Origin of the sequence: Calothrix sp. PCC 6303, from assembly GCF_000317435.1 — a bacterium.
Classification (GTDB): Bacteria; Cyanobacteriota; Cyanobacteriia; order Cyanobacteriales; family Nostocaceae; genus PCC-6303.
The window spans coordinates 5,363,448-5,478,790 of the sequence record NC_019751.1 but is presented as its reverse complement, the minus strand read 5'-3'; the positions used below and the strand labels follow the sequence as shown (position 1 = coordinate 5,478,790).

General features: G+C 38.5%; 95 protein-coding genes and 1 other RNA gene (2 of these 96 cut by a window edge). 54 read left to right on the top strand and 42 right to left on the bottom strand.

Translation table 11 applies throughout. The annotated features are described in order from the left end of the window. The 3 genes in view from CAL6303_RS22160 to CAL6303_RS22150 are tightly spaced (at most 41 nt apart) and all read right to left on the bottom strand, a layout consistent with a single transcriptional unit that may run on beyond the window. Positions 1-1,093, bottom strand: the 5' portion of a protein-coding gene (locus CAL6303_RS22160; RefSeq protein WP_015200067.1) for an MFS transporter. Its footprint begins 137 nt before the window's first position; the window shows 1,093 of its 1,230 coding nt (coding positions 1-1,093); it begins with the start codon at positions 1,091-1,093; the stop codon falls past the left edge of the window. A 41-nt stretch (positions 1,094-1,134) separates the two neighbouring features. Next, the gene (locus CAL6303_RS22155) at positions 1,135-2,148 is read right to left on the bottom strand and encodes a glycosyltransferase family 2 protein (RefSeq protein ID WP_015200066.1); all 1,014 of its coding nucleotides are present in this window, start codon (positions 2,146-2,148) and stop codon (positions 1,135-1,137) included. A gap of 3 nt (positions 2,149-2,151) precedes the next feature. Continuing rightward, positions 2,152-2,856 (bottom strand): C40 family peptidase, encoded by a 705-nt coding sequence (locus tag CAL6303_RS22150; protein ID WP_041739856.1) that lies wholly within the window; start codon positions 2,854-2,856, stop codon positions 2,152-2,154. A 22-nt stretch (positions 2,857-2,878) separates the two neighbouring features. On the opposite strand from CAL6303_RS22150, the gene CAL6303_RS22145 reads away from it, so the two are divergent. Next, positions 2,879-3,838, top strand: coding sequence for a serine hydrolase (locus CAL6303_RS22145; protein WP_015200064.1), 960 nt, complete (start codon positions 2,879-2,881; stop codon positions 3,836-3,838). Between the two features lie 180 nt (positions 3,839-4,018). Here the strand turns inward: CAL6303_RS22145 and CAL6303_RS22140 are convergent, their stop codons facing one another. Together CAL6303_RS22140 and CAL6303_RS22135 are read right to left on the bottom strand one after the other, a co-directional pair. Beyond that, positions 4,019-5,293, bottom strand: a complete 1,275-nt coding sequence (locus tag CAL6303_RS22140) for a lipopolysaccharide biosynthesis protein (RefSeq protein ID WP_238993727.1) — start codon at positions 5,291-5,293, stop codon at positions 4,019-4,021. A 322-nt stretch (positions 5,294-5,615) separates the two neighbouring features. After that, on the bottom strand, positions 5,616-7,952 hold the full coding sequence (locus CAL6303_RS22135) for a GumC family protein (RefSeq protein ID WP_238993726.1): 2,337 nt from the start codon (positions 7,950-7,952) through the stop codon (positions 5,616-5,618). A 1,071-nt stretch (positions 7,953-9,023) separates the two neighbouring features. On the opposite strand from CAL6303_RS22135, the gene CAL6303_RS22130 reads away from it, so the two are divergent. The 4 genes from CAL6303_RS22130 to CAL6303_RS22115 all read left to right on the top strand — a co-directional run bounded on the left by CAL6303_RS22130 (position 9,024) and on the right by CAL6303_RS22115 (position 14,115). Further along, a complete protein-coding gene (locus CAL6303_RS22130; protein ID WP_015200061.1) occupies positions 9,024-10,346 on the top strand; it encodes an O-antigen ligase family protein in 1,323 nt (440 codons plus the stop codon). Positions 10,347-10,359: 13 nt separating this feature from the next. Continuing rightward, positions 10,360-11,298 (top strand): glycosyltransferase family 2 protein, encoded by a 939-nt coding sequence (locus CAL6303_RS22125; RefSeq protein ID WP_015200060.1) that lies wholly within the window; start codon positions 10,360-10,362, stop codon positions 11,296-11,298. Between the two features lie 47 nt (positions 11,299-11,345). Further along, the gene (locus tag CAL6303_RS22120; RefSeq protein WP_015200059.1) at positions 11,346-12,524 is read left to right on the top strand and encodes a glycosyltransferase; all 1,179 of its coding nucleotides are present in this window, start codon (positions 11,346-11,348) and stop codon (positions 12,522-12,524) included. A gap of 436 nt (positions 12,525-12,960) precedes the next feature. Continuing rightward, positions 12,961-14,115, top strand: coding sequence for a glycosyltransferase (locus CAL6303_RS22115; protein ID WP_015200058.1), 1,155 nt, complete (start codon positions 12,961-12,963; stop codon positions 14,113-14,115). A gap of 288 nt (positions 14,116-14,403) precedes the next feature. Here CAL6303_RS22115 and CAL6303_RS22110 read toward each other — a convergent pair whose 3' ends face one another. Next, complete coding sequence (locus tag CAL6303_RS22110) at positions 14,404-15,192, bottom strand: WecB/TagA/CpsF family glycosyltransferase (protein ID WP_015200057.1); 789 nt, start codon at positions 15,190-15,192, stop codon at positions 14,404-14,406. A gap of 1,436 nt (positions 15,193-16,628) precedes the next feature. Here CAL6303_RS22110 and CAL6303_RS22105 point away from each other — a divergent pair. The 4 genes from CAL6303_RS22105 (at position 16,629) to CAL6303_RS22090 (ending at position 21,088) form a co-directional block, all read left to right on the top strand. After that, positions 16,629-17,333 (top strand): hypothetical protein, encoded by a 705-nt coding sequence (locus CAL6303_RS22105; RefSeq protein ID WP_144051074.1) that lies wholly within the window; start codon positions 16,629-16,631, stop codon positions 17,331-17,333. A 637-nt stretch (positions 17,334-17,970) separates the two neighbouring features. Then, positions 17,971-18,456, top strand: coding sequence for an LptA/OstA family protein (locus tag CAL6303_RS22100; RefSeq protein WP_015200055.1), 486 nt, complete (start codon positions 17,971-17,973; stop codon positions 18,454-18,456). 414 nt (positions 18,457-18,870) lie between these two features. Beyond that, positions 18,871-19,599, top strand: a complete 729-nt coding sequence (lptB, locus tag CAL6303_RS22095; protein ID WP_015200054.1) for an LPS export ABC transporter ATP-binding protein — start codon at positions 18,871-18,873, stop codon at positions 19,597-19,599. Positions 19,600-19,906: 307 nt separating this feature from the next. Continuing rightward, positions 19,907-21,088: an LptF/LptG family permease gene (locus tag CAL6303_RS22090; RefSeq protein ID WP_415748897.1), complete on the top strand. Its 1,182-nt coding sequence runs from the start codon at positions 19,907-19,909 to the stop codon at positions 21,086-21,088. Positions 21,089-21,121: 33 nt separating this feature from the next. Here the strand turns inward: CAL6303_RS22090 and CAL6303_RS22085 are convergent, their stop codons facing one another. Continuing rightward, positions 21,122-22,888, bottom strand: coding sequence for a hypothetical protein (locus CAL6303_RS22085; RefSeq protein ID WP_015200052.1), 1,767 nt, complete (start codon positions 22,886-22,888; stop codon positions 21,122-21,124). A gap of 1,421 nt (positions 22,889-24,309) precedes the next feature. Here CAL6303_RS22085 and CAL6303_RS22080 point away from each other — a divergent pair. After that, on the top strand, positions 24,310-25,551 hold the full coding sequence (locus tag CAL6303_RS22080; protein ID WP_015200051.1) for an ATP-grasp domain-containing protein: 1,242 nt from the start codon (positions 24,310-24,312) through the stop codon (positions 25,549-25,551). 682 nt (positions 25,552-26,233) lie between these two features. Beyond that, the gene (locus tag CAL6303_RS22075; protein WP_015200050.1) at positions 26,234-27,115 is read left to right on the top strand and encodes a succinate--CoA ligase subunit alpha; all 882 of its coding nucleotides are present in this window, start codon (positions 26,234-26,236) and stop codon (positions 27,113-27,115) included. 63 nt (positions 27,116-27,178) lie between these two features. Here CAL6303_RS22075 and CAL6303_RS22070 read toward each other — a convergent pair whose 3' ends face one another. Both CAL6303_RS22070 and CAL6303_RS22065 read right to left on the bottom strand, forming a co-directional pair. Further along, the gene (locus CAL6303_RS22070; RefSeq protein WP_015200049.1) at positions 27,179-29,164 is read right to left on the bottom strand and encodes an ABC transporter permease subunit; all 1,986 of its coding nucleotides are present in this window, start codon (positions 29,162-29,164) and stop codon (positions 27,179-27,181) included. A 62-nt stretch (positions 29,165-29,226) separates the two neighbouring features. Further along, entirely contained in the window at positions 29,227-30,177 is a 951-nt protein-coding gene (locus tag CAL6303_RS22065) for an ABC transporter ATP-binding protein (protein WP_015200048.1), read from the bottom strand. A gap of 435 nt (positions 30,178-30,612) precedes the next feature. On the opposite strand from CAL6303_RS22065, the gene CAL6303_RS22060 reads away from it, so the two are divergent. Next, positions 30,613-31,200 (top strand): methylmalonic aciduria and homocystinuria type D protein, encoded by a 588-nt coding sequence (locus tag CAL6303_RS22060; RefSeq protein ID WP_015200047.1) that lies wholly within the window; start codon positions 30,613-30,615, stop codon positions 31,198-31,200. Between the two features lie 353 nt (positions 31,201-31,553). Here CAL6303_RS22060 and CAL6303_RS22055 read toward each other — a convergent pair whose 3' ends face one another. Continuing rightward, the gene (locus CAL6303_RS22055) at positions 31,554-31,802 is read right to left on the bottom strand and encodes a hypothetical protein (protein ID WP_015200046.1); all 249 of its coding nucleotides are present in this window, start codon (positions 31,800-31,802) and stop codon (positions 31,554-31,556) included. Positions 31,803-31,987: 185 nt separating this feature from the next. Between CAL6303_RS22055 and CAL6303_RS22050 the strand changes: the two genes are divergently transcribed. The 7 genes from CAL6303_RS22050 (at position 31,988) to CAL6303_RS22025 (ending at position 36,176) form a co-directional block, all read left to right on the top strand. Further along, positions 31,988-32,254, top strand: a complete 267-nt coding sequence (locus CAL6303_RS22050; protein ID WP_015200045.1) for a YciI family protein — start codon at positions 31,988-31,990, stop codon at positions 32,252-32,254. Positions 32,255-32,305: 51 nt separating this feature from the next. Continuing rightward, an RNA gene (ffs, locus tag CAL6303_RS28725) (signal recognition particle sRNA small type) lies at positions 32,306-32,402 on the top strand. A 46-nt stretch (positions 32,403-32,448) separates the two neighbouring features. Then, positions 32,449-32,835, top strand: a complete 387-nt coding sequence (locus tag CAL6303_RS22045; protein ID WP_015200044.1) for a phasin family protein — start codon at positions 32,449-32,451, stop codon at positions 32,833-32,835. A 159-nt stretch (positions 32,836-32,994) separates the two neighbouring features. Further along, positions 32,995-33,405, top strand: coding sequence for a hypothetical protein (locus tag CAL6303_RS22040; RefSeq protein ID WP_015200043.1), 411 nt, complete (start codon positions 32,995-32,997; stop codon positions 33,403-33,405). Positions 33,406-33,444: 39 nt separating this feature from the next. Next, positions 33,445-33,855, top strand: coding sequence for a preQ(1) synthase (gene queF / locus CAL6303_RS22035; protein WP_015200042.1), 411 nt, complete (start codon positions 33,445-33,447; stop codon positions 33,853-33,855). 216 nt (positions 33,856-34,071) lie between these two features. Continuing rightward, positions 34,072-35,181 (top strand): HindVP family restriction endonuclease, encoded by a 1,110-nt coding sequence (locus CAL6303_RS22030; protein ID WP_015200041.1) that lies wholly within the window; start codon positions 34,072-34,074, stop codon positions 35,179-35,181. A gap of 14 nt (positions 35,182-35,195) precedes the next feature. Then, complete coding sequence (locus CAL6303_RS22025) at positions 35,196-36,176, top strand: DNA cytosine methyltransferase (RefSeq protein WP_015200040.1); 981 nt, start codon at positions 35,196-35,198, stop codon at positions 36,174-36,176. Positions 36,177-36,290: 114 nt separating this feature from the next. Here CAL6303_RS22025 and CAL6303_RS22020 read toward each other — a convergent pair whose 3' ends face one another. Together CAL6303_RS22020 and CAL6303_RS22015 are read right to left on the bottom strand one after the other, a co-directional pair. Next, positions 36,291-37,709, bottom strand: coding sequence for a cytochrome c biogenesis protein (locus tag CAL6303_RS22020; RefSeq protein ID WP_015200039.1), 1,419 nt, complete (start codon positions 37,707-37,709; stop codon positions 36,291-36,293). 51 nt (positions 37,710-37,760) lie between these two features. Next, positions 37,761-38,507: a cytochrome c biogenesis protein CcdA gene (locus CAL6303_RS22015; protein WP_015200038.1), complete on the bottom strand. Its 747-nt coding sequence runs from the start codon at positions 38,505-38,507 to the stop codon at positions 37,761-37,763. A gap of 289 nt (positions 38,508-38,796) precedes the next feature. Between CAL6303_RS22015 and CAL6303_RS22010 the strand changes: the two genes are divergently transcribed. The 7 genes from CAL6303_RS22010 to CAL6303_RS30880 all read left to right on the top strand — a co-directional run bounded on the left by CAL6303_RS22010 (position 38,797) and on the right by CAL6303_RS30880 (position 45,804). After that, entirely contained in the window at positions 38,797-41,049 is a 2,253-nt protein-coding gene (locus CAL6303_RS22010) for a hypothetical protein (RefSeq protein WP_015200037.1), read from the top strand. 22 nt (positions 41,050-41,071) lie between these two features. Continuing rightward, positions 41,072-42,346: a TRAFAC clade GTPase domain-containing protein gene (locus CAL6303_RS22005; RefSeq protein ID WP_015200036.1), complete on the top strand. Its 1,275-nt coding sequence runs from the start codon at positions 41,072-41,074 to the stop codon at positions 42,344-42,346. A 28-nt stretch (positions 42,347-42,374) separates the two neighbouring features. After that, complete coding sequence (locus CAL6303_RS22000) at positions 42,375-42,728, top strand: hypothetical protein (RefSeq protein ID WP_015200035.1); 354 nt, start codon at positions 42,375-42,377, stop codon at positions 42,726-42,728. A gap of 129 nt (positions 42,729-42,857) precedes the next feature. Next, positions 42,858-44,095 (top strand): ISAzo13 family transposase gene (locus tag CAL6303_RS29485; RefSeq protein ID WP_085953333.1). Its coding sequence is split into 2 segments (ribosomal slippage): positions 42,858-43,338 and positions 43,338-44,095, totalling 1,239 coding nucleotides; the frame shifts between segments, so codons are not numbered across the junction. A 266-nt stretch (positions 44,096-44,361) separates the two neighbouring features. Beyond that, complete coding sequence (locus CAL6303_RS21985) at positions 44,362-45,039, top strand: hypothetical protein (protein WP_144051073.1); 678 nt, start codon at positions 44,362-44,364, stop codon at positions 45,037-45,039. Next, a complete protein-coding gene (locus CAL6303_RS21980; protein ID WP_015200033.1) occupies positions 45,039-45,677 on the top strand; it encodes a hypothetical protein in 639 nt (212 codons plus the stop codon). The genes CAL6303_RS21985 and CAL6303_RS21980 overlap by 1 nt, the downstream gene beginning before the upstream one ends. Further along, positions 45,664-45,804: a hypothetical protein gene (locus tag CAL6303_RS30880; RefSeq protein ID WP_203225936.1), complete on the top strand. Its 141-nt coding sequence runs from the start codon at positions 45,664-45,666 to the stop codon at positions 45,802-45,804. The genes CAL6303_RS21980 and CAL6303_RS30880 overlap by 14 nt, the downstream gene beginning before the upstream one ends. A 236-nt stretch (positions 45,805-46,040) precedes the next feature. Here the strand turns inward: CAL6303_RS30880 and CAL6303_RS30875 are convergent, their stop codons facing one another. The 4 genes from CAL6303_RS30875 to CAL6303_RS21960 all read right to left on the bottom strand — a co-directional run bounded on the left by CAL6303_RS30875 (position 46,041) and on the right by CAL6303_RS21960 (position 49,828). Next, positions 46,041-46,997, bottom strand: coding sequence for an IS110 family transposase (locus CAL6303_RS30875; RefSeq protein WP_015200032.1), 957 nt, complete (start codon positions 46,995-46,997; stop codon positions 46,041-46,043). Positions 46,998-47,706: 709 nt separating this feature from the next. Beyond that, positions 47,707-48,927, bottom strand: a complete 1,221-nt coding sequence (locus tag CAL6303_RS21970; RefSeq protein WP_015200031.1) for a DUF4336 domain-containing protein — start codon at positions 48,925-48,927, stop codon at positions 47,707-47,709. 155 nt (positions 48,928-49,082) lie between these two features. Beyond that, positions 49,083-49,274, bottom strand: coding sequence for a 30S ribosomal protein S21 (rpsU, locus tag CAL6303_RS21965; RefSeq protein ID WP_015200030.1), 192 nt, complete (start codon positions 49,272-49,274; stop codon positions 49,083-49,085). Positions 49,275-49,510: 236 nt separating this feature from the next. Further along, positions 49,511-49,828, bottom strand: coding sequence for an RNA recognition motif domain-containing protein (locus CAL6303_RS21960; RefSeq protein WP_015200029.1), 318 nt, complete (start codon positions 49,826-49,828; stop codon positions 49,511-49,513). An 839-nt stretch (positions 49,829-50,667) separates the two neighbouring features. On the opposite strand from CAL6303_RS21960, the gene CAL6303_RS21955 reads away from it, so the two are divergent. Further along, positions 50,668-51,294, top strand: coding sequence for a TMEM165/GDT1 family protein (locus CAL6303_RS21955; protein WP_015200028.1), 627 nt, complete (start codon positions 50,668-50,670; stop codon positions 51,292-51,294). A gap of 26 nt (positions 51,295-51,320) precedes the next feature. On the opposite strand, the gene CAL6303_RS21950 is transcribed toward CAL6303_RS21955, so the two are convergent. Next, a complete protein-coding gene (locus CAL6303_RS21950) occupies positions 51,321-52,190 on the bottom strand; it encodes a tetratricopeptide repeat protein (RefSeq protein ID WP_041739851.1) in 870 nt (289 codons plus the stop codon). Between the two features lie 484 nt (positions 52,191-52,674). On the opposite strand from CAL6303_RS21950, the gene CAL6303_RS21945 reads away from it, so the two are divergent. Then, on the top strand, positions 52,675-53,673 hold the full coding sequence (locus tag CAL6303_RS21945) for a hypothetical protein (RefSeq protein ID WP_015200026.1): 999 nt from the start codon (positions 52,675-52,677) through the stop codon (positions 53,671-53,673). An 18-nt stretch (positions 53,674-53,691) separates the two neighbouring features. On the opposite strand, the gene CAL6303_RS21940 is transcribed toward CAL6303_RS21945, so the two are convergent. From CAL6303_RS21940 to CAL6303_RS21930, 3 genes are all read right to left on the bottom strand, one after another. Then, complete coding sequence (locus tag CAL6303_RS21940; protein ID WP_015200025.1) at positions 53,692-54,861, bottom strand: homocysteine biosynthesis protein; 1,170 nt, start codon at positions 54,859-54,861, stop codon at positions 53,692-53,694. 111 nt (positions 54,862-54,972) lie between these two features. Next, positions 54,973-55,884: an alpha/beta fold hydrolase gene (locus CAL6303_RS21935; RefSeq protein ID WP_015200024.1), complete on the bottom strand. Its 912-nt coding sequence runs from the start codon at positions 55,882-55,884 to the stop codon at positions 54,973-54,975. Positions 55,885-55,970: 86 nt separating this feature from the next. Then, positions 55,971-57,023 (bottom strand): mechanosensitive ion channel family protein, encoded by a 1,053-nt coding sequence (locus CAL6303_RS21930; RefSeq protein ID WP_015200023.1) that lies wholly within the window; start codon positions 57,021-57,023, stop codon positions 55,971-55,973. A 1,207-nt stretch (positions 57,024-58,230) separates the two neighbouring features. Here CAL6303_RS21930 and CAL6303_RS29480 point away from each other — a divergent pair. Next, the gene (locus CAL6303_RS29480) at positions 58,231-58,410 is read left to right on the top strand and encodes a DUF2256 domain-containing protein (RefSeq protein ID WP_015200022.1); all 180 of its coding nucleotides are present in this window, start codon (positions 58,231-58,233) and stop codon (positions 58,408-58,410) included. 17 nt (positions 58,411-58,427) lie between these two features. Next, entirely contained in the window at positions 58,428-59,369 is a 942-nt protein-coding gene (locus CAL6303_RS21925) for an isoaspartyl peptidase/L-asparaginase (protein ID WP_015200021.1), read from the top strand. Between the two features lie 70 nt (positions 59,370-59,439). Here the strand turns inward: CAL6303_RS21925 and dnaG are convergent, their stop codons facing one another. After that, positions 59,440-61,347, bottom strand: a complete 1,908-nt coding sequence (dnaG, locus tag CAL6303_RS21920) for a DNA primase (RefSeq protein WP_015200020.1) — start codon at positions 61,345-61,347, stop codon at positions 59,440-59,442. A gap of 256 nt (positions 61,348-61,603) precedes the next feature. Here dnaG and CAL6303_RS21915 point away from each other — a divergent pair, with 256 nt between their 5' ends. The 3 genes from CAL6303_RS21915 to CAL6303_RS21905 all read left to right on the top strand — a co-directional run bounded on the left by CAL6303_RS21915 (position 61,604) and on the right by CAL6303_RS21905 (position 65,787). After that, positions 61,604-62,950, top strand: a complete 1,347-nt coding sequence (locus tag CAL6303_RS21915; protein WP_015200019.1) for an N-acetylmuramoyl-L-alanine amidase — start codon at positions 61,604-61,606, stop codon at positions 62,948-62,950. Positions 62,951-63,657: 707 nt separating this feature from the next. Beyond that, positions 63,658-64,641: a hypothetical protein gene (locus CAL6303_RS21910; RefSeq protein ID WP_015200018.1), complete on the top strand. Its 984-nt coding sequence runs from the start codon at positions 63,658-63,660 to the stop codon at positions 64,639-64,641. Between the two features lie 63 nt (positions 64,642-64,704). Then, the gene (locus CAL6303_RS21905) at positions 64,705-65,787 is read left to right on the top strand and encodes a hypothetical protein (protein WP_015200017.1); all 1,083 of its coding nucleotides are present in this window, start codon (positions 64,705-64,707) and stop codon (positions 65,785-65,787) included. Between the two features lie 598 nt (positions 65,788-66,385). Here CAL6303_RS21905 and CAL6303_RS30475 read toward each other — a convergent pair. From CAL6303_RS30475 to CAL6303_RS21890, 4 genes are all read right to left on the bottom strand, one after another. Then, positions 66,386-66,541 carry a hypothetical protein gene (locus tag CAL6303_RS30475; protein WP_015200015.1) on the bottom strand — a complete coding sequence of 52 codons (156 nt, stop codon included), beginning with the start codon at positions 66,539-66,541 and terminating at the stop codon, positions 66,386-66,388. A gap of 143 nt (positions 66,542-66,684) precedes the next feature. Continuing rightward, on the bottom strand, positions 66,685-67,458 hold the full coding sequence (gene hisA / locus CAL6303_RS21900) for a 1-(5-phosphoribosyl)-5-[(5-phosphoribosylamino)methylideneamino]imidazole-4-carboxamide isomerase (RefSeq protein WP_015200014.1): 774 nt from the start codon (positions 67,456-67,458) through the stop codon (positions 66,685-66,687). Between the two features lie 59 nt (positions 67,459-67,517). Further along, positions 67,518-67,817, bottom strand: a complete 300-nt coding sequence (locus tag CAL6303_RS21895) for a DUF3593 domain-containing protein (RefSeq protein ID WP_015200013.1) — start codon at positions 67,815-67,817, stop codon at positions 67,518-67,520. 218 nt (positions 67,818-68,035) lie between these two features. Beyond that, positions 68,036-68,359 (bottom strand): DUF2499 domain-containing protein, encoded by a 324-nt coding sequence (locus CAL6303_RS21890; RefSeq protein WP_015200012.1) that lies wholly within the window; start codon positions 68,357-68,359, stop codon positions 68,036-68,038. A 177-nt stretch (positions 68,360-68,536) separates the two neighbouring features. Between CAL6303_RS21890 and csaB the strand changes: the two genes are divergently transcribed. From csaB to CAL6303_RS21855, 8 genes are all read left to right on the top strand, one after another. Then, positions 68,537-69,580 carry a polysaccharide pyruvyl transferase CsaB gene (gene csaB / locus CAL6303_RS21885; protein WP_015200011.1) on the top strand — a complete coding sequence of 348 codons (1,044 nt, stop codon included), beginning with the start codon at positions 68,537-68,539 and terminating at the stop codon, positions 69,578-69,580. Positions 69,581-69,785: 205 nt separating this feature from the next. Beyond that, a complete protein-coding gene (locus CAL6303_RS21880) occupies positions 69,786-70,763 on the top strand; it encodes a transposase (RefSeq protein ID WP_083866358.1) in 978 nt (325 codons plus the stop codon). Positions 70,764-70,917: 154 nt separating this feature from the next. Continuing rightward, positions 70,918-72,645 (top strand): succinate dehydrogenase/fumarate reductase flavoprotein subunit, encoded by a 1,728-nt coding sequence (locus tag CAL6303_RS21875; protein ID WP_015200010.1) that lies wholly within the window; start codon positions 70,918-70,920, stop codon positions 72,643-72,645. Positions 72,646-72,731: 86 nt separating this feature from the next. Then, complete coding sequence (locus tag CAL6303_RS30470) at positions 72,732-73,016, top strand: hypothetical protein (RefSeq protein ID WP_041739849.1); 285 nt, start codon at positions 72,732-72,734, stop codon at positions 73,014-73,016. 3 nt (positions 73,017-73,019) lie between these two features. Then, positions 73,020-73,196, top strand: a complete 177-nt coding sequence (locus tag CAL6303_RS30465; RefSeq protein ID WP_158333173.1) for a hypothetical protein — start codon at positions 73,020-73,022, stop codon at positions 73,194-73,196. Positions 73,197-73,210: 14 nt separating this feature from the next. After that, the gene (locus CAL6303_RS21865; protein ID WP_015200009.1) at positions 73,211-73,657 is read left to right on the top strand and encodes a response regulator; all 447 of its coding nucleotides are present in this window, start codon (positions 73,211-73,213) and stop codon (positions 73,655-73,657) included. A 20-nt stretch (positions 73,658-73,677) separates the two neighbouring features. Continuing rightward, positions 73,678-75,570 carry a response regulator gene (locus tag CAL6303_RS21860; RefSeq protein ID WP_015200008.1) on the top strand — a complete coding sequence of 631 codons (1,893 nt, stop codon included), beginning with the start codon at positions 73,678-73,680 and terminating at the stop codon, positions 75,568-75,570. A gap of 285 nt (positions 75,571-75,855) precedes the next feature. Beyond that, a complete protein-coding gene (locus tag CAL6303_RS21855) occupies positions 75,856-77,853 on the top strand; it encodes an ABC1 kinase family protein (RefSeq protein ID WP_015200007.1) in 1,998 nt (665 codons plus the stop codon). A 300-nt stretch (positions 77,854-78,153) separates the two neighbouring features. Here CAL6303_RS21855 and CAL6303_RS21850 read toward each other — a convergent pair whose 3' ends face one another. The 3 genes from CAL6303_RS21850 to CAL6303_RS21840 form a co-directional block, all read right to left on the bottom strand. Continuing rightward, entirely contained in the window at positions 78,154-79,476 is a 1,323-nt protein-coding gene (locus tag CAL6303_RS21850; RefSeq protein WP_041740850.1) for an ATP-binding protein, read from the bottom strand. A gap of 60 nt (positions 79,477-79,536) precedes the next feature. After that, complete coding sequence (locus CAL6303_RS21845; RefSeq protein ID WP_015200005.1) at positions 79,537-80,811, bottom strand: tellurite resistance TerB C-terminal domain-containing protein; 1,275 nt, start codon at positions 80,809-80,811, stop codon at positions 79,537-79,539. A 692-nt stretch (positions 80,812-81,503) separates the two neighbouring features. After that, positions 81,504-82,994 carry an isochorismate synthase MenF gene (locus CAL6303_RS21840; protein WP_015200004.1) on the bottom strand — a complete coding sequence of 497 codons (1,491 nt, stop codon included), beginning with the start codon at positions 82,992-82,994 and terminating at the stop codon, positions 81,504-81,506. A gap of 295 nt (positions 82,995-83,289) precedes the next feature. Between CAL6303_RS21840 and menA the strand changes: the two genes are divergently transcribed. Genes menA through CAL6303_RS21825 form a run of 3 tightly spaced genes read left to right on the top strand, consistent with a single transcriptional unit; the run spans position 83,290 to position 86,457 of the window. Further along, the gene (gene menA, locus CAL6303_RS21835; protein ID WP_015200003.1) at positions 83,290-84,195 is read left to right on the top strand and encodes a 2-carboxy-1,4-naphthoquinone phytyltransferase; all 906 of its coding nucleotides are present in this window, start codon (positions 83,290-83,292) and stop codon (positions 84,193-84,195) included. Between the two features lie 13 nt (positions 84,196-84,208). Continuing rightward, positions 84,209-85,153 carry an o-succinylbenzoate synthase gene (locus tag CAL6303_RS21830; protein WP_015200002.1) on the top strand — a complete coding sequence of 315 codons (945 nt, stop codon included), beginning with the start codon at positions 84,209-84,211 and terminating at the stop codon, positions 85,151-85,153. Next, positions 85,150-86,457 carry a 2-succinylbenzoate--CoA ligase gene (locus CAL6303_RS21825; protein ID WP_015200001.1) on the top strand — a complete coding sequence of 436 codons (1,308 nt, stop codon included), beginning with the start codon at positions 85,150-85,152 and terminating at the stop codon, positions 86,455-86,457. Before CAL6303_RS21830 ends, CAL6303_RS21825 begins: the two co-directional genes overlap by 4 nt. An 87-nt stretch (positions 86,458-86,544) precedes the next feature. Here the strand turns inward: CAL6303_RS21825 and CAL6303_RS21820 are convergent, their stop codons facing one another. From CAL6303_RS21820 to CAL6303_RS21810, 3 genes are all read right to left on the bottom strand, one after another. Continuing rightward, the gene (locus CAL6303_RS21820) at positions 86,545-86,946 is read right to left on the bottom strand and encodes an acyl-CoA thioesterase (protein WP_015200000.1); all 402 of its coding nucleotides are present in this window, start codon (positions 86,944-86,946) and stop codon (positions 86,545-86,547) included. Positions 86,947-86,967: 21 nt separating this feature from the next. After that, complete coding sequence (locus CAL6303_RS21815) at positions 86,968-88,035, bottom strand: T3SS effector HopA1 family protein (protein WP_015199999.1); 1,068 nt, start codon at positions 88,033-88,035, stop codon at positions 86,968-86,970. A 130-nt stretch (positions 88,036-88,165) separates the two neighbouring features. Beyond that, positions 88,166-89,401, bottom strand: coding sequence for a phosphotransferase family protein (locus CAL6303_RS21810; RefSeq protein WP_015199998.1), 1,236 nt, complete (start codon positions 89,399-89,401; stop codon positions 88,166-88,168). Between the two features lie 959 nt (positions 89,402-90,360). Here CAL6303_RS21810 and CAL6303_RS21805 point away from each other — a divergent pair. The 4 genes from CAL6303_RS21805 to CAL6303_RS21790 all read left to right on the top strand — a co-directional run bounded on the left by CAL6303_RS21805 (position 90,361) and on the right by CAL6303_RS21790 (position 93,063). After that, positions 90,361-91,695, top strand: coding sequence for an ATP-binding protein (locus CAL6303_RS21805; RefSeq protein WP_015199997.1), 1,335 nt, complete (start codon positions 90,361-90,363; stop codon positions 91,693-91,695). Positions 91,696-91,938: 243 nt separating this feature from the next. After that, complete coding sequence (locus CAL6303_RS21800; RefSeq protein ID WP_015199996.1) at positions 91,939-92,253, top strand: hypothetical protein; 315 nt, start codon at positions 91,939-91,941, stop codon at positions 92,251-92,253. 277 nt (positions 92,254-92,530) lie between these two features. Next, complete coding sequence (locus CAL6303_RS21795; RefSeq protein WP_015199995.1) at positions 92,531-92,761, top strand: addiction module protein; 231 nt, start codon at positions 92,531-92,533, stop codon at positions 92,759-92,761. Continuing rightward, entirely contained in the window at positions 92,758-93,063 is a 306-nt protein-coding gene (locus CAL6303_RS21790) for a type II toxin-antitoxin system RelE/ParE family toxin (protein WP_015199994.1), read from the top strand. Before CAL6303_RS21795 ends, CAL6303_RS21790 begins: the two co-directional genes overlap by 4 nt. Before the next feature lie 106 nt (positions 93,064-93,169). Here the strand turns inward: CAL6303_RS21790 and CAL6303_RS21785 are convergent, their stop codons facing one another. After that, on the bottom strand, positions 93,170-94,477 hold the full coding sequence (locus tag CAL6303_RS21785; RefSeq protein ID WP_015199993.1) for a glutamate-5-semialdehyde dehydrogenase: 1,308 nt from the start codon (positions 94,475-94,477) through the stop codon (positions 93,170-93,172). A 744-nt stretch (positions 94,478-95,221) separates the two neighbouring features. Here CAL6303_RS21785 and CAL6303_RS21780 point away from each other — a divergent pair. The 3 genes from CAL6303_RS21780 to CAL6303_RS21770 all read left to right on the top strand — a co-directional run bounded on the left by CAL6303_RS21780 (position 95,222) and on the right by CAL6303_RS21770 (position 96,977). Further along, positions 95,222-95,734 carry a peptidoglycan-binding domain-containing protein gene (locus CAL6303_RS21780; RefSeq protein ID WP_015199992.1) on the top strand — a complete coding sequence of 171 codons (513 nt, stop codon included), beginning with the start codon at positions 95,222-95,224 and terminating at the stop codon, positions 95,732-95,734. A gap of 170 nt (positions 95,735-95,904) precedes the next feature. Beyond that, complete coding sequence (locus tag CAL6303_RS21775; protein ID WP_015199991.1) at positions 95,905-96,417, top strand: peptidoglycan-binding domain-containing protein; 513 nt, start codon at positions 95,905-95,907, stop codon at positions 96,415-96,417. 56 nt (positions 96,418-96,473) lie between these two features. After that, positions 96,474-96,977, top strand: a complete 504-nt coding sequence (locus tag CAL6303_RS21770; protein ID WP_015199990.1) for a peptidoglycan-binding domain-containing protein — start codon at positions 96,474-96,476, stop codon at positions 96,975-96,977. A 204-nt stretch (positions 96,978-97,181) separates the two neighbouring features. Here CAL6303_RS21770 and CAL6303_RS29475 read toward each other — a convergent pair whose 3' ends face one another. The 3 genes from CAL6303_RS29475 to CAL6303_RS21760 all read right to left on the bottom strand — a co-directional run bounded on the left by CAL6303_RS29475 (position 97,182) and on the right by CAL6303_RS21760 (position 99,400). After that, entirely contained in the window at positions 97,182-97,364 is a 183-nt protein-coding gene (locus CAL6303_RS29475) for a hypothetical protein (RefSeq protein WP_015199989.1), read from the bottom strand. Positions 97,365-97,520: 156 nt separating this feature from the next. Then, a complete protein-coding gene (gene mazG / locus CAL6303_RS21765; RefSeq protein WP_015199988.1) occupies positions 97,521-98,357 on the bottom strand; it encodes a nucleoside triphosphate pyrophosphohydrolase in 837 nt (278 codons plus the stop codon). Positions 98,358-98,440: 83 nt separating this feature from the next. Then, entirely contained in the window at positions 98,441-99,400 is a 960-nt protein-coding gene (locus CAL6303_RS21760; RefSeq protein ID WP_015199987.1) for an alpha/beta fold hydrolase, read from the bottom strand. Positions 99,401-99,687: 287 nt separating this feature from the next. Here CAL6303_RS21760 and CAL6303_RS21755 point away from each other — a divergent pair, with 287 nt between their 5' ends. Continuing rightward, positions 99,688-100,569, top strand: a complete 882-nt coding sequence (locus CAL6303_RS21755; protein ID WP_041740847.1) for a shikimate dehydrogenase — start codon at positions 99,688-99,690, stop codon at positions 100,567-100,569. 367 nt (positions 100,570-100,936) lie between these two features. Beyond that, positions 100,937-101,851, top strand: a complete 915-nt coding sequence (locus CAL6303_RS21750; RefSeq protein WP_015199985.1) for a DMT family transporter — start codon at positions 100,937-100,939, stop codon at positions 101,849-101,851. Between the two features lie 148 nt (positions 101,852-101,999). On the opposite strand, the gene CAL6303_RS30870 is transcribed toward CAL6303_RS21750, so the two are convergent. The 5 genes from CAL6303_RS30870 to galE all read right to left on the bottom strand — a co-directional run bounded on the left by CAL6303_RS30870 (position 102,000) and on the right by galE (position 111,265). Then, a complete protein-coding gene (locus tag CAL6303_RS30870; protein WP_203225935.1) occupies positions 102,000-102,359 on the bottom strand; it encodes a hypothetical protein in 360 nt (119 codons plus the stop codon). Positions 102,360-102,427: 68 nt separating this feature from the next. Continuing rightward, positions 102,428-103,546, bottom strand: coding sequence for a hypothetical protein (locus CAL6303_RS21740; RefSeq protein ID WP_041739845.1), 1,119 nt, complete (start codon positions 103,544-103,546; stop codon positions 102,428-102,430). A gap of 129 nt (positions 103,547-103,675) precedes the next feature. Continuing rightward, on the bottom strand, positions 103,676-104,764 hold the full coding sequence (locus CAL6303_RS21735; protein ID WP_015199984.1) for a gluconeogenesis factor YvcK family protein: 1,089 nt from the start codon (positions 104,762-104,764) through the stop codon (positions 103,676-103,678). 142 nt (positions 104,765-104,906) lie between these two features. After that, positions 104,907-109,976 (bottom strand): polysaccharide deacetylase, encoded by a 5,070-nt coding sequence (locus tag CAL6303_RS28660; protein ID WP_015199983.1) that lies wholly within the window; start codon positions 109,974-109,976, stop codon positions 104,907-104,909. A gap of 62 nt (positions 109,977-110,038) precedes the next feature. After that, entirely contained in the window at positions 110,039-111,265 is a 1,227-nt protein-coding gene (gene galE / locus CAL6303_RS21720) for a UDP-glucose 4-epimerase GalE (protein WP_015199982.1), read from the bottom strand. Between the two features lie 663 nt (positions 111,266-111,928). Between galE and CAL6303_RS21715 the strand changes: the two genes are divergently transcribed. Next, a complete protein-coding gene (locus tag CAL6303_RS21715; RefSeq protein WP_144051072.1) occupies positions 111,929-113,770 on the top strand; it encodes a hypothetical protein in 1,842 nt (613 codons plus the stop codon). Between the two features lie 156 nt (positions 113,771-113,926). Here CAL6303_RS21715 and CAL6303_RS21710 read toward each other — a convergent pair whose 3' ends face one another. Together CAL6303_RS21710 and pelF are read right to left on the bottom strand one after the other, a co-directional pair. After that, on the bottom strand, positions 113,927-114,778 hold the full coding sequence (locus CAL6303_RS21710; RefSeq protein WP_203225934.1) for a spherulation-specific family 4 protein: 852 nt from the start codon (positions 114,776-114,778) through the stop codon (positions 113,927-113,929). 68 nt (positions 114,779-114,846) lie between these two features. After that, a protein-coding gene (pelF, locus tag CAL6303_RS21705) for a GT4 family glycosyltransferase PelF (RefSeq protein ID WP_051036720.1) crosses the window boundary here: on the bottom strand, positions 114,847-115,343 show its end. It continues 1,015 nt past the right edge of the window; only the last 497 of its 1,512 coding nucleotides appear in the window; its start codon lies off the right edge, out of view; the stop codon is at positions 114,847-114,849.

The window sequence follows — 115,343 nt, the reverse complement described above, 5'->3', positions numbered from 1 at the left end:
TGTAACCAAGTTTTTCCGCAACTGAACCCAAAATTGGTCCAGCAATGGCAATTCCCACGTCAAATCCACCCACACACAATGCAAAAACTCGCCCTCTTTCCTGGGGTTGAGAACGATCTGCCATCATTGTCACAATTGATGGTATCATTAACCCGCCACCGACACCTTCAATTAAAGCAGCTAAGAGAAACGAAGCTTTGCTGTCAGCTTGCCACAGTAAGAACATGGAGATGCTGTAGCAGACAATTCCAATTGTGACAAACAATCCCCGCCCAATGCGATCGCTAATTCTCCCCATCACTAATCTGGAGCTAAAACTAGTAATTGCTGCGGTACTATAAAATAGTCCTGCATTCAAGTCAATTTTGATGGACTTGATAAACAAAGGTACAAATGTACTTAATGTCCCAAATGCCAAACCCACTAGAAACATCACTAAAGTGGGAATGCGAATCCTGGGACTGAGTAAAATTTTCCAGAGGCTAATATCTTCACCTGTTGCATAGGTTTTTTTTGCCACAACCGGACAAAAAACCTGATAAACACAAGTTAAACATAGTAATGCTGATATTGTGGAAAACAGAAACAGAGGTAGATAACCATATTCTGATTGCAAATAGCCACCTAAAGCTGGACCAATTGCCATCCCAATAGGGTTTACTAGACTCATGTAGCCAACGATCTCACCACGTTTTTCACTTGGTGCTAAATCTGTGACTAGGGTGCTGTAGCCTGTGGTAAAAGCGGCGAGACTGATACCGTGAAATGCCCTTAATGCCATCAACAATGGAATCGATTTTACCACTGCATAGCCCAGTGGGGCAATTGCCGCCACCAATGCCCCAATAATTAATACTAGTTTGCGACTACGTTTATCTGCCAACTGCCCTAGTTGAGGACGACATAGCAACAACCCAATGGCAAAACTACCCATCACTACGCCAATTTGCTGTTTACTGGCTCCAATATCTTCAACATATAGTGGTAATGTTGGTAGTAGTGATGCCATACTTGACCAGAAAAATAAACCTGCTGTAAATAATGTCAGCAGGTTTTGTCGTAATCTTGGGTCGATATCATTGAAAGCACTCACGGTAGATGCGCCTAATTTTTACTGTATCCTTTATTGTTACATTAATTAATATTTTTCGTAATGACTTCTCTCACACGGTAGATAGGTTTTCCTTGGGATTCGTGGTATGTCCGCATCAATACTTCTGCCAAAAGTCCAAAACAAAATAATTGGACTCCAGTAACTAACAATAAAACAGCTAAAATTAGCAAAGGGCGATCGCCGATATCTTCATGAAATACTAATTTGACGAATGTTAAATATAAACCAATTGCCCCACCAGAAAAAATCGAACTTAAACCTAACAAGCCAAAAACATGCATCGGACGGGTGAGAAAGGTTTTCATAAAGGCAATAGTGAGTAGATCCATCATGACTCTAAAAGTCCGCGATAACCCGTATTTACTTTGACCAAATTTTCGCGCATGATGACGGACAGGCATTTCGGCGATTCTGGCACCTTCGATGTATGCCAAAGCTGGTAAAAAACGATGCAACTCACCATACAAGTTCATATCTGCCACTAATTCCGCTCGATAAGCTTTGAGGGAACAGCCATAATCGTGGATCCGGACTCCGGTGATGCGACGAATTAGCCAATTGGCGATTTTGGAAGGTAAAAGCCTAGTTAGTGCCTTATCTTGGCGTTTTTGCCGCCAACCACTCACCATATCGTAACCTTCATCTAGCTTTGACAGTAGCATCGGTATATCTGCGGGGTCGTTTTGCAAGTCTGCATCTAAAGTAACAATTACTTTGCCTGTAGCGTGGTTGAATCCAGCCGCCATTGCCGCCGTTTGCCCGTAATTGCGACGTAAAATAACAGACTTTAAATCGCTTCTATTTTCTGCCTTTTCTTTGAGTAGTTGTGGTGAACCATCAACAGAACCATCATCCACACAAATAATTTCATAACTCAAATTACAGCCTTGAAGAGTAGATGCGATCGCATCTAGCAAATGTGGTAGACTTTCCACTTCATCCTTAATTGGCACCACCACCGAAACATCGGGAATCGGCAGCGATATGATATTATCCATGCCTTCAATTCGTTCGGAAATTAACCCACTCCCCATACCTTAAACCTCCAACCCCTTAATAATTCTGCCAGCACCACGCAATATCTGATAGTATGACCGACTAACGGCATCCCCATGTTCCGAAAGTACATCAATTCCAATGCCGTTACGTCCCATTTCCTTGCCAGAACTATGAATATAACGATCATCCCCTAAATAGAGTCCCACATGAGTCGCCTTTTGGGGAGTCCCAAAAAACACCAAATCACCAGGATTCAACTGGGAAATAGAAATTGACTCAGTAAAATCTTCCTGCTGATAAGCATCCCTTGGCAACCAGATACCTACCGAAACAAAAGCAGCTTGAATTAATCCCGAACAATCATAATTAGGTGCAACAGTTCCACCCCAAAGGTAATAATTGGCTTGTTTCATGGCATCATGGGTGAATGCGATCGCGCGTTCCCGTTGAGCCTGACTCACCGTATCTGTTAACTTCGGCGATAAAGTCCCTCGGTAGGGATGTAAAGTTAATTTCAGTAAACTAAAATCCTGATGTGATACCCAACCAGAATAATTATCCTCACATAAACATACCTCAACAGCTGTATCAGCATCATTAGATGTTACTGTGAGGTGTCTCCCCATAGCAGCCTGAGTTGCGAGTCGGTTACATTCAGGGGAATCGTAAATATTCAAATTAGCCAAACATTCATACTCACCTGATGTGAGATTTTGAATTTGAGATGGGATATTAGAAGACATCATTCGAGACAGATAGCCGAGTATGAATTTTTTTAGTCAAAACGAACAATTAGAACAGGTGGGAAATCGAGTCCTCGAAGCAACTTGGGCAGAATTCCCGACTTTGAAAAGTAACCAAATTGCCCTCACATGGATTGTCTATGATCCTCCAGTATTAGTAAACACTGGTGGGGCATTAACTCCGGATGCTTTTTGGAATCACCCAGTTCGTGGTTTTAATTATCGCGGAGATGAGCGCGTTTATCCAGCTAGCGTAGTTAAATTATTTTACTTAGTGGCAATCCACGAATGGGTAGAAAAGGGAATGACTCAACCTTTTCCAGAATTAGACCGAGCCATTCGTGATATGATTTTTGACTCTAGTAATGATGCTACAAGTTTGGTAGTGGATATTCTCAGCGGCACAACATCGGGACCAGAACTATCCCCAGCACCATTTGAAACTTGGAAATACCAAAGAAATATTGTCAACCGTTACTATCAATCTTTGGGTTGGAAAGAATTAGCGCAGATCAACGTTTGTCAAAAAACTTGGGGGGATGGACCTTACGGTCGGGAAATGTCATTTTATGGGAAAATGTTCGAGAATCGCAACATGTTAACCACCAACGCCGCCGCCAGATTGTTACATAGTATCATCGGTGGGGTAGCTGTATCCAGTATGCGATCGCAAACCATGATGAAGACGTTAAAACGGACTCTCAACCCGCAAGCACTACCCCAAGATGTGGAAGAAGATCAAATTACGGGTTTTCTCGGTGCTGGTATCCCCCAAACTTCTCAAATTTGGTCAAAAGCTGGTTGGACAAACCAAGTTCGTCACGATGTCGCTTACATCGAAATCCCAGATTTACGTCCCTACCTCCTAGCAGTATTTACCGAAGGCAAAGAAAACGCCAAAAATCGTCAAATTCTGCCATTTATTTCCCAACAAATTACTACAGCAGTTAGGCATTTTGACGTGTCAAAAGAAGCAGGGTAGCAGGGAGCAGGGAGCAGGGGGAAAGACTGAGACGGATCTCAGACTCTGCACTCTTTTAGAGCACCCTAGAAGGGATGCACTGAGCTTATCAAAGTGGGCGTAGCTCTCTATACGAGAGGCTACGCGAACGTACCCACGCTTTGCTCCGCGCAAATGGGAAGGACTTACTCCCCTTGCTCCCTAGCCCTTTTCCCTTGCCCCCTGCTTCCTGCTCCCTACCCCTTTTCCTCCTCCCCCCACCTGCCGAAACACATAACCCGTTGCCACCACCACAAAAATGGGAATAAAAACCGCATGTGCACCAAAAACTGCAGTTGCAACTCCAATATCTCTCCAGCGGACACCAATCACTAAACAAATTGCAAATATGACTGTAAAAATTCCATTCCAGCGTAAATCTAAATTTGGTTTACCAATTGCCACAAGTAACTGTGAAGCTGCATCACCAAAAGGTCGAGGAATCGCTGATAAACAGATTAAAACATAAAGTGGGACTGCATCTGCCCATTGCTGACCAAAAATAAGTGGAATATAGAATGGGGCTAAAGTAGCTTGAAAAAGAACTAAGGGAATAATTAAAAGGCTAATAGTTTTTAAACTTTTAAAATAACGCTGCTTTAATGCTTCTAATTCAGAACTTACAGCACATAAATGGGGCAATATTGCCGAATTTATAGCTTTGATAATACTCAAACTAATACCTAACCCGGAATTAAAAGCCCAAGAATAATTTCCTAAAGATTCAACACCTAAGAAAGTGGCAATAATTATATTATCTAAATTATTAATTGAAGTACGCAATAAACCGACACCAAAAATATTTCGACCGAAAATAAATATTTTATCCCAATTTTCAGTTGTAAATTTTCTCTGAGGTCGCCAAGGATGCTGATTTAAATAGACAATTAACTCCAAAGGTGCTACCAATACGCCAGGTAATGCAAACACCCAAACTCCCATCCCACTAACAGCAAATATTGCCGAAATCACACTTGCCACACAAAATTGTAAGCTATCAGTTAAGGCAATAACTTTAAATTTATTTTCCCGTTGTAATAATGTCTTTTGTACCCCAACAATGGGCCAAATTAAATAGGGAATACCAGCAACTACTATTGGCAAAACAATCTCTGGGCTATTTGTCAACCAAGCCACAGGGAAAGATAAAGCAGTTTGAATTACGAATAAAGCAGTAAATACTACCCAATTTAACCAATATGCAGAATCACATAAAGCATCAAGTTCTGCTTCATCTGCTTGGATAATTTTGGCACCAATGCCGACATTTGTAAAAGTTAGTGCATAGTCTCGAACTGTAAACAAAATTGCACCCAAACCGTAATCTCGACGCGTTAAAAACCGCGAAAAAATTACCACTACACCCACACGGAAAATACGATAAATAATTTCCGCCAAGCCAAGCCAGCCCAGGTTCCGCACAAACTGACTTGACAATTCTTTCTGGATTTTACTGATCAGTTGCTTTATAACATCCACTATTTGATTTTTGATGAATTTGATTTGGTGAAAAAATAATTGATTCTTAGCTTAGTGCTTCAATAATTTTTAGGCTAGTACATGAAGGCAGAAGGTGTTAGCTTGAACCGATTGAAGGGTAGAAGGCGCAAAAGCGGATTATCAGAGCTTTTTACTGGCATTGTTTTACTGGCATTGTAATAATAGGCTTATTCCTGCCGTGCTGTACTAGTAGAAAGTTAGATAATTCAGTTTTACGTCTGTAACCTTCAATTACGCCATATTCTACTAGACTAAATCATCATGACACTAGAGTGTTTGTAACCATTCCTAAAACAGTGGTGCGAGTAGCTTTCAACTCCTCTACCAGTTTCTTCAAATTGGGGCGCAGTGTTTTACCTAATCCCACTACTAAAACAATACCATCGGTGTGAGTGGTTAAGATGTTGGTGTCTACACGTCCTAAAATATTGGGTGCATCGTAAATAACTAGATTAAATTCATTATGCGATCGCTCAATGAATTCCCGCATCTTTTCTGATGCCAGTAGCTTTGAGGAATTTTGTGTTAATTGTCCTGCGGTGACAATAAACAAATTTTCCTCCCTTGGAACTTGTCCAATCACGTCATTTAAATCTAATCCATCTCCCAGAATTTCACTCAAACCTTTAGTATTCACCAAACCAACACTTTCATGTAATTGGGGATGACGGAAATTAGCATCAACTAGTAGAACCCGTTGTCCAGCTTGCGCGGCAATTAACGCTAGTTGTAACGCTACAGTAGACTTTCCTTCCTTCCCTGCCGTTGATGTCACAGTAATGGAACGAACCTGTGATTCCACACTATAAGCTTGAATTCTGTTGTATATTGAACAGAAAGATTGGGCAAAAAGTGCTTCCTTCTCAGCTTGGGCACTAAATTTAACCTGCGATTTTGAGCCTTGTTCTAATTGTTCTTGTAACCTCGCCACATTTGTAGCGATCGCTGGTTTGTGAATATCCCGATAATAGGGAATTGAACCTAGTAATGGCAACTTGCCAGCCCGTTTGGCATCTTCTGGATCATAAAAAACATTTTGCCTGTTTTCAATGGCAAATGCCGCCAGCGCACCTAATAGCAATCCACCAATTCCCCCCATCATCGCAGTACTGGTAGGACTAGGTGTAATGGGGACTACATCACCTTTCTTATCACGAGGTAGAGTTGGAGGCATAATCAATTCCCAGGGAACATCCTGCTGTGCATTATCTACCCGCAGAGCTTCCTGTTTTGCCAGCAATTGATTCAATGTATCTGTTGATACTTGGAGATCCCGTTGTAGGTTAGTATGCTGACGAGCCACCACTGGATATTGCCTGATTTGCTCACTCATTTGTGCCTCCGACTGCACAAGCGTTTGCAAGTTAGCAGTTAGGGATTGAACCTGATTGGTGGTATTTGCCAGTTGTTGAGTCAGTTCTCGCCGAATTGAGTTTTGGTAAGTGCCAACTTGAGAAGGCAAAGGTTCACCATTATTGTTATTACCCAATGCCAGTCTTTGTTCTTGGTTCAACAGTGGTAGAAGCTTTTCTCGCTGTTCCCGCAAATCTTGCATAATCGGACTAGCTTCGTTGTATTTTACCGATTCAGTGGCAATTTTTGCTTCAACTTCCCGAATTCGAGTCAAAATTTGTTGATATTGGGGTGATTCACTCAAAGCCGAAGCGGCAATGGCTGCATTTTGCTGCATCCCTAACTGATTCTGTAAAGAACCATATAAAGATCTAGCTTCTGCCAATTTGCGCTCAACTTCTAATCTTTGTGTCTTCGCATCGTCCAATCGCTTCAACAGTTGCTCACTTTGCAATTGTGGATTATATAACCCATAGTGTTGTTGAAATAACTGCATTTGTCCTTGCAAAGTATTGACACGCAGTTGTATTTTCGGAATCTGCTGCTCTATAAATCTCATCCCCTGACGGAGATTTGTTTGCTGCTGTTCAATACTGTATTTTCGATATGCTTGGGATACCCGATCTAAAACAATCTCGACTTTTTCAGGATCAAGATCTCTATACCGCACTTCGATCACCCTTGACTCGTCTTTACCCTTAGTCAGACGAGTTATGTACAAAGTACCTAAACGTCCAGGTGCTACTTTTCCCGATGGTACATCACCACCCACCATATGATCATAGGTAGTATTTGGGTACTTAGGTAATAGCTCTTGAACAACCGGATCAATCAACTTCGGACTTTTTAGCACCTCCATCAAAGCGTTGTAATCCAAAGCTGTGGTATTTTGCTTAGTGATTTCATTCACATTTTGCTGAAGAGTCTGAGAAAGTAACTTTAAGAGTTCACTATCAGATGTTTTTAAAGGTTCTACCAAAATCTGAAATCGCCCTTCATACTTTGCCGTCTGACTAGCTGCCCAAATTGCCGCAGTGGTCGCTGTTACCATTGCTATACCTGCAATTACGCCGATTCTGCGCCGCAAAATTCCAAAAATTGGACTTAACGAAGCACTGCTCTCTTCATCTACATCAGATTTCCTCTTCCACCAGGTTGCATCCCTCATCAGCGGATTGGGGAGAGGATTTTGATTGTGGGAGTGCTGTAAGCTTTCTTCTTTAATTGGCATCGGCGTTTTCATGCAAAACCGTTTTTATAATCTACTTTGCTATTCTCTTCTTACAAATTAAATTCTTTCCAACCGGGGTAGAAAATAACTTCAAGCTACTACTGGCAGGATAGATTGATTTGAGGATACAGGATTTATTTACAGAAAGACTATCATAAGACATCACAGGATGCGGGAATCTCAGTGTCTTTAGACATGAGTTGTTGACACCAACGTCAATTACCCATATCACCAACATTTAAATTGTACAGTGATGAAATCGCTTTAAGTTTCTTTGATTTGGCTGCCGTTAATGTCCAGCTTGAAAGCGTAACTATTAACGGGTGATTTAAGCGGTTAATAACCAATATATATCCAGATGTTAGGAAAAACAGGCAACAACTCAATCCATTGATTCACTTTTTCTTGTATCACGATTTTACATGCTGCTCAGACAATATTGGAAAATTTATATTTGAGCAACGATAAGTTTATTTATTCTTGATTTTCGATGAAGATCCTGCAAGGTTGATACTTTACTAAAAATTTGCAGGAGCAGAAAATGAATGAAGATTGAGTAAAGTGAATGCTAAATTCTTCAACTAAAGTTATTCTTTTGAGAATGTTAGCAATAACGAAAGCGACTCATGTGAACTGATTTAGATAAGCGTTTGCCACTCACCTATGCCTGAAGAGTCTAATACTGGCGCATGATGTGACAAAATAAAACATAAACCTTGTCTATCTTGAGATCTATAGTTTTCCTTCAACACCTTGAGATTCCTAATCTTTTACAAGGCGAGGAAGCGCGTCTACCTTACGACCCTCCGGGAAGTCGCTACACCTCTGCCGAATAAACCAGATGAAACGCTAAAAACTCCGGCTTTGATTATGTATAAGGTTGATCACAATGTCAGTGAAGATAACTAACCCTTAATATTATGTTAAAAATGTCACTACTAAACTGTCGCAAACTGGCATAATTTTTCAAAAACTTAGGTTCAAATCACGTTAAATTGATAATACTAATGTACGCCAAATTAAAGACATTAATATCAATATTTACCCTTATCAGTAAATGAACTATTGGGAATGAGATATTTCATGCCAGGGTTTTTAATATTACTAGAAAAAGTATTTGTAGTCATATCACTGTTTCTGTCAACATCAGCATTGATACCGATCTTGGTGGAAACTGAGGAATCAGCCATTGCGGCGGCAGATCCTTATACCCCAATCCTGTTTATGGGGGTTTATGCGGTGACTGGGGTGTTGATTTTCCAGCACTGGAAAAATTTTCTGTGGATAGCCCGCAAAGATATCTGGTTGTGGCTATTGATGGGAATTGCGATCGCATCAATCGCTTGGACTATTGCTCCCGATATTACACCCCGTCGTAGTCTCTTGTTATTAGGAACAAGCTTATTTGGGGCTTATATGGCAGTGCGCTACAGTATCCGCCAACAACTACAGCTACTTGGTTGGGCATTTGCCTTATTAATTGGGCTAAGTTTCGTGTTTGCGATCGCATTACCAAACTACGGCTTAATGACTTTCCAAGAAGGTGGGATTCATGCAGGTGCTTGGAGAGGTGTATTTTCCCACAAAAACCTCCTAGGACGTTCCATGGTACTAAGCAGCATGATCTTCATGTTCATAATTGCCAGCAAATCCGTTACTCCTAAGTACCGATGGTTGCCTTGGCTAGGTTACACTTTGTCCTTTGCCCTCATCGTCCTTTCCAGCTCGAAAACAGCAATAGTCAGTTTCTTCATGCTGGGAATCATTTTCCAACTTTATCGCTCGTGGCGACTCAATTACTCTCGATTAATTCCCTTCGCTATTGCCTTTATACTGATATTTGGAACCACAATTACCCTAATTATTGATAATTTACCTTTAATTACTAGTGCAGTTGGGCGTGACTTAACCTTAACAGGGCGAACAGATATCTGGATGGCAATGCTAGATAAAATCTCAGAGCGTCCTTTCCTTGGCTACGGCTTGAATGGTTTTTGGCGTGATTGGGATAATGAAGCCACCGCCTTTATGTGGAGAATTTTAGGGTGGGAATGTCCCTACGGTCATAACGGGTTTATGGACTTATTTGCAGAGTTGGGAATATTCGGCTTGGTTAGCTTCATGATTAGTTATGGGACTACTTTTTTCCGTAGTATCAGTTGGCTACGAAAAACCAAGAGTGCTGAAGGTATTTGGTCAGCAATGTATCTGACTTTTTTATTAATTTACAACATCAGTGAAAGCACCCTCTTAACAAATAACAGCATTTTTTGGATTCTCTACACATCAGCTACTTTTTCCATATTCGCCGAATATGAGCGTCTCCAAGATGAGCAGTACATGAATGCTGTTTATGAAGCGCAATTAATGGAACTAGAAATATTTAACGAACAAAACTTAAATTGAGGCAAAAAATTACATGTTAGTGGCTATTTGTGTTGCTAGTTATTGTCGTCCAGAAGGACTAAAGCGCTTACTTGATGGTTTGAATCAATTAAATTTTAGAAAGTGCGAAACTCCCGAAATTCAAGTGATTGTAGTTGATAATGATGCTAATGGTTCAGCAAAAGCAGTCTGCAATAATCAACTTTCACAATTTAAGTGGTCGCTGCAATATTCCATCCAAACCACACGGGGAATATCCTTTGCACGCAATCACGCGATCGCACTTGCGCTATCAATCAGCAATCACGTTGATTTTATTGCCTTCATTGATGATGACGAAGTTCCCGAACAAAGCTGGTTAGACGAACTCCTCTCCACTCAAAAAACCTATCAAGCAGATGTGGTTACAGGTCCAGTAATACCCCAATTCATCAAATCAGATGTCCCTAACTGGGTAGTGAAAGGGAAATTTTTTGAGCCAAAACGTTACCCCACAGGACATATTCTCAAAACAGCCTTTACCAATAATGTCCTGATTCGGACTCAAGTAATTCGTCAACTAGATACTATCTTTGATGAAAGTTTTGCCCTCACAGGTGGCGAAGATTCACACTTTTTCATGCGGCTTTATCGCTCCGGACATAAATTTGTTTGGACTGATGAAGCCATTGTTACTGAATACGTACCCCAAAGCCGCACCAATGTCAAATGGGTATTAGAACGTGGTTATCTCGGTTGGAGTTTACACAGTTATTGCGAACGTCAACTTTACCCGTCAATTAACGTGGTTGCAGTTCGGATAATCAAAGGAATTGCCCTAATTACTCAAGGTTTATGTCTAATTTTTCCTTCCCTATTTTTAGGTGAACATGCGTTAGTTAAAGCCCTACTTCATATCTATCGTGGGGTTGGCACCCTTGCAGGTATCCTGGGAATTCGCTACGAAGCTTACAAAGTTACTCACGGAGTCTAGCTAATTTCTCAAATTGAGAATTCGTCAGATATTATTGCCCTTAAATTATGAATATTTTGTACTTGACAACAGTTCTCCCAAGCCAACGTAAAACAGGTGGTGAGATTGCTTCACAATGTTTCATTGATGCACTGGAGAAAGATGGACACGAGGTAAAAGTAGTTGGCTATCAGAGACATGGGGATGTAAGTACAAAAAAACAAAATGAGATTTCTGTTGGTTATCGACATATTGAAACGAAAAAATCTCAGTTTTACCCATTGATTTGGATGGGTTGTGGATTAATCAAAAACCTACCCTACTCATCAGCTAAATACTATAGTGCTAGATATGAAAATCAAGTTAAAAAGCTCTTAGAAAATAACTCTTTTGAAACTGTAATTATTGACCATGCTCAACTTGGCTGGCTACTCCCTTCACTAAAACACAAATTTAAACAAGTTGTTTTTATTGCTCACAATATTGAATCTGAAATTTATCATGCTCAATTCAATAACTCAAAGAGCTATTTAGCAAGACCTATTTATCATCGAGAAACTCGTCGAATCAAAAGCCTTGAAGATAATTTAGCCAAAAATGTTCAACAAGTTTGGACACTTACACATCACGACTGGAAATATTTTCAACACATCAATACAGCTACCCAAGTATTTGATATCCCTTCCCCATTGGAAACCTTGGCACAACCCAGTAAATTGAAAACCTGCGATGTGGGGATAATCGGAAGCTGGACTTGGAAAGCTAATATGGAGGGATTGCAATGGTTTTTTGCCAACGTCTATCCTAATCTCCCCAAAAGCCTATCCATTCGAGTTGCAGGTAAAGGTGCAGAATGGCTAGATAGTTTATATCCCAACGTTGAGTATTCTGGCTTTGTTCCGGATGTCCAAACCTTTTTGACAGAGGCTAGAACTATTGCTATTCCCTCCATCAGTGGTGGTGGAATTCAGATTAAAACGCTGGATGCGATCGCATCCGGTTCTCCTATCGTTGCCACACCTACAGCTTTACGCGGCATATTTGACTACCCTTCAGGTATCACAGTTAGCGAAGAGTCTAATGATTTTGCCCATGCTCTGGTAGAAATGGTTGCATCTAATCAAATTGTCAATGAGACTTTATACAAACTCCATCAAGAGCGATTCTTGTGGTCGAAAAATCGTCATAAAAAATTTATATCTGATGTAAGTCAAGCTTTGATGATGTTAGAGAAAGCGAAAAAATAAATGATTTTTAATTCATAACCTTTAAAAGCCACAGACTTCGCAGTTTAACAGTAGGGACAGAAGAGGATATCCTACTGTCTTAAAGATTGCGTCATTACGTAACCCTTAACGGCATACAAAAATATCAAAGATTCACACATATTAGCGAATATTAATCAAACTTTTATTTCTTTATGTATGAAATGAGTTGTAATTATTATATGCCTAACAATTGTAACTTACTTCTAAAAAGTCTCATTGATTAAGTTTTAGGACTTATGCAATTAGCACAATTAGTGCTTGGTTCATAAGCTATAAGTCTTAATATTTAATTAAAATATAATCGCAACGTCATACATCCGCGAAAAATATGTCAGTTGTGAAGTGATAAATTTGTTTTCAATACCAATTAAGAGATAAGTAACGGCATAATCCAATACTGACAAACGAAAATTATATGTATCAAGCTAAAAGCGTTAATTTTGAGCATCAACCACGTATTTTGATTGTCTCAATGCGTAACTTTCGTTCAGAAGCATTTCGTTCAGCAGAGTATGAATTTGAAGACGCTATATGCGATTTCGACTATGCTGATATGCTCACACCTTCCTATAATTCTAGCTTTACCAAAAAAATTAAAAAGAAAATATCAAATCGTTTAGCAACATACTTAGAAATAAGCGACCTATTAGATTCGGGATGTTATCCAGAGGCAATAGAAAAAGAGTATGACTTACTTATTTTTATCTGTCAATATTATTGGGATATTACTTCTCTTAATTCTATTCATGGTTGGAGAGAAAAATGTCATAAAGCCGTATTATGGATTGACGAAATATGGATCAAAGAACTTGAAGATAAAAAAACTAGAAATTGCCTAAAACTGTTAAAAAACTTTGATTATGTTTTTACAACCCAAAGCGAAACCGCAAAAGTAATGGAACATGTCATTGAACGTCCTTGTCTTTCGTTACCATATGGAATTGATGCTATAAAATCTTGTCCAAATTTTAATCAAAGTAAAAGGAATATTGATATCTACAGTATCGGTCGTCGCTCACCAATTACTCATCAATCACTACTAGAATTAGCAGAAAATCAGAATTTATTATATATTCATGATACTCTCAAAGGCTTGCAGATGATCAATTATAAAGAGCATCGTCTGCTTTATCGAAACCTAATTAAAAGAAGTCGTTATTTTATTGCAAATAAGGCTAAGTTTGATACTCAAAATCAAACAGGTGGTCAAGAAGAATTGGGTTCTCGCTTTTTTGAAGGAGCCGCAGGTGGTTCTGTAATGATTGGTATCCGTCCACAGTGTGAAGCTTTTACAACTAATTTCGATTGGGATGATTCGCTAATTGATATTTCTTATGACACGGCAAATATCGGCGATATCATCACGGATTTAGATTCTCAACCGCTACGTTTAGAAAGAATACGGAATAATAACATAGCTAACTCACTATTACGCCATGATTGGGTTTATCGTTGGGAGTCTATCTTAACAACAGTCGGGTTAGATATAACTCCAATTATGGAACATAGAAAAGCACTTCTAAAAGAAATGGCTGCGAATATTAATCATCTGCACCTAATGTCAGCCTAAAAGGTAGGCTATTGAGTTTGATATAATTTCGACACTTTTCTTTCATCCAATTTTTGTCTCAAAGTCAGGGTTCCTAGGCAATGCCTGGGAACCCTGACTTTGAGGCTCTGCCTAGGCTGTTGACTCTATGTCTTTTTATGGGTTAGATTTTCATGCAATATCTGTGACATAACTTGTTCCTTGTCTCTGGCAAGGAATACAGAGTTAGAGGCTCTGCCTCTAGTCTGGACAAGAGGCAGAGCCATCGCAAAATGTATTAATGTATTTAGGTTTTTAACACCCACTTACTTAAAATCTATCAATAATTTGCCATGTATGATTCTTATCTTTCTCATCTTTACTCATGTATAAATTGAGTTTTTGTTTTAAAATCAGCACGAAAAAAGGAAGATCTTCAACAAGATAGCGTTTCCATAATCTTTTTGGCTCACACAGGAGACGAAATAACCATTCAATACCAATTTTGCTAATCCATTTAGGCGCTCTTCTCACATTATCAGCTTCAAAATCAATCGTAGCTCCCAATGCCATGAAAATATGGATATTAGGTAGCATATCTTTGTACTTACAAAGCCACTTTTCTTGTTTGGGAGCACCAACACCAATTACTAAAACCGAAGCACCTGAATTATTTACCATGTCAACAATACGATGACATTCTGCTTCGTCTTTTTCAAATCCAAATGGGGGAGAATATGTATCAATCACAATATCTCTACCGATTTTTTTATTAATTTTTTTTTGGGCAGTGCGAGCAACTCCTTCAGCAGCACCTAAAAGAAAAATCTTAATATTGTCGTTGTGTCGATGATGATAGTAAAAGGCAGGAAGTAAATCGGAACCAGAAATTTTTTCTTTAATTGGTGTTCCTAAGAATTTAGAAGCATACAATAGGATTTGACTATCGCAAAGTTTATAATTGCTGGCACTATAAGCCTGAACAAAATCAGGATCTTTCTGAAGTTTGATGAGATGATCTACATTTGGTGTGAAGACTATGCCAGAATTCAAATTATTTAAAAATTCTGCCTTGGACAGATTATCAATCTCTAAGTTCAGAATTTTGACTTTGTTCATATTATTGGCGTACCTAAGAAATGAATAAACGAATATAACTTTAAAGGTGTAGTGTTAAGGAGTAAGCTTTAACTAGACTTAATTAATCTGAGACTTGTCAATTGTGTGGTGATTGATTGAAAAGAAATCAGTTAAGGGGTTTCTAAAGAATAAAATACTAAATTCTATTTCTTCAGATGATGGTGTGTATAGCCCTACGGTATCCAAGAAAAGGTGTAAGCCGTAACGCATCCTGCAAAAACTAGATGCTTAATTACTTAGAAGTCCCTAATAAGAATTTAGTTGAGTAGTCTAAATTCAATAATATTCACTACAAAAGTAAGTTTTACAACAGGTTACCTTAATTATTTTTTACTGACTTCCTTGCAGCTAAAGGTTACAGTTGAATAGCACTAATATAAGCCCAAACTCTTATCTGGCATTCTTTCCAGAGGCTCCCTTTCGTGAATCGTCTGGAGGTAAAACTTCCAGTAATCGTTTCCGAATCTCCACTCTAGGAACGATTCAGGGTAAGTGCCACATCTTAACTTAGTTCTATTGGGTTATAGCCTTTACATGAGACTAAGTTCATAACATCAGACCCAGTTAATAACTGTCCCTGAATCAGCTAGTCAGTAAGGTAAAAGGAAACTGTTGGTTTAGTTTACATCAACTAATTGAAAAAATGCTGACTTCTTTAATTCACAAGATTTTGCTATATTTTCTTTCCCCAAAATACATCTATATTCTATGGCTATGCTTTAGTAATGTTAAATTAGCATAATTCGTAAGGGTATAGTGCTAAATCTATATATCTTTCATGAAAAATATATGGAATCAAGCAGAAACACTGATGTTAATCAGTAATATGGGCTAATTCTGATGTTTATTGCTTTGAATGTGTAATTATTTAGACAGATCAAGTCAAATATATAAATTTTGTGTAAAAGATTGACTCAATCCTAGTATTTGGTCTTTTTAGAAACAATCAAATAGTGGATTAACATATACAGCAAGGTTCGCTAGGGCTTAAATTCTAAATCAATCTGAATGGGATTGTCACAGATAATAATTAATGCTGCTAGAAATCAATCTTAAAGCAATTTGATTACGCATATATGCACATGTAAATTAGTCACCACTACTTTGTTGACACTGAATCAATTGCACCAGGTTTTACAAGAGTATTTTTCCGTCGTTACAGATAATTCAGTGGTTAGGCACTAGTTTTAGTCATCAGCCTAATTGAGTATTTATTTTGAAACATCTGTATCATTTTTTTACAAATTTCTCCTAGTGAGGATGTGAAAATCGATTTTTTAGTGTTAAATGTTGATTATTGCCATCGATTTTAGATTGATCAAAAAACTAAATAATTAAATTTGGCAACTTTAATTTCAGGAGTGAATGTGAATACGATCTTTTCTCGTCATCATCTTATTGGTCTGCTGAGTCTTATGTCTATAGGGGTACTCAGTGGTACTGGTTTTCCTGCTGTCGCTCAGACTAGTAATTCTCAAACTTACCAGTCTACGACTGCTGTAGACGAAGTTGGACAGCCTTTGCAAAATGCAAAAGCTTCGGATTTATCAAATTTAGGGGCTGTTAATTCAGAAATATCCTCGGTAAGCAACACTACCCCGGTACCAGGAACGGCGGTGACTTCCTCATCAGGGTTAAAATCGACATCTTCATCTCAACAGCTTGCACAGTCTGATATTTCTGTGGGTAGAGCTAATCGTGGTGGTTCTAGCTATGTGGGCATTGCGGGGAATATTGGTGTTGGTGGGGGTGACTCATCATTGGGGGATGGAAATTTTGCAGTTATTAGCAAAATTGGTTTGAGTAGAACTTTGTCGGTAAGACCTGCGGCTGTCGTTGGAGATAATACAACGTTTTTGCTTCCTGTAACTTATGACTTTAATCTTCAGTCGGCAACTGATCCTTTCGTAGAACCGTTACCAATTGCCCCTTATGTTGGTGTTGGAGCTGCGATTAAAACAGGTGGAGATGATTCTACGGTTGCTTTTTTGGTATCCGGTGGGGTTGATGTGCCTTTAAATCGACAATTTACAGCAACTGCGTCTGTAAATGCTGGATTTTTTGACCAGACTGACGTTGGTTTTTTGATTGGGGTCGGTTATAACTTTAGTGGTTTTTAGTCTTTACTTTTTTAAAGCTAAAGTTCACACAATATCTATGAGACAGATGCTTTCTTCCGGTAAGGAATAGAAATTGGCAGACTCTGCTTCCTATCCAGATGGGAGGCAGAGCCTCAAACAGAAGTTTCCCAGGCAGAGCCTGAGGAACGAGAGATGACACAAAAATTGTATGAAATGAAAGTATCAAAATTACATCAAAGTCAAGAGCCTATCCTAGTACCCGGAGTTTAGATAAGTAAACACTAAAAAGAGGATTGCGCTTACCCCTAACAAGCATCTGTCCTATTTTTCTTCAGACTGGTATCAGTGGCTGGCTAATTTTATTCTGGTTTCAAGATTTGAAGTTACTATTTAACGGGTTTTGAAACATAAAGACTTCACAAGCGTCATAGGAGTATTGAGCTATTGCAAAATAGTATCATCCCTATATGATGCGATCGCATTAGCGATTCCGCCCATATAGATAGCAACTTTCTCAATATCAGGAGAGACATTACACTCCAAAATGACCCCTAGGGTAATATGTCTCTACAGATTTTTAGTCATTATGAGCGTGGTTCATAATTTATCGGAAATCTGCTTTACCAGCAAAAATCACTAAAATAAAAGTCTAAATCATTAAGTTCTAATTCCCACTATGCCAACCTCTAAATTGCCTCAATTCAAAAAAATACATGGTTTGGCTCTAGTCCTACCACTGGCATTTCTGAGTGTACTGACTCCAATAAAACTGCAAACAGCTGTAGCCCAAACGGCTGCACAGGGAAGACCTTTACAAATTAGGTCAGATGTCCAAGAATATGACGCAAAGACCAGGGTTGTGACTGCTAGGGGCAATGTGCAAATGGTGTATTCTGCTCGTGGTATTCAAGCAACCGCAGCCCAAGCACAGTATTTTAGCAATGAGCAGCAAATTGTCCTCAGTGGCAATGTGTATATTTTGCAGCAAGGAGTTAATAGTATTCGCGGTGAACGAGTCACCTACTTAATCGATCAAGGTAGATTTATTGCTCAACCCCAAAGTGGTCGTCAAGTAGAATCGATTTATTTAGTGAATGACGCTCCTAACAATCCAGCCAGTACACAAGCACCTAAAACACCAGCTTTGAAACGTGGTAATTGATTATATTGTTAATGTATGGATGTTTTCTAAAGTTTTTTACCATCTTACTTAGCAGGCATACCGTCTGCTTGGAAGTGGGTGGTAATAAATATCAACAAAATTCTTTCTTAGCTTGCGGAGGCAGGCTTGGTTTTCCTAGTCCTAGGCTTCTAATCTGCGGGTAAGATTGCAAAATTGGAATCCTCCCGCAGTTTTATCCTGTAATTTGTCTTTTTATATTTGTAAACATCGTCTATTTTGAGAACCATAGTTTGTATGTAAGATTTTTATTGTGCATAGCTTGCTTCTTTGCAGGAGTGAAGCCGCTACGCGTCTATGGAATGACGAAACTCTACTTTTGACGACAGAGGTGATTTAACTCTAAGTTCGGCAAAATATTTTCCCTGCTTTTTCCTTACCCCAGCAATCCCAATCGTGAAAATTGCCCTCGAAAATGTCCACAAATCCTATGGGAAGCGACTAATTGTTAATCGTGTTAGTATTTCTGTTTCTCAAGGTGAAATTGTTGGTTTACTTGGTCCAAATGGTGCTGGTAAAACCACAACTTTTTATATGGCGACTGGTTTAGAAAAACCGAATCAGGGAAAAGTGTGGCTGGATAATGTTGATATTACACCATTGTCAATGCATAAACGGGCACGTTTGGGTATTGGGTATTTAGCACAGGAACCCAGTATATTTAGGCAATTAAGCGTCCGTGATAACTTGTTACTGGTGTTAGAACAAACTAATGTACCGCGCTGGGAATGGTCGATGCGGATGGATACATTAATCCGGGAATTTCGTTTAGAAAAGGTAGCTAATAGTAAAGGAATTCAGCTTTCTGGAGGTGAACGTCGGCGCACAGAGTTAGCGAGGGCTTTAGCTGCAGGACGGGAAGGTCCTAAGTTTTTACTCTTGGATGAACCCTTCGCGGGAGTTGATCCGATTGCAGTTTCCGAGATTCAGCAAATCGTGGCAAAATTACGCGATCGCAATATGGGTATTCTGATTACAGACCATAATGTCCGCGAAACCCTAGCCATCACTGATCGTGCTTACATCATGCGAGAAGGACAAATTTTAGCGTCTGGCACTGCCGAAGAACTCTATGGTAATCCCCTTGTCAGACAATATTATTTGGGTGACAACTTCCACGCGTGAAAATGGCAGTAAGTAGGTCGGCACAAACTAACATTAAAAAAGGCAACAGTCAACAGTGAACAGGGTAAAAATGTTTGAGATGGGGTTATCCCCATCTTAAGCAAACCAACTTAAAGAAGATGGGGAATTAAACCCACTGATTTTGTGTGGAACTTGATAACACTCAACAGTTCGTTGCCTGTTTCCTTCTTAGTTAAACTCAAATCCTGAACACTACTCACTCCCCACAACAATAATTTTTCCCACCCACTTAGTTATTACAGCGTGACATGTCAACTGTTAACTCCCAACCGTCAACAACTCGCTTATGGCATCTAAAACGTTTAAATCCTTCTACAACATCAATTCTCTATTGCCTTTTTCGACAATGGATCGTTATATCACTAGCGAACTATTGCCGCCATTTCTATTTGGGGTTGGGGCATTTTCCTCCATTGGTGTGACAATTCATGCCGCATTTGAATTAGTTAGAAAAATTGTGGAATCTGGCTTACCTGTGGGGGTAGCGATTCAAGTTTTTTTACTGAATATGCCGCAATTCATCGTGCTGTCATTTCCGATGTCTACACTACTGGCTACTTTGATGACTTATAGTCGTCTTTCGGGTGAAAGCGAATTAATTGCTTTGCGCGGTTGTGGTGTAAGTGTTTATCGGATGGTTTTAACAGCGGTAATGCTGAGTTTGGTAGTTACGGGTTTAACTTTTATATTTAATGAGCAAATTGCCCCCGCAGCAACTTACCAAGCAACTGTGACGCTGGAAAAAGCAGTTAGATCTGATAAACCAAGTGTGAAAAGGGAAAATATTGTTTACCCAGAATATAGAACTAATAAAAAGGAAGATGGAAGCAAAGAAAAGGTTTTGATGCGGTTATTTTATGCAGATAAATTCGATGGTAAACTAATGAATGGTTTAACCATTATTGATCGTTCCCAAGCAGGAATTAATCAGATAGTTGTTGCTAATTCTGGGGAATGGAATGTTAAGGAAAATATTTGGGACTTTTATGATGGAACTATTTATTTCGTTGCTCCTGATAGTTCATACCGAAATATTTTGAAGTTTAAACATCAACAGTTGAAACTACCGCGTACTCCCTTGACTTTGGCAGAAAGAAGTCGGGATTACACAGAAATGAATATTGTTGAAGCTCTAGATCAATTAGAATTAGAACGTCTGGCTGGTGATGAGCCAAAAATTCGCAAACTCCAAGTGAGAATTCAGCAAAAAATAGCTTTACCTTTTGTTTGTGTGGTATTTGGTTTGGTGGGTGCAGCTATGGGAACTAGACCCCAACGTAGTGGGGCTGGTAGGGGTACGAGTTTTGGTGTGAGCGTAATTGTGATTTTTAGTTATTATCTATTTCAATTTATTACTGGTGCATTGGCTCAGGCAAATATCCTTTCACCATTTTTGGGGGCTTGGATGCCAAATATTTTAGGTTTGGTAATCGGGATATTTCTGTTGGTTCAAGTTGCAAAAAGATGATCATTTAAGGCTGGACTACGGCAATATCAGACCCTAATTAGAAATAGAAGTACTGTTTGCCTGGGGTAAGTGGGTGTGAATTTGCTGTCCTTGAGCATCAAAAATTAAAATCGGCATATTGGCATTATCTCCAATGACTTCCATTGCCTGTTGTAAGGTTTCTAAATGATTTTTAACACTGCTAAGATTACTATTATTGGCATCTGTAAAATTGCTTTGTAGAAGCTGCTCATAGTCACGAGTAATCCGCACATTCACAATTTTGTCGTCAACTGTAAATGTGCAAATCCGAACCTTCCCTTGGCAGGTTTTTTGTAAGTCGCTACGAGTTTGATTAAGGTTATTAACGGTGCTTTGTTGTTGAAGTTGGGCTTGTTGAAGTGCGGTGGTATAGGGTGAAATTAGTGCTTGGGCTTGATTGTAATAGGTACTAGCAGTCGGTATCACCTGTAGGGCATTAACTGCTTGTTGCCATTGAGTTGTAGCTACTTGCCATTGATTTTGTTGTTGGGAGTTTTCGGCAAGTTTGGCAGTTTCCACTGCTTTAATATATGCTCTGGCTGCAAGCTCTTCTTTAGCTGCGCGATCGCGTGCCATAATTAACTTAGGTTGATAAATTCGCAATAACTGCTGCGCTTCTACATACGCTGGGCTAGTTTGGGGTATCGGCACTAAGGCATTAACGACTATTTGCCAAGTTTCTTGGACTTTTTGTAATTCAACTAAGGTTTTAGCGGCATTTTCCCGTTCCATTGCGGCTTTGGCAACATTTTTAGCTGCGGTTAACTTTGAACTCCATTTTTCTTGAGATAGTAGTTGCACATTAATTGCTTGGAGTCCACTACGATACATTGACATTTTTGCCTGTACCAGGTTGCCAAATTCCCCATTGGGGTTAACATTTTCTAAAGGCGCGATCGCTTTTCGCCAAAGTTGCTGACGATTCTGTAATTCTTGAATGTTACTAGCCAAAAATCTAGATTCTTCAGTAGCGATCTCACCTGCTTTTAAACCTTCGGTAATTCGATTAGTTTCTTGCAACTTAGCTGTCAAATGCACTCCAATATCTGCGGCTTCTCGGTGGTAAGGAGACCATTGGGGAATAGTAGTGAGGGAATTATTGATATTTTTAAGTCTATGTGCTAATAAAGCTAGATCCTGTGGAGTTCGAGCCATTTTTGCCATTTGCGGAAATGAAGCGGCTAACACTTTAGCTGTTTCTAGTTGCCTACAAGTTGTCCCCACTACACAAGCGCTAGTCAACCAGTAAGCACCACCACCAAAAGCAGTCATAATCAATAAAGCAAAACCAATCAAAATCGGTGTTTGCTTGTTTTTAGGTTCTGGTGATTTTCCCAAGGGTTTATCCCTGAGAAAGTAAAATCTATTTTTTTTAACGGTTGTAGCGGTAATTGTCACTAATCCAGGACTATCGACTTCCATCACCGATGTTTTCATTCCAGAGGAACGAGTTACGGGAGAATAATCCACCTCTTGCTGTTGTTTAGCACACCACGAATGTTGAGTATAAGGTAACTTTTCACCTTCAACTCGGATGAAAATTTGCACCTGTTGATGACGATTGAAAGCTAAGGACTCTAATTTCCTTTCCACAACTCTAAAGATTTTTTGGGTATCAGGCATTACATCGAGCGGATGCTGAACTAAAATCATCAAATCTTTTTTGGTGACAGCACACCTGACTTGCAGTGATTGCTTCGATGAAACTTCTGTATCCAAATTTCCTTGGATAACCTCCGCTAAAAATTGTAAATCTTCTTGCTGGGTTGCTATATTCATCACACCATACTCGTAATTTTGATTGTTTTGTTTATAGATTAAATCGGGGAGTAAAATATACAGTTTAGTTGGTCTATTAAAAGGTTTGACAAAGCAGATTATTCCTGCTGTAAGCCTGTTTTTAGTTGTTTATAGCACAGCTTAATATGCTTTCCCAAAAGGAAATACAAACGTGCTTTGATCTCATCGGCATTAGGTAGAGGCAGCAGTTTCAGCTTTTGCTGTGTCGTGAAAAGCTAAAAATTCAAAGTTCATGATTTTTAGTTTTTAAACATCAGAATATTATTAAAAAAGATTTTCTAAATCTAGAAATTATTAATTCATTTATAAAAAATAAACAGCCTCAGTTATCAAAATACAAACCATATTTTTTTAGCAGATTATAACTAATATAAACAAATACAATACTGAAATATTTTTATATTTTTTTGTATTCGTACACAAGTAAAACTAAATTGCTGAAGTTGGATAAAACTAAATATACGAAAATTTACGCAAAAAAAATTATCCCTCTTCGTATATAATTGTTATTCTAATTAGTTTAAAGTTAGTCAAATTATGAAATGGGCGAAAAATTACTTGATTGAGAGATATTTTACAATTGAAAAAAGAATTACTCAATCAAATAACAATAATAATCTCGAAATAATTAAGTAATAACCCTACTGGTAGACGAAATATGTATTCATATAGGCTAGCATTTTTACTGAGTGAGTAAAAGCTTCATCATGGGGATATAGATGGGAAATGATTGCAGGAGTAGAACAAAACTAGACAACTAGGTAGGCATAAATAAAACATAGACGCGGTAGGCACGGAGTGACTTCTGTAAGTGCGGCTTCTTGCAGAGTACTACGTAAGGAACCGTAAATTTGACTAAAAGCCTTCTCACAAACCCTAACAGGAGGAACAGCCACCCCAAATATTTGCGCTTACCCCAACTGCCAATTACCTACTTTCTCAACACCCATCTGACTTGAAAATAAAAGTTCAATGGCTCTCAAAATAGATACATTCACCTTCTATTTTCATCCGTTCTGGTGTACGTCAGTTCATGATGGCTACTTATGAAGTAGTAGTAATTTTTTATTGGGCTTGCAGGTGAAAAATACTTAGTTTATTTAGATATCTAGTTAAAAGATTGAGATTGAGAACTATCAGATTGAAGCTAAATTTAATGTTAGTATAATTACCTTTTAACAGCTAAATTGATTTTTATGCTACAAATTTAGGACATAATTTTGAGAATTCATACATTGAATTTACCCAATTACCGGAATTAGATAGAATTAATATTAGTCAAAGTAATTATTTATAAACGAACCAAGTAGAGCTTCTGTGATTTTGGAATATAGCAAAAGCTGTGAACCTAACATTAGAAGAATGAAAGTATCAAAGAACAATCACTAGGTGTGTATCAAATGGACTTATTAGAGTATCAAGTTAAAGAATGGTTTGGTGATATTGGTATCCCAGTATTACCGTCTCAACGAATTGATCATCCAACAGATTTAAAGCGCTTAAAAATTCCTTTCCCCATAGTTCTAAAATCTCAAGTTTATGGGGGCGGTAGGTTAAAATCGGGCGGAGTCAGATTTGCAGACACCACCATTGACGCGATCGCATCTGCACAGAACATCTTTAATTTATCGATTGTTGGGGAATTGCCAGAAGTTGTTTTGGCAGAAACTAAGTACAATGCGGAGATGGAAATATACTTAGCAGTCGTCCTAGATACTGCAATGTGTCGTCCAATTCTGCTTGGTTGTCCTGAAGGAGATATTGATGATTGGGAATTAGTGGGGGAAAAGATGCAGCATATTGTTGTAGATCAGGAGTTTTCACCCTTTTATGCCCGTAGATTAGCATTAAAAATGGGATTGCAAGGTGTACTGATGCAATCTGTCAGTAGTGTCATCGAAAAAATGTATCATTTGTTCTTGCAAAAAGACTTAGATTTGGTAGAAATTAATCCTCTAGGAATTAATGCTAGTGGGCAAGTGATGGCACTTAACGGTAGCGTTGCCATCAACGAAAGATCCATCGCTCGTCATCCCGACATTGCCCTTGTAGCCAAAAAAATAGCTAATCGTCAGATTAAAAATGATAATAATGGGAATTTAAGAAACCATGAAAATACTGATGGGTATGGAAAAGTAGGTATACTAGGCAACGGGGCTGGCTCTGTGATGAGTACCATGGATCTGATTGCCAACGCAGGCGGAAAACCGGGTACATGTCTAAATCTACGTCATGCTTCCCCAATAAATGCATCTCCCACCAAATTTAGCGATCGCTTAGAAAAAGCTTTGAAGATTCTGGGTAACGATAAGAGTATTCAGGTGATACTAATTAATCTCCTAGGAAGCGTTCCCCAAGTCAACGAAGTCGCAAATGTGATCACCAGCTTTATTGAGTATCAAAAAAATAATTCCCAAATCTACAATACATCCACTAATGGCAGTAAAGCCAGACGACAAGCAAGTCACCAACGTTTGGTAATTAGACTTGCAGGTTCTGACTTCGATGACGCTAAACAAGAATTAGCAACTTTTGTTTCCCAGCAAAATCCGACTACAGATGTATTCATATCAATTGTAGATAATTTGGATGACGCGATCGCAGAAGCCATCCGACTAGCTAAATCGAACCAACGCAAGTGAACACTTCCTTGGGCAATTCATCTCAACACGGAATCACAGACAAGAAAGAAGACCAAAGTTACCCGCAAGTCTTCTTCTATCGCTAAATACATTAACAGAAGTTAGCATTTCCGAAAATTTTAATTTCAAAACTCTTGATTAGCAAAGGTTTTAGGTTAAGAGAAGGTTATTTGCCCACTATTCTCATAAGTTGGACTGATACGTGGTAATTTTAGCAGGAAGAGACAAGGGAGTTAATCTATTTGCACAGGTTCTGAAGCTAGTACAGGTCGGCAGAAGGAATAAAGCTTATAAAATAGGCTTTTTGTCTATTTTGAATGGTTGCCTTATTTACGTCGAACTGTACTAGATATTCAAGACTTATTCAACTTGAATTCTGCATTTTTTACTACTTATGCTCACAGCAGTTAGTTCAAAATATCGATTACCATTATTTAAATACATCTGTCAAAGTTATTACACAGATTGCGGGGGGTGATTTTTGAGATAGTTATATTCATGCTAACTAATTGCCTGCCGTGAATTAGGTATAAGGTTTAATTGAACCAGCTTATTTCCAGTTCTGAGTCTAAATAAAGTTTTCCTATATTCAATCAAAATTAAATGGCTTCGATACCCAAGATTGTGTCACTGTTATTCACTAATCTTAGGTAGTAAGTAGCCGAGTTTACCATGCTTTTTTATGAATTTAACGCCAAACAGCAAAGTTATCATTCAAGGCTTTAGCGAATTTATCTCAGCAACCGACATTTCCCAAATGCAAGTATATGGGACGAATTTGGTCGCTGTAATCAACCCAGGATGTGGAGGAGAAGAACTATATAATCTACCAGTATTTGACCTAATTGAAGAGGTGGTAGGAAAATTTGGATTAATTGATACTACAATTATCTGCGTACATCCCTATAAAGTATTGGACGCAGCCCTAGAAGCGATCGCATCTGATATTCGCCAAATAATTATCATTTCTCCAGGAGTACCACCCCTGGATATGGTGCAGTTACTTCGCAAAGCCGAAGCCAGTGAAACCCTAATTATTGGTCCCAATAGTCCCGGTATTATTGTCCCCGGTAAAATTCTTCTGGGTACTCAACCAAGTGAATTTTATACACCTGGAAATATAGGTATAATTAGCCGTAGCACGACCCTAATCTACGAAATTGCTAGGGAGTTAACCCAATCAGGCTTAGGGCAATCAATGAGCGTCAGTATTGGTAGTGACGCTATTGTTGGCTCTTCGTTTCTTCAGTGGTTGCAAATTTTGGACGAAGACGAAACCACAGAATTAATTGTTTTGGTAGGGCAACCTGGAGGAGGTAGCGAAGAAGCAGCAGCGCGCTATATTGCCGAGGTAATCGAGAAACCCGTAGTTGCTTATATTGCCGGGACACAAGCACCACCTGAAAAGCATTGGCGACAAACTGGAACTCTCGCTGCTGTTATCGGACGCGATCCCGACTTTGGTAGTGCTAAAAGTAAACTTAAGGCTTTTGCAGAAGCCAAAATTCCCGTCGCTCAACGTCCTTCCCAAATTCCAGAATTGGTGAGGAAACTGTTGAAGTGAAGATGTGTAAATTCAGAATTCTGGATGCAGAATTCTGAATTTACAGCCCCTCAAGATTTTTTTCTAAACCTTTGTCTTATTTTTCAACAAAGCTTGGGTACTAGATTCTCCAGCTAAACGAACTTGATTTGTCAGACGTGTGAACAAAAAGATTAAAACTCCAATTTGAGCTAATAAAACCACCATAATTTCTGGCGTTGACGAATGATACACACCTGCCCAAGGAAATGTGGAAATCAACCAGTGGAGTGGGTATTTGGTGGGATCTATAGCTGATGTACACAGCATGATTGGGGGAATAAACGCCAAAGCAGTAATAGTACCAACTGCCCAAAAGTAGCGTTTAGCAGTTTTTAGCATGAGCATTCGCTGGAAAATGGTGACATAAATCATCGCTATTGCTACAAACATACCGATGGCTAAAATTGACTTGAATCTACCAATTTCATTGATGATGACATCTAGCGAATCGGTTTGGTGGATGTTTAAGCTTGGGGATATGAGTAGCCACACTACAGCTGGTGCTAATGTGATTCCTAGGTTCAGTGCGATCGCACCCACGGAAATACTCTTATCAGTCAACAATAAATCCCGCAATTTTGAATTTTTCCACCAACCTTGACGACTACTAGAACTGACAGTGTGATATCTTGCCCAATCTTGAACCGTTTGACGCTGTGGGGACAAAATGATAGTTAATCCTGTCAGTAGCACAATGTTGAAGAAAAGAATCACAAACAAATTCGGTATAATCTGCTGATTTAAATCAAAAAATCCAGAAAAGCCAGTTACTTTTTTATAACTGTACTCAGTATGAGGGTAGTAGGAATTAATTGAATGCTGAAGTGTAAATCCCCACAATATTACTTGGAATGAAGCCACTAACCAGTAACTTTGAACTTTACTAATTACAGTTGCATTAGGATTTCGGAAACGACGTAGTAAACCTTGCCAAATCCAATAACTCCAAAAGCCAAAATTCGCCAAACTAATCGCAATGAAACCAAATAAAGTGGAACCTACTGGGATGAAGAAAAACTGTAGTTTCTGCAATTCAGTTAACATTGAATTGGACGAATCCATCAACCCACTATAACTATAATTTACAGAATTGAATGAAGATAGATTCGGGAAAAGATAAATAATCGAATCCCATGGTACAAGTATTTTGATCCAAACCGCAGCATGATTTAGAGGAAAACCTGTCCCAAAAGTCGCAGATATTATATATAAGAAAAACATCACTGCACCGCTACCCAACCACGGCTGCAACCCTCTATAAAATTGGCTAACTAAAGCAAATAAAAGCGCTCCACTGTAGAAAAAGAAGCAACAAGCTCCTAACATTAAATAAAATAGGGAAATCTGGATAAGATTAAAACCGAGAGATAATCCCACAAATGCATGAAATGGAATTGCCGTCCCAACTAAAATGTAGATTAAAATTGGAATACCCAACATTTTTCCCAGTAATATACTAGACTCAGATTGAGGACTGAGACGGATAAAATTTAGAGTTCCTTTTCTTTCTTCCTGCGTGAGATTATTAATTAAAAGGTATGTCCCAGCAATTAATAGAACAAAAACAAAGGTACCAGTTAAAGCCAAAAACATATATTTGTTATGCTCAGTCCACCAACCTGTGTAGTCTATTTGGCTTTGAGGACAGAAGACATTATTACTAGATAAAATATTATTAATTTTATCTTGACCTAGTTTATTAATTTTTAGTTGTTCTTTAGCTAAATTGAGTTTTTCTGCATCATAGTTAATTTTGCTGCTATATTTGTAAATTTCATTTTGAATTGTTGTTGCAGCGTTCTCTAAAAGTCTTCTTTCATTTCTATACCCTTCTCCTAGTTTGCAATATTTATCACCAACAGAATACTTCTCACCAGGAAGAGATGTAATTTGAAGTAGAAAAAGTATTCCTTGTAGTAAAAAAGATATTCCAGTAGTAATTAATACTGGAAATAATTTGACTCTTCCCTTGAGTTCTCGCATTAACTGCGGATTCCAATCTCCGATTTTATCCAGGATATTGAGCATTTCTTGATTTTACTCCGAATAAAGGTTAATAATTTCCATAATTTACTACTAAGTTTAATTTTTTAGGAAGCTTGTTTATGTCCTAAATTCAGGAAAATTGTTTCTAAATCTTCTTGAGTGCAGTGAAAATTAGTCACAGAAACACCTGCATCAATCAAACTCCGTAACAAATCAGCGCAATCTGATTGTTGACCAGAAAAATTCACCCTGACACGATCTTTTGTTGGCATTAACTCCCAATCTTTGACTAAGAGGTTATTTTTGAGTTCCCCCACCAAGGTATCGATTTTACCAAGGGTAGTAATCTCAATTTGTTGCCTCGAAAGTCGTTGATAAAGGTTTTGCAAAGATGCACTTTCTACTAAGAACCCTAATTCCATGATTCCCACAGAAGTACAAAGTTCTGCTAAATCGCTCAAAACATGGGAAGAAATTAAAATAGTCATCCCCGCTTCTTGCAGTGCTTTGATGATTTCCCGAAACTGCATTCTGGCAATAGGATCGAGTCCAGAAACTGGTTCATCCAACAGCAATACAATTGGTTCATGGATGATGGTTCTGGCTAAACACAGCCGTTGTTTCATCCCCCGTGATAATGTGGAAATTAGGCTATGACGCTTATTTTCCAGTTGAATCAGTTCCAAAACTTCCTGTAAACGTTGAGTACGTCGAGGTTCTCGTAATTTATATAATCGAGCAAAATAATCAAGGTAATCCCAAACTGTCAATTCTGGATATAGGGGATAGTCATCTGGTAGATACCCAAGACGACGCTTCAGAGTCGGATTACTTTTGTCACGTAATAACCGATCACCATTGATGTAGATTTCACCACAGCTTGGTTCTTCAGCAGTTGCTAACATCCTAATTAAGGTTGTTTTCCCTGCACCATTGGGACCAATCAAACCATAAACTTCTCCACCTTGGATTTCTAAGTCAATTTCATGAACAGCGATATGTTTATCAAATTGCTTAGTTAATCCTGAGGTGCGAATCGCTAATTCTTGTACCATAGCTAAGATAAAGACGGTTTTATAATTAACAACTAACCTAACTTTCAACTACAAGCTTTGTCTGGTTCGTTACCGAAAATGAAACCATCTTCATCAAAAATTTATCAATCTACAGAAATCCCAGATGAACTGTCCTGTCCAACAAATGTAACACTGCTACGTCTCGACAATGGTGGGTTTAATACAAAGCACAGCAGAAACCATGACACCAGAGATAGGCAAAATCATAATGGACTATTTTGATTTATTTACAGTCTTTTACTGTTGGAGTTGAATGAAAAAATATTAAGAAAATATTAAAAATTTATTATCACAGGATATTTTTGTTTGTTGAGTAGTTATTTTGGTTCAAATGGATGATTTTTAGAAAACTAAAAGGGTTATTATTTATGTGTCAGGATAATTTAAAAACAATCTCAAAACATTATCAAGTAAGTGAACTATTTCAACCTTTCAGCTTTTAAACAAAGTCACCTTTTCACACTGGTTGGTGATGAGAGTCAAGCAGTTGAGATTGGGATTTCTTCTCCAAGTGAATATCTTTGCGCTCATCGTGAGCGTATACTACCTGATTGGAGAAATCAACCTAACATGTTAGTGGTTGTGGTGTTACAGCGATCGCGTTTTGAATTGGTGCATGATACTACCGTTATTTCTGATGAAAAACAGAGGTTACGGGAAAAATTCATGCGCTTTGGATTAGATGTGGCTTTTAATTTGCGCGATTGTGGTTATTTAACCGATTTAATCGATCCACGAACAGGTTATCCACTACTTTCCCACCCAGGTCAAATTCCCCATGATGACACAGCAGCAGTCAAAGCTTTACTTGGTTATCCAATAATCAAAAACCAATGCCGCGTTTTAGTTCATCCCCAATGGGGTACAGCAGTTTATCCTAGTATTTTAGTTTCCACAGCACCACCAATTATGATCGAGTGGGCAATCAGAACTATTGGTAATTTACATGGATGGTATGACCAGCAAACTCAAGAGTTAGGTATACTAACTGCGGAATCTTAATGTAGTCTCAAGTGACATCCATAAATTCCAAATTAGGATCAAAGACGAGAAAATTCTAGTTATACAGGTTGTATTCGCAAAGAATTTGGATGGAGATGCGGATATGAATTTAGTTTATTAGTTTAGTCAGTTTTTAAAGATTAACACCAGAAATAAAGCACAATTATCGAAATATAACTGATAGGTGCTAAAAATCAATCTGGTGATAACCTGTTTGAACATACCTGGATTGTGGCAATTGAGGCATTGTAATTGCCGTCATAAATAATAACTCTTGATTTCACAAGCACCCTGAAACAGTATCAATATTTACTGAATATATAGCGATAAATAAGAATTGGCTCAACATTCAGTTATTCATCAGTACCACCACCAGTCACATTAAAGTCCTTCGCAGTTATACCCAGGACAGCCAGTCCACCGGATGTAACATATTTACACACCTGGACAAAAGCAGTTTTATCTCCCCCAAATGTATCGGGTGTAAACGCAACAAAACCAGTAAAAGAAAGAGTAATTCCAATTGCCGTTGTTTTCCAGTTTTTCATCGCACTGGTTACAATTGTTTGAGAATTTTTGGAGGAATGTGTAGATTCTTGCATGATGTTATCCTTGGGATTTTGATATTGTTGTTATATACCTCAAGACAGATTTGGACTATTCCGCAAGAACTAAATAACTTAGCTTGAAAATATACTTTCTTTAATTTTAAGTAGCAAAATATTTGAGAAATGAGAAAGTTATTAGAAACTCATATCATCTGACTTCTGAAAAAAAAGGGAAAATAATGCCTATCTTTGTCAAAATTGAGCAGGGGAAAGTTGAAAAGCCGATATTTGATCAGTATGTACCCGCTCATACAGCTTATGTTCGGGATTTAATCGCTAAAGGACATCATGCAAAAACTGGGTATTGGGCTGAAAGAGGTGGGGGAATGATGATTTTTGAAGCTGCATCAATAATAGAAGCAGAAGCGATTGTTGCATCTGACCCTTTGGTACAAGCTGGCTGTGTGGAGTATCAGCTCCATGAGTGGCGAATAGTTGAGGAATGAGATTCGGGATATCATTGCCCAGTTTTGTGATTTTAGTGCTATAGTGGTAGACGACTGGATCTATGCGACTTCAACGCCCAAACTTTGTCAGAACCGGAAGGTAGCAGCAATACGGGATGCTTGTGGTAGGCGTAGACTCCGGTCACCTTGACAATTCACTTTTTTCTTGACGCGATCGCGTAAACGCAAAAACAATGCCTGGTTTTGGAGACATCGTTCAAAAAGCTTTTTATCTTGGTGTTGGTTTAGCTTCCTATGCTGGCGAGAAGGCAACAGGAAGAATTTCCGAGTTGCGATCGCAAGTGCAAAAACTAGCTGATGAAATGGTTGCGCGGGGCGAAATGTCCACCGAAGAAGCCCGCCGCTTAGTGGAAGAAATGATGAAGCAGGCGCAGCAACAACAGCCACCCATCAATGAAACTAAGAACTCATCACCATCAGAACCCCGACGGATAGAAATTCTTGAAGAGGATGAACCAGCAAGCAGCACTAAAAGCACACCTACAGATGATGTAGATGGTTTGCGCGACCAAGTGAAACGGATGCAAGAAGAACTACGGCGTTTACAAAAAGACCAGTAGTTAGATCTATTAATTTTTATTACCCAAATAGTATAATTTCACAAATATATGCAGTCGCCTAGTTTAAACTAAAAATTGGTGTTTGACAGCGTAATATTAGAAGTATCGGCTTGCACTATAAGCTATCATCACCGTCACAAGCCAGCTAGGGACGACTTTATGGATAAGTGGCAAAAGGATTTTTGGGAAGTATTTCAAACACTGGCTGATGAAGTCGAAAGCTTCTTTACAGGAATGACAGAAGCAGTAGATAATTTCTTAGAATTAACAGAAGAATTAGGCGAACAAGTTCAGAATACAATTGCTACCGAAGTAGATCAATACCTACAAGATATTGCCGAACCATTTTTAGATGGGTATTGGGATGCTAATGATGTTCCTAACACTGATTTTGGTTTAGATCCGGCTTTCCCCTACGGAGTAGAAGCAACCCCAGAGAAAAACCCCGCTTGTATCGGTTGCCTTCACTACCATGGTCAAGTATATGGTGGTAACTTGTTAGTATGTGGAATGCATCCTTCCGGTTGGGAAGAAACCAGTTGTCCTGACTGGCAAGAGGAAGAGTTTTAGGATAGATTCAAAGTTCAGAATTTAAGTAGCATCAAATTTATGAGTAGTTCCTCACCAGAAATTGCATCTCAATCATTTCCAGAAATGAAATATGGTGAACGTGAGATTAGTGAAGGCAAACTGATCACTTTCCCAAATCCTCGAATTGGTAGGAGGTACAACGTAGATATTACTTTGCCGGAATTTACCTGTAAATGTCCATTTTCTGGATATCCAGATTTTGCCACCATTTACTTATCTTACATTCCCAACGAGAAAGTAGTAGAACTAAAGGCACTAAAACTATACATTAACAGTTACCGCGATCGCTATATTTCTCACGAGGAGACAGCGAACCAAATTCTAGATGATTTTGTCGCAGCTTGTGATCCTTTGGAAGCAACTGTTAAGACTGATTTTACTCCACGCGGGAATGTGCATACCGTGGTTGAAGTCAAGCATGTGAAATAATTTTTCATACTAGCTTTAGAGTTCGTAATTAATCTAGGTTGGGAAACCGCTATGAAGTAGAGATTTTCCCAACCTACAAGATGATCATACGAAAACTTCATAAGTGATAAAAGCCACTAAGTATCCTGGCAATGGTTGATATTTAAGTAAACCTAGCGACTTACCTCCAGATACATGATAATAATGTGGTGATAATTCACACTCTTTTCGTCAGTTATGATCGTCGAAGAAAATCAAAGAAAACCTTCCCTATTTGGACTCTCCAACTCAAATAGAGACTTTTTACAAAAAGATAGTTGGGGAAAAAATCAATTTAATTCCTCTTTTCCAGCTTCCCTTGCTTGTTACATGCATAGTATCCAAGTGCAGCCAGTGTATCTTAAGTTAAATTCATCTCTTAATATTATTCAGGAGCAAATCACTGTAACTGAGCTTTTTGGAGAAGTTCCCCTATCAGAGAAATTATTCTTCGCATTTGAAAGCGATTATTTACCCTACAGAAAAATAGTCATAGGAAAACTCCCAAGAGTAGATTTAGTTACTCAAGATATCAAAACAAACAAAGACTCATGTCTGAAAAGTCTTGAGATTAAACTAACTGCTTTACCAGATAACTCTACATATCGATTGAGTGATGATAGATATGGCTGTGAAATTGTTGTCAGACCCGATACTATAGTTTACCTAGCCCTAAGTATTGCAGATAAGCTCCAACATAATAAAGAAACTATTTTGGAATACTTAGATCCGGTATTTCAAACAATAGATAATTTAACTAGTATTAGAAGTGTTCTCCCTAAAATATCTGAAATTGTGGTAAGTATGGATAATTTACTTTTAAATTATCTAGATATTCAGTCGCCATTAGTAATGCAACCAGTATGGAAAACTGTAGGAAAAACCTCTAAATTATTTACAAATTGTTTAGATATGTTTATTTGGAGTGATTTCGCATTTACAAGATTATTTTTTGACGTAGCAAAAAAGGCAGCTAAAAATGCGGAAACTATCACAAGATCTACAAGAAGTGTAGTCTGGCTTGCGAAAATGCTATACGATTTTGCAAGTAATGGTAAAATTAATCATCAATTTATTATTGACAATTACACTTACAACACAAAAAATGACAAAGCTTTTGCAATAAATGGAATAGGTACTTATGGATATATGAAATCTCCACAATTAATAAATCCAAGAATAAAAAAAGAGGAAATAAAAAATATTATTCTTGGTGGAGGACAAAACTATCTAAGTCCTGAAAGACGTTTTGATGGAATTATTCTGAGTAATCCAGAAATATTTGATGAGTCATTGAAATATATTTAATATTAAGTCAAATTATGCAATCTTCTATTAATCATAAATTACCAAACTTAAAAGTTATTGATCTTTTTGCGGGGTGCGGAGGTTTATCACTTGGGTTTCAAAATGCAGGATTTAAAATTGTTGGAGCTTTTGAAAATTGGAACCCAGCTATTGAAGTTTACAAAAAAAACTTTTCTCACCCCATATATAATTATGATTTAAGTAATTTAAAAGGTGATGATAAACTTTTCCAAAATATCGATTTTGATATGATAATTGGTGGACCTCCTTGTCAAGACTTTTCCAGTGCAGGCAAAAGGAATGAAGATTTAGGTAGAGGAGATTTGAGTATATCTTTTGCAGAAATAGTCATATCAAATCGTCCAAAGTGGTTTCTGATGGAAAATGTTGAAGGATATAAAAAAACTCAGAAATATTCTCAAATAGTTAATATGTTTAGAGCTAATAGCTATGGTTTAACAGAAACTATAATTAAAGCTAGCCTTTGTGGTGTTCCTCAAAATAGAAAAAGGTATATTTGTATTGGAAAGTTAGATGGCGATGATGATGAATTGCTTCCATATATCACTAAAAATCTTTCTCAAACACCAATGACTATCAGAGACTATTTCGGAGATAGTTTAGGAGTCCAATATTATTATAGGCATCCCAGAAGTTATAAAAGAAGAGGAATTTTTAGTATAGATGAACCAAGTCCAACGATTAGGGGAGTAAATAGACCAATACCAAAAACATATAAGCTACATTCAGGTGATCTTTGTCCAGTGACTGAAAAGCTACGTCCCCTGACAACTATTGAAAGAAGTAGAATTCAAACATTTACTGAAGATTTTATTTTTGATGATAAGAATCAATCTAAGACCAATTTAGAACAAATGATTGGCAATGCAGTACCAGTAAAATTAGCTGAGTACATTGCTAATTCTATAGCTGAATATATTCAAAGTGATTCTATGTACCAACTAAAAGAAAAACAGCTAGCGTTGCAATCCTAACTTGTAATATTATGTATGGAACATGTAAGAAGTTGTTAGCTAAAGTAATCTCAATCCCACAAAGATTCCAGTTAATGTACAAGGCATCTGTACAAAGATGCCATAAACCCCAAGCTAAATATTAGAAGGTAATGATTCGGCAACACCTGGATTATCATGATTAGCAACATTTAGCGAATCTAACACCTCTAAAATTTCCCTTTCAAAGGCAACTTGGGCACGATTGGTTTTACCACCTACATATAACCGATTATTTGCCTGCAATGCCCAAACTTGGGAATGAGAAAAATAACTCATGACTAAGCCAGCCATGAGACAGGCAAAGCCAGTATAAACTAAGGGTATACCGGGGTCTGATTTAATTTGTAAACCTGTACTTCCAACTACATCAAGAATTTTCAAAGTAACACCGTTAACTTTGGTTGACATACCTGTACGGACGGTATCAACTAATTGTCCCTTTGAATCATAAATAAAAACTGTTCCCTGTAAATCCTTTGCCAGCAGAGATACACCTTCACTTAAATCTGGTTTGGTAGGAATCCAAGTTCCCCAAAGTTTTCCTTTACCGTTGGTTTCCAAAGGTGCCATGGGTAACTGGAAAATGGGACTATTATTGACACGAACATTTGCTGATGAAATTCCCCAATCAGTTTGATAGAAGGTAATACCATGATAACGTAATGGTTGATTGACGAAAATGGTTTGACGATCAACTTCTTGACCTTGGGAATTTATCACTGACATATCAGAGTAGAACTGATCGATTCCCCCAGTAGCAGTGTAATCGATCCAGAAGCGGTTAACTTTCACCGACCAATCTTGGGGAACTTGTTTGGCTGCAAAAGGTCCAGCGTCGATGATATTTTTAACTTGGAAGCTTTCCCCACTAGGAACCATTTCTTGAGCCATAAATCCAGTCATTGCCCCCCAAATAGAACCTAACAAGGTGACAACAATGCCGATGTGGACAATGATGGGACCAATTTTACCAATGATACCTTTACGGGCATAGAGGGTGTTGTTTTCGTCTTGGAAAACTTTATAACTCCGCTTTTGGAGGATTTGATTCAGAGTTTGTAAAGAATTTGGACTCAGGTTATCTTCATTAAATTCTGCGCTGAGTGCCAGTTTTTGGAACTGTCGAGATTTATTGTAGAATTTCCACTTTTGTGCAGCTTTGAGTGCAGGTAACTGACGAGTGAAAGTACAAGCTGTGAGACTAGTACCAAATAATATTAGTAGCGCTAAAAACCACCAAGTTCGGTAAACTTCGTTTAAACCGATGATTTGAATTACCTTCCAGGTGAGAAAACCAAACAAAGCTGGACTTTCCGGGTAATTAGCCTGGTAAAAAGCTGCTGATTGTCCTTGTTCAATTACAGTTCCACTAATACTGAACACTGCAATCACTAATAGCAGAATGATTGCCAAGCGTAGATCTGTTAAAACTGGGAGGAAATCTTGTTTAAGCGATCGCGTTATCAGTGAAAGCCAGTTTAATTCTTTTTCGGTGGAGTTATCAATAGTCATTTAATCTAGTTTTAATTTTTAATTTAAATCAGGGTTTTCCAAAAAATCGGCTTAAAATTTCAAATTTTCCAAAGGAATCCGGGAAAGTAGCGAAAATAGCCCAAATCCCACCAACATCACCCCACTCACAGGGTTAATCCAACTTGACCAGCGACGCAATTCTAGTAACTTCTTTATTGAAGCAGTAAATGTCCCCGCTAAGATCAGCGGTGCCACATAACCCAAGGTGTAGCTGAGTAACAAAACTCCACCCAAAACCAAATCTTTTTGAGTTGCTACCCATCCCAACAAACTCGCTAAAACAGGTGTGCTACAGGGTGAAGCCACTAAACCAAAGCTTAAACCAATACAGTAAGCACGGAAACCTGAAGGTAAGTTTGGGGAAATCCAATCAGTACCACCAAATGATGGTAACTGTAGGGGTAAAGCTTCCAGCAAATTCAACCCCATCAAAATCGCCAAAACACTCACAATAATTGGTAAACCGATTCCCACCTGTCCATATACTTTCCCAAAACCAGCGGCAAAAATACCTAAAACCGCCAAAGTAGTAGCTAAACCCAGGGAAAACCAAGTTGATTGTGCTGCTGCTTGCCAACGACTTTTAGCTTCATACCCACCAATATAACCAATGGTGATGGGCAGCATCGACAGCATACAAGGTGTGAGACTAGTTAACAAACCAGCCAGGAATATCACACCGATACTCACAAAACTTAGATGGGTAAGCTGACTAGCGACAATTCTATCGGCAAAATGTTCAAGTTGATAAAGTTGGGTTTGCAGAGTTTCCAGCATGGATGTTAGTTGAATGGGGAGGCTTGCTCTGCTTGAATTTTAGCGTATTTTCGCGGCTGATTACTTTTAGCTGTTATATATGCATTAATTAGCTTATTTGTCAAATATTAGTTTAAACCAAGGTTATTAATACTATAAAACCAGCCTTGAACTGAATATGCGATCGCATACCTGATCCGTTTGACTATATATTACAAACAGATGATGAAAACTAAAGGTTTTTATACAGGAAATTTTAATAAATTCAGTGTTATATATTGGTTAAATGCTACCTTAACTATGCTATCCAATGGATATAACGACGCGCATCGCCAACATTATTGAAAAGCGGAAACCCCTAGTACATAAACTTGAAGGGGTAGAAGGGAACTTAAAAACACTTTCTGCTGCTCTACACCAACTTGAGGAGCGTCGTAACTATCTTTCAACTCAACTTGGTAATTCAGATATTACTGGAAAGCTTAGGGGGATTAATTTTGATCCCATTCAATTAGCGATCGCATCTGAGCTAACAGCCTTAATTAAGCTGAAAAACCGTTTTTCCCGCGATACCCTCAATATTGGAGTTATCGGACGTGCAAGACAGGGAAAAAGCCGTCTTTTACAAAGCTTAACAGGATTAAGTACAGCAGAAATTCCTGATGGCGATCGCCAGCATTGTACGGGAGTTCGTAGTACTATTTATCATGAACCTAATGTGGATGCTTATGGTGAGGTGTGGTTTCATTCCGAGCGTTCATTTTTAGATGAAGTAATAACCCCTTACTATGAAACACTTCGTTTGGGTGCAAAACCTCTGACTGTAGAAGAATTTGCAAATAAACCCTTGCCAACATTGCCTCAAGATATTCCTGGTTACGCAGAACCGGGAGCTATGTATGAACATTTAAAGCGATACCATTCTCAGTTCAGCCAATATCGTCATCTTTTAAGAGAAATTTCTCCTAGAAGAATTCAAAAACATCAAATTCGGGAATATGTAGCGCAAGATACAACCGATGGCAAAAGAATTTTCTTCAATTATTTAGCAGTTAAAGAAGTCAAAATTATATGTACATTTCCAAATTCTAATGTTGGCAAAATTGCCTTAGTTGACATGCCAGGATTAGGTGATACAGGTCTTGGGGATGAAGATAAACTAATCAAAGCATTAGGAAAAGATATTGATTTTGTTTTATTTGTCAGAATGCCTAAATCATCTGGAGATTATTGGGCAGATGTGGATGTTAAGTTATACGATGCTGCTCGTTCAGCTTTAGTTGAGTTACCCATTAATTTATGGTCATTTTTAGTACTTAATCAAACTAACTCTGAATCTAATAATGGGGATAATTTTAAAAATTGCCAGGATTTATTTGAGACAATCGCCGAAAAATATATTCAAGTCGAAAAATCTTTAATTACTAACTGCGCTAATAGCCAAGACACTAGCCAACTATTAGATACAATTTTAAACTACTTAACTAATAATATTGATGCACTTGATCAAAAATATTCCAGTACCTGTCAACAGCGATTACAGAACATTTATGAATCTGTTCATGCTGCTTTGAGCAAAGCCAAAACACTTTTACCAAAAGATTCAGAAGATGATTATCTAGAAACCGAAGAACTTTTCAGCGAACTCTTTGGAAATAATGAGAGCGGTTGGTGGAAGGATATTGCTTTAGGACTTCAGGAATTGAGAGTACAACTTTGGTATCAAAGACAAGTACCTGATGAAGAATTATATGAAGGAGTAATTGCCGCAATTGAAAGTTGTGAACAAGACAAAGGTATTATCTCATCAGATAATGCCCTACAAGAAATTAATAATCGCGTCATGATTAGTAGCGCATTTAGGGCTTATCCAGACTATCAAGATGAACTCAGAGTCTTAATTGCCCATAGATTTTTAACCTTAGATGACAACCTCAAACGGGTAGTTGAATTCGCCAAAAATCAAGTGGTAGATGTTTTGCAAAATCAAGGTAAATTAGCTACTTTAAGCCAAGCTAAAGGCTCAGATTTTTTTACTGAAATAGGCAATATTATTCCCGAACGTTTAGCAAAACTAAAAGCTGGATTCCACATTTTAGCAAACTTTCAGTTATCCTATCGTGGCTTAATTCTTCCTCGTATTCGCCAACACTTAGATGGGTTAACTAATATTAGTCCAATGACAGGACAATTTGGACAAGTTTTAGAACAGCCAGATAAAACCCTTGCCGTTTCTAAAGACACAACTGCTGAAGATATTTTAATGGCTTTGGAAATTGACTATGACAAAGCAATTAATACTATCAAACCTGCTTTAGAAGAACTGCTATGCGAACCCAATGAAGCTGTGTATGCGATGGTAGAAGAATTTATTGATAATGTCATCCGTCAAAAAGATATTCAGAAAGAATGGAGAAACTTTTTAAGGGGAGTTCGTGGAAAAATCTGGTCTGATATTTTTAGTAAAAATGAACAGGATAGACAGATGCGAGAAGAATGGATGAAAGCAGTTAATCAAGTGATGTTAGCAAACCAACTTGAATATTTTTATTTTGTTCAATAGTAAATAATCAGTAGTAAATATCATGAATGGAAGCGAAGAACTGAAAATTATGATGGTTGCTTTAAGAGGAATTGGGAAAACCAGTCTTTTAGCCGCAATGCATGAGGAATTTAATAAAACATTTGAGCGTGCTAATCTGCAAACATGGGTGGATGATACGAATAGCTTACGTGCAATCGAAGAATGTAAATCTATCCTCAAAAACATAGATCCACGTTTGAAAAAGCAAGTTACCCCAACGCAACCTAAAGAAAATCCCTGGAACGATCAAGGTTTTTACTTTGAAATTGGAAGTAGCGGCAAAAAATTCATGAAGTTGAGGTTTACTGATCCTTCTGGTGAGTACTTTAATCCCGACGCAGCACCCGAACAAAAGGACTACATCAAACAGCAATTAAATCAATGTGATGCCTTAGTTATTCCTATCGACACTACTGCATTAATGCAAAAAAAGACAGGTCGAGTTAGTTATGGAGAACTGGGAACTTGGCATGAGGAAAAAAATAATTCTCAGCGGATTACTCAGTTATTAAAAGATACTTTTTCTCATGTAGATTCACCTCGTCTAGTAATTTTAGCTCCCATTAAATGCGAAGCATATACAAGAACCAGTGCAGATGCTGAAAGCTTACTATACCATTTGAAAACAGGCTATAGCGAATTACTAGATTTTTTTAAATCAGATTCATTAATTAACAAGGTTGCTGTAGTTGTAACACCAGTACAAACCATTGGGAATATAACTTTTTCTCATTACAAAACTGATGAAAATAACTTTACTAAGTTCTACTACCACAAAACTCCAATAAATGCTCCCTATCAACCAAAAGATGGAGAACAACCACTTCGGTATATCTTACTATTTCTCATTAATGTTTTTTTAGAAAATAAGAAATTGATTTTGCAACAAGAAAAAGAAAATTTAGAAAAACTTGAAACTACCCTATATGCAGAGAAAGATAAATTAGAACAAGCAAAAAAAGAATTTGAAGAAAAACAAAAACTATTAAATCAGCGTAATAATCTGTGGTGGATATTCAGAGAAATTGCTAACTTTATTGATGATAGAGAAACTCCTGTGAATGTAGCCAAAGAGCAAGTTGATCAAAAACAAGTTGGTGTACAAGAAATACAAACAAATTTTCAATCAACCTTGCTAAAAGTTCAAGCAACTCAAGAACAGATAAATGCTTTTAATAATGCTTTATTTAGATTTGCCATTGGTTCTAAAAATAGTGACGGCTTTGCGATTCTTCAAGGACACAGATGGTTAGAAATTCCTCAATCTATTTTTTAGTTAATTAATAAATAAGGATGAGCAAATTATGAATAATTTTGAAATTTACGTAAAAACTTCTGCACTGGGAAAGACAGGCATTCATTGGCGTAAGATTGAGAGCAAAGAATATCAACCTATAGAAAAACCTAGTTTAATTCAACGCCAAGTTATCAAAGGTAACAATAATCAAGTTGCAATTGTTAATGACTTAATTGATGAAGTCAAACCATCTTTGCTCCTCTTCAGAGATCAAAAGACAAATAAACTATTACTGGAAGTCACAGGTATTGAATCACATCAACGTTCTGAAAAATTAGGACGGAAAGTTTTAAATACTATAGTTTGGATAACTGATAATTTACCAGAGAATGAAAAAGTTTTTGGGACTTCCAGAAAATAAACTATTCCATTGGAAATAATGATAATCATTTTAAAGGGGGATGAAGGGGCTGCCGACGGCAGCCCCTTCATCCCCCTTTTGTAGTAATTTGAATAATGACTGAGTTTTTGAGTGTAGCAACTGGTGACTATAGTATTAACTGATTCTCTGAAAAAGTTGTTCATTGAAACTGCATCTCAATTAAAAGGTGCAGAAAAGCGTAGATTTATGGCTTCGACAGTTCAAAGCTTAGGTTTAGGAGGGCAAAGACTTGCACAATCAGAATTAGGATGGAATCGAGACACAATTCGCAAAGGAACAAGAGAATTAAAAAGCGGTATTACTTGTGTTGATAACATGAGTGGCAAAGGACGTTACAAAGCAGAAGAACATCTGCCAAATCTTTTAGAAGATATCAAAAAAATAGTTGACTTCTATAGTCAAACCGATCCGAGTTTTAAAAGTCAAAGACTATATACTAGACTCAGTGCAGCCGAAGTTAGAAAGCAATTAATCGAAAAGTCTGGTTATAGTGATGAAAAGTTACATACATCAGAAACAATTCGAGTCAAATTAAATAATTTAGGTTATAAGCTCAGAAGGGTAAAGAAAGTTCAGCCTCAAAAAAAATCCCACAAACTGATGCAATCTTTGAGCAATTAGATGTAGTAAATAAAGATGCAGATGAAGATAAGAGTGTTTTACGTCTAAGCATGGACGGAAAAGCCTGTGTTAAGATCGGCTCATTTGACCGAGGGGGTAAAAGCCGGGATGGGGTGAAAGCATCAGACCATGATTATAATCCGAAAACAACTGTAACTCCTTATGGAATATTTCTTCCAGAGCTTGACGAGTTATTTTTGTACTTTACAGAATCGAAAGTTACAAGTGATTTTATCGTTGATATTCTAGAAGATTTTTGGTCTTGTGAAAAGCATCGTTTTTCTGAAGTTAAAACACTACTTCTGAATCAAGATAATGGTCCGCAGAATAGTTCGCGGCGTACCCAATTTATGAAACGTATAGTAGAGTTTGCTCACAAACATCAAGTAAATATACGTTTAGCTTATTATCCTCCCTATCATAGTAAATACAATCCAATAGAAAGGACATGGGCAGTACTAGAAAATCATTGGAATGGGAGTATTTTAGATGAACTAGAAACGGCTTTAAATTTTGCTAGCACTATGAAATGGAACGGGAAACATCCAGTCGTTAAGCTAGTACACGAAACTTATGAGAATGGGGTAAAGCTTACAAAAAAAGCTATGGCTCAAATCGAAAAACAGATTGAGCGGCTAACCGATTCTAATCATGAAGTTTTCCCAAATTTAGGTAATTGGTTTATTGATATTTGTTGTAGTAAAACAAACGTGATTTCATTTTAATAGCAACATTTATTTAGCGGCAAAATATCCCTTATTTACACTGTTTAACTTCAAATAACAAGTGTATAGACTCTTATGCATAAATGAGGGGGAGAAAAGGGCTTGCCGACGGCAAACCCTTTTCTCCCCCTCAAAATGATTATCATTCTTTAAATCAACCTGTCTTTTCCTTTTTTTGGAATAATTTATTCTTTGGAAGTCCCTTTAGGAAAATTGCTTATAGTGCAATTCAGCACATTTTAGAAAAAGATTTAAGTTTCTCTAAAATGATAGGAGAATCAATTGACTTTTTTGAATTGGAAGAGTTTCGAGTTGATTTAGATAAAATTAATCAATTTATTCACGAAATAAAATCACTTAATTATCTTGAATACAACCATGTAGAATCTCATCAAGAATATCAAGTAGGAATTAAATCAACTGAAAAGTTAGAAAAACTAGCTGAGGAAATACGAAATAACCCTTTACCAAAAGATTGGACTAGTTGGGATGAAAGTACAAAAACCGATGGTGTCCTGGTTGTAGTTACAGACAATTTAGAGAAACGAACTATTCTCCATGAATCAGGCGTTTGGAGAGGTTTTGCATCTAATGTAAAGGAACCAGAAAAAAAAACGCAAACCTCGGATACTACGGAAAATTCAACAACAGAGAAAGAGAAACCTCCAATTACTTCAACAGCAAAGAAACCTCCAATAAATTATCCCCAGAAATGGAGAATTCAAGTAGTTATATTATTAATAATAGCAGCAACAATAACAACTCTGATATTTCTCAGTATTCAATATCTGGTCGAACCTCAACAAATGTTACAACCCCAAATTCAAAAACAACAGATTCTACAACCTCAACCCCAACCAACGAAAACTCCACAAAATCAATCTCCACAGAAGAAGACTTTGGAGACTCCAGCACAGAAAGTTATAAAACCTCAACCGATATAGTGACTTCAGCCTCTTCTGAAATAAATAGCATATCTCAAGTTACAAGAGGTTCTATAGACTCTAATTCAATAAGTTCAAATAAACGAGAAGCTAATTTTTTACAGATATTAACTACTCATGAAAAGGCTAGGCAATTGACATATTTGATGTCTCAACTAAATATAAAAAATAATACAAATTTATCTAATATTGTCAAATTTGTAAAATATAATGAATCTAATGTTAATTCTTTGCAAGAAGATTATTATGGTGAGTTAATAACTGAAAGCTATCAAAACTATAGGAAGCTGCTTTCAAGAGTGAAAGAGCGTGATTATAGTGTAGAGCTGAATCCATTAGATATTTTATCAATTATTAACCCTGATAACATCTCATCAATAGATACAAAAAAAAATTCAATTGAAGAATTGACGCAAATACTAGATATTTTTACTCATTTATCATTACCCGAACAAAAAAATATCATTAGTATTGTAAAGTTTATATACTGCTATAAAGTAATATATCAGTTAGATCAAGGAGGAGTTTTTTGGAGACCCATAACTGATGTTTTGAGACATTACTCTCATAAGAACTGGGAAATTTATAATGAGTTAGTTAATCAAGTTAAAATTTTAGTTAATAGTGGATGCATCTAGCATTTTATTTAATATAGTTTCAGACCGAGAAAATATTCGTAGCGACTGTCTTAGTTGTCAAGTGCGATCGCAAAAAAAAGTTGACGCAACTGGAGAACGCTTCGCTAGATTCGGTGGTGTCAGGTAGGGGCAGCAAGACCTTGAGTTGGTGGTATAAATAGTCTTACCCCCACCTGACACTCCGCTGTGCCACCGAATCTTCTCCAGTTGCTGAACCACTCGTAGGGCAATAAATGAAATGAGCATAAACATGAATGATTTGGCAAAAATAATCATGGTCAAATAAGGGCATGAAAAATGAATGATCAAGCCAGAAAAAAACTAGGATTAATTAGCTATTACAATTAGTTGGGAAAAGAGCTTTTAAGTTGTTTGTAAATTATCTTGTGCAGCAGACCAAGGTTTACTTTCCCGAACCATAGCATTCAAAATAACTAACATTTTATGAACACAGGCTGTAATCGCTAATTTCTTTGGCTTACCACGTTCAACAAGACGGTCATAAAAAGCCTTGATAATTGGGTTATGACGTATTGCAACCAAAGCACCCATATAAAGAGTTGCACGAACATGAGCACGACCACCATTAATCATACGTTTACCTTTATGTTGTCCACTATCATGATTAATTGGAGCAACACCTACTAAACGCGATATTTGTTTGGAAGTTAATTGACCAAGTTCTGGTAAATCAGAAACTAGAGTTGTAGAAATAACTTTACCAATGCCAGGAGTAGTTTTGAGCAAATTAGCTTTATCAATCCATTGTTGGTTGTTTTGGGTTAGTTGCTCAATTTCTTGATTTAGTTTCTCCAGACGTTCATCAAGGTGTTTTATATGCTCCTCCACATCGAGCAATGCTTTACCACGAGCGCGAGCACTTCGGTTTTTTTCAGCAGTTTGCATCTCGACTAATTGTCTTCTTCGACTAATTAATTCTGAGAGTTGACGTGCAGATTCAGATTCAATTGCCAATATTTGGGGCTTCATTGCTTCCCCAAAGTGCGCTAATATTTGTGCATCAATAGCGTCAGTTTTGGCTAATTTTCCTGTGGCTTTGGCAAAATCTCGTCCTTGGCGTGGATTAATTAATGCAACTGGTAAAAGTGCTGCTTGTAGTTGAATTATAAGTTCAGTTTCTAACCCACCTGTGGCTTCAATTACGATTATATTTAAATCGTATGATAATAGTTGTTCAACTAAATCTACTATTCCTGACTCAGTATTTGCGACCTTTAATGCTTTCCCAATTGGACGGATGTAAACATCAAGTGTCGCTTTACTTACGTCGATGCCTATCCACTGAGAGGTATTTTCCATTTTTGTTGCTCTCAAAAATTATAATCTACCCTGCTTTTAATTCATCCCCTTGATTTCACTCATCCTTGCCCGATGCGGACTGTATACTTTAAAATCAGTGTTTAAAGCTTTGACCCTGGCGACTGTTCGAGTTCTGTCATGGAGATTATTGTAGTGACCCATGCTACAAAGCGGTCTATTATGACCTAGGTTGGGACGGTCTACTACTATTTCTAAGATACAAGGTTGGGTGTGGGCTTTGCGGAACCCAACACCCAACGCTGACAATCATGTTTTTGAACTGGTGCAAGTTATAGAAGAATTCTAATTAGGGTCTGCTGAAAAAGGCTACAAAGCGAATCTAGATGCCACACAGCTTGAATAATCTTGCTTTTGGAGGTCAGATCCAAAATTCGCCCCGTGATTTTCCGCCAAAGTGCATGGTTTTTGAGCCTCTAAATCCCATAACCTTGCACTTGTTTGCCTCAAAAATGATTAAAACCCTTATTTGGCAAAGGTTATAGCTTTAATCAGCAAGCCCTAATTAATGCATTTAAGAATATGGATTAAATAAAATATAACTCTTGATTGTGTAGATTATTGATGTTTGGTTACGCGATCGCGTAACCAAACTTACGAAGAATTGTATATTAATAAATCTTCATTCCTCAATACTTGTTTTTAAGATTACACCAGAACGATTGTGATAATATCGTAAACTCTATCACCTTTAAACTTTCTGCTTTGCCGATGGTACAATCCGTAACCAACTCAAACCAGCATCAATATCCCTCAAAATCTGAAAATCTTCATCTGGTAAAAAACCCACGTTTTCCCCAGGTTTACTTGACAAAAAAGCAAAAGCTTCTCTAAATTCCTTCGATTCTATTTGAATTGGTGCAGCTAAATGACAGGGAATAATTTGCTGAAAATCCCAACTTGCAACCTTTTCAACCCAATTGAGAGTTTCTTGGGGTGCACGATTCAAAATTAGACTTTGTAAAACTGGTGCTACCAATAAGCGTCCATTTCCCCGCAATTTCTCAAATGATTCTAACCAACCATCTTTCCACTTGAAGGGATATAAACCAAAATAGTTCTCTTTGCTTGGATTTGGGGCTTTCTTCGCTTCCCCAAAAACCTGTCCCCAAGCTGGTACTTCTAAGGTACTGGGTTGGAAATACATGGCAAATAAAGCGATACGTTGCCATCCACGACGACGATTAACTGGGTTATCTACAATTGCCTCGGTGGCGCTATCCCTGGCGTGAAATAATAATGGATATGGTTCAATTTGAATAATTTCTGGTGCTTCTGCGGGGATGGAAACAACAGAATCTGTAACTAGTAATGTTTTTGATGATTTATGTAAGAATGCAACTTCGGCAAACTTGCCGAGACGTAAATCAATTGTATCCAAGATGGCGTAATCAAACTCTTTACCAAAGGGGGCTTTATTGCTATCTGCTGGTAGTATTTTTGTCCGCTTTGCAGGTAAACCCAACCAACTCAGGGGTAAATTTACCGGAAAACTCCATTGATTTGGAGTCACAAATACCTCTGCGGAGGGGAAGCATCTGGAAAAAGGACCAACAAAAACTTTGTGTTCTAAGCCGGAAATTGTGGGCAGGATAATATATTTAACACTTCCATACTCTGCTACTAATTCATTGATTAGCTCGATACACTCTTTAGTTGGTGCTACAGGCGCATAAACTAACAAACCACCTGCCTCTAGTCTGACAACAGTCATCCTAACTGGCACCACTACATAGAAAATACCTTGAAGTTGGTCAAAAGTCCAAATGGTATCTTTGATTACTTCTTTCCGAATTGTCCTTCGTCTGCTGTATGGGTAAATTGGCAGTGCATACCAAAACCGCCAAAAAAAATCTTTTTGGTCTTTTGGGTCTGCTAACTCTAGTTTAGTAATATTTTGATGGTCATCCACTGTAAAATCTCTCCAAATTCCCAGCCAATTTTCAAATTACCTCTATTTGAACACCCAGGAAGTGGACTTTAGTAGATGACAGAGTTATTTGAAAGTTCACAGAATTGCAGTCGCCATGCTATTTTTTGGAAATTTGCATGGCTTAGTCTGCTTATCTAGCGTGTACGGAATTTTCTGCGGCGTTGTTTTTGCTTCGCTACAGCTTTACGTTTACGTTTTTCTAAGGGTGTTTCAAAGTGACGGTGCTTTTTAATGTCAGGAAAAATCTCTGCCTTGGAAACTTGCCGCTTGAAGCGGCGTAAGGCGGACTCAATCCCCTCATTTTCACCGACAATGATTTGAGTCATTATATCTCCTAATAAATTGATCAAATTAAGGGGTTAAAGAAATGCAAATAACAAGAAGTACAAGTATTTTCGCAATTTCCAATTCTACCTTGTTTTTACACTTACAAGGTACTACTTCAGCAAATGCTACTTAACTACAATATAAAAACATCTTAGTTAACTAGTATTTAAAAAAGGCAGATTTTACTGTCTGCCTGAAGACCTGAGAGTATAGTGTGGATCATGAACCTGAGAGTCTAGAAACGACGGTTATATCCACCACCGCCACCGCCTTCGTTGCGACGGTTGCCGCCACCAAAAGAACCGCTGTCGGATTTCGGCTTGGCTTTATTTACCTTCAAGCTACGTCCCATCCATTCAGCACCGTCTAAAGCTTCAATTGCCGCTGTTTCTTCTGTTTCGGCTTCCATCTCTACAAAAGCAAATCCCCTGGGTCTACCAGTTTCACGATCTACTGGCATTTGAACTCTTTTAACATTTCCGTACTCGGCGAAAACACGTTTGAGGTCTTCTTCTTCTACCTCATAAGACAAATTACCAACATAAATCGACATATGACATCTCCAGGCTCAGTGGGTATACAGATTTGCATCCGGAGAGGTCTGCTGTATCATAAAATTCAAATAAAAACAAACGTTACCACCGAATCCAATCTTTTCATAGATACCTTAGCATAGATTGCCAAATCTGTGTTGTAAAGCTTGGTAGAGAAAGCCTCTCATTCCCATTGCGAAGCTTCCCCTAACTTAGTGAAGTCTGGTAAGTAGAGAATTGTTAAGTAATAATTTGTGGTTCCCTTAAAGTCTATTGTAGCGGTTATTTGAGCTTTAAGTAGGTAGAGATAAGTAAGGCAAGGGATGTAATTAACTGTAAATTTAACTCAAAGTCTTCTTACAAACCCTAACAGGAGGCGGAGCTTCAAAGTCAGGGTTCCCAGGCAGAGCCTGGGAACCAGTCGATTACAGAAAAATTGTCGAAATTACATCAAAGTCAACAGCCTCGCTACAGCCACCCCAAATGTTTGTACTTACCTCAACTGCCAACTGCCAACTGCCTATTGCCTGATCATAGAATAACGACAATTTTCAACACGCACCTACCTAGCAGCTTTACTGTGTTCTGAAGTAAGTGTATGATGGAGGGTAATAGGAAGGGGAGTAGCTAATTGGCAAGTTTAGAACTTTGCCATTAATTCTGGGTCAACATACTGGCGATGAGCCTGGTTCAGATAGCATTCAAAAGATTTAGTTGTGAGTTAGTTTACTAATTAGCAACTGGTTAATAGTTGCCAGCGAGACCTTCACTAAGAACACACGGAAAACGTGTGAAGCTTGGTGAGGTGTTTTGTTCTCCATCAAGCTTCACACCGCTACAGAAATGAGAGGGGCTTGAGGTGGATTTAACAGCTTTTACTGCGGGTTTATCACTAATTACGGTTTCGGAATTGGGTGATAAGACCTTTTTCATTGCGATGTATTTGGCAATGAAGCATTCTCGGAGTTTGGTTTTTTCTGCTGCTACGGCAGCTTTAGCGGCGATGACGATTTTGTCGGTTGCGATGGGACGAATAGCTTCGTTTTTACCATTACCTGCGAATTTACTCCACCATGCTGAAATTGCTTTATTTTTAGGATTTGGGGTGAAGCTAATCTATGATGCGGCACGGATGCCTAAAGCTATTAGTTGCGATGATGTTTTAGAAGAAGCAAAGGAAGCCGTTGATAAATTAGAGGCTGAAAATATCAAAAAAAATAGTCCTTGGGCAATTTGGTTAGAAGGGTTTATTTTAACCTTTGTGGCTGAGTGGGGCGATCGCACGCAACTGGCAACCATATCTCTAGCGATCAAATATCACCCACTTGGGGTTTCAGTGGGAGCGATTTTAGGACATGCGATCTGTGCTGCGATCGCAGTCACCTGCGGCAAGCTGATTTGCGGTAGAATTTCCGAACGCCAACTGACTTTTATCGGTGGATGTTTGTTTATTTTATTTGGGATTTTGGCGATATTTGAAAAATAGTGAGAAAATAGCGAGTTTCCAGCACACTATGGTGCCTGAGTTGGGCTTGGGGAAGCCGTAGGACTGGGGGAAGGCTGCTCCGTGGCAGTTTTGTTGATTTCGTCTTTGTATTGGGCTGGGGCTAAAGCAGCGGCATTAGAGAATAGAGGTTTTGCTTCCTCCATTTTTCCCTGATCCTTCAACACTAGAGCTTTTGCCCAAATCGGGCGATGATCTTTGGGTGCGCTTTTGATAGCTTGATCATAGATATCAAAAGCCTTTCCATACCGCTTTTGTTCGGCATGGATATTCCCCATGAGAACTTGAATTGCTACAGTATCAACTGTACCGGGTTCCAGTTTGTTAATTTGAGGTGCTTTGGTGAGGGTATCTTGGAGAACCCCAAGAGCAGCTTCAGGTTTTTTCTGAGTCATCAACAACCCTACCATTGCTTGGAGTGCTTCCATATTACCCGGCTTAGTTTCCAAGACATTGCGGAGGGCTTGAGTAGCTCCTTCCTTGTCACCTATTTGCTGTTTTGCCTGTGATAGTAATACTGCATATTTAGTTTCTTCTGGGTCAAGTTTTGCCAACTTTTCCAATGGTTCGATCACATCTTGGATTTTACCCTGTTTGAGACTGAGCAACTGTAACCTAGCTTGTAGTAAACCTTTGAGAGCAGTTTGATTTTCTGGCTCTTTTTGTAAAACCGATTCATAACCTCTGGCTTCATCTTGCAGCTTGGTTTTAATGGCTTCGGGAGATGAATTATTTTTGCCACTATCGGTAGTATTATTTGCGGAACTTTGGGAATCTCCCATGGCACCACTGAACAGAGGAACCAAAGACACAGCAGCAAAACCAAAAATACTGAGTATCAAAACAACATTAACAATCCAACTACGTTTTTGAGACACAAGACTTTCCTTAACTCTCATAATATTATCATTGACTAAAAGCGGGAGAAAGCGCGAGGTAGGGGATAAGGGTAAATTATTGAAGACAAAATTGGGACGATTATTTCCCTGAAACCTTGCTCCTAAGCGAAGCCTGCAACCTGCGAGTTTTCACTGAAAAACCGAAAAATTTGCAAAACTTTGCGGAATCCCGCACTCAGCCTGTGAACTTTATAACAAAACCATAACCAATATCAAAGCTATTAGTAACTTTGGGAGGAATCCTCAGAATTCTAACTGTGGTATGCTTCCGAAATTGCTTTAAAGACGCTAAATTACACACAAGACTGTACATACGTGAAACTTCGCGTTTTCAGTATCACACAAGGTACGCTGGAAGCGTAGTGTGGAAAAGAAATATACTTTCACCAGTCACACAAACGCTATTTTCAGTTACCTTTGTTAAGTCCCATAATTGGGATGTATCTCCGCCGCAAGGAGTTTTATGAATTCCGACCTGATGCCTTCGCCTGAATCTTCCAATTCCAATCCGTCTAAGCAAGCAGAAACTAGAACAGAGGCAACTGCTAATGTTCCTAGTCCAAAAATGCCAATCCGAGAGAAATCGCCTGTTATCCAAAGCGAGACTCCGGATGATGCTAGCTTGGTGAATCGTCAACAGCCGATTCCACCACCAAGTGAGCCAATGCAATATCGAGCCATCGGTTTAGTCCGAGGTCGCTATGTTGCAAGTGAAGAACAATTTACCCAAGGTGCCCTTGTCACTGGGGACAATGTTGAACTCAATGCCGTTCTTTTGGGACGGATCATGAGTTTGGTGAAAAATCACCTGGATCTTGAAAAAGAACACTTGTGGGTTGTTTACCCCCGGACTCGCCAAGAAAACGATAAATTGCATATGCAAATTGTCGGTGTTTGGGAGCCGGAAAACCTGGCTAAAAATTCAACTACTGATGATGAAGCAGCCGATGCTGAATCGGCACAGACTGAATTGGTACCTTCTTCGGAAGTTACCGATGGTGTTTTTTCTGTGCGGGGTGAGATTGTTTATCAATCCCTGGACACAGATAGCTTTGTGATCAAAATCAAGCAAGCACCTCGGAAAACAGACGACAAACCCAAGTATTTCAAGCTGAAAATTAAAGGTAAGCTGGAATCTAGGGCTGTAGGTAAGTTCTGGGACTTGCAAGCCAAGCGTGAAGGTGAGGATTTAGTGGTCGAACGCAGTGAAGCGATCGCTGAATTACCTAAAAAACGCCGACCGCCTTTCAAAGGTGGTGGTGCTGGTGGTAGAAGACCTTATAACAGGGCTTCTAGTTCTGCTGGTGGACCGCCTAGAAAGCCCTTCCGCAGACCTGCAAATGGTGAGATACCCCTACCTGTTAAACGCAGTAGCGGTGATGCTCCTGCCCCGTCTCGTCCTGCACCCACAAGCCCAGTTCCCAAACCTGTAATTAAACCGCGTCCAAAAACAGATGAGTAGGGAATTTAGGATCGAATCCTAAAATTCCGTCCAACGGTCTTGTGGTAAAAATGACCGCTCGACTGAGATTGGCGCTACTGCTTCGGTTAATGTAAACTCGCCTTTGGCAATCCATTGTTTTAACTCTAAGGCTACTTGTCTAGAGAAAAGCATACTTGCCAGAGGCGCTGTGCGTATTGCCCTACCTTCGATGGAAATGCGTCCTGATTTGAGTTGAGCATAGCTAACTAAGCCAAATGTGGGACGGACACGGCGAGGAATGGAAAAATCAACGATTGGGGCAACAATCTCTGAATCTTGGACTGCACAGCGGGCAATGACTTCTTCGTTTAGCACGGGTATGGGTATCCCCACACCTAGCATGAGGGAGGGTCCATAGTTTTTGAAGTAGCAACCTCTAACCCAATGAGGATCCATTTGTTTTGCGTCTCCAATTAGGGCTAAGGTTGCCGCTGGACCAATTGGTGTCCGATTGGGAAGGCGTTTTTGCAGTGGAAAGTGTTGTGTCCCTTCCCAGGCAATATAGCCGATGCTGCCACCAAGGAAAATTTTTGTGCCGATACCAATTGCTTGTAAATCGGGGTCGTTGAATAGGGGAGAAATGGCTCCGGGGTTGGAGTAGACTGCATTTCCTAAACGTGGTTGCAGTAGACCCAGGTAAGTATATAGTGTGCGATCGCCTCCGTTCACACCGACGATAAAGTTTTGATACAGGTTTCGCGGATTGAATAGGTAAAATTGATTGATTGTTTCCCGTGTGATGGTGGTTTCAAATGTCGCTCTGGGATAACAATCGGTTACTTGTCCGAGCGCCCGTAATTGTACTGGCTTCCCGGCAATTAAGTCTTCAATTACATGACCACCACCACGTTCTCTGACTTCTTCCCCGTCCTGTGCTTCTACGGGGCAACTGGCACCGATGTATAAATCGACAGCACCAAATCCCGAATAAATCGGGACTCCATCCAGCCAACCGCGACGGATTTTGATGGGTGGGTCAGTGTGACCGAGGTTAATTATGGCACCACTTGATTCCATTGGTTCAAAGGTTCCAGCGGTGACAACATCAACCTCTTTGGCAAGTTTGGCAACACCTTCTTCAGCGACTCGGGCTTTGAGTTCTTCGACAGTGACGACGACAGCACGTTGATGAGTGATTTTATCGTTTATTTCGGCAAGCGATCGCATAGGAGGCAGGGGGGAGTGGGGCAGGGGAAGTAGGGAGGCAGGGGAGGCAGGAGAGATAGGGGAGGCAGGGGAAGCAGGGGAGGCAGGGGAGGCAGGGGGGAAAAAAGCTGGTTAATTATTGGGGGGAATTGGGAGGGTAAGTTGTTGCAACCAATCGATGATTTCGGGGTTAACTAGGTTTGGTGCTTCATCGTGGGGGCAATGTCCAGCGTTGGGAATGGGGACAATTTTGATATTCTTGCCTTCATTTTCTGCTTCTGCAAATATTTTGGCACCGCTAATTGGTGTCCAGGGGTCTTTTTCTCCCCAAAGTAATAAAAGTGGTTGTGTCACCCTCGGTAGTAATTCTTCTGGAGTTTTGCCTGGGGGTGCGGTGAGGATGGAAGCGAAGACTTTTTGGGCACCAGGATCACAGGATGGTTGGTAAATTAGTTCTACTAACTCGTCTGTGACGGCAGTGCGATCGCTATACACTTGAAATAGGGTACGACGAATTTGCGGTTTTTGGCGAATGCGATTAAAGACAAATGTCCCTACTGTTTGACTATTCACCAATTTATTAAAGGCTGACATTACCAAGCGTAGGGGTGGATTTAACTCATGGGGACGATGGTTTAAACCTCCCGCACAGTTAATTAAAACACCACCAGCGGAAATTTTTGGATGTTCTGCCAAGACTGTTAAACTAATCAAAGCACCAATGGAGTTACCAATAAATACTGTTGGTTCTTGGATAAATTCACTCCAAAAATCCTTGAGCAGTTCTACCCAAACATCCACACTGTAGTTGATTAGTGCTTTATCTGAGCCACCAAAACCCAGTAAATCGATAGCAAACACCCGATAACCAGCAGCAGCTAAAACTGGAATATTTTTCCGCCAATGTCCAATGGAAGCACCAAAACCGTGAATCAGTACCAAGGGTTTTCCTTCACCCAGGACGGTATACTGGATTTTATGACCTTTCCAAGTCCAAAATTGCTTTTCAAAAGTATTTGGTGTTGATAGTTGTTGAGTAATCACAGCTTTGCTTTTTATGTGACCTGAAGTATTTTGTTTATTCTAAATGATATTAAGGAAGCGAGAGAAGACGCGTGTCGTTGCACGTCCTACTGTGACTTGACAGATCCATTTTTGATATTATGATTTGACATATCATATAATTCACGTATCGGGAAAGGAATTTTGATTCCTTCTTTTTGAAAGCGTCGATGTAGTTTCTTGATAAAAATATGTCTTGCTAGGCGTTGATCGAAAAATTCGTTGACTCGGATATATACTTTAAAATCAATACTAAAGTCGCCAAAATTTTGAAACCGAATAAATGGGATAGTTTCAATTAATTCTGGTGCCACTTCTTCAACTACTTCTTTTGCTACTTCTACCGTTACTTGTTCAACATGCTCTAAATCACTTTCATAGTCAACACCCACATTTACAGTTAGGGTGACTTCTTTAGCGGGAAGATGGTAGTTGGTAAAAATTGCCGAAGCTAATTTGGAGTTGGGAACAATAATGATGTTGTTGGATAATTCTTTAATCGTGGTGTTGCGCCAATTGATATCTGTAATATATCCTTCATGGGCGGCATCAAGTTTAATATAGTCTCCAGTTCTAATTTGTTTAGAAATAAGCAGATAAAATCCAGAAAAGAGATTTTCTAATGTATCTTTTAGCGCCAAACCAACAGCTAATCCACTAATTCCCAAAGTAGTAATAATTGGTGTTATCTCTACACCCAGAGTCTGCAGAAGAATTAGTGTTCCTAAAACTAAAACTGTCGTTTTGGCGATGTTGGAAAATAGCGAAGCTGGGAGATTTGCCGATTTACGAATATATAAACTTACAAACCCAGCACTCAAACGTGCAAGTACCAAAGTCACCGAATATAGAAAAATGGCTGTAACAATCTTCTTGAGAGTTAAAGCAATCTCTGGTTGAAAACCAGGATAACTAATAATTGCCCCATATAAACCAGCTAAAGCAAACCAAAGAAAAGTCATCCTGTGGAGTGCAGTAAAAATAATTTGACTACCAGGAATTTTTTTTCGGGTAATAATTTCTTTGAATCTGCTGTAGATGATGGTGTCACCAACAATTCCTCCTAATAGTCCTAAGAGGCAAAAGACAATGGGCAAAATAAATTGAAGTTGTTCTGTCATGATTACGAAAATATAGGGAGTCAGAAAACGCAAAATCGAAAGTTACAGAATATAGGGTGAGTTAGACTATGCAAAGATTTGATAGTTCGAGTAAATGGTAATTTGCCGTAACACACCAATTTAATTTGTGGATTATGACGCGTTTAAATTTTATTTTAAATTGAGATTTGTTAGTATATTTATCGGTAATATCGCAGTAATATATGCATGTTGCACAAATCGTATCTGTTATTTATAAATGCATTATCAACAGTTATACCAATTTATCCATTTTTAGGATAACAGGAAATGGTTATTGTTTGAGTGTTATGCTTAAATTAGCAAAATAATAAACAGCTTCAAATTATGGTATTAGATGGTTTTGGAGAATTGATTTGAATATTTTATAGTTAGTTTATATGCTGATTTGAGCTAAATATGATTCACAAGATTTAGAGATTTTTCTATAATTTCGAGATCTAAGAAGCAATTACAACCCACATTCCGCACATCAAGTTGAAGTATAAAAAGATTACAAGTCAGGAAAAAGTAAAAACTCAGGATGATGAAGAAATAAAATGCTGAATGAATATACTTTTAAAAATAAATAATCAAATACAAAAAAATGACCCAGGCTTGTGATAAATCTTTGACAAAACGAATAATTTAATCAGCGGTATATTGATCGTTTTTGATCTGCGGAGATCGTAAATTTGTATGGATAACTAAAAAACTTAATTTTACGGTAACGCAAGAATGAGGGTTTCAGCCTAGGCTGTTGACTCTGTGACTTTTTCGGGATTTCATTCATGCAAAAAACGTGGATAGTCACGATGGCTAAAAGCTTGATTTTGATAGGGTTTTAACGAGATATTAAACGCCACGAACAAAAGTACCAAAAATCGCCCAATTTTCAACAAAGTCAACAGCCTAGTTTCAGCCTGAAAACTGGTAGTACGTATGAACGCGTTGAAAGGACTACAATTTATGACCTAACGGCTTCCGCACCATAAGTAATACCAACAGGAAAAGGATAAAAAGTTTAATTAGTAGAAATATAATCAAATACAGGCAAAAAAATCATCTATCAGTTAGATTATTTATTTCAAGAAGTGCTGATTGCTGTTTATTAGGCGTTTACTTACATAATCTTTGCTTTACTTCTTCTGAGTTTCCAAAAATTCCATTACATTTCTTAAAATAATCATATTCAATACTTATCAAAACTATGGGACGCGCTCGTTCTAAATCTGACTTACCAACAAAGATGTGCCCAGTTTGCCAGCGTCCGTTTACCTGGCGCAAAAAGTGGGAAGATTGTTGGGACGAAGTTAAATATTGCTCAGACCGATGCCGTCGTCGCCGTTCTCAGGCTACAAATAATACAGATAATCAGCAAAGTAGTTAAAGGTACGGAGTGATCAAGTGCAGCCAAAATTAATTATTCATGGGGGAGCAGGTAGTTCGCTCAAAGGAAAAGGTGGGGTTGATGCGGTTAGGCGATCGCTTCATCAGATTATTGAGGAAGTTTACCCACTGTTATTATCTGGTGGCAGTGCTAAGGATGCTGTAGTTTTGGGTTGCAAATTGCTGGAAGATAACCCACGCTTTAATGCTGGTACTGGTTCGGTGTTGCAATCGGATGGGCAAATTCGTATGAGTGCTGCACTCATGGATGGGATGTCTCAAAGTTTTAGCGGTGTGATTAATATTTCACGGGTGAAAAACCCGATTGAGTTAGCGCAATACCTCCAGAATTCTAGCGATCGCGTGTTGTCTGATTACGGTGCTACAGAATTGGCAAGGGAGTTACAAATTCCTAGCTACAATGGTTTAACTGATTTACGTCTCAATGAATGGATTCTAGAACGTCAAGACAATTTTCAACGCTCTATGGCTGGGGTGGTGGCAGAACCGGAATTAGCGGAAACTAGCGATCGCCGTGGCACTATTGGGGTTGTCGCTTTGGACACTGAGGGTAATTTAGTTGTTGGTACATCTACTGGTGGCAAGGGTTTTGAACGGATTGGACGTGTTAGTGATTCGGCGATGCCTGCTGGTAATTATGCAACTAAGTATGCAGCGGTCAGCTGTACAGGAATTGGTGAAGATATCATTGATGAATGTTTAGCTGCACGGGTTGTAGTCAGGGTGACGGATGGGATGTCATTAGAAGCAGCAATGCAAAAAACCTTTGATGAAGCCACCAAAAATCAACGAGATTTAGGTGCAATTGCCCTTTCTGGGGATGGTGCGATCGCATGGGGGAAAACATGCCAAGTTTTATTGGCTGCATACCACGATGGAAATCGAATTAGCGACACTTTGGAGCTATCAGAAAAAGCCCAAATCGGAGTTGCGGCGTAAAAACGTCATAACTCTGCTCAATATCTGATTAAAAGCCTCAGAGTCGAGTCTGAGGCTTTTGTATTTTGTATTAAAGTAAGTCGATAATTGAGAATAAACGCTGATTTTGAAGTTCTTGTAATCGCATTTTCTCTCGGTAAAAAGCCTCGCAATAAACCTTATCTTGTTCTGGTTCTATTTCGGGATCTATTTTTTCCCACAAATCTTTAAAATACAACAGGCGTTTTTCACATAATACCTTTTCCATACAGGCAACGGTTGCTTGAACTACCTGGGGAGTTCGGATAATTTCCTTTTGACTTTTTTCATCTAAATGAAACAGATGTAAAACCAAGCTTAATTCGTCGGGAAATTCTAAACACCTATCTTGGACACGGGAAATTAAATCTCTTCCTGTTGCATCAGGTATTTCTAATATCTGTTGCCACAAAAAACGATGGTGAGAAAGACTAAATTGTAAGTCTCCAACATCTAAAGCATCTATAATTTCTTCTCTCTGTCCAGGACAATGTAAATATATTTTGAGTAATAAAGCTTCTGCTTGTTCTAATAAACTATGTTCCCCGGTGGTTGGGTTAGATTTGCGACTTTCTGGCTTGACTACAGTTAATTTTGCTCGATATTCGGGTTTTGGCGCAATTTGTGTGAGGAGATTTTCTACTCGTAGAGGTATTAATCTGGTGTCACCTAAGCTGAGGATTTCGGCACAGTGAGAAACATAATAGCTTCTAGTATCGTTATTTGCTATATTTTTCAGTAATTTTACTAGTTCTTGGGAAACCTGTTGAAAGTCACTTGCTTGCTTTAAATCCCTGTCTTTGGTGATTTTTTGAATTTGCCAATCGAGCCAAAGGGGAGCATCATCTAAAAGCTGACGATAGTCTTGGGGTGAATGGGTGCGTAGGAATTCGTCGGCATCTTTGCCATCGGGCATATTTAGGATTTTTAGCTGTAATTCACCTTTATAGGCTAAATCTGCAACTTCCCCAATTGCCCTTTGAGCAGCATTTGTTCCAGCTTTGTCAGCATCGAAATTTAGTACCAACTGCTTGGAATCGCTGTAGCGTAAAGCCATACGAATTTGGTCAATACTGAGTGCCGTTCCTAAAGAAGCCACCGCATTATTTATACCATTGGCGTGGAGTGCGATCGCATCGAAGTATCCTTCCACTACTACGGTTTGATCTAACTGTCCGATACCGTTTTTGGCTTGATCTAAAGCAAATAAGGTTTTACCCTTATTAAATAACTCAGTTTCGGGTGAATTCAAATATTTGGGTTGCTCGTCTTTCATGGTTCTACCACCAAAAGCAATCACCCGTCCCATAATATCGCAGATGGGAATCATAATGCGATCGCGGAACACGTCATAGTAGCCGCTGTTTTCCTTTCTCGGTTTAATTAACCCAGCCTTTTCAACTAATTGTACCGGGTAATGCCTATCTTCCACCAAATAACGATACAGGGTTTCCCATCCGGCAGGGGCATAACCTAAATTAAACTTTTGGATGGTTTCATCGTTAAATTGGCGTTTTTCCCGGAGATATTCCATCGCTGGGGAATTTTGGGGAGATTTCAAAGCGTGTTGATAAAACCTAGCTGTTGCTGCTAAGACTTCATACAGTTGTTCTCGTAGGGATAGCTGACGTTGTAACTCCTGTCTTTCCTCCGGTGCGAGGGTTTGTACCGAAACTTGGTAGCGTCGCGCTAAGTCCAATACCACGTCGGGAAATGAACGCTTTTGTAAATCCATCAGAAATTTGATGGAATTTCCGGCAGCTTGACAACCAAAGCAGTAAAACATCTGCTTTGAAGGACTGACTGTAAAACTTGGGGATTTTTCATCGTGGAAGGGACATAATCCAACATAATCCTTACCACGTTTGCGTAGAACAACATGTTCTGACACCACATCATAAATGTCAGCCCGTTGTTTAACTTGATCAATTGTATCAGGGTGCAAGCGTGGGATTTGCATAGGAAATGTGGGAATCTACCAAATTGATGGAATTAACTTGATTGAAGATGGATCAATGATTAGCTGTAAACTCTTGGCTAAGATTAATATTCGCACTCAAGAAGGCAAAGTGTTAATCACTATTGACTATTGATCATTAACCATAGACTCTTGACTAATTATGATGATGGCGATTATGCTCTTGTCGCCGCACCATAAAAATAATTATTTAATCAACAAAATTTAGTTTTATTAGAGAAAATTAGGACATATAAAAATGGGACGTATTTTTATTTCGGCGGCACATGGGGGTAAGGAAGGGGGGAAGATAGATCCAGGTGCTATTGCTGGGGGGACAACCGAAGCACGGGAGATGATATTGCTTAGAGATGCCATTGTAACCGAATTGCGATCGCGTAACTCGGAAGTGCTATCTGTTCCCGATGATTTGAGCGCTCAGAACACAATTACTTGGATCAATTCTAGAGCGCGATCGCTTGATGTTGCCATCGAAATTCATGCTAATGCTGCCCCTAGTCCTTCTGTGCGTGGTGCCAGTGTTTTTTTTATTACTGATAATAACGAACGGCGAAACCATGCCGAATTAATGTTACTATCCCTACTAAAAACTGTACCTCAGCTACCTAGTCGAGGCAGTAAGCCAGATAGCGAATCAGGAACAGGAGGATTAGCATTTTGTCGTCGCACCAGTATTGCTTCCCTACAAATGCAGGTAATTTTTCTCAGTAGTCCCGAAGATCGATTACTTTTACAGACTCGTCGTCGTGATTTTGCCAAAGGTATAGCTGAAGGATTAATTGCCTGGAGTCGTCTTATAGATCCTGGCACTCAACCGGTACCTAACCCGACGTATCCGGAAATTACTATTAATATTAACGGTCAAAATTATAAGGAAAAAGGCATATTAGTAAACGGTAATGCCTACATACCCATTGACTTAGTTGAACGTCTAAGAGTTGATTTAGCCAAAATAGTTAATATCCTTCGCATCACCTATCGAAAAATTGTTTATATCAAAGCAATTGAATTACGTGATTTCCAAGTTGCAGTTGGATGGGATGCCGCAACCCGTACAGTAAAATTACGCTCTGCTTTAATTATTACTCCTGGTCAAATTGATAAAATTATTTCTAACGGGAACACTACGGAAGCCCAACTCAAAACCTTTTTAAATGATAATAATGAAAATGCCTTAAATCAATTTCCTGACATTCCCAAGTTATATCGAGAAGAGGCTGCAATTGAAGGCGTAAACTACGATATAGCCTTTTCTCACATGTGCTTTGAAACTGCTTTTTTACGGTTTGGGGGAGATATTCAAGCACAACAAAACAACTTTGCTGGATTGGGAACAGTTGGTGGTGAACCGGCTTCCTTTGAAAGTGCCAGAATTGGAGTTAGAGCGCATATACAACATTTAAAAGCCTATGCTAGTACCGAAGCCTTAAAACAGGAAATTGTCGATCCCAGATTTAGATTTGTCCCCCGTGGTGCAGCACCAACAATTGAAAAATTATCAGGACTTTGGTCAGCAGATTTAGATTATGGAGCGAAAATAATCGGCACCTTAGAACAACTTTATCAATCAGCTGGATTACTTTAGTATCAGTTTGTGATGCAACACTATGATAGCTCTATAACAAGGTATTGTGTATGGGATAGTAACAGGCATCCCAATCTTTTTGGGCAAGACACCCAAACCACAGGATATTTTATTTTCTGGAAGTCTCTAAATAAAACAACCATTTAAAATCAGCGAAAAGCCTATTTTATCGGCTTTATTCCTTAGGTTTCTCCTGCCTGCTTACTTCTGCCTTGATATACTAGAAGTAGCAGCAGCGATATTTAGCCTTCGTCCCGCCTAAAAGGCGCATTAACCCCCTTTGTCATATAAAAATAAGAAATCTAGCCAAGACACTTGACAAGAGGGAATTAGAGCAGATATTATATAGTACATAGTTATTAAAGTACAAGGCTACTAAAGCAAGCTGAAAGCAAAATCCAAAACTTCAGCCTTGCTCAATTCAGTATTTACACTGCACTATAAAAGTATAGTTTAAGGCTAGCCTAATGTCTGCATAGACATATATAGGTGTGCTTTGCCATGGTTCTGACGTTGTGAAATTAGGATATGGGATTTGAAAAATCTCAGACTAGTAGGTGAAGGCAGAAGGAATAAAGCCTATTTTAGAAGCTTTTTGTCCCTTTACAATGGCTGATTCATTTCCGCTGTACTGTACTAATCCTTTTTTATCGAACAACGTTACACCCTGCTGTCTCGAAACTCATTACACTTCAAGGGGTTAATATATGACAATCATTGCAGCTAAAGATGCAAAACAGCAAGTCATGCGTGATTTTCAGGAAATTTTGACACAGCGAAAAAAAGTCGAATCAAGAATTGCAACAAAGCAAGAAGAAGCAGAAAAAGCCAAAAATAAACAAATCCTGGAAGCTGCATCCAACTACACAGTTGATAGTATTGTTAAAAGTTTGGCAGACTTACAGCTAGAATTTGGTAGCATCGTCAATTCTTTATCAGAAAAGTTAGGGAAAGAAAACTCTAAATTAGATGAATTAAATCGGGCAATTGAAGTTGAAACTGAGTATTTGGAAGAACTTAAGCAAATTAGAGTTGTAGCTGATACTGTTGATATTCTCACTCAAGAACATCAAGAAAAGTTGAGAATTTTAGAGCAAGATACAGAGAGTAAACGTGAAAGCTTAGAGAAGGAAATTGCTCAAGCTCGTAAAGATTGGCAAAAAGAACAGGTTGAATATGAGGAAGCACTAAAAACCGCTACTGAGTTACAACTAAAACAACGACAACAAGAAGCTGAAGACTATCAATATAAATTAGAAAATAGTCGTAAAATTAATCTCAATGCTTATGAAGCGATAAAACGCGATTCTGAACGTGCTATCCAAGAGAATACCCAAGAGAAAGAGAAGAATTGGGCAGAACGTGAAAAGATTTTAAAAGAACATCAAGCGACATTTAACGAGAATCAGAAAAAGGTTGCAGCATTCCCGGCTGAATTGGAGGAAGCAGTGAAAAAAGCTAGGGAAGAAGCTATTAAAGAAACTAGTCAAAAAACGAAAGTAGAAGCTGATTTAGTTGAAAAAGAATGGGAAGGCAGTAAGCAAAATTACGAATTAAAAATCAAATCTTTAGAAGAGACAATTCAGAAACAAACTGAACAAATTAATAGTATTTCAACTCAATTGCAAGCTACCCTCAAACAGTCTCAAGATTTAGCAATGCGAGCATTTGATGGTTCTGCTAAGGGTTAGGAGATAATTTACACTCAATATCACCAAAAATAGGGAATATTTAGAATAACTGGAACAACAATTATGGCAACAAAAAAGCCAACTGAAAAAAGTACAAAGGTTGAGATTCTCCAAGCTTATGAGGAGTTAGCAAAAGAGAAATCAGAATTAAAATCTCAATTAGATCAAGCTGTGAAAAGTGCTACTTCTACGGCAGTTAAAGAAAAACCCTCTTCGGAATCAAAAATAGCAATGAATCAAACTGCTAGTATTCAACAAAAGATGAATTCCACCATCGAAAATTTAGTTAAGATTCAGCTAGGTTTTGGAAGTGCAGCTAGTGAATTATCTGAACAATTAACCACTAAAGCATCTAAACTCGCAGAAATCAAACAATCTGTAACTACAGAAACTCAAGAATTAAAAGAACTACATAAATTAGAAGTTTCTCCAGATACTTTAGATGATTTGATTGAAACTTATGAAAATAATTCTAAAGCTTATCAAGAAGAATTTAATCAGCGTTATGAAACTTTATCCCAGGAAATTCAACAGCAAAGAGGTACTTGGCAAAAGGAACAGGATGAATATAAATTAATTTTAAAAGATCGTAACGAGACTTTAGCCAAAACACGTCAGCGAGAAGAAGTTGCCTATAAATATGATACAGAACTTCAACGGAAGTTAGAATCAGATGAGTATGAACAGCGTCAGAAAGCTTTGTATAAGCAAATAGAAGAAATTCAGCAAGAAACTGAGAAAAAATGGACAGAACGTGAGAAAATTATTGCTGAACGCGAACAATTATTTGCTGAAGTTAAAGCTAAAGTAGAAGCATTTCCTAAAGATAAAGAAGCTGCTATTAAAAAAGCAAGCGAAGAAGGAAAAGGAATTGCTCACTATCAAGCAAAGGTGAAATCTGACTTACTTGCGAAAGAAGTGGAAGGACAAAAACGTTTTTATGAGCAAAGATTGCAATCTTTGGAACAAACTATTAATAATCAGGAGTCGAGAATTCAGAATCTTTCCAATCAACTAGATTCTGCACTCAAACAGGTTCAAGATTTAGCAGTGAAAGCAATCGAAGGTTCTGCAAATGTCAATTCATACCAAGCTATTAAAGAGATAGCTTTGGAACAAGCTAAGAGTCAAGCAAAAGCTAAGTGAACCTAGCTATTTAAGTTATCATTTCATTAACAGACGTGAATTACTTCACGTCTGTTGTTTTCATTAAACATTATCATTACTTAATTTAATTAGGAGAATTTTTACCATTTTTCTTAGAGAAGTTTGGATTTTGCATCATTCCAGGTTGAGTTTTTGGTTTACCAGTGACTGGGGGAGTTTGTTTTTTCTTAGGCATTTTATTTACCTCTATAATTAAGTACAAGTATTACTACATAATTGATAGAGGTGACTCCGGAAAAGTATGCAATCTAAACCTTGTTTATCTTGAAAATCGTAATTTGTAACTCCACATTGTGAGATCACGCTACCCTGTGGGAAGCAGAAACCTATAGCTTACAGCCCTTCGGGAGCATTTGCGCGTCTACGTAATGACAAAACTCGACTTTTCATGATGGATATCATAAAAAATAGAGACGCTATTATGTTTGCGTCTCTATAGGAGGAAAATCCAATGAAAAAATTTGTAAATATTTTCAAAAGATTGATTTAATTTAATATCTGAATTTTATCTGTAACAACTTAAATAACGAGTAAATATTGAAAATATTAATTAGTCAGCATATAAGAAAGGTATTAGTTATCCTTGATGATGATTTTTTAGTTGTAACTGTTGCAGATTCTGAATTTGTTCACCAATCAGACTAGTTGCACCATTTTGAGTTTTTGGTTTAGAATCAACGGGTGGTTTTGGTTTAGAATCAACGGGTGGTTTTGGTTTAGGACGACGAGCCATATCAAGTATATCCTTGAAGTATTTGTATCTCTAATTTGAGATACACGTCGGTAAATCACGAATCCGGATAACTACAGGCAAACAAAAATTGGCAATAATATGCAAAGACGTTCTAATCGAACGTCTTTATGGGCTTTGGGTGATTATGCAAAAGAGGAAAAATCAAGGTTAGGTGGAATATCTTGAATGCGTCCATCACCAACAGCACGGATGGCTTCACTCAAAATAATATCACCTGTGTACAATGCCCGACCAACAATGGCAGCAGTTACACCTTGCGGTTCTAAAGCAATTAAACTTAACAAGTCGGTGATAGAACTAACTCCCCCGGATGCGATTACAGGTATAGAAATTGTATTTGCAAGTTCCCGTAATGCTTCTAAGTTAGGTCCTGACATCGTACCATCGCGGTGAATGTCTGTATAAATTATTTCTGCTGCTCCCATCTCTTGCATTTGAACTGCAAGCTGTGTTGCTTGTGTTTCTGAGGTTTCTAACCAACCACGGGTAGCTACCTTCCCATTACGTGCATCAATTCCGACAATGATCTGCTCTGGAAATTCCTGTGCAAGTGTTTGAACTAGTTCAGGTTGTTCAACTGCAACTGTACCTAAAATTGCCCAACGGACACCGAGATGAAGTAGTTGACGTACACTTTCGGCAGTTCGCAAACCTCCACCAATTTCCACAGGGATGGGGATAGCATCGACAATTGCGGCAATTGCTTCCAAATTTACGGGTTTACCAGCTTTTGCTCCATCTAAATCTACCACATGGAGACGGGTAGCACCTTGTTCTACCCATTGTTGGGCTACCTCTACTGGGTTGTCATTAAAAACTTGCGATCGCGTGTAGTCTCCTTGGTACAATCTAACGCAGCGCCCTTCTAATAAATCAATTGCGGGAATAACTTCCATTGAATTTTTCCTTACTTACTTTCCCCAGTTTTCAGAATATCAGCATGTGAAGAACGTTTTTAGGAGTTGGAAGTATTTTTGAGTTGTTTGATTGCTTGAGCGAAACCTAGTACCACTAAAATATTGGATAGGGTAAGAAAAACTTCGGCTCCACCATGTAACCAATCAACATTAGCTAGGGTTTCTCCATAGTGGAGTTGGGCATAAATCCCAGCAGGTATGGTGACAGCGACGAATACAAGGGTACCGTAAAATCCATACATTGCTAAAGGTGGGCAAAGATTTGAGCGTTTGAGATACCAGAGAAAACCGAGGTATGGAAAGAGTGAAAGGGCAAAGAGGGTTTCTTTAGAAATCATAGTTAGAACAAGGCAGTGGGCAGTCACGATAAAAAAATTTTCACCATCGTAGTATGTAAGCGGTTTTCCGCTACTCACTACTGCCTACTCACTTACAAGTCAGTAGGCATTAGCGGAAACATTTGGGGGGCTTTACCTTCGGTACACTTTGTTCCGCCTCCCAAATAGTTTTCAAGAAGGGAATGAGGGTTTAAAGCTATTTCTAGGGACTTACTTTGTTAATCGTTGAGGGAATTGGTTTTAGTTTTTTGTGTGCTGCTATACCAAATAAACCAAGCAGCGGCAAACAGGGTAAAGTTACCAACTACCGTCATTGCTGCTTGGAGTGTAACTACCCATTCTAGGGATGGGGAATTATCAAAATAATGCCATGTACAAGCACACATAGCGCTGATGAGGGATGGTAACATGCCGAAGGATAGAGCATACCATGAATGGTTTTGCGTGAGTTTTCCATAGGTCCAAATTAACCAAATGGCGGTTATCCACTCAATGACGCTGGAGATATGAATAATCCAAGTAGGAATTGATAAGCTGTGCATGGGATGGGGATAAGTTGGCTAAAAGCTAAAAAAAAGAGATTGTAATTGTGATCTCATGACTCATTTGGGCTAAAGTCCAACTACAAACTAGTTAAAATTGCTTTGTCACAGTAGTAAGTAGCTTTGACAAAATTTTCAATATACAAAAATTTTAAATCTTTATATCTAAGTGTGATTATGCGAGCTTTGTTATCTGGATATTACGGAAAAGGAAATGGTGGTGATGAGGCGTTGTTGGCAACGCTTTTACAGATGTTACCATCTCACGTTACGCCTGTGGTGTTGTCGGGAAATCCTCAACAGACGATTCAACAGTATGGGGTGGAAGCGTGCGATCGCATGTCCGTTCCCAGTATCATTAATTCGTTACGTTCCTGCGATGCTTTGATTTGGGGTGGTGGCAGTTTGATTCAGGATGCCACCAGTGCAGCTAGCCCATTTTACTATGGAGGGTTGATGGCATTGGCGCAGAAAATCGGTTTGAAGACGATAGCATGGGCACAAGGTATAGGTCCATTGCAACGGGGGCAAACGCGGTGGATGGCAAAAAATCTCTTCGCTAGTTGCACAAAAGTGAGCGTCAGAGATCAAGTAAGTGCGGGTTTACTGACCCAGTGGAATATACCTTATTTTCTCGCACCTGATCCAGTTTGGGCAATGGAATCAAAACCAACTCCGGGACTTTGGGATTTACCTGCACCAAGGGTTGCTGTTACATTGCGATCGCATTCTGACTTAACACCTTCCCGCTTGGCACTTCTTACCCGTGCTTTGGTGGATTTTCAGAAAGCAACCCAAACCTTTATTATTTTACTGCCATTTCAACGTTCCAGAGATTATGCGATCGCGGAAGCAATTCAACCTGCTTTAGGAGATGCAAGTCAAATTATCTGCATAGAAAATCCCCAAGTTTTGAAAGGGGTTTTTCGAGGTGTGGAAATGGCAATTGGGATGCGTTTACATAGTTTAATTATGGCGGCAAGTGAAGGTTGCCGTTGTTTTGCCCTCAGTTACGATCCAAAAATCAACCGTTTGATGGAAGATACTGAAATGCCGGGTTGGGATTTGGTAAATTTACCTGAAGATGCCAATTCTATTAGTACAGCTTGGATTGAACACTACGCCAATGGGCAAGCTTTATCCAGCGATAAAATTAAGTTTTTGTTAGATAGGGCAGCAATTCATCAAGCGATTTTACAGGATGGGTTATCAATCAGTTAGTAGGATTGTCGGAAATAGTACAGGGATGAGCATCGGGTATGTGATTACTGATAACTTGCTATGAGAGATTTAGGACTTACGCATTGACGGGATGGTAAAATAATGCATTGGAAAACGGTGTCGTCTACTTTCAAGGTATCGGACAATTAGAGAAATCAGCAAACCCTCGACAGCACAATGTAATTTGGAACATTACACCCTGTTCTTGCTATCGGAGCCAAAGCATGGAGGGTGCAGTCGATTGGCAGAAATCTTGGGAGATGTTTCACATGATAGTGTGAATAGGTTTTTGCTGAGAGAAAGATACGAGCCAAAAGATTTATTTGACATAGTAAAAGAGATAATCAATATAGAAGGAGGGATTTTAAGTGTTGATGATACAGTAATAGAAAAGCTGTACAGCAACCCAAAATACGCAGAATTAATTGGATATTTTTGGTCTGGTAAATATCATAAAACGATTAAAGGTTTAAATTTAATAACACTTTATTACAGCGATATTCGAGGCAATTGTGTTCCCATAAATTACAGGATATACGATAAGAAGGAGGGAAAAACCAAAAATGATTATTTCCAAGAGATGCTAATAGAAGTGACTGATTGGGGATTAAAGCCGCGAATAGTCACAGGGGATAGTTGGTACTCAGGAGTAGAAAATCTGAAATTTTTGAGAAACCAGAAATTAGGTTTTTTATTCGGAGTTGAAAAAAATAGAACAGTATCAAATGAGCCTGGAAAGTACTGTCAGGTAAGTACTTTAGAGATTTACGATGAAGGTTTGATAACTCATTTAAGAGAATTTGGATTTGTAAAGTTGTTTAGGAAAGTGTTTAAGAAAGAAGACTCTAGACACTACATATTTTATCAGCCTGATGACGAGAATCAGAAAGAAGTCTTACAACAAATAACTAGAACTGAATTTATCACTATTCATGACACACATTGGGGTATTGAAAGTTTCCATAGAGCAGTAAAACAGCTATGTGGCATTTGTAGGTTTATGGTTAGAGATAGCCACGCAATCAAAACACATATATTCTGCTCACTTCAAGCATTTGTTCGTTTAGAGAAAATGCGTTCTGAAAACATCATTGACAATTGGTATGAAGTACAAAGGAATCTATTCACAAAAGTTATTCGTGAATATGTTTTGGATAACTTGAATGCTAGTTGTGCCGCTTGAATACATAAACTAGCTTTCCTGTCAATGCGTAAGTCCTAAGATTAATCCTCTACCCCCAAAACAAGCAAATTCTTGCTTCCGTAACTGGTCAAATAACTAAATGATGCCTTAAAGTGTATAAAACAACAGCTTTGATGCGGATGTTAAAATACTTATGCTCGAACATGATGTCATAATTGTTGGTGGTGGATTAGCAGGGTGTCGTGCAGCGGTGGAGATTGCCCGCACTAACCCCAGTTTGAATGTTGCTGTTGTTGCGAAAACTCACCCGATTCGTTCCCATTCCGTCGCTGCACAGGGAGGAATGGCTGCAAGTTTAAGAAATGTAGATCCAGAAGATAGTTGGAAAGCACACGCATTCGACACAGTTAAGGGTTCCGACTATTTAGCAGATCAAGATGCCGTAGAAATACTGACAAAAGAAGCTCCGGATGTAGTTATTGATCTGGAACACATGGGAGTGTTATTTTCCCGACTTCCCGATGGAAGAATTGCTCAACGGGCATTTGGTGGACATTCCCACAACCGTACCTGTTACGCAGCCGATAAAACCGGACATGCAATTCTCCATGAACTCGTAAATAGTCTGAAGAAAAATGGCGTAAAACTTTACCAAGAATGGTATGTCATGCGCCTGATTTTGGAAGAAGGGCAAGCAAAAGGTGTTGTGATGTTCCGGATTCAAGACGGACATATGGAAGTAGTGCGGGCAAAAGCCGTAATGTTTGCCACAGGTGGTTATGGTCGCGTTTATAATACCACTTCCAATGATTACGCTTCCTGTGGTGACGGCTTGGCAATGACGGCACAAGCAGGTTTACCCTTGGAAGATATGGAATTTGTCCAGTTTCACCCCACAGGGCTTTATCCAGTTGGTGTGTTAATCTCCGAAGCGGTGCGGGGAGAAGGTGCCTATCTAATTAACAGCGAAGGTGAACGCTTCATGGAAAGGTACGCACCCAGCAGGATGGAACTGGCACCAAGGGATATTACCTCACGCGCGATCGCTTATGAGATTCGAGCCGGACGGGGTGTAAACTCAGATGGAAGTGCGGGTGGTTCCTTTGTCTATCTCGACTTGCGTCACATGGGTAAAGAAAAAATCATGAGTCGTGTTCCCTTCTGTTGGGAAGAAGCACACCGCTTAGTGGGAGTGGATGCAGTCACCCAACCCATGCCTGTACGTCCCACCATCCATTATTGTATGGGTGGTATCCCCGTGAACATCGATTGTCAAGTTCGCAGCGGTGCTGATACCGTAGTTGAAGGATTTTTCTCCGCTGGGGAGACATCCTGTGTATCAGTGCATGGTGCTAACCGTCTCGGTAGTAATTCCCTATTGGAATGTGTGGTATATGGCAAAAGAGCAGGTGCTAGCATTGCCCAATACGTCCAAAATCGCAAGTTACCCAGCATCGACGAGCAAAAGTATCTCCAAGAAGCCAAACAAGAAATTCAAGATTTGCTGGCACAACCGGGACAAATCCGCATCAACAAAATTAGGGAAGCTTTTCAAGATTGCATGACAGAATATTGCGGTGTCTTCCGAACTGAGGAGTTAATGCAACAAGGTTTAGAAAAACTCCAGGAGTTTCAACAACAATATTCACAAATTTACTTAGATGATAAAGGTACCCATTGGAACACAGAATTAATTGAGGCTTTGGAACTACGTAGCCTGATGCTAGTTGGAAAAATGATTATGACATCCGCCAATAAAAGGAAAGAGAGCCGAGGGGCACATTTTAGAGAAGATTTTCCCCAACGTGATGATAGTAATTTTTTACGCCATACGTTCGCCTACTATTCGGCTGCGGGAATTGATATTCAGTATGTTCCGGTAAATGTAGGTATGTTTGAACCACAAGAAAGAAAGTATTAATCTCGAAAAGCTTTGTTTCAACTATCAAGTTGTTTTCAGCTGCTACGCAGCTAAATCCTATAAATTCAAAAACTATAACCTTTGTGATGCCCAGAGAATTCCCAGAGAAGGGGTTCCGGGGAGATATTCTTTCCGGCAAACTAAGTCCTGCGGATACGCTACGCGAACTGGGCATCTTGCCAACTTTAGATATACAAATTAGTCGCTTAACAGCTTATCGGCTTCATTCCTTCTGGCTCTCCACAATCGCTACAACGAGACGGCGGATCACTCACGTCGGAACTAAGTCCTCTGGAGGGACTGATCAATACTTGAACGGGGAAACTCCTCAAAAAAAATCAACTCGTGGAAAGAGGAAACCCAAAGAGTGATCTTTGGAATCTCCACCTTACTTTGTTGTAGCTTGGTTCTGCGAAGCAGTAGGTGGGGAGGATGTCAACAAGGTAAAATTGCATAATAAATATAAAGTACAGCCCATGTATTTAAAAGATTCCAATTTTGAAATTATTTTAGCTGAAATCCGTGGAAGTAAAATCCAAAAGCATGACTAAGGAGAAAAATTATAGTGAAGGGTGGGCAAATAAGGAACACAATTTTGTTGGCTGATGATGATGATGATGATTGCATGTTGGCAAGAGAAGCACTAATTGAAAGTTCTCTGGCGGCAAAGCTGCATATCGTAAATGATGGCGAAGAATTGATGGATTATTTGTATAATCGGGGGAAATACATCAATAATTTGATATTTCCTCGTCCGAGGCTGATATTACTAGACTTAAATATGCCAAAAAAGGACGGGCGCGAAGCTTTAAAAGACATCAAATCAGACGGGAAATTACGGCAAATTCCTGTAATTGTTCTCACGACTTCCAAAGCACAGGAAGACATATATAATATTTATAGTTTGGGAGCGAATTCTTTTATCATTAAACCAACAGACTTTACGGCATTAGTAAATGTCATGAAGGGAATTGGCAAGTATTGGTTTGATATTGTTGAACTACCTTCGTAAACCCCAAAAGGCAAAGATGTATGAATCACAACACAATCAGAGCATTGTTGATTGATGATGATGAAGATGATTATATTCTGACTCGTGATTGGTTTGGTGAATTTCAATCTGCTGATTGTCGCTTAGAATGGTTGAATAATTCCCAAGCTGCATTGGATGCGATCGCGCGATCGCAACATGATATCTATTTGATAGATTACCGTCTAGGTGAGATAGACGGACTAGAACTACTACGTCAAGCCATCGCTGGTGGCTGCTGTGCGCCGATTATTCTCCTCACAGGTAGGGGAGATCGAGCAATCGATCTCGAAGCTATGAAAGCAGGTGCAGCCGATTATTTAGAAAAAAGTCAGTTGAATGCAGCTTTACTTGAGCGTTCAATTCGCTACGCTGTAGAACGCAAACGCTCAGAACGTAAAATCCGCGAACAAGCAGCTTTATTAGATGTTGCCACCGATGCGATTTTTGTTTGCGATTTGGAATACAAAATCTTATTTTGGAATCAAGCAGCCCAAAAACTATATGATTGGGAATCACAAGAAGCTGTAGGCAAAAAAATATCGGAACTCTGGCTAGAAAAGAATTCTAACCAACCGAAACAAGCACTGAATGCAATTTTAAATAATGGTTCCTGGGAAGGAGAATTGAAGCAAAAAACAAAATATGGGAAAGACATCATCGTCGAAAGTCGTTGGACATTAGTATCCGAATTTGACGGTAATTCCCAATGTATCCTAGTTGTGAATACCAACGTTACCCAGAAAAAACAGTTAGAATCACAATTTTTCCGTGCCCAAAGATTAGAAAGTATCGGCACATTAGCTAGTGGAATTGCTCACGATTTAAATAACATCCTTGCCCCAATTTTGATGACTGCTCAATTGTTGGAATCACAACTTAAAGACGAACGCAGCCAACATTTACTAGGAATTATCACCTCCAACACTAAACGCGGTGCCAACCTAGTCAAACAGGTTTTATCATTTACACGCGGCATGGAAGGCGATCGCGTTCTTCTCCAGCTTAAGCATCTCATCGTCGAAATTCAACAAATCGCCAAAGAAACATTTCCCAAATCAATCCAAATTATTAGCAAAATATCTCCTGAACTCCCCACAGTCATGGGTAATGCAACTCAGCTTCACCAAGTACTGATGAATCTCTGTGTCAATGCCCGCGATGCCATGCCACAAGGGGGTGTATTGACAATTTCCGCCGAAAAAACCTTTGTTGATGAAAATTATGCCCAGATGCACCTCAACGCCACATCTGGTGATTATGTTGCCATCACAGTCACCGATACTGGTGTCGGCATTCCCTCAGAAATTGTCGAACGAATATTTGAACCATTTTTCACTACAAAAGATCTAAGTAAAGGTACTGGCTTAGGTCTTTCGACAGTATTAGGAATAGTCAAAAGTTACGAAGGTTTCATCAATGTTGATAGCGAAATTGGTAAAGGTAGTAAAATTACAGTGTATCTACCAGCACAGGAACAGCCAGAAACACCCGAAGCAAACGAAGCTGAATTACTAACAGGACAAGGTGAATTAATTTTGGTTGTTGATGACGAACCATCAATTCGTGACATTACCAAAACATCACTAGAAAATAGTAACTATCAAGCCATTACAGCCAGTGATGGCATCGAAGCGATCGCATTGTACACAGAACACCGTGAAAAAATCTGCATCGTTCTCACAGATATGGTAATGCCAGCTATGGACGGAATCACAACTATTCGTACCCTGCAAAAAATTAACCCCACTGTGAAAATTATCGCCGTCAGCGGACTTATTTCCCACGACAGAGTTAACGCTGCCACCGAAATTGGTGTCAAAGCTTTTCTTTCCAAACCATACAGCGCTAAACAACTTTTACAAACCATCGGCAATGTTAAAAGTGGTAATTAGGGTGTGAAGACAGAAGGCAGAAGGCAGAAGCGAATAAAGCTTAGTTTAGAACTTTTTGCCGATGAAAAAATAGTTGGTTTACTTTCACCGTTGTGTCCTCACTCCCCCACTCCCTTCTCCCCTTTACGGTTATCGCAAGGTAGTTACCGAACAACTACCAACACATCTACCATTAAAATTGATATATATTAATCGACACAATTATCTCCATCTAGCAACCGACGACAAAAGTAACGTCGATTGTTACAATACTTAATATCTTCACTTCTGGGCGATGGTAATTTCATGAATGTTAAACCAATTTCTCCAACTTCGCAGCTAATTGAACTGCATAGTCCTGAAAATGAGGCAACCGTAGCCGAACTAGTTCCAGTTAAAGATGCTTTGGGGAAAAAGGTAGAATATTCACCCTCCCACCCTGTGAATCTTCCCAGTAGTCCGCAGTTGCGCTATGACGCGGACGCGATCGCATCTTACTACCAAGAGCGTCCCTTGGAGGTTTTAGGTCGAATTCTTAAGGTTTTGTTTCCCACCCTTAGCTTTGCCCTGGGGATTTGGTGGGATTTAAAACGCGGTGTAGTAGTCAAAAATGATCCTCGTCGGGCGGTGCAGCTGCGCGAATTGTTAACCAAGTTGGGACCCGCCTATATTAAAATTGGTCAGGCACTATCAACCCGACCAGATTTAGTTCCACCCTTATATTTAGAAGAATTAACCCAACTCCAAGATAAATTACCAGCTTTCCCCAACGAAATTGCTTATCAATTTATTGAGGAAGAATTGGGACAAAAACCGGATGAAATCTACGCGGAACTTTCACCACAACCAATTGCCGCAGCTTCCCTAGGTCAAGTTTACAAAGCTAAATTAAATAATGGTGATGAAGTAGCCGTTAAGATTCAGCGACCAGATTTAAGGGAAAGTATCACCGTAGATTTATACTTACTGCGGAAGCTGGCTGCATGGGCAAAACAAAATGTGAAACGGGTACGCAGTGACCTAGTTGGTATCTTAGATGAATTAGGCGATCGCATCTTCGAGGAAATGGACTATATCCATGAAGGCGAAAACGCCGAAAGATTTTTCCAGTTATATGGTCACATGAAAGACATCTATGTACCGAAAATATACTGGGAATACACAAACCGTCGCGTCCTCACCATGGAATGGATCAACGGTACAAAGCTTACCCAAACTGACGAAATTACCGCCCAAGGTATCGATGCTCGTTATCTCATTGAAGTTGGCGTACAGTGTTCTTTACGACAATTATTAGAACACGGTTTTTTCCACGCAGATCCCCATCCAGGTAACTTACTTGCGACCCCAGATGGTAAATTAGCTTATCTCGACTTTGGCATGATGAGCGAAGTTCAACCAGCCCAACGCTATGGTTTAATTGAAGCAATCGTTCACGTCGTCAACCGTGATTTTGAAGGGCTAGCTAGCGATTATGTCAAACTAGACTTTTTGTCACCTGAGACAGACTTAACACCAATTATTCCGGCATTTGCCAACGTCTTTGCCAAAGCCGAAGGTGCAAGCGTTGCCGACTTTAATATTAAAAGCATTACCGATGACTTATCGGCATTAATGTATGAATTTCCCTTCCGAGTTCCTCCCTACTACGCACTAATTATTCGTTCCTTGGTGACATTAGAAGGAATTGCCATCTTTATAGATCCTGATTTTAAAGTTCTCAGCGAAGCATATCCCTATGTTTCCAAGCGTTTATTAACAGACCCCGCACCACAACTGAGAATTTCTCTCAGAGATTTACTCTTTAAAGACGGAAGCTTCCGGTGGAATCGCTTAGAAAACCTGCTAAAAAATGCTCGAAATAACCAGGAATACGATTTAGATTTAGTAGTCAATCAAGCAGTTGATTTCCTCTCTTCTGATAGAGGCGAATTTATCCGTGATAAATTGATTGATGAATTATTTAAAACCGTCGACGCAATGCGAAAAAATGCCCTACATAACTTTACTTCACTATTAAGAGAACAAGTAGGCATCACCGCAGTCAAAGAAATTCCATCCGCAAATAATGAGCAGCAACAAACTCTTGAACATATCAAAAACATCATCAATATCCTTCAAGAAACACGCGGCTTTGATCCTAGTCAACTACTTTCACAAATTACTCCCCTACTATTTAATCCTGGGGTGCAAAAACTAGGACAAAAAATTGCCACCCAAGCCGCTCAAAAGGCTTTAGTAGTTTTATTACGAGAGTTATTGATCGGTGTAAATAGTGGAAATAAAACTCAATTGCCTACTTAATTGAGTAAAGTCCATATTGCGACATACTGAGCATATTTGAATAGTTCAATAAGCTATTTATCAAATTATCAAATTTTATTCTGTAGCTTGTACCCGGCAAGAGTTATGAGAACAACTTAGCACCCATGTCCCCTGCCTCTTGTTGAATAGGGAAGCAAGCTACACACCCATAAAAAATATCGACTTTTCAAACATACTCCTAAGCTGTTCTGCACTTAAATCATATAATCTAAATTATTATAATTAATGTGGGGCGGGCATCCCTACCTAACTTAGTATATGATTTGAGTACTTTTCCCCTTATAAACTAAATTCTTCAATATCATCACCTTCCGAATCTGAATTAACATTTGTCGGCTTAAATTTATCACTACGAATCATCTCGTCAAACTTAATTTCTGGATTATTATAAATAACATTTAAAATACTGATAAAGTCACGAATGATTTCACCAGGTGTTAGCAGTGCCTCTGCACCTAAACGAGATGTCACTTCCTGGATAAATCCTTTATAATTACGAGCTACTAAACTCGAATTATAACCATAATTAGAACTATGAATTTCAGTTAATCTTTCTAACAAACTAAGTATTTCTTTCTCATTCAACGGAGTCAGACGTACCACTGGTCCCATTTGTTCTTGAACACCAGATTGACTAACAAAGCGACTTTCCTTAGTACGTCTACGCCACGCTGGATCAGAAAAAAGTCCTCGATTTTCATCTTCCAAAAACTTTGTTGTTCCCCCAATAAAAACACCAAGATTTTCAGCTTTACATTGCATTGTATCGTTGAATATACCCAATAATTTATTATAATTTTTTTCTCTGGTAACTTTCGCAGGAGTTTGGTAGAGATGTACAGCTTCATCTAAAATTATAAGCAAGCCTTTATAGCCTATTTCAGCAACAAATTTGGCAATGAGTTTAACATAGTCATACCAAGTTTCATCATCAATAATTACACGAACACCTAAAGCTTGTTTAGCATCTGTTTTCGTAGAAAATTCTCCCCTTAGCCATCTTAAGGATGCACTTTTTAAATTTTCATCATCCTGTCGATAACCACGCCAATAAGCAGTAATCACATTCCCAAAATCGAATCCATGAACCAAGTCTTCAATTTGTTGAATGACTTCACGGATTCTGGCTTCAACTGCATCATCAAAGCCTTCATCGTTAGGACGCATTCCACTATTTTTAGCAACTTCTTGTTGAATTTTGTTGATCCATCCTTCTAAAATTGAAACTAAAGAATTACCATCTGGACGGGTTTTTGTCGCAAGGTGACTCATTAATTCCCGGTAGGTTGCGAGTCCTTCATTATTAGTTCCTGCTAATCGTCTTTCTGATGATAAATCAGCATCTGCAACTACAAAGCCTTGTTCCATAGCCCGATTTCGCATTAGCTGAAGTAAAAAGCTTTTCCCAGAACCATAATTACCAATCACAAAACGAAATGCAGATACTCCTTCGGCTATGTCTTCAAGATTTTTTGATAAACTTGTAAGTTCCTGTTCTCTACCAACTGCGATATGTTCAATTCCTTCTCTTGGTACTACTCCCGCACCTAGAGAATTTATCAATGCAGTAGATATTTTTTTTGATAGTTTTGCTTTTGCCATTTGGTTGACCTTGGTCATTGCTCACATTATTTTACAAGCATGGAGCACAATTTAATTGAGTCAGCCGTTTTGAGTCATATTTTTTTGATGAGTTTCAATCAATTGCTGAAGTTTGAATCTATATTCCGGATAAATCAAGGGTAAATCAGCATTAGTATCAATAATAATTTCGCCAATTGTTTCTTGGGCTTGTTCGTTAATTGAGTCAATTAAAATATTTGGCATTGTAATATTATCTTCGGCAATTTTTTTGATGCGTGGATAGGGATTTTGCTCTTCTAAAATGCTTTCTAGCGCTTGAAATTGAGGAGAAGTTAATGTTTCAATTAAATCAAACCATTCATCTAATAATTCATTCTCGCTCCTTTCAATGGTGCCATCAATTGTCAACATAAAATCAGAGAAAGGAAAGACATCTGTATCTTTCTGATTCTGATTAACTATACCTGATTCTTCAGGGAAATTAATTTCCTCTTGTTGAATTAACTCCCAAACTTGATTTTGTAGTGTATCACGCTCTATTTCTAAAAGATTAATTTGATCTTTAATCTTTTGAAATTCAGTCTCTTGATGAATAGTTTGCTGTTGAATTTCATTAAATTTTAATAGAACATTATCATATTCAGTATTTTTTACTAATAATAAATCACTCTGATAATTTACTTGAGACTCTAATTCCTGAATATCCACCCTAAGTTCATACAGTTTTTCTTCTAAGGATGGTTTGAGTCTTTCTAAAAGCACTAAATTATTCTCAATTTCTGTTTTCTCCTCTGAAAGTTTATGAATAATACTTTGTAATTGATTCGTTTCTATGCGTAATGTATTCGTATTACTTTCTAAACGACGTTTTTCTAACGAAAGATTAGAGAAGTTCTTATTTAGTTCGGCTTTACTACGTTCAAGGTTTTCAATTTCAACTTGAATTCTGTTGATACTTGCTTCTAACTGCTTTTTTTGACCACTATAAGTACTCAACTCACGATTGAGGCTATCACGAGTATTTCGACATTCAGCAACTTGATTTTGTAATTTGTTTGACTCCTGAAGCAGTAAATGATGATGATTTTCTAATTGATGTACTTCACCAAGAAAGTGATGCTTTAATCCTTCAAGTTCTTTAATTCGATAGTTCAGTGAATCTAACACCAGCATTTCTTGATTTCGATGGCGTTTGTCAACAATTAAGACTGCTGCATAGGTGGCAATTACAGCAATAATTGCGTTCGAGAAAGCTTGGTTAATGTTCCAGTGAAATAGACAACTCAGACCAAAACTACTAATAAAGGATATTAAAGCTAAACTGATTCTATTTTCGGTTGTTCTTGATTGCATATTGTTGTACTTTTTCTATGCAAATTGTCAGAATCGCAATTGATTAAGAATTTTCTCTAATTTCGGTATGGATTTATCTCAAAAGACCTTAATTTTGTTTTTGGGGATATTACTCCTGGGGTAAAATAACTAATAAATTTTATGGAACAGCTTTTTAATAATAGTATGACTTACCCAACTGGGATATTTTTTTGTAGGGTGTCTGATACTTAGATTGATTATAAACCTAGCAATAAAGCTTCTGGTATCACCCATCAAGCACTGATTACGACACTTGCGTAAGTCCTGAATAAAACACAACCATAAAGTTTGGCTTAGTTAATGAGATTTTGAGATTTTTTTATTGACCTCATCAGTTGGCTATTATGTAAAGAGCTAAATATTACTAATTCGCAATAGCATGTGTTATTTTTTACTTTGAGTATGAGATAGGTGATTACGGTTATGGAATATAACGTTAGCACATGATTGGAAATAATTTCACGGTTGGCATTGGTGTATAACAATGTACTGGAAATTGTCACAAGGGTAAATAGTTTGGGATCAATTATTTTCTTAAGACTAGTACAGACTCTTGTATAAGCTTTTTCACAGCATTGAATCGTAAGTTGATTTACGCTATCTTACACTATTTACAAGTAATAAATATTGCTGAGTACTAAGTATTTCAGTTTTTGCTAACTGGATTATACTTAGACAAGTGCATTGAGTAAAGCTTGGAGTTTGAGTTGAATTTCTGCTAGTTCTCGGTCAGGATCAGAACCTGCAACAATCCCAGCACCAGCATACAACCGTGCGCGATGTTTTTGACAACCATTTTCATTCCGGTTTGAAGTAGCTTTGGAAGTCACTCCGTGCCTACCCGCAGGGTTGGTATCGCATTCAATCAATGCGGATCTAATTCCAACGATAAACTCACAATTGCCGTCAGTATCTACCCATCCCAGGGGTGCTGCATACAAACCTCTCTCGAAGTTTTCATAACGTCGAATCTCTACACAGGCAATGTCGCGGGAGACACCTGCAACTGCTGGGGTGGGATGGAGTTGGGAAATAATTTTTAAGGGGTGGATATGATTGGGGACAGTTGCTTGGATGGGTGTCCATAGGTGTTGAATATTTGATAATTGTCTTAATCTTGGGGACATAATTTGTGGTGATAAGCCTAGGCTGGAAAGACGTTGTGTAATAAAATCTAAAACTAGGGAATGCTCATGGCGCTCTTTTTCGCTGTTAAGTAGACTGTTAGCATTTATGGTATCTTCAATGGGTGTTTTACCCCTTGGTGCACTTCCAGCTAATGCATCGGTTAGGAGATTTTGATTGTTAATGGTAATTAAACGTTCGGGACTGGCACCAATGAAGTTTTGTCCTTTACCATTACTTGTAGAGAAAATATAGCAGTTAGAATGATTTTCTCGCAGATTGTATAGGGAATGGAATAAGTTGATATTTGTAGTTGCAAAAATGTCAAGGGCATTTGCTAAAACAATTTTCGTAAATTGATTGGCATGAATTGATTCTAATGCTGAGATAATTGAGTCTTTAAAGGCTTGTGGTTTGGTAACTACTTCATGGCGAAAATGCGGTTGCAAAATTTGACTATATGGTACATGGCTTTTTAAGGCTTCGATTGCTTCTACTTGATGATGCAAATCATTTAAGATTTTTTGAACGTTTGTATCTCCATGGATGATGGTGTTGGCAATTAACAGGCAATGCTGATCTTTAACTACTATTTGCCAACGTGGGAGAAAGACTGTGGCATTGGGAAATGGGTAATTGGTTTGTAAATTTTCATCAAAAAAGCTGAAACTGCAAAAAAAGTATGGTTTTTTAGAATTATGGCTTGTACCGCAAAATTGAATGACGTTTTTTTGGCACTGCTCAATAAAGGATTCAGCAGCCTGAAATCTGGATTTTCCAGCAACTTCTAGTTTTGCTACAGCATCAATTGCTGCTATTGCTTCTTTTTGACTTTGATTTTCCCAATAAAAGTTTAACTGATTGGGATGTGTCAATTTATCCAAGACTAGGAGTGGATCAACACAGTCAATTTCTAGTGAAACACTAGCGATTTGTGTGCAGTTATTACGGATACATTTTTCCTTAACAGCTAAGAAAAATTGATATATTTCTTTACTATGGACAAAAAAGCCTGAGTAACATGGAGAAACTGTCATGGATCTAAAAAATAGTAAACTTTTTTGAAGTTATCTTCCTAAAGAGTGATCAGGGTCGTATTTCTACAGGTAACATAAACTGCTACTATTTCACCAGCGTAAAGTTTATGTTGTAGTGTAACTGTTGATCTGAATCGGGATTTTTAGGAGTTACTTATCATAGATTGGCAAATTTTATATATGAACAATGATTAAAAAATGTATTATTTGATGTGCATTTTACTAAAGTCATCAAGATATATTTTTATCTGGCGATCCAAGGCAAAAAATTTTTCATAATTAAAAGTTGATTAGGATGACTATAAAGCTGATTACATATCCTGAAAACCAGAATAAGAAGTTATGGATGGCGGCAATGAAGCCACCAATGTACAGTGTAGCTATTATGCCGATTTGGGTAGGATCTATGGTAGCTTACGCCGAAACAAAAGTGTTTCAAAGTCTAACTTTTAGTGTATTTTTAGGGTCGGCAATTTTAATTTTGATCTGGGAAAATTTCAGTAATGATGTTTTTGATGCGGAAACAGGGATTGATGAAAACAAACATCATTCTTTGGTAAACATCACTGGTAATAAGTCTTTGATTTATTGGTTAGGAAATTTATCTTTATTTTTGGGTTTGCTGGGAATATTGATGATTACCTGGTGGCAACAAGATTTAACTGTGATGGTGATGATTTTGTTATGTTGCTGTTTGGGTTATGTTTATCAGGGTCCTCCTTTTAGGCTAGGATATCAAGGCTTGGGAGAGATTCTCTGTTTTTTTGCCTTTGGTCCTTTGGCTGTTAGTGCAGCATATTATAGTCAGGTTCAAAGTTTTTCGGTTGGTAGTTTGGTAGCTTCAATTATTGTGGGAATTGCCACAAGTTTAATTTTATTTTGCTCTCATTTTCATCAAGTTGAGGATGATTTAGCTGCTGGCAAGTATTCACCGATTGTCAGGTTGGGAACTGCTAGGGGTTCACAGGTTCTGATTTTGGCAACTATTAGTATTTATGTTTTGAGTTTGATGTTTGTGGTGTTGGGATATTTCCCAATTTGGACGTTATTAAGTTGGGTAAGTGTACCGTTTGCCGTGAAGTTGTGTCGTCATGTTCAACAATATCATCAGCAACCGGATAGGGTGAGTAATTCTAAGTTTATTGCGGTTGCGGTACATTTTTGGTGCTGCTTGTTGTTTGGTTTGGGGTTTGTTGTTTAAGAAGACTTTCCAGATGTCTTATAAATTTAGTTTTTCTGAATATTCCCGAAGTTTTTCATCCCCTTTAAAAACAAGTCATGGAAGTTGGGAGTTGCGGGAGGGAATAATTATCCATTTGGCGGATGATACGGGTAAAGAATATAATGGTGAAATTGCCCCAATTCCTTGGTTTGGTTCAGAAAGTTTGTCAGCAGCTTTGAGTTTTTGTCAACAGTTGCCAAGTCAAATTACAATGGAGATGATTTATGCTATCCCAGATGAATTACCCGCTTGTCAATTTGGGTTTGAATCTGCTTTATTTGATGAAAAAGAAGCTGCTAATTTGAAGTTTTGCGGGTTGTTACCAACTGGAAAAGCTGCGCTATCAGTTGGAGAAGGGTTGGAGAAATATGATACCTGGAAGTGGAAAATTGCTGTGGGTGAGGTTGAGGAAGAGTTAGAAATTCTGGATTTACTTATCGAAACCTTACCAAAGACTGCCAAATTGCGACTCGATGCAAATGGGGGTTTGAGTTATGATGCAGCAAGTATCTGGTTGGAAAGATGTGAAGCTTTATTAGGTAAAATTGAGTTTATTGAACAACCGCTTCCAGTCTGGGAATTTGAAAAAACTTTAGGGTTAAGCCGTTGCTATTGTAGCGCGATCGCGTTGGATGAATCAGTGGCTTCACTCCGTGATTTAGCTAGTTGCTATGAAGGCGGTTGGCGCGGTATTTTTGTAATTAAGCCGGGAATTATTGGTTCTCCATCTCGATTACGGCGATTTTTGAGGGAAAATCCCCTTGATGTGGTGTTTTCTTCAGTGTTTGAAACCAGTGTGGGAAGAAAAGCTGCGTTGCAGTTAGCGGGGGAGTTGTCTCATCCAGGATATGCGGTGGGTTTTGGTGTGAATCACTGGTTTACTACGGAAACATTTGGGGGACTTCGCCTGCCAAATAGTTTTCAAGAAAATGTATGATGGAACTTTTGACTGAGTTTAGAGGTTTTCTTCAGGATAATTTGCTTGAGGAATATCAGGTTGTAGCTGAGGAAGTATATTCTCAGTTGAGTGCTGATATTCCAAAGAAGGTAATTATTTGTGAAAGGGAACCTTGGAAATTTTTAGCGAGTTTTATTGGTGTTTGTGCGGCTAAATCCCATCTGTTTTTATGTAATCCTGATTGGGGTGAAAGTGAATGGGAATATGTTTTGGATTTGGTGCAACCAGATGTAATTTTTGGGGATATCAATTATTCCGTTAAATCTGTTTCTCAATCTTCCAATTTTTCCCATCATACACCTTTAATTATGATTCCCACTGGTGGAACTTCGGGAAATATTAAGTTCGCGGTGCATACTTGGGAAACTTTAAGTTCTTCTGTTAAGGGTTTTGGAGAGTTTTTCCAGATTTGTCAGGTTAATTCTGTATGCGTTTTACCTTTGTATCACGTTAGTGGGTTGATGCAGTTTTTGCGTGTATTTATCACTAGGGGAAAGTTGCTAGTTGTACCTTTTAAGGAAGTTGTGAGTTACCAAGTTCCTAATATGGATTTTTTTACTTCTTTAGTCCCCACGCAGTTACAAAGATTGTTGGAAAGTTCGGAAGGTATTGGTTGGTTACGTCAATTTAAAACTGTATTATTGGGTGGCGCGCCCGCATGGGATGAGATACTGGAAAAAGCCAGGTTTTACCAAATTAGATTAGCACCAACTTATGGGATGACGGAAACTGCTTCCCAAATTGTGACAATGAAACCAGAGGATTTTTTAAGGGGGAAAGTTGGTTGTGGTCAAATTTTACCTCATGCATCGGTGATAGTAAATCAAGGGGGAAGTCTCCGAGTTTCAGCTTCTTCTTTAATGCTGGGTTACTACCATGAATATGATTTTAGTGGGGGAAAAGTTAATGATTATTTACAGGTTGATGATTTGGGTTGCTTGGATGCAGAGGGTTATTTAACTGTTGTTGGTCGTGACAGCGATAAAATTATTACTGGTGGTGAAAATGTTTTTGCTGGTGAGGTGGAAGCTGCTATCAGGAATACAGGAATGGTACTGGATGTTTGTGTGGTGGGGGTTGCTGATGGGTATTGGGGTGAGGTGGTTACGGCTGTCTATGTGCCGAAGTTTACTGATTGTTCGGGTTTGGCGGGAATGTTGAGGTTGAGTCGCTTTAAGGTGCCGAAGTTTTGGGTGGCTGTGTCGAGTTTACCACGGAATGAGGGGGGGAAGGTGAATCGTCGTTTGGTGGTGGAGATGGTGGAGGATAATAAAATATTTTAACGCAGAGTGGCGCGGAGGAAGCGCGGAGTTACGCAGAGAGGAGGGAGAGGAAGAGAGTAGGGAGAGGAAGAGAGGAGGGAGAGGGGTTTAGGAGGTGGTTTGTATCCAGTTACTGATTTGTTGGGGAAGTTCGATTTTGCTGCGGGTGATGGGGTTGATACAGATGTGTTTGGTGGTGGCAATGCTGATGATGCTTTGGGGGGATGTGATTTGATAAGTGATTTCAAATCTGTTGATGTCTAGTTGCTGGGGTGTGAGTTCTATACCGATTTTGTCGCCGCAATACATGGGACGATAAAAGTCTACGGTTGTATGGGTAATGGGAATGGCTATTTCTGGGTTGCTGAAGAATTGTTTGAGGTTAATTCCTGATGCTGTTAATGATTCTTCGTAGGCTTCGTGGCAAAAGTTGAGGACGTTGGCAAAGTATACTACTCCTGCTGCATCTGTATCTGAAAATCTAATTGTGTATTGATGGGTGAATGCCATTAAGGGTTTAACTAAAACATTTTAAATTATTGTTGTGTATATGTCTTCGGAGTTGGGGTTAAGGTAGGGATATTCTAAGTTTACGCTCCATTCGTTTAGGTGGTGTTGAATCAGACGGATTTTTTCTTCTGGGGTAATTATACCTTTTTGCCATGCCTCGAAAAGCGCGATCGCTAAAATTTGACAACGATTCATTCCAAAGCTTTCTTGGGGTATGGGTTTGTGGATGGGTTCTTCGACTAAGCCGATTCCTGGTGCTAAATTTTTACTAAATAGGGGAATATCTGTGTATAAGTATGGTTGGATTTCTGGGTAGATGGTTTCTAATATTGTGTGGATGTTTGGATAGTGGGGTTTTTCAAAGTGAAGTGTCACTGCATCATAACGTCCAAAGGCTGCTGGATGACTGAGTATCTGTAAACTAAAGGGGATTTTGGCGGTGTTGAGTTGAAGTGTCAGTAAATCCGTGAGTGCGATCGCACCTGCAGATGAAAGGTTAAAATATATCTGCCCTACTTCTCGCTTTTGTTGTCCACAGTTGCCGATGGCAATGTAAAATCCATTTTGAAGACGGTTTTTGGGTAGGAGGACTGGTATTAAATCCCCACGTTTAGCTTGTGGTAAGCTGGCTTCGAGATGATGGTCTGTTTCAGCATACATTGTTAAGCCACTTTTGATTACTGCTAAACTTCCATCAGGTTCTCTTCGTAATACCTGCCAATCGGGATCGAAATAACCTGTACCATGGTTGTGGCTGTGCAATGCTTCGTAAAATTCCCCATCGATTCCATGGAGGGAATGATTTTCTAAGTTTTGGTGGAGTGGATAGATGCTGTTGGAGGATTTACTGGAATTGCTGAAAAATGATTTTAGGGATGCGTTGAAGTAAATTCCGTAAATGAAGTTACGTAAAATCAATTTGGAAAATTTAGCTTGTAACTCTTGGGAATTTTGCCTAAACCTTTCTGTAACTTCTGGTGAAAGGGTGAAAGGTTGGTATTGGGGATGCTGAAGTGAAAAATTTGACTCGATTTTGATCTCGGACGCGATCGCATGTAAGATTGCAGGGATATTTGTTGTGTTTTGCATAATAGTCTAAAAAGGAGACACGAAGACTATGAGACACAAAAATATGCCCCACATTTACCTGTTATCAGTCAAAGTCCTCAGTCTAAAACCGTGGCAACTTTTAACTGGTAGCTGCTAACTGCTAACTGATTTAACAACCCCGCAAACGGGTTTTTTCATAATAAATTCGCAGCAAATTCTGCTGAGGTGCAGTTTCTGAATCCTGTTCAAATTTACTTAGGGTGGGTAACACTTCTGACTCCTCAATCCCAAATACTGTTAAAGCTGATTGTTGTGGCATAATAATTAGCTTTCTCGCAACTTCCAACATGGAAATACCAGAAATCTCAAAGTGCTGCTGATACTTTATTTTCACTTCTAAGTGATTAATTAAAGCTAACCCCGCAAATTGCACCACCCTGGAAACAAAATCTTGATGGTATTCCAAAATTTGAGGGAATGCATCCACATATCCCCGAATCAATGCCAAAATTGAAGGCTGTAGGCAAGATATAGGAATCATCGCTAAATTTAAGGATTCTTCTAACCCCAAGGTGGAATCTACCACCAAGCTATTTAGCCAAACCCGTAAATAACTAGCTATTGTAGTCCCTAAGTCAAAAGCAGGATCCCCCCACGTACAAGCTTCCCAATCAATGAATCTGACGACTGGGTTATCTAATTGCTGCCACCGGGAATGGATGAGGATATTCTGTAACTGTAAATCATTGTGGGTTAAACAGTTAGGATTCCATTCGTAGGCTAAATCCGCAATTGCTGCTTCTAGGTTTTCATAACGCTGATTACGTAAGTAAAATTCTAAAGCTGATTTAGGAACTTTACCAAAAATTTCTGGAGTAATAATACTTATTCCTTGGGCAGGATTATGAAGCTGATAACGAATTCCTCCATCAGGAGAACTCGACATAAAATTACGGTATTCCCGCTGATTGTAGGTAATGCGATGCAAAGCTGCTAAGTTACTACCAATTGCAGTGGCTATCGCAGTGGGAAAGTAACCGTTTTTTTGATATGTATACCCAAGTTCTTCGTATTCGCTTAAATAACTATGCACCAAAATTGAATTTGCTTCATCGAAATGCACTAATGATGAAGCAATTGCTGGAATATTTCCCAAAACGGGAAAATTATTCAGCAGTTGATATAATAGCCACTCATTAAAAAAATCATGGATAGTTACATCAGATTCAAAATACTTTTTTTGCTTAACTAGCAGTTGACTTTTTCCAGCTAGAGTCACCAATAAATTTCGATTGTTATAACTGTGTGGCAACTCAGAATCAGCGTCAGCGCTATCTTCTGTGCTACACAGACCTGATTCTTGCAGGTACTGAATAACGTTGTGAGAAGACAGTAATAAATCCATGTATTATTCCCTAAATCCTATGATTACTTAAAAATTGACTATCTGATTAACTGACTTGGAATGATCGCAATAGGGTAGATAGCAACTTAATATAAATACTCACCATGATTTTGACTATCTACTGATATCTTATTTTGACAATTTAATCTTGCCAAAATGGCATTTAATGGTTCACTTTATATTAAAAATATATTCTAAACTCCTCAGCCTCCAAATATCTATTTCCTGAAGGTATGCTGGATATTTTCACCAGTAATTATCTTGAAAATCACAGCTATTTTCCAAAATACTATTGCCGAAATAATAGAAAATTTTTGAAAATAATCCCTGCTGTCTTGATGCTAATTGCGATTAATTATTGATTAATTTTTTCACCTACTTTCTCATGATAAATACTGATTAAAATCATTCATAAATTTAGCCAACAGATCCAAAGTACATAAAGTTTGCTTCCGATTCCGGATAAGTCACAGATTTCTTTACGAAAATCTACCCTTAAAAATGATAAACATTTACTTTGGAATAATGGCATGGGTATGTGTAACTATATTCAGTGTCTCCATGTAAGGAAAGTAAATTCTAGCATTTCCTGACATACGTAGTTAATTATGACTACTTGTTTCATAATTTTCTTACAAAAGCTTGTGGTACTTAGATTACAATCTTTACATTCTAACAAAATCAAAGTTTTCTGTAGCTTTTACAACTTTTTTTATTTCGTCACGAAAAAAATATTAAAATAACCGCTCAAACCGAGATAACTTCATAACTATCCTTTAATATGTGAACAAAAATTACAGATCGTTCCTAAGCAGTGAGTTATCGAAAATGGGAATATATTCGCAAAACTGAAGATTTAATGCCCTCAAATATTCCTACTTGACCTTTGGCACCTGAGTCTAGACAATAAGCCATAGGGGTTTAGCCGCAATTTAACCATAGATGTTGAATATTAAGTGATGGACAGTCAGACAATTTCCCAGGTACTACTTACTCAAAATCAAGCTGCTTCCTTGTTGCTTTATCAATCAGTATTGACACAAAAAGTAGGTAAAGCCTTTGTTGAACTGTTGCAAGCTATACGTTACGCAGAAGTTGATGTCCAATCATGCCTACAGGCTTATGGTAATTATTTTCACTTATTAGCAGCACACAATCAAAACTGGGAAAATTATCTCATCACCGAAATTCTGCGGAGAGAGAATCCTTTTTCTTACCAGGCACAAAAGCAATCATTTAGCAATCTCCCATCAAGCCTAATTGCCGCAGTTCACCATGATTTACACATATTGCAAAATTTGAGTGAATGTAATTGTGCTGTTTTGAGTATGTGGGTACAAAATGCAATAAATTTACCTGTGTCTCCCATCGTTTGGTATTTAGAGGAAGCAAACACAGATGTACCTCACGAAGCATCCTTAATGGGGAAATTTCAGCAGTCGGAAAATTGGATTGATATTACCGAAGACTTGGCAGCTTTTTACCAGAAATATGGTGTTGGGTTATTTGCCCAATATCAAGCGCTGCGGTGGAATGGGGAAAATCTGGAGGGAATTCAGCATTTTGATGGGATTAAATTAGATGAATTGGTGGGTTACGAATCCCAAAAAGCCGCTTTACAGAAAAATACTGAGTTTCTCCTAGCAGGGGAAGCTGCATTGCATGTATTACTTTATGGAAGTCGAGGTTCTGGGAAATCTTCCTTAGTCAAAGCTTTGTTGAATGAATATGGGAAAGATGGGTTGCGGTTGTTGGAAGTGGGAAAATCTGAGTTGAAAGACTTACCACAAATCGTTGAAAAATTACGTTCTGCACCACAAAAATTTATTATTTTCGTCGATGATTTATCCTTTGAGGAAGACGACGATGCTTTTAAAGCATTGAAAGTAGTTTTAGAGGGAAATTTGACAGCGCGATCGCGTAATGTTGTAGTGTACGCCACATCAAACCGTCGTCACCTAATTCGAGAATACTTTGCTGATCGTCCCGCACCGAAAGATAATGATGAAGTCCACGCTTGGGACACAATACAAGAGAAGTTATCATTTAGCGATCGCTTCGGTCTAACTTTAACATTTTCTCCTGCCGACCAAGATACATACTTAGGAATTATCTATCATTTGGCAGCAGAAGCAGGAATTGAGATTGCCTACGAAGATTTAGAATTTAAAGCACTCCAATGGGCAACTAGACACAATGGACGTTCGGGAAGAACTGCCCGTCAGTTTATAGATTATCTTACAGCAGATATAGCCACGGGAGGAGTGGGGGAGGCAGGGGAGGTAGGGAGGTAGGGAGGCAGGGGAGGTAGGGGAGGTAGGGAGGCAGGGGAGGTAGGGAGGCAGGGGAGGTAGGGGAGGTAGGGAGGCAGGGGAGGTAGGGAGGCAGGGGGAGGGAGTGAAGGAGTGAAGGAGTGGGGGAGTGAGGGAGAGAGGGAGAGGGGGATAATTTGTTTCTTGGAGTTGTGGGAACCGAGCAAATTAGCAATTATTGAGGCAAACTAGAATTGCGCGATCTAAAATACTCCGAATTTCACTATGAGCAAATTTGATATTAACCTTGATTTTAAAGATGTAGACTTGGATTCTTTGGAAACCGAGGAAGAATTTCGTAACTGCGCCAAAACACTAATACCCAAAGCTCTGGTAAAATTAGGGGAAGCAGTCGCAGAGAAAACTTGGGAAGACTTGCAAGAGAAACTCAAAGCACAAGGAATCAAAGTTGGTTCTGGACAAAGTGAAAAACGGAAGTTTGTCTCGGAGACAGTAAGAAATTATCAAAAAAACGTCAGTAATCGGGAAAAGCAGGAATTGGAAGATTACATAGTGGAACAGTTGCGTGATTTGGTGTAAGTCTTGGGGTTGTGACATCCTTTTTAGGGTGCTAGAGAAACCTAATGTGTTTTTCTAAACTTCTAGAGGAGAGGTAAAAACCTGGTTTCTCAGCGCAAGCTTCCCATTCTGTCAAAAACGCAGTTAAAATTAGGTAGTTAAGGTTTACAGCAATTTTTCAGGTAAATAGACCACAGAGACGTTCCACCGGAACGTCTAGACAAGGTTTTGTATTTATGTGTGATTCAAATAGATTAAAATTGCTGTAAGTTAGAATTGTTTGGGAAATACAACTAAGATGAGCGAAACAGCCGAAAAACTCAAACTTGAACTTTCCCAGCTATCTACACAAGAACGTGCGGAACTTGCTTACTTCTTAATCCATTCTTTGGATGAAGGTACAGATATTGATGTAGAAGCTGCTTGGGATAATGAATTAACCCAACGTTTAGAAGATATTCACAGTGGAAAAGCTATTGGTGAAGCGTCATTTCAAGTTTTTTCTGAGTTACGAGCAAAGTATTCGTGAAGTTTATCATTATCCACACCGAAGCTCGCAAAGAGCTTGATGCTACAATTGCTTACTATGAACAGCAAAAAGTAGGGTTGGGACTTGATTTCCTGTCTGAGGTAGAAGAAGTTCTCGGAAAAATTCAGCAAAATCCTAATTTGGGAACCTTACACAATATTAACGGGATACGTCGTTACAGTATTCAACGTTTTCCTTACCTGGTTTTTTACACAGAACTGGAAGAGGTAATTTGGGTTGTGGCAATTGCACACGGTAAGCGTAAACCAAATTACTGGCAAAAAAGGAATATTGAGATGTGATGCTGAAAACGGGTTTCTGTTGCTTGGGTGCTGTAAATAGTCGTATTTAGTGGTGGTGAAACCCGTTTTCTTTGGGTTTTTCTTAGATAGTCATATTTACTCTCTCCTACAAATCCCGATGGGAAAAGGATTTGGCATTCTCCCCCGTATAATCTGTGACAATATGCCCATCACCTGTCATCTGATACTTATAGGTAACTAAACCTTCCAAACCAACGGGTCCACGGGGTGGCATCTGTTGCGTACTAATACCGACTTCCGCTCCAAAACCGTAGCGAAACCCATCGGCAAATCGGGTGGAACAGTTATGGAAAACTCCGGCTGCATTGACTAAAGCGAGGAAATTCTTGGCTGTTTCTGCATCCTCAGTAACGATAGCTTCGGTATGCTTAGAACCATATTGACGAATATGCGCGATCGCATCTTCCCAAGAATCTACTATTTTTACGGCTAAAATCAAATCACTATATTCGGTTTCCCAATCGCTGGGGGTAGCTGTGGCAATGTTTGGTAATATCTGCTTGGTTGCGGTGTCACCTCGTAATTCGACGTTTTTGGCAGCTAATGTAGCGGCAACTTGTGGTAAAAATACTGTGGCGATATCAGCGTGAACTAACAGCGTTTCAATAGCGTTACAAGCTGCGGGATACTGAATTTTAGCATCCACTGCCACATTTACGGCTTTCTCCATATCGGCAGCTTTATCTATATATAGATGACATACCCCATCTGCATGTCCCAGAACCGGAATTCGCGTATTTTCCTGTACAAACCGGACAAAGGAATTAGAACCACGGGGAATAATTAAGTCAACATAGCGATCTAATTTTAATAGTTCTATGGTTTCTCCCCTGGTGGTGAGTAATTGCACCACATCAGGATTTACGTCGGTATTAGACAAACCTTTTTTAATCGCTTTAACTATCGCTTCACAGGAGTGGATTGCTTCCTTTCCCCCTTTGAGAATCACCCCATTCCCCGATTTTATTGCCAAAGCGGCTATTTGAATCGCCGCTTCGGGACGTGCTTCAAAAATGACCCCCAAAACCCCCAAAGGACAAGTAATGCGCTTTAAAATCAAACCTGTATCCAGTTCGCGGTGGATTTGCACTTCCCCCACAGGATCTTTAAGTTTAGCCACATCTCGCACACCAGCGATCGCATCTCGCAATTTATGCTGATCTAACTGTAACCGCTTGTAGAGAGGTTGAGCGATACCATCAGCAATAGCCGCATTACAGTCGGCAATATTTGCTTGGAGAATCTCCTCTTGGTGTAATTCTAAGGCTTTGGCGACGGATGCGATCGCGTGATTTTTGGCATCAGTTCCCAAAACAGCCAATTCCAAAGCAGCGAGTCGGGTTTGTTTAGCGATGGCAACTAAGGCACTTACATCATTTTCAGTAGCAATCATATTGAGAACTTAGATTAAAAACTTACACTATATAAGGTTAAAGGGAAAGTGCGTCTAAAGTATTTCCCATATTGTCCACATCTATATACTTTACCAAATTCCCCCACAAATCCTGAATCTCTCCGGAAAGGTACCAGGGGATGATGTAGTCTAATTTGTCGGAACAAAACACACCACAATTGCATCATAACTTATATGACAGTGTGGAGTAGCACAACTAACTTATTTAAGCCTCACTATATTTAACCAATTAACTGTAAAACTCTATGTGTTGGCAATTCTCAATTAATGAGTCTTTGCGAACCAAAACCAAGTTAACCCTCTTGCCGTAGGTAGTTATTTACTCAAAGCAAGGGGGTTAATTATTTTCTCAGTCCTGCGGTTCTAAACACCTGAATAGATTTTTATTATCTAGATTTGATTTTAAACCTCATCATGAAAAGTGGAGTTTCCTTCACTCACACTCCTGCAAAGAATCAAGCTACCAAGAATCGTAAGGTAGATGCAAAGCTGCTTGTTGCAGACTAGTATGAGCTAGAAGGGCTAGCTAAGGCTGCGACTACTCACAATATTGAGTTACAAACTACAGTTCTCAAAATAGACAAGGTTTATTTGATCTTTTCCGAAATTACTTACGTATGTTTTGTAGATATTAATAGACAAGCAAAACTAGATAAATCTAGTTTAAAAGTCTAAATTATTTAATCTTCAAATTAACCTCAATTAAACTTAGGAGTTGTTCAAATGACTAACACAATTAATATCACCACAAAACTCAATAAAGCAACATTAAAAATTGGTTCTCAAGGCAAAGAAGTTAAAGAGCTACAAAAGCTTTTGTATACTTATGGTGCCTATACATTAATTTGTAATTACGAGCCTGAAAAAATCTTAGTTGATGGCATTTTTGGAGAAACAACTAAAGCGGCTGTAATTGCTTTTCAAGATCGGGTATTTATTAAAACAGATGGTATTGTTAGCGATAAAACTTGGAGAGCGTTATACAAAGGTGCTCCTGTTGATATGCCAGAAGTCAAGCGTGGTAGTAACAATGTAGAACTAGTTAAATTAATTCAAATACGTTTATTAGTTAACTTTGACTACGAAGATGCAATAGATGGTAGCTTTGGTATCAAAACAGAATTAGCTGTTAAATCCTTACAAAAGCGGACTTCACTGCCAATTACTGGTGTAGTTAATGAAAGAACTTGGTTTGAATTGAGCAAACTCAGTTTTGGTAGTTGTGAAGGATGTTAAATCAGTTATCAGTTTTCTAGGTTGAGGATTCACTGCGTTACGAGAGTTACTCCCGTTGTAGCTGTGAAGTTGTAACGATAGCATAACCTAACATGAAGTTTCAATCTCAACGGAATTTATCTGTCACAAAAATATAATTTCCAACTATTAAAAATAATCTCAGGAGTCATATGCCATTAACTAACGATATAAATCTTACCGCAACTAAAAGAGTGAATAAACCTACACTTAAAAAAGGCTCAAGAGGTATCGCAGTCAAAGACTTACAAAAGCTTCTATATGACTTTGGAGCCTTTGCTTTAACCTGTAACTATGGACTTCCCGAAGTATTTATTGATGGTGTCTTTGGCGATGATACAGAAGCCGCTGTGAAAGCATTTCAGCGTCAAAGATTCCTAAAAATAGATGGTGTTGTTGGGGATGTAACTTGGCAGGTATTATACCGAGTTTCCAGCGGTAACTTACCAATACTTCGTAAAGGTAGCAAAGGAGAATTAGTTTCTCGTGTACAACAACGATTAATTATTAGCGGTGATTACAAAGGAAACATCGATGGTGACTTTGGGATCTCAACCGAAACCGCAGTCAAAACCTTTCAAAAGCGTACCAAATTATCAGCCGATGGGGAAATAGGCGATCGCACTTGGACTGAACTCACCAAAATTCAAGAGTCTGTCTGTTAAATTTTTCTCTCAATTATTCAAATTGCACAAATATATAACTAATAGGACTAAAAATCATGACATCTGCAACCACTCAAATCAACAAACCAGTTCTCAAAGAAGGTGCCAAAGGTGACACAGTTAAAGAACTACAAAAATTACTGCTAAAATATGGCGTTTTCGTTACTCTCAACGCTCAAGGTGCTTGCGTATACGGTGACGAAAAATCAATCGATGGTGTCTTTGGTGCCAAAACAACCGAGGCTGTCAAGAACTTCCAATCACTCAAATTCATGACTAGAGATGGTATTGTCGGTAATAGAACCTGGAGAGCATTATACTCAGGTTCACCCGTAGATATGCCTACCTTGAAAAAAGATAGCAAAGGTGAAATAGTAAAACAAGCTCAAGAACGTCTTGCCATTGGCAACTTCTATACAGGTAAAATAGATGGTGAATTTGGCTCCAAGCTAGAAACTGCCGTTAAAGCATTGCAAAAACGCAACGGTTTACCTGAAGATGGCGTAATCGGCGATCGCACTTGGAATGAAATCGGCAAAATCATGAATATCTTCTGTTAACTATCATCAAATCCTCGATTTATTTGAAGAGTCGGGGATTTTAGCTGAAACAGCAAGAAGCCTCTCACCTACCCGCAAGGGAGGTGATGAGATTAATTGCGTAGCGTAGCGTGCCGTAGGCTTGTGAGATGACGACAGTTCTGTGGACAAATTCTTCCGCAGGAAGAACAGGGGACAGAACATGGAGGAAATGAGCAAAGTATTTCATAATTTGGTATAATAAACTTGGTTGACTTCACCCGTATTGGTGTCTGATAAGCCTCTGCCCAGTAGCATTGCGACTATTGGTAAGCGACTCCGTTGCACAGCATAGAAGTAAGTAGGCACATCTTGATTAATACAAATATCCATTGGGTTGTCCCATAGCGCGAATAAGCCAGCACTCATCCGGGGCAGTAAAATTTGTAGGGTACAAGGTAAGAAATTGTATAGTCTGCGGAGGGGCTTCTCGTGGACTTAAAACAAAGCTCAGTCAATGTCTTCATAGAAGAGTCGCTGAGAAGCCTACACTGTATGCTTGCATCAGTGTAGGAGTATGTCACCTTAAACATCTTCCTTTGCCAAAAACTGTTTAGCTTGCTGCCATAGTGTTTCTAATTCATCCAAAGAATAATCACTCAAAGGGTACTCTGCAAAGACTTCCATTTTTTGGAATCTATCAATAAATCTTTTGCTGGTACCCTGCAACCCCCGACTGGGATCTAAATTATTCCAACGGGCTAACTGTACCAAAGCAAAAATCAAATCGCCTAATTCTTCTTCTTGCCTAGCTGAACTTTCGTAAGCTAAAGCATGTCTCAACTCAACTAATTCTTCTTCAAATTTTTCCCAAACACCCTCAATATTTTTCCATTCAAAACCGATTTCTGCCGCTTTTTGAGAAATCTTCATTGCTGCCACTAAAGGCGGCATTTTTTTATTATAATTTCTCAGCTTTTGACTTAATTTTATCTCTGTTCCCGATTCTCCTTTTTCCGCTGCCTTAATAGTTTCCCAATTTTCTTTTACTTGGCTAATGGAAATTTCCTGATTCTTCTGATCTCCAAATACATGGGGATGACGACGAATTAACTTTTGGCTAATACCTTCTGCCACCTCCTTTAAGGAAAAGTCACCATGTTCGCTAGCGATTTGCGCCTGTAAAATAACCTGTAACAGCAAATCACCTAACTCCTCAACTACGGCATTTTTATCTCCGTGTTGAATGGCATCTACAGCTTCATAAGCTTCTTCAATGATGTAGGGAGTCAGAGTTTCAGGAGTTTGTGCCAAATCCCAAGGGCAACCTCCATCAGGCGATCGCAATTTCGCTACAACATCAATTAATTCCTGTAATGCCCCTAACGCAACGGTCTTTTCTGGCAGCTTGCCCAAATCCATAAGTAATCCTTCAGCAGTTATTCAGTTAGCAGCTTGAACAGAGTCTTAGATTCTGAATTCTATACAATACATCTAAATCACAGTTAACAGTTAACAGTTAACTGATTTAAAACCCAATCTCGAAATAGTGGATTTAACTGATCTGGTACTTCATCATGGGGACAATGCCCAGCTTTGAGGAAATACTCGCTTAATTCTGGATAATAACGACGAAACTGTTGAGAACGTTCTCTAGCATTTACCCAGGGATCAGCTTCACCCCACAATAGCAACAAAGGACAACTTAATTGCTGTAAAAGAACATCTACTTTTTCTCCTTGAGGTGTGGTGAACATCGAAGCAAACACATCTAAAGCACCTTCATCACAGGAAGGACGATGAATTTCCTCAATTAACTGTTCTGTAATCGCACCTTTATCAAGATAAACTTTTTCTAGAGTTTGGCGAATCACCCAACGCTGACGAATATATTGGAAAATGATGAAATGGGTCAAAGGCTGCTGAAAAACCCACTTGGCAATGCCACCAAATATCTGTTGTAACTGCTTAGTAAAGTTTAAATCTGGGCTTGGTGGCTGAATTTCGGTTTGTAATCCTTCTGGTTCAGAAGTTGATTGATTTTTACTAAAAGGACCAGCACTATTTAGTAATACCAAACCTGCCGCCGCATCAGGGAACTGTGCTGCTAGACATAAACTTGCATATCCACCTAGGGAATTTCCCGCAATCACCGCTTTTTCACCGATTACTTCTGTAATAAAATCATAGAGTTGGTCGCGCCACAAATCACCGCAATATTGTAATTTGGGCTTTGCCGAACGTCCATAGCCTAATAAATCAATGGCATAGACTTCAAAATCTTCAGATAATCCAGTGATATTTTTCCGCCAGTGGTCTGTAGATGCACCAAAACCATGCACCAAGAGTAGTGGTGGGCGTTGTGCATGTTTGTTACCCGCTTTGACGTAATATATATTGTGTCCGCGCCATTGCCAGTATTGACCAGGAATTGATGTTGTTGAGGGATTGATTGCAGTTTGCATATTCTAAAGTTTTGTTAAGTTATCTTTCATAATTTTAGGATATATACGGAGAAACGGGAGAAGGATAATTGATAATTTCGCAAATGGAAATTATAGACAATATCTTTTCTTCCAATTCAATAGACTTTCATGCTGGTCATAAAATAGAAACTAGAATCAGTTAATTTTCTTATGAATAAAGCATTCTTAAACAACAGTCTAGGCTCAAAAGAGATCGCAAAAAAGTTAGCTACAAAGAAAGACGAGATATGTCGTGTCTCGACAAAATTCATTTGGGCTATTTGAAAATGATTACAGGGACTACCAAACTTTTAGGTGTAATTGGTGATCCGGTGGGACATTCGCTGTCACCGTTGATGCACAATGCAGCAATTAATACATTAGGTCTGGATTATGTGTATTTACCTTTCCCGATAAAACCCCATAATTTGAGGGATGCGATCGCATGTTTTGCCGCGATAGGGGTTTTAGGTTTTAGCGTCACAATTCCCCACAAACAAGCAATCATTCCCTTCCTTTCTGAGGTTTCTGATTTAGCAAAAGTGGTTGGTGCTGTCAATACGGTATTTTATCAAGATCATCACTGGGTAGGGACAAACACTGATGTAACTGGTTTTATTTCACCCCTAAAAACCACTTATAACCGGGATTGGAGTCAAACAAGCGTGGTCATTTTAGGAAATGGTGGGGCAGCACGGGCTATCGTTGTGGGATGTACGGAATTAGGTTGTGGAGAAATTCACGTTGTGGGACGCGATGTGGAAAAAATAGCATTATTTCGGGATAGTTGGCAAAATTCAACTTTGGTAGGGAATTTACAAGTTCATCATTGGGATATGCTACCAAAATTGCTTCCCCAAGCCAATTTACTAGTCAATACAACACCAGTAGGTATGCATCCACAAATTGAGCGATCGCCATTGACTATAGAAGAGTTTAAGCAGTTTGCAGTTGCTTCTAGCATCAATCCTCCCATCGCCTACGATTTAACATATAATCCTAGCCCCACAAAATTTCTTCAGCAAGCTGCATCCGTAGGTGCAACTACCATTAATGGATTAGAAATGCTGGTGCAGCAGGGTGCAGCGGCTCTGAAAATTTGGCTACAAAGAGATACCGTACCTGTTGATGTCATGCGTCAGACCTTGCTACAGCATTTATTTAACTAAGATCAGCAGCAAAAGTCTTGTATTGACACTCCCCACGGCTATAAGCCTACGGGAGAGGTCAAGTCTGTTTTGGTGATTTTTTGTCCCATATTTGAAGAAGGCAGTAGGCAGTGGGGGTATTAAACCCCTCTACTATTGATAAATAAATTGAACTTTTATTGATCACCAATGTTGAAATAATTACTGAGTATTATGATACTTTTTGTGAATTTTTATGATATTATCATAACATTTGCCTAGGTTATTTTACCAGTTCAGTCTATAAAATCACTAGTCAATTAAAATCACAAGCGCATTTTACGGGCAATATTGCCCCTAATCTGTGTTTTTTAATAAAATGTTGTTACATGGCGCTGTCTAGGATCTTATGCAAACTGAAAGTAAATCACACTTTAAAGGGATAATACTGCTGATCCTTGTCAATTTAATTGGCGCTACCACTTTTCCATTAACCAAAGATATTGTTAGTAGCCTTTCACCAAGCACGTTAATCGCCGCACGCTTTATCGTCGCATCAGCGTTTTTCGCTGGGTATTTACGCAATCTCAATTTAAAATTGCTCCGTGACGGGGTTACTATAGGCTTTTTACTTTTTCTCTACTTAGCAATTGAAACCGTTGCACTTGGAACTATACCTGCAAATCGAGCAGTATTTATAGCTAGCCTGAGTACACTAATTGTACCTCTTTTGGGATTGTTGAGCGGTCGGCGCGTGATGCTCAGAACTTTCCTCGCATCTGGATTGGCTGTGCTTGGTATCGGTGCAATGTTTTGGGAAGGAGGGGAGTTAGGAATTGGTGATTTGTTGATGTTTGTGGATGCAGTTGTCTATGCAGTTTATATCTTATTTCTAGAGCAAGTTGCTTCACGTCACTCCACCTTGCCGCTTACTGGTGTTCAACTTCTATTTATTGGTGGACTTGGCACACTTTGGAGTAACTCGCAAATTTTTAGCCAGTTTAATGTAATTGAGGAGCATTGGCAACCAATTGTATATCTAGCAGTGGTGGCAACTGCCATTGCCATTTGGCTTCAAACTTTAGCACAGCGTTGGGTTTCGGGTTATGAATCTGCTTTACTTTACACTTTGGAGCCTTTATTCTCGGTTATTTTCTCATATTTTCTCTTAGGTGAGCAATTGGGAACCCGTGGCATAGTCGGCGCTGTATTGATTTTGGCTGCACTAGTTCTTAGTCAAATACCTCAAGATAAGACACCTTCAGAAGCTGAAGCAAACAGTGATAAACCTTTAATTAAGTTAGTTAAAGAACAAGGTGTTTGACCTTTTTTAGAGGTTCAATTTTCACGCAATATCTGTGATATAACTCGTTCCTTGTCTCCGGCAAGGAATGCATATTCTTTGGCTCCGTCTCCAGTTTAGATCAGAGGCAGAGCCTACGAACCAGTAAACTGTTCCCTGTGAATATTTGTTAATAACCGCTGAGATAATAAATATAGTCGGGCTGTTTCATTGCCAGCAAAACTTCTCGGCTAGAAAGCATCATAAACATAACTGCACCACTTACTAAACCAATTACAGAACAGTCTGGATTAATGGCATTGGCAAGGATATAACCCAAACTAATATTCAAAAGCAGAGATGGAAGAATAGTCTGAACAACTACTAATGCCTGGTTAATGCTAAATAGTAAGATTGCATTCAGTAAACCAATCACGAAAAATAAGTATCCTAAACAACCACAAACTAAAAGTAAATTTTCTTTTATTCCCCAAGAATTAGGCTTTAGGACATTAAATATTAGCCATGAAAATAATGTGAAACATACCACAACTGAGATAATAACTAAGCGGTAACAAGAAAATAGTTTGTTAGAATATTTTTTAATTTTATCTGATGTTATATTAGCAGAATTAGAATACCAATATTTAATAATTGGTAACTTAAATATTCTACTACAGGTACCAGGACTAAGAAATTGACCAAAGCTAAATCCATACTTTTTTGATAATTTGCACTGACAGCAAATATCAATCCAGAAGCTGAATCAATTGCCCAACCAGCTATAATTCTATCGGCAAAAATAAAGCTAAAATAAGCAATGCCGTAGAAAAAGTAAGGAGACAATAAGTAAATTAGGGCGCTTAAGCGGGGTAATTTAACTTTATTTTTAGTTTTTTGTTCGGCTTTTTTGTGCTTATTATATTCATATACGATCAATCCTCCAACAAAAGCTAAGGTAATACCCATTGTTAGCATCTGGGCTTCTAAAGCATTAATCCCTGCGAAAATTTTTAAAATTAGAAAAATGGCGGCTACGCCAATCAAAATAACTGGCGTAATTGATGGTAGTTGAACAGAAAGAACTGCCAACAACATCCACAGCAAACTTAATCCTAAATAATATAACGCTGCTAGCATTAAATATTCATCGAGAAAAAGACCTTGATAAAAACCTAGCCAAACAGCAACCAAACCTAAAATAATACTAGTAAAAGTTCCTAAATATAGAATTGGAAAACAAACTCGTTTACCTTGAATTGGCTCACCTAAATTGAGATAAAATTCTCCTCTGCGGCTAATCATTTGGACAAATCCACCGCTGATAGTGAGACTAGCCATTGTTGCTAGGGTAATCAGAGAAGCTAGTTTAGGTGGTAGTAATTCATTACTTTTACCCAGATGAATATATTCTAAAAGTAATATGGATAGTAAAGGGACTGCATAAAGAAAACTACGAGAAAATTGAGAAACAAATATTTTTAGTTGTTCTAAAATATTTTGCCTTAGGCTTTTATGTGGTGCTATTTGTGGTTGAATTTTAGAAGGATGATGATGTTCGTATACATATTTACCTAAAGACAATGCATCTGGAAAGCCAAATTCTTGAAGAATAATACCGTCTGTATAGCCTAAAGATTCGATAATGGCAGTTGCTTGCCAAAAATCAGCAAGTTCTGGACTAATTCCCTGGACGGCATCAATTAAAGCTATTAGCTTTTCAGATTCTAAAGTCATCTGATAGTATTCTTAGAGTTTAAATGTTCGTTGGTAAATTTTAAATCAAGTTTTTAAATAGAGTAAAAAGTATAATAACAGAAAAGCTTTTTACTTTTTATTTTCTGATGATGATTTTTTTGAATCAAATTAAGCAGAGATGGTGTTAACTTGAAATTTTGATTTTTTTGGAGATGATGCCGATACACTAAGGTCATACCATGTCATTAAAACATTTGCCAAATGTTGATAATTATGTCGAACATAACCCACATTTGCATCCTCATCCATTACATTTGCAGAGACAATTTGTCTTCCTAACTTTGTTCTCACTTCTTCTTTATCTACAACTACGGGATAAGAGTTCTTGTTTGCGTAGTGCATCAATGCTTGAACTGAAGGAATTCCGCGATGGGTTAAGACTGCATCAAATAATTTGCGATCGCATACTTGATCGATAGCACGAATATGGTCAGAAACAGTGTAACTATCAGTTTCTCCAGGTTGGGTCATGATGTTGCAAATATAAATCCGGGGTACTTGACTTTTAGCGATCGCTTCTCGAATTTGAGGTACTAATAGGTTAGGGATAATACTAGTATAAAGACTGCCGGGACCAATGACAATTAAGTCTGCTTCCTCAATGGCTTTAATGGCTGCTGGTAAGGCTGGGGGGTTGGCAGGGAGACAACCAATTTGCTTAATTTTACCCCCTGCGGCAGTGATATTTGATTCTCCTTCAATTTCTCTACCATCGCTGAGTTTTGCCCAAAGACGGACATCACTCAGGGTTACTGGTAAAACCTGTCCACGTACAGATAATACTTCAGAGCTAAATGCGATCGCTCTTTCTAAATCACCCGCTATTTCACTCATGGCTGTTAGAAACAAGTTACCAAAACTGTGACCTGCCAAACCGACACCTGTTGCAAACCGATATTGAAATAGTTCTGTCAGCGGCTTTTCTTCATCTGCTAAGGCTACCAAACAACTGCGAATATCTCCCGGTGGTAACACACCATTTTCTCGTCTGAGTCTTCCTGATGAACCACCATCATCAGTTACAGCCACAATAGCCGTGATATTGTCGCTGTATTTTTTCAGACCTCTCAATATATTTGATAAGCCAGTTCCACCACCAATAGCAACAATTTTTGCATTTTCCTTTAAATGCTGATCTGAACTCACAACGTTATTTTTGATGTTTATAAACTCATTGATTGGCTTGAAAGTCAACATACTATTGTAAATTGTTATAAAAAGTGAAATTGAAGAGTGAGGGGTTGTGTTTTACTGCTGTATTGACCAGAAGAGGCAGGGGAAATGGAGCTTTTCCCCCTTGCCACTTTTCCTCTTGTTGACACAACCCCTGTGAGAAGATTTAAACGAAAGTGAAAGCAGTACTATTGAGACTGAGGTTGAGGGTATCTCCTTTAACAACTGCAATTAGTTCATCCTGACCACCAGTTGTGAGGTAGATATTGGTACCAGTACCCAACAGGTAACTAAGGAAAGAGGTAGAACCTAATTTGTAATTAGCAGCACTACCGTGAAGTTGAATTTTATCTCCTTCAAATCTGGAAAAGTCGGTAATTTGAGCATAATCCCCTGTTCCAGATGTGGTGTTGTTACCATCGTTGTAGTAGGCTTGAGTGCGATCGCCTAAAACAAACAAGTCAGCTTGAGTACCACCAGTTAAAGTATCGATTTCACCAATACCTGCTAGGGTATCGTTAGGATTAACACCAATTAGGGTGTCAATACCTGCACCACCTAGGAGGGTGTCGTTACCTTTGCCACCAATTAATCTATCGTTACCATTGTTGCCCTGTAAGTTGTCATTTCCAGCATCTCCATAGACAATATCGTTACCATCACCACTCTGGATGCTGTCTATACCATCACCACCAAATATGGTATCGTTACCACCCTGAGCATAAATTATGTCATTACCTGCTAATCCAGAGATGATATCTCTACTACTAGTTCCGTTGATGGTGTTTGCAAAATTTGTACCATTGATGATATTACCAACTGCTTTGACGTTAATATTGAAGGTATCATCAACAGTAATACCATTGGATGTAGCACTAACAGTAATTTGAGCAGTACCAAACTGGTTGGGTTGATAATCAACGGTTAATTTGTTACCAACAATGCTGGCATTTACTACTTCCGTATTAGAATTGCTCTTAATTGCCTTGATAATTGCTGTTGCACTATTATCAATGTCGGTGAAGACATTGGCTAAATCGATTACGGTGTCGGCTGCATCTTGATTAACGGAGATATCAGCGATGGCATTGGCAACTATGGGTGCATCATCTATGGGGTTGACGTTGACGCTGAAGGTGTTGTCTACACTCAAACCATTGGATGTACCACGAATGGTGATTTGACTGGTTCCAAATTGGTTAGCTTGGGGAGTCAGGGTTAGTTTACCATCAACGATGCTGGCATTAATTAAATTACCATTGCTGTTGGATTGAAGTGTTTTGATGATTGCTGTGGGGTCATTATCAATATCGGTGAAGACATTGGCTAAATCAATGACGGTATTAGCTTCATCTTCGTTGATATTGACATTAGCGATCGCATTGGCAACCAAAGGTGCATCATCTATGGAGTTAACGTTGACGCTAAAGGTATTATCTACTGTTTTACCGCCTGATGTGGCACGAACAGTAACTTGGGAAGTTCCAAATTGGTTAGGTAAATAGTTGAGGGTGAGAATATTATTAACGATGCTGGTGGTGACTAAATTACTATTGCTGTTACTCAGAATAGTTTTAAATATTCCACTTTGAGGATCATCTACATCGGTAAAGACATTGGTTAAGTCGATTGTGGTGATAGGTGCATCTTCATTGACGCTAATATTTGCAATGGGATTAGCAACAATTGGCGCTACATCTTCAAGGAATTTTACTTTAGCTGTATGTTGAGTAAAACTATTAAAGTTCATTTGCAAGATGTTGCCATCAAAGATGGTACTGTCTGCACCTTGAGTAAATAGTTTCAAACCAAGGGGATTTTGCACATCAAGGGTAACTTTTCCCGCACCAATGAAGGAGAAATCTAGGTTGATACCGTCACCGACTACAGAAGTTAATTCTGCTCGCATTGGTAAGTCAATAATTCGGGTGACATCATCTTGGACTGTACCCAAATTAATTTTGAATTCGCCTCCAGTGGCTGGTAAGAAAACTGTGTCTTTATCATAGGCATACCAATTAGTTACACTTTGGATTGTTTGTCCTTTTTCAACATTTAAACCAAAGGCTCCAGTATCTAAAGATTGGACTTTTGCAGTGATAGTATTGCCACTATTTTCGATAAATAACTTAGATTTTTCAAAACTCTTAATCCGTTGACTAAGTTCTGCAACTGTGACAAATTCTGTATTGTTGTTATATGCATTAGCAATCACATTAGTGAACATTTGTTCAGTATAAGGTGGTGCCGGAATGTTATCTGTTGGGTCAGGATCCCAAACAGTAGGTGCATAATCATGCCAAGGGAAATGTAGAATTGCTTGTGCAGATTTATTGGTAAGTTGTTGATACTCACTTGCCCATTTTGCTTCTGCTTGTTCTGGGGTCAACTTCTGGAATTCAAGTAATGAAAAATCAAAGGACATGTTGGGAGCCATGTACACAAAGTCATTACCTGGAAACATAAAACCAAAGGCATTTGGATAACCAGCACCTACACCTGAATACCCTCCTGTAACATAATCTAGATATTTATTTAGTTCAGTAGAAACATATACTGACTCTGGATTTCCAGGAATAGCAGCGCCTTTAACCTGAATCCCTAATTGTTGTTCAATAATAATTTTAGATTGATTGAACTCAAAATCTAATTGTGCAGGAGTTAATAAACTAGTATTGTAGGGATGGGTATATGAGTGGGTACCAATTTCACTTTCTAAAGCTAATATTTTGTCATAATATGGTTTAGAAACACTCCAATCGGTGTATTGTCCATCTGCTGGATCATTACCAATATTGATGTAATAGGAACCAACAAAATTATAATCTTGCTTCCACTTTTCAATAATTGGGATCATCTTATCGTAAACGCCAGGTAATTCTTGACCCTGATCATTTACAGGATTTACCTCAGGGAATTCCTTAGATATATCCATGTCATTGCGGGAGATAAAAATACTGGCATCCCGGCTCATATTTAAGCGAACACTGGGTTGATCATCTAAAACAGCCCATTGTAAAGCTTTCCAGACTAAATTATTATCCCCCATGAATGCTTCGGTGGCAAAATGCACATTTCTACCACCTGTTTGTGTTGCTAGAACTGCGTTATATTTTTGATCGCCAACTTTAAAATCGGCAAGAACTGTTGGTTGATTATCATCATTAGTAAAGCCATCATCATAGCTATTAAAAAAGATATTGTTATAGCTACGAATTTCCTCTCCGGCAACATACTCTTCCATTACTGAATGATTTATATCTTCAGCAATGAGGCTACCATTTACAGGACCTCCACCACTGTTTCTGGCAACATTTAGAAACTGTTTCATCCGAATATAAGCATCACCAGCTAAGGGATTGTTATTTTCGTCGTTGGTTAAAAAGTCCCCAGCAGTAATAATGCCAATATTATATTTGTAAACCGCATCAGATAGGGTTTGTTCAATTGCCTCTAGTTTACTAGCTTGAACGTTGCGGAAAGAAGGGAAGATTAAAGCATCGTAATTGGCAATCTTATTAATATCAGTGAGGTCATTTTCTGTGAGAATATCAAAGGGAATACCAGCTTGCATAGCTTGGTATTGCATTGATAAAAATAGCTGAGTATAAGCTTTTTCATCAAAGAACTGCTTCGCTGTCGTCTCCGAAAAAACAATACCTACATTCTTACTAAAATCTGTTCTTGCTGGTAGTACCGGTGGTGTGGCAAAAACTGTATATTTTTGATTTACATAGTCACCAGGTAAAAAGTTAAGGTTGTTAATATCGGTTAATACGTCAATCGCTTGCGGTGCGCCATTTAAGTCAGATATTTTGACAGCAAATTCTACTATTTGATTGTTACTGCCATAACCAAAATCCAGAGGGTTATTACTGACAATATTCTGTGCTGCTGCACCTGTGTAGAGATATGGCTTACCATCCGCAGAAAAGTTAATATTATATTCTGAACCACCAATACCAGGAATTCCGAATACAGGAGAACCTGTATTGGGGTTTCTGTCAGTATTTAGCCAAACAGTCGTACCTGCACCAATTTGGGTACTAGTAGACTTAAAAGCAAAGATATAAGCATCACCTGAATACTTGCCATAAATCTCAAACCCTGGTTGTCCTGACCCCAGTTTATAGTCTAAGCGATCGCTTACTGTCCAATCGCTTAAGTTTCCGTCGAGGGTGATGTTCCCAAATACTGCTGGTGGTGGTGGGGGATTGTTTCCTGTGGTGGTGACTGTATATTTTTGGGTTGCATAATCACCAGGTAAAAAGCTGATATTGTTAATATCAGTTAATACGTCTATAGCTTCTGGTGTCCCATTTAGTTGAGATATAGGAACTGCAAACTCTACAAATTGATTATTCGCACCGTAAGCAAAATCTAAAGCACCATTAACTAAAGTTTCTCCAGCACCCCCAGTGTAAAGAGATGGTTGTCCAGTTGCAGAAAAATCAACGTTATATTCTGAACCACCTAATCCAGGAATACCAAAGATTGAGTAACCTGTATCTGCATTTCTATCGGTATTCAACCAGAAAGTTGTACCAGCACCAATTGGATTGCTATCGGATTTTATCGCAAAAATGTAATTATCACCTGCATATTTAGCGTAGATTTCATATCCAGGTAGTGTAGTTCCAGGAGTCTCTAATCTATCAGCAGCAGTCCAATCACTAGCATTACCATCAATTGTGATATTTCCGTAAGTACCAGATAATTCTACAGTTCTGGCTTCACCATTGACAACAATTGTCGTGCTGTCATTTTCTGATTTTAAACTGGAAATTTCAGCTTCAGATAGGGTTTTACCTTCAGCTAATGTTGAAAAAATTGCTCCTTCATCACCTGCTGCATCTTGAATGTTGATTTTGGCATCTATATAGTGACCAAATTCTTCTAAAATTACCCTAGCAATTGCTTCTTGATTATTTGTATTTTGAGTTAAAAACTCACTGGATAAATAAACTGTATTGTCAAAACGATCAAAAGCACCCTTAGCACCGTTAATTGTCGCTGCTGTGACAATTTTAATTTGAGGTAGATTCTGAGAATTAACTAAATCAGTCATTACAGATTTAGCAAGGTTGATATTGGTATTACTACCAAAAGTCAAAGTTATTTTCTGGTCGAGATCTGCATCTTCAAGGAGAATTCCAAGTTTACTGATGGCAATTCCTAAAGCTACCCAGTACTCGCTTCCTAATTCGTTATTGAGCAAAAAATCTGATGTGTCCATAATTTAAGTGTGAAAGTTTAAAAATCAAATTTCAAAAATCAAATTTCAAAAATCGAAAAATCTTAAGCAATAGCAGCAGGAACCCGTAACCAAACACCTTGCTTTCTCCAGCTTTGTTCAAGTAAGAATTTTTCTAAATCTGATTGACTAATTATCTGTTTATCTAACAAAATATGTCCGATCTTTTGAGGAGAAGAAAATTGTTCTATTAAAGCAATCTCTAAATCAGATTGGGAAATAATTTGATTAGCGACAAGAATTTGTCCCAACTGGAAGTTATTTTCAGCAAGTTGTGTTTCCAATTGAGCAAGATTGATTAATTTTTTATCCCAATTCAAAGCAGTTTCAACAATCTGATTCAAATTGTTATATTTAGGTTGCCAACCTAACAAAGAGCGAATCTTATCAGCACAAGCAATTACACAAGCTGGATCTCCTGGTCTTCTAGCTGTTTCAATTACAGGAAAATCTACCCCAGAAATCTCCTTTACCTTCTCCAAAACTTCCCGAACACTGTAACCTTGACCATAGCCACAATTGAAAATTTCACTATCATTATTTGCATCTAAATAACGCAAAGCATCTACATGGGCAGCAGCTAAATCTTCCACATGAATATAATCTCTAATTCCACTACCATCGGGAGTTTCAAAATCAGTACCAAAGATAGTTGCAGATGGACGACGACCTAAAGCTGCATCACAAGCAACTTTAATTAAATGCTCTGCTTTTTTCGCTGATTGACCAATTTTTGCTGTTATTTCTGCACCAGCAACATTAAAATAACGCAGAATTACATACTTTAATCCAGCAGCTTGAGCTAAATCTTGAATTATTTGTTCGCTCATTAATTTAGAACGACCATAGGGATTCATTGGTTGAGTTGGTGATAACTCGGTGACTGGATTTTCCTTCGGCTGACCGTAAACTGCCGCAGTGCTAGAGAAAATAAACTTTTTAATTCCGAACTCTTGGCAACATTCTAATAAACGCAATGTATTAGCAGTATTATTAGCGTAATATTGCAGTGGATTAGCTATTGATTCGGGAACAGAAATACTGGCTGCAAAATGTAAAACAGCATCAAATTTATGTTGAGCAAAAGTTTGAGATAATAAAGCTTTATTTTCTAAATTACCAACGACAATTTTACCATTCAGGACTGCTGCTACAGAACCAGTGGAAAGATTATCATAAACCACTACCTCATAACCTGCTTCTCCTAGCTGACGCACTGTGTGAGAACCAATATAACCAGCACCACCGACAACTAATATTTTTTTAGACATTTTTTGACAATCCCATTAACTAAATTATTTTTTATCGATAGAAAATTACTCAAAACTAAAAAGTTTTCAGCATCTAGAAAGTTGGCAAAATTACCTATTGTTCTTCTTTACATCTATATTAATTAGGGTTGATTACAGGAGAATCTAGTCTTAAAAAAGCCGAATAATTGCGTCTACAAAATGACGTATTTGAACTGCCAAAAAACTCCGGTTTTGAGCATGGAGTAGGTTTATCTATTTTCTCCATCTACCTAATTATGCAATTGTTTTTCTCAACTTCAGTAAAGATACTTTGAAATAAAACTAGTTAATTATGTCCACTCAAGAAAATAAATATAATCCTTGGATTTAGATAGTGTGAATCATCAATAAAAATACTTAGTTTTGATGCTAAATCCTAATTTTAGTGACTATTAATACTTGATTTATACGTAAAAAATTAAGAATATCTTTTCTGTGACTACGTAAATAGAGCGCAATTAAGTAATATTTTAGTTAAAAGTATCAGTAAAATCATCAATAGTAGACATATAGAAACTCTCTGGTTATTTTTTAATAGTACGGTTAGTGCTGAAAATTCTGTAGCAATTATTTTGGTTCATACATAATTTTTGACAGCAGATGCCTTATACATCCAAGTGTTGATTATTACAGCGAAAAATTGTGTTAGCCTCTCAAAGCTTGATTCTGGATATATTTACTGCCATCTGGGTAATCATGGTTTTTGGTTTTTGTTTCTTATGGGTACCCAGAAAGATATTTAATTTTCCCCAGGAAATAGCTTGGGAAAGTCAGATGGTAGGTGGTTTTGCACGCATGTTGTTGCTGAGTGCGATCGCAGTGTGGGTTTTAAGTGCTTTACACTTATTTAGTTGGCTCACCCTTGTATTATTTTATTTTGGGTGTTTTTTGCTGTTGTGGTGGTACAGAGAGCGAGAAAATGCGGAAAACTATGTTTCTAAAATCTATCAATATATATTTGGTGGTGTTTTAGATGCTTTAGAACAAGGATTTTCAATTGATATTCCCAAAACTGTGAGCAGAATCTATGAAATAGTCAAAAAACAACTATTTATTAGTAAACAAACAATTTACAATACCAATCCAAAAACAGTATTAGGAGTTTTGGCAGTAGCAATCATCCTGACTTTTGCTGTGTTACTGCGATTTGAACATCCTTTATTAGAGGTGCGTCTGGGAACAGCAGACGGCTATGGAAATGTTTTAGTCACCCGGCAGCTTTTAAATGGAGATTGGGCTAAACAAATTCGTTCTCTGCCCATATTTTCCACCCTAGCAACAGTAATATCACTTTTGGGTGCAATCGACGCGATGCATGTTGTGCGCTTTTTAGCACCAATTATCGGTTTATTGTTGGTACTCAGCGTTGGTTATGGGATACACAAACTGAGCCGTCATGATGCAGGTGCTTTGGCTGGTATGTTTAGTTTAGGGGCTTATTTGTACACCTCAAATCTGCAAACTGCCAATATTCCTGATAACACGCGGAAATTGTTCTCAGATTGGTGGTGGCAATGGCTATTTACAATTACAGATAGTTTAAATTCCTCCTTGATTCAACAATGGGCAGGAGGTAATTTAGAAATTGGGGCAATGTTTCTAATGCTGGGTTTAGCACGAACTTGGGATGCATCCAGAGGGAAACATCGGCGAGTTGCTTGGGTTGATGCGTTTTGTTGTTGGACAATAGTAGCGATCGCGTCACCAAATTTACTTATGATTGCCGTAGCTGGGGGAATTTTGCTGTGGGTGGATGGTAAACTAGCTTTGAGCGTGTGCGCGATCGCTTGGATGATTTTAGCCTCATTATTCGCCATACCCGAAAATCCCCTAATTTTGGATCGCAGTTTTCTGTTAACTTTACCTGTGGGACTGAGTTTACTTGCAGGATTATTAATAATCTTTGCTAGTTATTGTCTTTATCCTCTACTACGCAAATCTTCTTCAATAGTATGCATAGTTTTATTCTTTGCGATCGCCATTAATTTTCTATTACCCATATCTCCTAAGATTAGCCATTTAGAATATGATATGTCTGCCCGGAAAACTTTAGAATTGCGAATGCAGTTCCCTCTCAAAAGCTGGATGGTTGTTGCTCCAATTGAACAATTAGCAGCAAGTTATGGGGCTGGATGGTATGAAGATTTAGGGTTATTTGTGGAAAAGTATGCTGATAAAGTTGAAAAGGATAATTTTAAATTTCCTTATGCAGTGGAACATTTATTTATCTTAGTAGAAAAGCGCCCATTTGTAAGTTCAAAAACTGATATTAGTGGTCTTCCTTATTCTGTATTATCTGACCATACCTATCATTATTATCGCTCATCTACAGGACGGGCTAGTTTACAATTTCAAGCTTTAAACCTTTGCGAAAACTATCGCCGCCATCACAATCAAGATGTTTCAATTTATTATGAAGATGATAATTTAAGATTCTATCACTTTCAATTAGATAAAAAACTCAAACATCAGGTTGGTACTTAAATCGAGATTCTCAGATCCCCGACTTGTACCCTCCGGGAAGCCGCTAACGCGTCTACAAGAAGTCCGAGATATATTTTTATCCAGAAAAATAACGGTAGCATATTGATTCTAAAAGCTAAAAGCTAATAGCAATTTTTGCTTATTGGGTTAAAAATATCAATTGGAATTATTCCCCTGATTTAAAGATTGAATATAATCCACTTGTTCCTGCCAGAAAGATGGCAAACTATTCCAAGGATCGTGATCGGGATTGTCAGGACTATCGTCTGTAATATAAATATATTGAATATTTCGATCTACAGCTTTATCAATATGATTTTTCATTGTTGCAGCATCGGGAACTGTGTGGATTAAAGTCGAAAAATGCTCCGAATTATGGTTATTTGTGTAGGGTAGAGGTTGATATTCATCCCAAGTAGGAGAATAGTTTTCAAAAATTACCAAGTTATCTCCTGCGGATTTGGTTAAATATCCTTCATCCGGATAAGTTCCTTGATTGAGTATCACTTGATTGAGTTGCAATTTAGTTTTGATATATCTATAAATTTCCTGATAATAATCGACTTGATCTATCCCACTTGCGGCTTCATCTAGAAAAATACCATCCAGTTGAAAATGGTTGGCATATACATCAATATCAGCTTTAACTTCATCAATATTACGTTTGCCATAATTGGTATGAACATAACCCAAAATTGTCACACCTCCACTTTTCAAATCCTGAATTCCTCGTTCATAATCTCTATTCGGGGGTGCATTGCCTGGTCCATTATTAGGATTAATAATGGCAGTTATGGGAACTTGACGAGCAGATTCGGCAATTTTTGACCAAATGTAACTTTCTGGTTTATACCAATTTGGGTAGGAATAGAGAGGTATCAGAATTTTGACTTGTTGAACAGATGATATTGCTGGTTTCGCTATTTCTTGGTTTAACATTTCTGTTTGTGGTGTCTCTAATTCTGAATTTTCCTGTTGAGCATAAACACACAATACTGATGTTGACAACAATATTATTGTTGTGATTGCGTAAATAAATTTATTTTTCTTTGACAACATTATTAAAATAAAAGTCTTTAACGTATAGCCATAGCTGGAGATGGGATATTTGGTATATCGCTTGTAGTTGCTTTCTCAATTAATCCGCGATAACTTTTGAGATGTTCTTCTAAAAATTGGTTTTGAGTAAATAAATTCAAAGCACGATCATAGGCTCGCTTACCAAAAGATCGCCTTTCATCTTCTGGTAATTCTAAAAGCTGAAGAATTGCTTCGGCTAAAGCTTGGGGACGATTTGCTTGCACTAATAATCCTGTATCAGCTAGGGCTTCGCTAACCCCACCAACATCGGTAGAAACGATAGTAGCAGCAGAAAGCATGGCTTCTATTAAAGCATAGGGAAATCCTTCAGAAATACTCGCCATTGCCACCACGTCAGCTTCACTATAGGAGCGCCAAGGTTCACTTGTAAATCCAGCAAAGTTAATTGTTTCTTCTAATTTATGGGTGCGAACAAGTTCTTGACATTGGGCAAAATAGTTTTCATCCGAAGGACGACCATAGAATCTAAACT

Bases quoted from the DNA above. Each gene is read 5' to 3' on its own strand.
- CAL6303_RS22155 (WP_015200066.1), bottom strand. From the start codon at position 2,148: ATGGGGAGTGGGTTAATTTCCGAACGAATTGAAGGCATGGATAATATC.
- CAL6303_RS22150 (WP_041739856.1), bottom strand. From the start codon at position 2,856: ATGTCTTCTAATATCCCATCTCAAATTCAAAATCTCACATCAGGTGAG.
- CAL6303_RS22145 (WP_015200064.1), top strand. From the start codon at position 2,879: ATGAATTTTTTTAGTCAAAACGAACAATTAGAACAGGTGGGAAATCGA.
- CAL6303_RS22135 (WP_238993726.1), bottom strand. From the start codon at position 7,952: ATGAAAACGCCGATGCCAATTAAAGAAGAAAGCTTACAGCACTCCCAC.
- CAL6303_RS22130 (WP_015200061.1), top strand. From the start codon at position 9,024: ATGCCAGGGTTTTTAATATTACTAGAAAAAGTATTTGTAGTCATATCA.
- CAL6303_RS22125 (WP_015200060.1), top strand. From the start codon at position 10,360: ATGTTAGTGGCTATTTGTGTTGCTAGTTATTGTCGTCCAGAAGGACTA.
- CAL6303_RS22120 (WP_015200059.1), top strand. From the start codon at position 11,346: ATGAATATTTTGTACTTGACAACAGTTCTCCCAAGCCAACGTAAAACA.
- CAL6303_RS22115 (WP_015200058.1), top strand. From the start codon at position 12,961: ATGTATCAAGCTAAAAGCGTTAATTTTGAGCATCAACCACGTATTTTG.
- CAL6303_RS22110 (WP_015200057.1), bottom strand. From the start codon at position 15,192: ATGAACAAAGTCAAAATTCTGAACTTAGAGATTGATAATCTGTCCAAG.
- CAL6303_RS22105 (WP_144051074.1), top strand. From the start codon at position 16,629: ATGTCTATAGGGGTACTCAGTGGTACTGGTTTTCCTGCTGTCGCTCAG.
- CAL6303_RS22100 (WP_015200055.1), top strand. From the start codon at position 17,971: ATGCCAACCTCTAAATTGCCTCAATTCAAAAAAATACATGGTTTGGCT.
- CAL6303_RS22090 (WP_415748897.1), top strand. From the start codon at position 19,907: ATGGCATCTAAAACGTTTAAATCCTTCTACAACATCAATTCTCTATTG.
- CAL6303_RS22085 (WP_015200052.1), bottom strand. From the start codon at position 22,888: ATGAATATAGCAACCCAGCAAGAAGATTTACAATTTTTAGCGGAGGTT.
- CAL6303_RS22080 (WP_015200051.1), top strand. From the start codon at position 24,310: ATGGACTTATTAGAGTATCAAGTTAAAGAATGGTTTGGTGATATTGGT.
- CAL6303_RS22075 (WP_015200050.1), top strand. From the start codon at position 26,234: ATGAATTTAACGCCAAACAGCAAAGTTATCATTCAAGGCTTTAGCGAA.
- CAL6303_RS22070 (WP_015200049.1), bottom strand. From the start codon at position 29,164: ATGCTCAATATCCTGGATAAAATCGGAGATTGGAATCCGCAGTTAATG.
- CAL6303_RS22065 (WP_015200048.1), bottom strand. From the start codon at position 30,177: ATGGTACAAGAATTAGCGATTCGCACCTCAGGATTAACTAAGCAATTT.
- CAL6303_RS22055 (WP_015200046.1), bottom strand. From the start codon at position 31,802: ATGCAAGAATCTACACATTCCTCCAAAAATTCTCAAACAATTGTAACC.
- CAL6303_RS22050 (WP_015200045.1), top strand. From the start codon at position 31,988: ATGCCTATCTTTGTCAAAATTGAGCAGGGGAAAGTTGAAAAGCCGATA.
- CAL6303_RS22045 (WP_015200044.1), top strand. From the start codon at position 32,449: ATGCCTGGTTTTGGAGACATCGTTCAAAAAGCTTTTTATCTTGGTGTT.
- CAL6303_RS22040 (WP_015200043.1), top strand. From the start codon at position 32,995: ATGGATAAGTGGCAAAAGGATTTTTGGGAAGTATTTCAAACACTGGCT.
- queF (WP_015200042.1), top strand. From the start codon at position 33,445: ATGAGTAGTTCCTCACCAGAAATTGCATCTCAATCATTTCCAGAAATG.
- CAL6303_RS22030 (WP_015200041.1), top strand. From the start codon at position 34,072: ATGATCGTCGAAGAAAATCAAAGAAAACCTTCCCTATTTGGACTCTCC.
- CAL6303_RS22025 (WP_015200040.1), top strand. From the start codon at position 35,196: ATGCAATCTTCTATTAATCATAAATTACCAAACTTAAAAGTTATTGAT.
- CAL6303_RS22020 (WP_015200039.1), bottom strand. From the start codon at position 37,709: ATGACTATTGATAACTCCACCGAAAAAGAATTAAACTGGCTTTCACTG.
- CAL6303_RS22015 (WP_015200038.1), bottom strand. From the start codon at position 38,507: ATGCTGGAAACTCTGCAAACCCAACTTTATCAACTTGAACATTTTGCC.
- CAL6303_RS22010 (WP_015200037.1), top strand. From the start codon at position 38,797: ATGGATATAACGACGCGCATCGCCAACATTATTGAAAAGCGGAAACCC.
- CAL6303_RS22005 (WP_015200036.1), top strand. From the start codon at position 41,072: ATGAATGGAAGCGAAGAACTGAAAATTATGATGGTTGCTTTAAGAGGA.
- CAL6303_RS22000 (WP_015200035.1), top strand. From the start codon at position 42,375: ATGAATAATTTTGAAATTTACGTAAAAACTTCTGCACTGGGAAAGACA.
- CAL6303_RS21985 (WP_144051073.1), top strand. From the start codon at position 44,362: ATGATAGGAGAATCAATTGACTTTTTTGAATTGGAAGAGTTTCGAGTT.
- CAL6303_RS30875 (WP_015200032.1), bottom strand. From the start codon at position 46,997: ATGGAAAATACCTCTCAGTGGATAGGCATCGACGTAAGTAAAGCGACA.
- rpsU (WP_015200030.1), bottom strand. From the start codon at position 49,274: ATGACTCAAATCATTGTCGGTGAAAATGAGGGGATTGAGTCCGCCTTA.
- CAL6303_RS21960 (WP_015200029.1), bottom strand. From the start codon at position 49,828: ATGTCGATTTATGTTGGTAATTTGTCTTATGAGGTAGAAGAAGAAGAC.
- CAL6303_RS21945 (WP_015200026.1), top strand. From the start codon at position 52,675: ATGAATTCCGACCTGATGCCTTCGCCTGAATCTTCCAATTCCAATCCG.
- CAL6303_RS21940 (WP_015200025.1), bottom strand. From the start codon at position 54,861: ATGCGATCGCTTGCCGAAATAAACGATAAAATCACTCATCAACGTGCT.
- CAL6303_RS21930 (WP_015200023.1), bottom strand. From the start codon at position 57,023: ATGACAGAACAACTTCAATTTATTTTGCCCATTGTCTTTTGCCTCTTA.
- CAL6303_RS29480 (WP_015200022.1), top strand. From the start codon at position 58,231: ATGGGACGCGCTCGTTCTAAATCTGACTTACCAACAAAGATGTGCCCA.
- dnaG (WP_015200020.1), bottom strand. From the start codon at position 61,347: ATGCAAATCCCACGCTTGCACCCTGATACAATTGATCAAGTTAAACAA.
- CAL6303_RS21915 (WP_015200019.1), top strand. From the start codon at position 61,604: ATGGGACGTATTTTTATTTCGGCGGCACATGGGGGTAAGGAAGGGGGG.
- CAL6303_RS21910 (WP_015200018.1), top strand. From the start codon at position 63,658: ATGACAATCATTGCAGCTAAAGATGCAAAACAGCAAGTCATGCGTGAT.
- CAL6303_RS21905 (WP_015200017.1), top strand. From the start codon at position 64,705: ATGGCAACAAAAAAGCCAACTGAAAAAAGTACAAAGGTTGAGATTCTC.
- CAL6303_RS30475 (WP_015200015.1), bottom strand. From the start codon at position 66,541: ATGGCTCGTCGTCCTAAACCAAAACCACCCGTTGATTCTAAACCAAAA.
- hisA (WP_015200014.1), bottom strand. From the start codon at position 67,458: ATGGAAGTTATTCCCGCAATTGATTTATTAGAAGGGCGCTGCGTTAGA.
- CAL6303_RS21895 (WP_015200013.1), bottom strand. From the start codon at position 67,817: ATGATTTCTAAAGAAACCCTCTTTGCCCTTTCACTCTTTCCATACCTC.
- CAL6303_RS21890 (WP_015200012.1), bottom strand. From the start codon at position 68,359: ATGCACAGCTTATCAATTCCTACTTGGATTATTCATATCTCCAGCGTC.
- csaB (WP_015200011.1), top strand. From the start codon at position 68,537: ATGCGAGCTTTGTTATCTGGATATTACGGAAAAGGAAATGGTGGTGAT.
- CAL6303_RS21875 (WP_015200010.1), top strand. From the start codon at position 70,918: ATGCTCGAACATGATGTCATAATTGTTGGTGGTGGATTAGCAGGGTGT.
- CAL6303_RS30470 (WP_041739849.1), top strand. From the start codon at position 72,732: ATGCCCAGAGAATTCCCAGAGAAGGGGTTCCGGGGAGATATTCTTTCC.
- CAL6303_RS21860 (WP_015200008.1), top strand. From the start codon at position 73,678: ATGAATCACAACACAATCAGAGCATTGTTGATTGATGATGATGAAGAT.
- CAL6303_RS21855 (WP_015200007.1), top strand. From the start codon at position 75,856: ATGAATGTTAAACCAATTTCTCCAACTTCGCAGCTAATTGAACTGCAT.
- CAL6303_RS21850 (WP_041740850.1), bottom strand. From the start codon at position 79,476: ATGGCAAAAGCAAAACTATCAAAAAAAATATCTACTGCATTGATAAAT.
- CAL6303_RS21845 (WP_015200005.1), bottom strand. From the start codon at position 80,811: ATGCAATCAAGAACAACCGAAAATAGAATCAGTTTAGCTTTAATATCC.
- CAL6303_RS21840 (WP_015200004.1), bottom strand. From the start codon at position 82,994: ATGACAGTTTCTCCATGTTACTCAGGCTTTTTTGTCCATAGTAAAGAA.
- menA (WP_015200003.1), top strand. From the start codon at position 83,290: ATGACTATAAAGCTGATTACATATCCTGAAAACCAGAATAAGAAGTTA.
- CAL6303_RS21830 (WP_015200002.1), top strand. From the start codon at position 84,209: ATGTCTTATAAATTTAGTTTTTCTGAATATTCCCGAAGTTTTTCATCC.
- CAL6303_RS21825 (WP_015200001.1), top strand. From the start codon at position 85,150: ATGATGGAACTTTTGACTGAGTTTAGAGGTTTTCTTCAGGATAATTTG.
- CAL6303_RS21820 (WP_015200000.1), bottom strand. From the start codon at position 86,946: ATGGCATTCACCCATCAATACACAATTAGATTTTCAGATACAGATGCA.
- CAL6303_RS21815 (WP_015199999.1), bottom strand. From the start codon at position 88,035: ATGCAAAACACAACAAATATCCCTGCAATCTTACATGCGATCGCGTCC.
- CAL6303_RS21810 (WP_015199998.1), bottom strand. From the start codon at position 89,401: ATGGATTTATTACTGTCTTCTCACAACGTTATTCAGTACCTGCAAGAA.
- CAL6303_RS21805 (WP_015199997.1), top strand. From the start codon at position 90,361: ATGGACAGTCAGACAATTTCCCAGGTACTACTTACTCAAAATCAAGCT.
- CAL6303_RS21800 (WP_015199996.1), top strand. From the start codon at position 91,939: ATGAGCAAATTTGATATTAACCTTGATTTTAAAGATGTAGACTTGGAT.
- CAL6303_RS21795 (WP_015199995.1), top strand. From the start codon at position 92,531: ATGAGCGAAACAGCCGAAAAACTCAAACTTGAACTTTCCCAGCTATCT.
- CAL6303_RS21785 (WP_015199993.1), bottom strand. From the start codon at position 94,477: ATGATTGCTACTGAAAATGATGTAAGTGCCTTAGTTGCCATCGCTAAA.
- CAL6303_RS21780 (WP_015199992.1), top strand. From the start codon at position 95,222: ATGACTAACACAATTAATATCACCACAAAACTCAATAAAGCAACATTA.
- CAL6303_RS21775 (WP_015199991.1), top strand. From the start codon at position 95,905: ATGCCATTAACTAACGATATAAATCTTACCGCAACTAAAAGAGTGAAT.
- CAL6303_RS21770 (WP_015199990.1), top strand. From the start codon at position 96,474: ATGACATCTGCAACCACTCAAATCAACAAACCAGTTCTCAAAGAAGGT.
- CAL6303_RS29475 (WP_015199989.1), bottom strand. From the start codon at position 97,364: ATGAGTGCTGGCTTATTCGCGCTATGGGACAACCCAATGGATATTTGT.
- mazG (WP_015199988.1), bottom strand. From the start codon at position 98,357: ATGGATTTGGGCAAGCTGCCAGAAAAGACCGTTGCGTTAGGGGCATTA.
- CAL6303_RS21760 (WP_015199987.1), bottom strand. From the start codon at position 99,400: ATGCAAACTGCAATCAATCCCTCAACAACATCAATTCCTGGTCAATAC.
- CAL6303_RS21755 (WP_041740847.1), top strand. From the start codon at position 99,688: ATGATTACAGGGACTACCAAACTTTTAGGTGTAATTGGTGATCCGGTG.
- CAL6303_RS21750 (WP_015199985.1), top strand. From the start codon at position 100,937: ATGCAAACTGAAAGTAAATCACACTTTAAAGGGATAATACTGCTGATC.
- CAL6303_RS21740 (WP_041739845.1), bottom strand. From the start codon at position 103,546: ATGACTTTAGAATCTGAAAAGCTAATAGCTTTAATTGATGCCGTCCAG.
- CAL6303_RS21735 (WP_015199984.1), bottom strand. From the start codon at position 104,764: ATGTTGACTTTCAAGCCAATCAATGAGTTTATAAACATCAAAAATAAC.
- CAL6303_RS28660 (WP_015199983.1), bottom strand. From the start codon at position 109,976: ATGGACACATCAGATTTTTTGCTCAATAACGAATTAGGAAGCGAGTAC.
- galE (WP_015199982.1), bottom strand. From the start codon at position 111,265: ATGTCTAAAAAAATATTAGTTGTCGGTGGTGCTGGTTATATTGGTTCT.